A 113,640-nucleotide genomic window follows, 5' to 3' on the forward strand; every position below is an offset into this window, starting at 1 on the left:
AACACCGAAGTAAAATAGCGCCCCAGCGCCTACAGCTATCATACCAGTCATGAAACGAGGCGCGCCAAACCAAAGCGGTACACTTCAGCGCGGAAATCCCCGCCGCAAGCCCGCTTGACCGCAACGGCGGGCGCGATCCGAAGAAAGGGCGACCTTGATACTGCAAGCGCTCGTTCAGCCCTAACAGGTCCTTAGCATTTGCGATCTTTTGCACCGGAGGCCGCGTCGCGGTCCTGCTCTTCCACTAGGATTCAGGCTATTGTCGCTGGGGACTTTTAGAAACGGACGCGACTTAACTCAAATTTATTTCTTATGGGCGTATCTTCGGGATCGTGAGCGCAGTTCGTTGCGCGTGCTTTGCTGGAGAACCGGTCACATGCAGTTTCGCTCTTTCAATGCTCCTGATCCAGATACAGACGATCGTCCTCTGGTGACGGTTTTCTGCGCCGTCTGGCATAAGCAGCCGAACAAGCACGAGTTATTGCGATCTCATTGGGAGAATCTGAAGGCACAGTCGATCCCGGTTGAGCCTTGCTACATCTTTGACAATGGTGATGTTGCCCCCGAGTGGCTGGACGCGCCCTGGCACAGTTTTGACGAGCCGCTCACAATCTACGAGGCCTGGTCCGCAGCAACTGCACTGGCACGTACCAAATATATCATGAACCTTAATATGGATGATCGCCTGGCCACCAATGCCGTTCAGGCGATGGTCGCCGCAGCGATTGCGACCAAATCCGCATTGGTTGGTGGTGAATGGCTCGTCAGCTTTGATGAAAGTCACCTCGACCAAAAGTTTGCTGTCGAAGACCTCTGGGATACCTGCTTCGCTGCCGATTGGCCGCCGAAGAAACAATCAAATCTGCGGCTTGGCAGCGGAACGGCTGAGCGGGGAACATATGGACCTGCCACACTGTGGAGCCTGGAGCAGGTCGGCCCGTGGTATCCGAGCTACTTCGGCAACCAGACACCGATCAAATCGATTGGCGATGCCATCTTCTGGCAGGTCCTTGCCAAGAATAATCGCAAGTTCACGCGGATCCCGATGGTGGTCGGCCGGTACTATTCTGACGAGACATCCCAGGCCGAATTCCGCCCGCACCAGGACAATGAGTATCTGCGTGATCACGGGATCAGTCGCGCTTCCTTTGCCGATTTCATCACCTCGGGAGATTTTTCCAAATGGCCCGGCCTTGCTCCCGCGGCTGGTGTCCCAGACCCTGTCGCGCTGAATAAAATCGAACGAGCCAGTGCGGAGCTGGCCGCGAAATTTCGTTCAATGGGGTTGAGAGCGCATGGCGCGGCCCAAAGCATCTCGATGCAGTGACCATGTCGCAACGTATCTTCATAACCGGCAGCGGCGGTATCGTTGGCCGCCACGCCATGGCTGCTCTGGCAGAGCTTGCGCCTGATGCGGTTGTGATCAGAAACACCGCAGATCTGACAAAACCCGATGAGATTGCCCAGGTTATCAACACGGCGGGCCCGCTTGATCTGGTCATCCACCTTGCTGCCATGGTGCCGGTCAAGGCGGTGCAGGGTGATCCCGGCGGCGCCTTTGCTGTGAACGTAGGCGGCACGATCAACCTTCTGGCTGCGCTTGGCAATACTCATGCCCGGATGCTTCTGTGTTCCTCCAGCCATGTCTATGCGAGCAAAGAGACGCCAATTTTCGAAACCGATACCATCGAACCGGTTTCACTTTATGGTCAGACCAAGCGGATGGCAGAGCTGGCTGCGCAACAGATTTGCGCCGCGACGGGTCGCTCGCTCTGCATCGCCAGATTGTTTTCGATCCACGACCCTGAACAATCTGGAAGCTATCTGCGCCCGACGCTTGTCACTCGGTTGAAGACCGCCGTGCCGGAGGCGCCGTTTGACCTCTACGGTGCCGACAGTCGGCGGGATTTTCTGCCCGCCGCACAGGCGGCCCGCCTTATTGTCGAACTCGCTCTTTCGGATGCCGAGGGGCCGGTCAACGTCGGCTCCGGGTGTGCGATGACGGTTGCAGATTTTGCCCAATCCCTTGCTCCTTTCCCTTTGAACATACGGCCCCTGGGCCAGAACGACACGCTAGAGGCCGATGTCACGCGCCTGCGTGCGATCCTTGGAGAACGCCATGACTAAGAGAGTTTCCATTGTAGTTCCCACATTTAACCGTGCGGATATGCTGCCCAAAGCAATCGACAGTGCGCTTGATCAGACTGTCGCCTGCGAAGTGATCGTCGTAGATCACGGGTCGACCGATCATACGCCGCAGGTTGCCGCGGAATATGGTGATAAGATCATCTACGTCCGGCGGGAAAAGGACTTCGGCCCGCATTTTTGCTGGCTTGAGGGCGTCCTGCATGCATCTGGCGAATTTGTCCACCTGCAGTATGACGATGACTGGATTGCTCCGACCTTCATTGAAAAATGCCTGACTGTCCTCAGCGATGATGTCGGCTTTGCCTTCACCGGGGCTGAGGTTGTCGACAATAAAACCGGCAAGCAGATGATGACGCAGTTCTTGGGATGGCTGCCGGATACGGGTATTTTTGAGAACCGCCTGGCGGAGGAAAACATCGTCGGATCCCTGATCTCCCCCGGCGCGGCTCTGTTTCGGCGCCAGGTATTGATCGATGCGCTCTACCAGGGGCGGTTACCGCTGCAAAACAGCGAATACCACGGGGTTGGGCCAGATATCTTCGCCTCGCTGCTATCGATGCTGCGATATCCGAAGGTTGGCTTTGTGAAGGAACCTCTTGCCAGTTTCCGGGCTCATGATGGCTCGATCACCATCGACGCGCTGAAAGATCAGAAGAAGGCCGCCAACATCACCGCCGCTTACAACGAGGTGCGACATTACTACGTCGAGTTAAAGGCGATGCAGGCTGTTAGAGGGGCGCAAGCATGAAGAATTTTCAGCCACCGCGGCCGATCACCCTGGCCCAGGACACCATCTCGCGGCGGGAACTCCAGCAGACCGCCGATTGGATGATGGCGGGGAATCGCCTGACAAAGGCGGAAGAAACAACCGCCTTCGAAGCCGAGTTCGCGGCATGGATGGGCTGCAAACATGCGGTATTTGTGAACTCGGGCTCGTCTGCAAACCTGCTGATGATATATGCCGCGCGCGAAGCCGGACGGTTGCGGAACAACAAGGTGATCGCGCCCGCCGTCAGCTGGGTGACCACGGTGTCCCCACTTATCCAGTTCGGTTTTGATGTGCGGCTTTGCGACTGCGATCCGACCAATCTCGGGCTGGATCTGGATCATCTCGAACGGCTCTGCAAGGAGGAGGCTCCGGCCCTGCTGATCCTTGTGCATGTGCTTGGTCACGCCAACCATATGGCGGCGATCCGGGACATCTGCGAACGGTATGATGTCCTCTTGCTGGAGGACAGCTGCGAAGCCCTGGGATCGGTCAGCGACGGGCGAAAACTCGGCTGTCATGGGACTGCGGGCAGTTTCTCATTCTATTACGGGCATCATATCTCGACGATCGAAGGGGGGATGGTTGTCACCGATGACAGTGAGCTCCATCAGGTCATGCTGTCGCTGCGGTCTCATGGCTGGAGCCGGGATCTCAACCCGACATTGCGCGATCAGCTGCAGCAAGACCACAATATCGACGATTTCCGCAACCTTTACACCTTCTACTACGCCGGGTTTAACCTGCGCTCGACGGATCTGCAGGCCTTCATCGGGCGTCAGCAAATTCTGAAACTCGATGATATCTGTCGGCTTCGCGAACGCAATTTTGACATCTACGCCGCGCAGTTGCGGGGTTTTTATCGTCAGGACAGCGAGACTGAGCTGTTATCCTCCTTCGCCTATGGCACCTTGGTGGAGAACAGGATGGAGGTATTCGAGCACCTCAGGGACCAGGATATCGAGTGTCGACCGCTCATCTGCGGAAATATCGCGCGCCATCCGTTCTGGATCCGGCATTACGGGCATCAGGTGCTGCCAAACGCAGATCTGATTCACGACTATGGGATTTACCTGCCCAACCACCATAATTTGTCGACGGCGGATGTGACCTGCGTCACCGACGCGTTCAAGGCGGTTGCGCGTCCCAAGAGCATTCATGACCGCGCAGCCTGAGCTGCGGCCGATGGCGATTTCCAGAAACAACGGACAGCAAAATGCCAAGTGTTAAAAAAGCCCTCATCACCGGTGTGACGGGTCAGGATGGGTCCTACCTTGCGGAGTTTCTTCTGGAGAAGGGCTATGAGGTGCATGGGCTGAAGCGGCGGGCGTCGTCGTTCAACACCAGCCGGGTGGATCACATCTATCAGGATCCGCATGTGGATCATGCCCGCTTCAAGCTGCATTACGGCGATCTCACCGATACCTCCAACCTGACGCGGCTGCTGAGCGAGATCGAACCGGATGAGGTCTATAACCTCGGCGCGCAGTCTCATGTCGCCGTCAGTTTCGAGGCGCCGGAATATACCGCCGATGTGGACGGCATCGGCACCCTGCGCCTGCTGGAAGCGATCCGTTTCCTGGGGCTGGAGAAAAAGACCCGCTTCTATCAGGCCTCAACATCCGAGCTTTACGGCCTGGTGCAGGAAACTCCGCAGCGCGAGACCACGCCGTTTTATCCGCGCAGCCCTTATGCGGTGGCCAAGCTTTATTCCTACTGGATCACGGTCAATTACCGCGAGGCCTATGGCATCTATGCCTGCAATGGCATCCTGTTCAACCACGAGAGCCCGCGCCGGGGCGAGACCTTTGTGACGCGCAAGATCACCCGCGGCCTCGCCAATATCGCGCAAGGCCTCGAGGAGTGTCTCTATATGGGCAATATCGACAGTTTGCGCGACTGGGGCCATGCCAGGGATTACGTGCGGATGCAGTGGATGATGCTGCAGCAGGAGGCGCCCGAGGATTTCGTCATCGCCACCGGCAAGCAATATTCGGTGCGCCAGTTCATCACCTGGTCGGCGCAGGAGCTGGGGCTGACGCTGGCGTTTTCGGGCGAAGGCGAAGCGGAAATTGCCACCGTGACCGCGATTGAGGGCGATATGGCCCCGGCGCTGAAGGTGGGCGATGTGGTGCTGCGCATCGATCCGCGCTATTTCCGCCCCGCCGAGGTGGAGACGCTGCTGGGCGATCCGGGTAAGGCAAAGCAGAAACTGGGCTGGGAGCCGGAGATCACCACTGAGGAGATGTGCGCCGAAATGGTGCGCGAAGACCTCAAAACCGCCCGCCGCCACGCCCTGCTGAAAGAACACGGCATGGACCTGCCGGTCAGCACCGAGGGCTGAGGATATGGTGGCGCGCGTTCAAGAGGCTGGGCGACCCGGCCGAAGATGTGATCGTCGACAGATGCTCTGGCAATAGAAACAAGTTATCGGCCACCCCTCCACGACGGGGAGGTGGCCGGGATACAGCGTCAGCCAGCGTTTGACACAAGCTCGAATGTGGCATTGTCGTTCAGCACCTGGATGCCCTGGGCGACGCCGACGCCGTTGCTGCCGAACGTCGTTGCGCCCTCCGTGTTGAGCGACAGATAATAGCCAGCAAATGTCGAGCATTCGAAGGCGAAATAATTGGCGCCGACGACACGCAGTATCCAGCGCTCGAGCCCGCCGCAACCGAACTGGCAGTTGATCGGTTTGATCTCTCCCGGCGATGGGGTGCCGATGCGCACGTAGCAATTGTTCCATGCCGCTGAGAGCAGGCCGACTGTACCGTCGTCCTGCGGTGTCAGAATAAACTGCTCCCATGAACTTGCGCCGATTTGCGCGTTGACCGTTCCGGCGCCTTCAGGGGCGGGCGCGTCGACACCGCTGCCATCCATGCGAAGATAGGCGTCGTCATAGGCCGCGCATTTGAGAGCATAGGTCAGCTTCTGCGTCGCTGATGCGGTAGCGTTCTCTTCCAGTAAACCGAGATTCATAGCAAGTACTCCTCCGTTTCAGGGAGGTTTGAATAGCATGAAATACAATCAAAGGTTGAGTTAAATCGCCATCATCCCAGCGCGATGGTAGAGTGAATTGCGGCCTGGTGGCTAGGAGCGTTTGATGATCGCAAACAGTGGTCCAGCGCTCGGCCACAGGGGTGTGGGTCACGCACTGGGTTTCTGCGCCGCGGCAATATCGACCGGGATCGGCGCGTTGACCGTCAGGGTTCGGTAGGGGAAGGGAATCTCGATACCCGCATCGTCCAGGGCGGATTTCACTGCACCGACAACCTGATCCCGGCTGGCGCGGATATCCACCGGTTCGGACCCGGTCCACCAGGTGATTTCGAAGTCGATGGAGGACGCGCCAAAGCTCTTGGCAAAGACCTGAATGTCGCGCACGTCATTGCGCACCAAATCGACGCCTCTGACCGCTTTTGAGATGACATCACGAGCGGTATCGACGTCTTCGCCATAGGCGACGCCGCAGATCAGCGTGGCGCGCCGCAGCTCGCGGTTGGTGCGCACGGTGACGGCGTTGTGGAACAGCTGCGCGTTGGGAACGACAACCAGCTGGCCGTCTGTCTGACGGATCCGGGTGTCGCGCACGGTGATCGCCTCGATCTTGCCCTCGGCACCCTCGCATTCGATGAAGTCGCCGATTTGAAAGGGTTCTCGCAGGAGGAGCAGAATACCAGCCAGGAAGTTTTCAAAGGTATCCTTGAAGGCAAAGCCAATCGCCACCGACCCAAGGCCAAGGGTGGTCAGCGCCTTGCCCGGCGTGATCGTGGGGAAAACAACGGTGACTGCGATCAGGCTGCCGATAAGCCATAGCAGGACGCTGGCGAGGAGCTGTAACACGTCGCAGAGATTGCGTCGCAGTTTCAGCTGGCTGCTGAGCCGCCGGATGATCGTTTTTGCCGCCCAGACCAGCGCAGCTGTCAGCACCAGAACGATGATGGCAACGGCCAGACGCGGTAGCGCATCGATGGCGCCTTCCAGCCACCTCGTCAATTGGTCCATCAGTGTGGCGCTGATCTCGGCAGTCATCGGCGTATCCCGTTACAGGTCTCTGGGCTAACGCTCCGGCGTGAAAAAGGTTCCGCGCGGCGGAACCGACTGGGACGCTTGGGCGTTGAACTGGATACGGAAAACAGGAGTTGCAGATGATCGAGGCCAAGACGTCCGGCGAAGACCTCATCCAGGAAGAGTCCGAGAATGAGGCCGTCGAAGAGGCAACAGGCCTGTCTCCAAGGCTGATCTTTGAAACCATTCGTCGCAACGGTGAGGAAGAATTGGAGCGACCCGTGCGGGCGCTGTGGTGGTCTGGCATCGCTGCCGGGCTATTGATCAGCTTCTCGGTGTTGGGCAAGGCCGTTTTCAAGACCCATCTGCCAGATGCCAGCTGGTCCCCGCTTGTTGAGAACCTTGGATATTCACTAGGCTTTCTGATGGTCATTCTTGGCCGAATGCAGCTGTTCACCGAAAACACCATTACCACCGTGGTGCCGGTCATGTTGCGCGGGGACAAGGCCAGCCTGCTGCGCACCGCGCGGCTTTGGTCGGTGGTGCTGGCTGCGAATGTCGTCGGGGCCTTCCTGATTGCGTCGTTCTTTGCCCTGACCCCAGTGCTGGACCCGGCCCTGCGCGCCTCCATGGTGGAAATCAGCGAACACGCCACCGGAATGCCTCCGTTTATCGGCATGATCAGCGGTATCCCGTCGGGGATCCTGATTGCGGCAATTGTCTGGATGCTGCCCTCTGCGCAGCATAGCGAAATCCCCCTGATCGTCATCTTCACCTGGCTGATTGCCGCCGGGGACTTCACCCATATCGTCGCGGGTTCGGTTGAGATGGCGTTTCTGATGGTGCAGGGGATGCTGCCTCTGGGGCAGGCTGTCTTTGGTTTTTTCCTGCCGGTCTTGGTGGGCAATATCATCGGCGGGACAGCGGTTTTCACCGTGTTGACCTACGCGCAGATCAAGCCTGAGATTGACGAGAAATAGGCGTCTGTTTCAGACCCGGTACGCGCCAGTCAGGCGTAGGACCGGCCAAGTCTCGGAACCTTTTCCTGTCAAAAACGTTGTGTTTGCAGAACCATAACGGATAGAGACGAGGATGATCGATGATGAATTGGCCACTGGTTTTTTCTCTGGTTGCAGCTGCTTCGGCAGTACTGGCATTTGGTGGTGTCGCGGCAGGGGCGGCATTTGCTGCCAACGTGGTATTCCTGATTTCAATGTTCTTGCTGGGGCTTTCGCTCATCGATCGGACGCTATGCGACTGACCGGACGACGCCTCCGATAAGAGCAGACAAAAAAAGACGCGACCCAGAGCGGATCGCGTCTTTTTTTGTCCGCGGTATCTTACGGGCCGACCGTCTCTTCTGCAAAACTGGGGTGAATGCCGACGACTGCGTCAAGATCGTCTGCGGTGGCTCCGCTTGCGATCAACGCGGCGAAGGGGGCGATCAGCTCCGGTGCTGCGTGATCGACCAGCGCCACGCCGCTCAGCAGGGGGCCGTTGAACGATCTGTCAAAGAACGAGTTGGCAGCCGTGCCGTCGTCCAGCACATCGCTGGACAGGCCAGACACCTGTTCACCGCCGGTGTTTGTCTGATCCATCCGGCCGACCTGCGCGACCGGCGGGATGGTATAGGCCGACTGCGGCACCAGATTGAGATCTACCTGTGCGGCGCCGTCGCCAAAGTGTTGGGTCGCAAAACAAGCGCCGTCTCGCGTCGCCACAGGGGTAAGCGGCAGACGGTCGGCAGCGTCGCCGACCGCGTAGATGCCGGGAATGGATGTTTGGAAATGCTCATCAATGGCCAGCGCGCCGGATTTCGCATGGACGATGCCCTGCACCCCTGGCCCAAGGGTGTCGGTGTTTGGTACTCTCCCAATGGCGGCTATCACCTGATCCGCATATTGGATGCTGCCATCGTCGAAGCTGACTTTGAACATTGTCCCGTTGAAGTCGATCTGCTTCGGCTTGCGGCCAAAGCCGATGGTGACGCCCTGTTTCTGAAGACCGGCCTGCACGCAGGCGATCGCCGGTGCGTGAAATTGATCAAGCAGTCTGTCGCCATCGGTCATCAGCTGCACCTCGCTGCCAAAAGCCGCGAAGATACTGGCGAACTCACATCCGATATAGCCGCCGCCGATAATCAGCAGCCGCCCCGGTAAATCACTCCACCCAAAGACATCATCACTTGTGGCGGCCAGATCACCGCCCGGAATATCCAACGCGCGCGGGCGCGCCCCGGTCGCAAGCAACAGTTTTCCGGGCTGGAAAACCTCACCACCGGCGTGAATCTGGCCCGCTTCGCCAATCTCGGCAGTGGCGCGCAGCAGGCGCACACCGGCCTGTTGCAATTGATCCTCGAAGTGGTGGTTGAGGTGGTCAATCTTGGCATCGGAGCGACGGCGCAGCGCGGCGAAATCAAAGTCGGGCAAGGCCGTCAGGCCAACCTTGGCCATATCACGGTGGCTCTGGCGATGGGCCGCGGCTTTCCACATCAGCTTCTTCGGGGTGCAGCCGCGGTTGACGCAGGTTCCGCCCAGCTCAGCCTGTTCGATCATCACGACCGAGGCCCCCAGCCGCGCTGCCGCCTTGGCGGCCGCCAGCCCGCCGGAACCGCCTCCTATGACCACCAGATCGTGGGAAGCAGCCGGGTGATGGGTGAAGTGGCTCATGGTTGTCTCCAATTGGATTGCGTCAAAACCTCAACTCGCGGGCAAAGGCTAAGTTCCAAGAAACAAAACGCCATCTTGCTGCGTTGAGTTGGCAACGCGGGAGACAGCCTCATGCCAAAACAGTCAGATCACAGCTCAACCTCCAAGTCGGGGACGACCACCACCACCGACCAGTCGAAAACAGCCCCCAACCTCGACCGCAGCGGTCCACCGAGTGACCCCGGACGGGACCGGAGCGGGCAGACACAGGATGGATCGCTTGCGCAACTGGCGTCGTTTGCGAAACTGCTCTGGCGGGCCTGGGGCCGGATGGGACAGGCCAACGGCGGGCTGCTCGCCGCCGGAGTCGCCTTTTACGGCCTCCTGTCGGTTTTTCCAGGCATTACGGCAGCGGTTGCTCTGTTTGGTCTGATTGCGGATCCAACCCTGATCACTGCACAGGCTGCTTGGCTGACCGGGCTGTTGCCACCGTCGGCTGCGGATCTGGTCAATCAGCAATTGGTGCAGGTAGCGGGCGCGCGCCCAGAGTCGCTGGGCTGGGCCGCCGCAATCTCCGCTGCTCTGGCGCTTTGGTCCGCATCGCGTGGCACCGACAGTATGATCCAGGGGCTGAACGTGATTTTTGGCACCCGGGAGGGGCGCAGTTTCATCGTTCTGAAGGCGATGACTGTCGGCATTACTTTCACGGCCATTATTGGCGGATGTGTCCTGCTGCTGGTCGTTGCAGCGATACCCGCCGCGGCTGCGCTCCTGGGCGAGTCAGCGTTGTTGTCGATGGTGACCCAACTCCTGCGCTGGCCCCTGATGTTCGCAGTCGGCATCGCTGGAATTTCGGCGCTCTATCGATTTGGACCGGACCGGTCGGGGGATGGCTGGCAGCTGTTCACGCCCGGCGCGATACTGAGCTGTACGCTTTGGGTCGTCGGCAGCATCGGGTTCAGCCTCTATGTGCAAGCTTTCGGCAGCTACAACGAGACCTTTGGCGCCCTCTCGGGGGTGATCGTTCTGCTGACCTGGATGTGGTTGTCTGCTTTTGTGATCCTGTTCGGGGCCGGGCTTGATGCCGAGCGCCGCGCTGTGGTGGAAACCGGCCATTCTGTACCGGGTGACGCGCCACGTGCAGACAAGCTGACAGCGGATCGCATGTCAGCTCCCCACGCCGCCTAACGGAGCGATGGGATCGGGGGAGGCGACAGGGAGATGACGCGGGCCAGTTGGGGTGTTAGCCTTCGGCATCCTCCTGCACTTCGCTCAACCGTGAGCCAAGTGCCGCTCCCAGCCCGCTAAGCAGGGCGAGGAGCGCCAGAACCGGTGCTGCGCCAACAGCATCCGCCAGCAGCCCAAAGCCCCCACCCAGCAGCAACAGCACGCCAATCATCGTGTTGGAAAGTGCGGTATAGACCGATGTGTGACCATCCGTATCCATATCGGTCAGATGTGTTTTTCGACCGGCGCGCGCGCCTTGATAGGCGATCTGGGCGACAAAGACGAAGCAGGCCACCAAGGCACTGGCAACAACGCCCTCACCCCAGCCGAACGCCGCCGCCGCCGCTAGCGTCACAGCGCTCAGCGCACCCGACACCATCAGGGTTTGGCGGCTTGATCGGTCCGATAGCTTGCCCCAGATGTAGGAGGAGACAATCGCAGCAATGGAGGAGGCCAGCACCAGCAGCCCGAGATTGCCAAAGCCGCTTTCGGCGTCGCGTCCACCAAGCATCACCAGAAACGGCGGCGCCAAGGCGGTTGAGATCAGCAGCGCCCGGGTGCCGATGTAACGCCGCAACTCGCTGTCCTGCCGCAACGGGCGCAACAGCTCCTGCGGGCTGAATCCTTCTTCGGACTGAGGCTCGGCTTCTGGCTCGTTCAATCGTGCAAAGACGGCAGCGGCACCGAGCCAAAGCAGGCCTGATACGGCAACAACCAGCGAGATGGCCATCGGGCTGCGGGGCAATAGCCCGGTGCTGAGCAAAATCGCAAACAGAAACACACCGCTGGCGGCGACGGTTCCCGCCGTTCCCGAGACGGACCCCCGTTTGCCCTTGTCCACGGTTCGAGCCAGGATGTCCTTGTAGCTGGCGCTACACGCCGACCGCGCTAGGGCCAGCATGGCAAGGCAGCCCAGAATGACCCAGCCTGCCATGACACCTGGTAGCAGCAGGGCAGCGGCGGCAATGCCAAGCGCAGCGAGACCTTGAAGCGCCGATCCGGCAGCCCAATAGTATTTGCGATATCGGCTTTGTTCGATCCGCTGGGCAAGGACGAGCTGCGGCAGGAGCGATCCTGATTCCCGCACCGGGACCAGCACCCCAATCAGATAGCCCGGCGCACCGATTGCGTTCATCAGCCAGGCCAGCACCAGTTTGGGATCAATCAAACCATCGGCCAGCTTCGTCGCAGTGAGGGCGGTGACATGGGTCGCAACCCGGCGGGCGGCTTTGGGATCGGAAGCCTCAGACCCGGCCGTCAGCTTATACGTCAAATTTGCAAAACCCATTTCAGTCTCCGCCTCGCGCTGTTCCGATATCCTCTGCGATATGTGGCAACGGGCGCAGAAGTCTACGATCACATACAATTGCCGCCAGAAAGCGTCGCCGAAGGAGGAGGTGGCCCGGTTTCAGCCACGGGTCCGTCGCGCGACCTTCAGGAGCCGTTGAAAGGTTGGGCACTCCATATGCGATGGCGCAGGGCAGTTGGCCACATGGCGGATCGCGTCACGAAGCGTCGACAGGTTGCGGATCTGTTGATCCAGCTTGTCCGCCCTTTGGTGCAGCTCATCGCGTGGCAGGTCCGGCCGCCCATCCGAGCCAAACATCCCCGAAATTTCCGCCAGCGAGAAATCGGCTGCCTTGCCAAGCGCGATGACCGATAGCTGCAACAAGGTCTCAGGCCCGAATTGCCGCCGCAATCCCTTGCGCGCGAGCGAGGTGATAAGGCCGAGCTCTTCGTAATACCGCAATGTGGCGGGGGTGACGCCACATCGGGCGGCTACTTCTCCGATGTCGTACAGGCGCATCGCTCTTTCCTCTTGACCTAAAGTGAACTTGAAGTTGCAGGCTGCGCCAGAATGCTCACACCTACAAGAGGAGACTGGCATGTCTGTACCGGCAGCCCCGATTTCTGATGCAGTCTGGAAGGATCCGCGCGCGCTGGCCCTGCTATTCGCCGCAACCCTGACCATTATGGCGAACGCCACCATCAGCCCGGCCCTTCCCGGGCTTGAGGCCGAGTTCGCCGATACACCGAATGCGGCCTTGCTGACGCGGTTCCTGGTCTCTGCACCGTCGCTGTCGGTTCTGATCTGCGCGCCGCTCGCCGGGTGGATGGCGGATAGATACGGGCGGCGCTGGATGCTGCTGCTGGGTATTGCGTTGTTTGCCGTCAGCGGCGCCGCAGGGGCGGTGCTGCCGAACCTGACGGCGATCATGATCAGCAGGTTGCTCTTGGGCGTGGCGGTGGCGATGATCATGACTGCCCAGACAGCGCTGATCGGCGATTATTTCACCGGCGACGCGCGGCGTTCTATGATGGGTTTGCAGACATCGGCACGCAACTTCGGGGGGCTGATCTTCATCACCTCAGCTGGGGCGCTGGCGGTGATCTCAACCCGGCTTCCCTTTGCGATTTACGCGGTTGCGATCCTTCTTTTGCCGCTGGTTTGGCGTTACCTGGCAGAGCCGGATCCGGCCCAGCGGAGCGAAACCGCAACCGGATCAACCGAGGGCGCAGCCCGTTCGGCTTGGCCTGTGCTGCTTGTCGGCTTGGCATCGTTGCAGATGATAACCAGTCTGGTTTTCTTCATGATGCCGACACAGCTGCCATTTTTTCTGGCGACGCAGGCTGGCGATCATTCCGCAAAAACTGGGCTTCTGTTGGGGGTGCTGACACTATCTGGCGGGATGACAGGTTTTCTTTACCTGCGCATCAATCGCTGGCTCGGTGCGGCGGGCGCCTACGCATTGGGATATGCCTTGATGAGCAGCGGGTTTCTGATGCTGACGGGGGGCGGCACCCTGTGGCAAAGCCTGGCGATGGTCGCCATCGGTTCCGGATTGGCCACGGTGATGCCGAATTTCGTTGCGCTGGCCTTGGCGCTGTCACCCGCCTCGCGGCGCGGCGTTGTGGCGGGCGCGTTGATGGCATCGGTGTTCCTGGGACAGATCCTGTCGCCTGCCGTCAGCATACCCGGCATTGCGACCCTGGGGTTTCTGGAGATGTTTCGTGCGGCGGCTGTGCTGCTGATCTGCCTGGCGATTGGCGCTGCTATGTGGGCCCTGATTCCCCGGCTCTATGCGATTCTTCTTGAGCCGATCAGGGGGCTGCGCCGCTCCAGATAGGTCGAATTGGCAGCATCACACCACCGCGCGTTAAGATATTGCAGATAAACCCTAAGGGAAGGTTAAGGCGGAGTTTTGGTTATTTGAAAGTTAAAACGGCTCTTCCTGTGCTCTGTCGACCGACCTGCCGCGCGGCGCCTGCGGCAATGTGGCAACCCTGCCGCACGGTGGCCGTAATGCCATCGTCAGCTGCCAGCGACCGGCTGCAGCCTGATTTGCCACCGTGAGAATTTATTAAGCGATCACAAAGGTTTACTAAAAAGTTAATAAAACACCCGAGAAATTGTGTGCGCTCTGCGGTTTTTTTGCGATGATGGGGCATCAAAACCCTGGGGGGGGTCCTGATTTGTGTAGAGAGACTTATTTTGCGCATGGTTTCGGCCATGTCGGGCAGTTTTGCGTCTCATTCCAGCCGCACGCTTGAACCAAGGTGTGAGCGTGGGAATTTGGAGTGGGCGATGAAACGCATTTTTGCTGCTTTTGCGGCATGCCTCCTGTTTGGCATGCCTGATAGCTCTGCTGCGGAAGATCCGCAGTCGAGCATCACCTCCGTTATTGGATGGGAAGCCGTGGGTCGGCTGAACATTTCAGGACGGAATATGTGTACCGGGGCCTTGGTGGCACCCGATCTGGTCGTGACGGCGGCGCATTGCGTCTACAACCCCGACACCGGCCGCCAGATTGATCCGACCAGCATCCGGTTCGAAGCGGGGCTGAACGGGCGACATGCCAAGGCGGCGCGGTCTGTCACCAAGGCGGTTGTCCACCCGAGCTACGAGTATCAGCCACTCGGCGATTCACAATTGGGCAGCGATATTGCGATCCTGCGTCTGGATCGGCCAATCAGCCGCAACATGATCCAGCCCTTTGAACTGGCCAATCGTCCGGCGCGCGGGGCGTCGGTTGAAGTGCTGTCTTATTCGATGGCGCAGCAGAACCGTCCAAATCTGGAACAGAACTGCCACGTTCTGGCGCGACAGGCGCAGGTCGTGGTGATGACGTGCCGGGTTGATTTCGGTGCGTCAGGCGCGCCTGTCTTTGACGTCGTTCCGGGCCGGATGCCGCGACTGGTCTCGGTTATCTCGGCCAAAGCGGCGATGGGCAATCGTCGGGTCTCAATCGGAACTTCGTTTGATCAGACCGTACTGGCGATGATGCGGTCCGCCAGCTGATGGTACGATACGGGGACAAACCGGCATTCAGACCGGTCGAGCAGACCCCGTTCATCCATCTTGCGAAGGATCTTTAGGCAGCACCGATCCGAGGAAACCAGCTGACGGCCGCGGATACACGCCGGTTTTCTCCAAGCGATCAACCCCTTAGACAGCCCCCCTGCATCCAATTGGATCGCGGGGTTTCTGGATGTGTTGCCTTAGGGTTCGCGCAGGGCCTCGCGGGATTTATACAGCGGTTTCAGCATGTAGTTCAGGATCGTTTTGCTGCCGGTCTGCAATTCAGCGGTGGCGCGCATCCCCGGGCGGATCTCGATGGCCTGCTGGCGTTCGGTAAATTCGGAACGATCAACCTTCACCGTCACCCGGTAGTACGGCTCTGCACGGGGATTGCGCTCGTCTTCGAAGGTATCGGGCGAGACAAAATCCACCTTGCCGCGCAGCGATCCGTAGATGGTGTAATCATAAGCTGAAAGCTTGATCGTGGCATCCTGGCCGGGTTGGACGCTGGCGATGTTTTCGGGCTTCACCCGTGCCTCTACAAACATTTCCTCGCCGAGCGGGATGATCTCGACGATTTCCTCACCGGGGCGGATCACGCCGCCGATGGTGGTGACCGCAAGGCTGTTGACGATCCCGGCCATGGGCGAGGTGATCACGGTTCGGTCAAGCTGATCCTGCGCCAGCCGCAGCTCCTGCCGGTATGAGGTCAGCTCGCGAAGGGTTTTGGAGTAATCCTCCGCCAGCTCCAGCTCTGACTGGGTGCCAATTTCATTGTATTTGGCCTGTGCGTCGCTCACGGCCTTTTGCGCGCGGTTGACCTCAATCAACGCCACGATCTCTTTCTTGTAGAGACGCTGCATATTGGCCAGTTCGTCCTTCAGCTGGTCGAGGATCTCGCGGGCGCTGGCGCGGCGACTGGTGAAATCGGTCTGCCGGGCATTCAGCAGCGCACGCTCCGAGGTGTAGATGCCTGGGGAGCGTTCGGCCAGATCGTCGGGAACATTGAAATCAAACGCACCCTCCAGTTCGGCCTCAAGCCTGTATTGTTTGATTTCCAGCGCGTCGATCCGGTCCTGCAGATCATCAGCGGCGGCGCGGAACTTGGTATCCTGCAGACGGGCGAGGATCTGCCCGGCCTTCACCGTGTCGCCCTGATGCACATGGAGTTCGGCAAGAATGCCGCCTTCCAGGTTCTGCACGATCTGAGAGCGCGAGGAGGACACAACCTCGCCGTCGGCACGAACGATTTCGTCGACCCAAGCAAAGCTGGCCCAGATCAGAAACACCACCAGAGCGCCCGCCGCCAGATAGATGATGCGGCTCGCCCCACGCGAGGTTTCGCGAAGATCGTAGCCGGTCGAGGTCATTTGCCCTCACCTGCGGCAAGATGTGCCAGAACCTGATCACGCGGTCCGTCGACCACCATGCGCCCGGATTGCAGGATCAGCGTCCGGTTGGTCAGCGACAGGATCGGCATCCGATGTGTCGCAATCACTGTCGTGCGACCCTCCAGCCAGGTTTCCAGACGGCTGACCAATGTGCGTTCCAGCGTTTGGTCCAGTGCGGCAGTGGGTTCATCCAGAAGCACAATTGACGGGTTCTGCAACCACAGGCGCGCCCAGCCGATCGACTGGCGCTGCCCGATGGACAGCCCGCCGCCACCGTCGAAGATTTCCAGATCGAGGCCCTTGTGGTGATTGCGCACATGGGCGCCGAGACCTGCAAAATCCAGCGCCGTCATCAGCCGGTCGTCGTCGCGTTCCAGCTGGTTGAGGTTCAGGTTCTCGCGCAGCGTCCCGGCAAACAGCCGCACATCCTGGCTGAGATAGCCGATATGGCGGCGCAGGTCGCGCGGGTCGATCTGGGTCATGTCGGTGCCGTCAATCATCACCCGTCCACGGTCCGGCGCATAAAGTCCCGACATCAGTTTCAACAGCGTCGATTTCCCGGAGCCGTTGACGCCAAGAACCGCAACCCGCTGGCCGGGGGTAACGGCAACGCCCGGCACGTCCAGCGTCGGGGCGCCGTCTTCGTCATAGCGAAACATCACTTCGCGCAGTTCGAACCGGCCTTGCAGGCTGTCGCGGCGCAGATAAGAGCGTTCGTCTTCTTTTTCCTGAGCGGAGTTGGCGATGGCGTCCAGTCCTTCCAGCGCACCTTTGACGTTGCTCCAGCGGGCCAGCGTGGCGGCAAACTGGGTCAGAGGTGCCAGCGTGCGGCTGGTCAGAATACCGGTTGCGATGATGGTACCGACGGTGAACTCACCGGCGAAAACCATCAGAGTGCCCACCACGACAGAGCCGATATAGGTGGCCTGCTGGACCCCCTGCGACCAGTGGGTAAGCGCGCTGGCAAGGCGGCGCTGCTCGGTCGCGGCATGAGTGGAGAGCGTGTTCAGCTCATCCCAGAGCCGCAGAACCCGGTCTTCGCCGCGCTGGCTCTTCAGCGTGTCCAGCTCGTTCACGACCTCATGCAGCAGGCGTCCGGCTTTGGCATTTGCGCCCTGTGTCTGACGTGTCAGCGCGATCATGCGCTTCTGCATGAAATAGGCGGGCAGCAGCATCAGGATGCCACCTGCAATGATAATCCAGACGATCGGGCCCGCAATCGATGCCACCAGCAGCAGGAACACGGCGATGAACGGAATGTCGGCCAGTGTGGAAATCGTGGTGGAGGTAAAGAACTCGCGCACCGATCCGAAATCGCGCATCGCGGCAAACAGACCTGACGGGGGCAGTGGTTTCTTGTCAGAGCGCATCCCGATCAACCGCCGCATCAGGTTGTTCTGCACCGACAGCTCGATCTGGCGTCCGGCGGCATCTGTCAGCCGGGCACGGGCCAGCTTCAGCAGTGCTTCCAGCATGATCGCAAGGAAGGCGCCGATTGCCAGCACCCAGAGCGTCGCATGGGACTGGTGAGGAACCACGCGGTCATAGACCTGCAGCGAGAACAGCGCGACTGAGACGGCCAGAATATTGGCAACCAGCGAGCCGAGCATGATCTCGCCGACCTGACGGCGGTATTTGGGGAACTCGCCCCAGAACCAGTGATCACTTTCCAGCTGCGGTGTATGGCGGGCGGCGATCTGTTTCAGGGAATTGCGTGCGCCCAGCGTTGTGCCGGTGAAATAGGGGCCGAACTCGGCCACTGGCACATCCGCGCGATTATCTGTGCAAGTGGTGTCATAGACGCTCAGCATATCCCGGCTTTGCGACAAGACCAGAACGCATTGGCCATTGTTCATCATGGCCAGCGCGGGCCAGCTTTCGGGGATGAGCGGCACCTGATGATTGATCTGCGCCTGCATCCCCGTGGTCTGAAGCGCACGGGCAAGCGAGTCGACGGAGACATCGCCCGGATCATTGCGCCACATATGTTCGGCAAGGTCGCTGAGGGCGACATTCGTGCCTTTAAGGGCTGCAAAGGTCGCGATGAGCGCGGCGCGATGCTGAATACGCGCTGTTGCGTCCTCGATCAGCGCGCTGACCTCGCCCACGTTTCCATCCTCCAGCAGGCCGGTCAGATCGACATCGGGCATCGGTGGGGTCGCGGGACCGGGGGCCGGCGCAGGGGCGGCCGCGGCCGGCGCCAGATGTGGCGTCGACTGGGTATCAATGGCGCGCAGCACCGGTTTGCCACCACTGGCACGTCCTGCCGTCCCAGTGTCGCGCGGGGCAGGGGGGACGGTCCGCAGCACGGTGTCATCTGTCGGGCGGTTGGAATTGCTCAAATCCGGTCCCCATCGGCCAATAGTCCCATATCGCTTGCCAGCGCCAGCTGGATCAGAACGACTTCGTATTTTGCGTCGATATGGGCGTGTTCGCGGCGTACCACCTCTTCGTAGATGGATACCACATCCATGACCGAGCGTTGCCCGGCCTTAAACTGTGCCTGAAACAGGCGATAAGTCTCGCGGCTGGTCTGCGCCAGGGATGCCGCTTCGGCCTCTTGCCTACGATAAGAGGCGAGGCGTTGCATCTGGCGACTGAAATCGCGGCGTGCATCTTCCTCGGCCTCGGATACCTGCCGTTTGGCAATTTCCTTGGAGGCTTCGATCGCTTTCAGCGCCGCAGGCGTGCCAAGGCCAAAGGGCTGCGCCAGATCAAGGGTCAGTCCGGCGCCCGAACCATCGCTGGTGACATTGCCCGCGGCTGAGACCTGCGGCAGCAGACCTGCGCGCTCCATCTTGGCCTGTTCGACACTGCGGGTGGCCTCGGCTTCGGCTTTGAGAACGGTGAGATAGGCACCGGCCTCCGGCGGGGTCGCCAGTTGCAGGTGGCTTGGCGTCCCGTCGAAGCTTTGACCGGTCATCGCCCTGAGTTCGGCTGTTGAGGTGGCGGTGGCGTCCTTGGCCGTGGCCACGGCTGAGCGGATGCCGTTGATCTTGCTCTGCACTACGTTGAGGTCGGACCGGTCCGACACGCCGCCATCAACGCGCCCCTTCACGATACGTTCAAATTCATACATCCGCGACAGGGCGCGGGTGCCGATCGCAGCTTTCTCAGCACCGCGCAGGCCCGCGACATAGAGGCCCAAGGCCGTCTCTACACGGCTGTTCATGTCAATCGAGAGGTTGACCGCTGCGACTTCGACATCGGCGGCGGCAAAGGCGCGCTCGGCCTTGCGGCGTCCATTGTCGAACAACACCTGTTCAATCAGGATACCCGCCACCAGATCCCCGAGATCGGTGAGGCTGACAGAGGGGCCAAGCGTCGGCAGCCAGTTCTTGGATTTGGCCTCCGCACGCAGTTTGGCGCTGGTCAGCTCGGCCTCGGCAGCGCGGGCAGAGGCGGAAATCGCGGATTGCGCAACAACGTCATAGACACTGCCGTCTTCAAGCAGGGACTGACGCTGCATCAGGGTTGAGATCACCACCGAGGGGTTTTTGGCATCCGGCTGGGCAAAGCTGCTGGCGCGCCGATTGACATCGGTTTCGGCGCCTTCGCCGGTTTTGGCAAAGGGCAGGGACTGCATGCAGGCCGACAGGCAGCACAACAGTGCCACCGCGCCAATGGGTCGTCCCAATTGCATTCTGCCCCCTCGCATCGCCTGTGCCCTTACCCTTGTTGCCGGGTAGTTTTGCCGGGGGCCGTTGGTTTGCGCCAAACGGCCCCCGGGTGATCGCTGTGGATCAGAAGACCACCTGAACGTCCTGATCGACGATCAGCGTCGTGCCATCGTTGCCAATGGTATAGACATTGTAGAGTTCACCATCGACCACACGGGTGCCCGCGCTCGCGGCGTTGCCGCCGGTGAGGGTGATCTGGTCGTTGTCATTGTCGCTGCCGTGGATCGTCAGGGTGTCGGAATTGTTCGACAGTGCCTTGATGTCAGCTTCATTGAGTGTGAGGTGCACATCGTTTGCAAATTGCAGGTCCAGATGGTCGATGTTGAACTGGCCCAGCCCGGCGTGATTGATGGTGCCGCTGTTGGTTGCGTTGTCATCAAAGATCACCAAGGTGCTGGAGGTATTGCCAACATCATCGCTGCGCGACAGGACCAGATGTGTGCCATCCGGGATCGGCGTGCCGAAGGCAAACTCGGTGCCATCCTGCGGGTCGACCGTCTTGGTCGCCGCGGGAGAGCCAACAGTGCCTGCCGGGTTCAGCGTATTGACCGCGTAATTGTCGGTCGCGTCCTTGGTTTCCAGCTCAAGAATGCCCTGGCCAGTGATTTTCAGCGCATAGATGGACGCCGGATCAACCAATGTGTCGATGTCGAACTGCTCGGTGATGCTGCGTTCGTTACCGGCAGCGTCGGTCGCGGTAATGGAGGCTGTCACGGTGCGGTCACCGTCCGGCAATGTTGCGTCGTCGAGCGTCGCCGTCCAGTTGCCGAGGGCGTCGACTGTGGCAGTCTGCTCTTTGCCTTCAACGTTGATCACCACCGTCGATCCTGCTTCGACAGTTCCGCTGAAGGTGACACCCGCCTGCTGCTCTGCCTTGTTCACGATGTCGTCCGAGGTCTGGTTCGGTTGCACCGTTAACGGCGTCACCAGCGTATCGAGCGCAACGCTATCTGAAACGCTCGCGGTATTGCCCGCGTCATCGATGATGGAGGCGGTGATCGGCAGGTTGCGGGTGCCGGTCGGGATCTGGGCCGCCGGGAAGGTGGTCGCCCAGTCGCCGTTTGCATCGGCGACGACCTGACGGCTTGCGGTGCCAAGGCCAACGGTCACGGTCAGGCCTGGCGTCGCGGTGCCGCTGATTTCGACACCGTCGGCGCGTTCGACAGCGTTGATCACATCGTCGATCTCGATCGGGTCGGGAGATAGCGTCACAGTGCCCGCAACGGTGTCCACCCGCAGGGCAGAGGAGGCCGAAGCGGTGTTACCCGCCGCGTCCGTTGCCGACACTGTGACCGAGGTATTGTATTCGCCAGCAGCCAGCGCGCCGGGCTCGAACAGCGCACTCCAGTTGCCATTTGAAGCCACGGTTGCGCTGCGGGTCACGCCTGCAACGGTCACCGAAACCACGGAGCCGGGCTCGGCGTTGCCTGTGAGCGTGACACCGGCCTGCGCCTCTGCTGCGTTGACGATATTGTCGCCGCCTGCCTGGGTGGCATCAATGCTGACAGCGGTCGAGGTATCGACACGCAAGGTGCCGGAGGTGCTCTCGCTATTGCCGGCCGCATCGGTCGCGGTGACGCTGATCGGGGCGTCATACTCGCCGGGGGTGATTTCGTTGGTTGCGTAGGGCGCGCTCCAGCGGCCCTGTGCGTCGGCGGTGACGGTCCGGGTGATGCCCTGGAAGGTCACCGCGACAGAGGCGCCTGGCTCGGCGCTGCCGGTCAGGGTCAGACCACCTGCGGCTTCGGCACCGTTCAGCACATCGTCGCCACCGGCCTGCCCGCTATCAAGCCCAACGCTGGTGGTGGTATCCACACGGATCTGGCTGCTGGTCGAGGCGGTATTGCCGTAGGCATCGGTCGCTGTTGCGGTCACCGTTGTGTCATAGGTGCCATCGGCGATATCCGACCCGGCGAAGCTGGCCGTCCATTGCCCCTGGGCGTTGGCTGTCACAGTGCGGGTGGCTGTTCCCAGCTGGACCACAACGCTGGCGCCCGCTTCGGCGGTGCCGGTCAGGTCCAGACCGTTGTTAGCCTCTGCCGCATTGATCATATTGTCGCCCGCCAGCGGATTGCTGAGGGTGATATCGGTTTCGGTATCCACACGGACGGTGCCGGTGGTGGAGGCAGTGTTGCCCAGTGCATCAGTTGCTGTCACCGAAATATTGGCGTCATATTCACCGGTCGGGATCTCGCTGCTGGTGAAATCGGCGCTCCAGTTGCCCTGCGCATCGGCAGTGACCGTGCGTGTCGTTCCCTCGAGCGTCACCGCGACACTGGCGCCTGGCTCGGCCTTGCCGGTCAGGGTTACGCCGCTGGCGACTTCCGGCGCGGAAATCACATTGTCGCCGGCCTGAACCGCGTCGAGCGACGCCATGGTTTCAGTATCGACCGGGATCTTGGTGGAGGTGGAGCTGGTATTGCCGCTGGTGTCTGTTGCCACGGCAGAGACGCTTGCGTCATAGGTGCCGGTTGCAATTTCAGAGCTGAGATAGCTGGCCGACCAGTTACCCTGCGCATCTGCGGTTACGGTACGGCTGACCCCCTGGAAGGTCACCACAACACTCGACCCCGCCTCGGCTGTACCGGTGAGGGTAATGCCCGCTGCCTGTTCCGCGCCGCTGATCATGTGATCAGTGCCCACTTGGGTGTTGATCGTGACCCGGGTTTCGGTGTCGACGTCGACCGTGTGAGTCGTGGTGCTTGTGTTGCCAAAGGAGTCGGCGCTGGTGACTTCGATGGTGGAGCTGTAGATGCCCGTCGCCACTTCGTTCACGCTGTAGTTCACCGACCATGTTCCATCATCGGCCACGGTGGTTGTGCGGGTCACACCCTGGAACACAACACTGACGCTGGCCCCTGCTTCGCCGGTGCCGTTGATCACAACACCGTCGGCCACTTCGATATAGTTGATGTGATCGTCGCCTTCGACAGTGTTGACGTCGATTGGCGGCGGGGTGGTGTCGATGATGACCGAGGGACCATCCAGATTGAATTCGGTACCGGCCGGATCTTTTACATAAACTGTGGTCTCGTAGGAGCCATCCGGCGGCAGGTTGGTCACCGGGAAGTTGGCAACCCAGGTGCCATCATCCTTGACCGTGACGGTTTCGGTAATTGTGCCGAGCGTGACTTCCACGGTGGAGCCGGGGGCGCCGGTGCCGCTGACGATCACATCTTCGGTGGTCGAGCCTGCAACCGGATAGGTCGCATCGGGATTGTCGACGGTTGGCGTGACGGCCCCGCCGCCTCCGCCACCACCACCGCCGCCTGCGCCAACAATGGCCGCCGCGCCAACGACGCCAGCTGCGGCGCCTGCGGTGCCGAGGCCGCCGATCAGCGGGGCCACAAGGGGGGCTACAACCGGTTCGATGCGGTCCACGTCAAGGAACACCATGTCATCGTAGGCGCTCCACTTGCCGCTCATGTCGAGAGGTTCGTAGCTGGCATAGAGCATGCCATCGGTGCGGTCCTCCAGAACCACTTCGATGAAGTTGCCTTCCTCGCTGAGGAACAGGTTCTTGCCACCTGTCGCATCGGTGTTGAAGAAATCGTCCAGCACCACCACCTGACCGTCGATCAGCGTAATATGCAGGTCCTGGCCCCGCCGCGCGTAGCTTTCGACATCGGAGGGTCCGAGGTTCAGCGAAATGTCTTTCGCGGTTGCTGTCGCAATTGTCGCCTGGGGGGTGTCAGCAGATGTACCATGCTGCTTGGTGCCCGCCATGTCGCGGACGATGTATCCAACCGTACTCATTTTTATATACCGCTCGTCAAAAGACCAAAGCGCCGAAACCGTGACGCCCAGGTAGCCTGCATTGTTTTGCCCATCAGCCGTCTCCGCGGCCATATTGCCGCCATATTGCTGCCTTCCCAGCGGCCTTGTCTAGGTTTTGATGAGCGGATTTTTACCGAAAAGATCAGGGTGTGGCTAATTTGTATTCAATTTGCATCGAAGTTTATCCGTCGGTTTTTGTTAATGATCCCCTCTGGTTGACGTTAGGGAGGTGGCTGCGGTGGGTTTGCGGTGCATTTGCGATGGGCGCTGCGTTTATTTGCCTTCTGTTTATGGTGGTTCCATGTGTCCGCAGGCTGAAGAGCCGTCAGAAAGGGGGCCGGTTTCGGCTGTTCGGGTCACGTCTATATCGCCAATGTGTGAACAAGCGTTCTATTAAAACGCACTGGCAATTAACCAAAAAGACACCAGTTTCAGATAGGCTGAAGGACATAATTGGTGTAGAGTTGATCCTAAGTACACGACGCCGAAACCCAGGCCACAGCTGGAATGTCACCGCTCAGAGTGACCCGCTGGTCTTGTATCGCCGGATCCGGCGCCGAGCAGAATTCAGACGAATATTTTCACGCGGACATTACTTGGCCCTCGCGCTGGGCGCCCTCTGTCCGTGTGCGATCTTGGACCCCAGGAGGACCGGCGCGCAGTAACTAGGAGGCTAGAGCCAGATGAAAGACATTGCCGAAATTTTTGCCGAACAATACGGCGAAACGCGCGAGCAGGAGATGTCGTTACAGGACTATCTGAATGCTTGTCGCGATGATCCCAGCATGTATGCCAATGTCGCCGAACGTATGCTCAAGGCGATTGGCGAAGAGGAGCTGGTTGATACGTCAAAAGATGCGCGACTGGGTCCGATCTTTCAGAACCGCACCATCAAGCGATACGCTGCCTTCAAAGATTTCTACGGCATGGAGGACACGATCGAGCGGATCGTGGGTTATTTCCGCCACGCCGCGCAGGGGCTGGAGGAGCGCAAGCAGATCCTCTACCTGCTGGGTCCGGTCGGCGGTGGTAAATCCTCGCTCGCGGAACGTCTCAAACGTCTGGTAGAGGAGCAGCCGATCTACGTGCTGAAGGCTGGCGATCAGCTGTCGCCGATCTTCGAGAGCCCGCTTGGCCTTTTCGATCCGGTGCGGATGGGCAAATTGCTGAGCGATGAATATGGCATCGCCCAACACCGGCTGCCGGGGCTGATGTCGCCCTGGGCGGTCCAGCGGCTGGATGAGTTCGGCGGCGATATCAACAGATTCTCGGTGGTGCGGCTCTATCCGTCGCGGCTGCGCCGGATCTGCGTTGCGAAGGTTGAGCCGGGCGATGAGAACAATCAGGACATCTCCACGCTGGTCGGGAAGGTCGATATTCGCCAGCTGGAACATTACAGCCAGGACAATCCCGACGCCTATAGTTTCTCAGGTGGCCTGAATCGTGCGACCCAGGGCGTTCTTGAGTTCGTCGAGATGTTCAAGGCGCCGATCAAGATGCTGCATCCGTTGCTGACGGCGACGCAGGAAGGCAATTACATGGGGACCGAGAGCTTCGGCGCGATCCCCTTCACCGGGCTGATCCTTGCACATTCCAACGAGAGTGAATGGCAGCAGTTCAAGAACAACAAGAACAACGAGGCCTTCATCGACCGTGTGTCGATCGTGAAGGTGCCTTACTGCCTGCGGGTTTCCGAAGAGGCTAAGATCTACGACAAGCTGATCGAACACAGCGAGCTGGCTGCGGCCCCATGCGCGCCTGAAACGCTGAAGATCCTCAGCCGGTTTTCGGTGCTGACCAGGCTGAAACCGCATGAAAACTCAAATCTCTATTCCAAGCTGCGCGTCTACGATGGCGAAAGCCTGAAGGACACCGACCCGAAGGCCAAGACCGTGCAGGAGTATCAGGATCGCGCCGGTGTCGACGAGGGGATGAACGGGATTTCGACCCGTTTTGCCTTCAAGGTGCTGTCGACCACCTTCAACTTTGACACCGATGAGGTGGCGGCGGATCCGGTGCACCTGATGTATGTGCTGGAGCAGATGATCAAACGCGAACAATTCCCGGCGGAGACAGAGGCGAAATACCTTGCCTTCATCAAAACGGAACTGGCCCCGCGCTATGAGGAATTCATCGGCAATGAAATCCAGAAAGCCTATCTGGAGAGCTATACCGAATACGGGCAGAACGTGTTCGATCGCTATATCTCTTATGCCGATGCCTGGATCGAGGAGCAGGATTACAAGGACCCGGACACCGGCCAGCTCTATGACCGCGAGGTTCTGGACGCCGAGCTGAGCAAGATCGAAAAACCGGTAGGCATCGCCAACCCCAAGGACTTCCGCAATGAGGTGGTCAAATTCGCCCTGCGTCATCGCGCCAATACCGGCTCGAACCCGGCATGGAACTCCTACGAGAAGCTGCGGGATGTGATCGAGAAACACATGTTCAGCCAGGTCGAGGAACTGCTTCCGGTTATCTCCTTCGGATCGAAGAAGGACAGCAAGACCGAAGGCAAACATCAGGAGTTCGTCGAACGGATGCGCAGCCACGGCTATACCGACCGGCAGGTTCGCAGGTTGGTGGAATGGTACATGCGCGTAAATAAGGCGGGCTAACAGCAAAGGGTGGGTGGCAAATGCATCACTTTATCGACAGGCGCGCCAATCCCAAGGGCAAGAGTTTGGGGAACCGGCAACGGTTCCTCGAACGCGCCCGCGAAAGCATCAAGGAGCGCGTGGACAGATCGGTCCGCGACAAATCGATCAAGGATGGTGGTGGTATTCCTGCCGAAGGTGAGAAGGTCACTATTCCCTCACGGGGTTTGAAAGAACCCCGGTTTCACCATTCCGCCAAGGGGGGGCGCCGCCGTCACGTGCTGCCCGGCAACAAGGATTTTGTTGTCGGCGACACGCTCAAGCGACCGCAGGGGGGCGCCGGAGAGGGGGGCAAACAGGCGTCCGAGGATGGCGATGGCGCGGATGAATTTTCCTTTACCCTGACACGCGACGAATACCTTGAGATCCTGTTTGATGGTCTTGAGCTTCCAGATCTGGTCAAAAAAGCCTCTGTAGAGACTGAAACCATCGGGACACGCCGTGCCGGGCTGACCACTGCGGGCACGCCGAACAACCTCAACCTTGTGCGGACGATGCGCAATTCGCTGGGACGTCGGATCGCACTGCAACGCCCGACTGCCAAATCCATAGCCGAGCTGCAAAAACAGATCGAGGAGCTTCAGGCGCTGGCGGAACGCAGCACCGAACAGGAAGCCTATCTTGAAGAGCTGATCCTCCGGTTGGAGGCTCTGGAGCGCAAACGTCGCGTGGTGGGGTATATTGACCCGCTGGATCTGCGATATGACACCCACGTGCCGGAGAAGATCCGCAACTCCCGTGCGGTCGTGTTCTGCCTTATGGACGTCTCTGGCTCCATGCAGGAGCGGGAGAAGGATCTGGCCAAACGGTTCTTCCTGCTGCTGCATCTGTTCCTGGCGCGCAGCTATGAGCATACCGAACTGGTCTTTGTGCGTCACACCCATCACGCGCAGGAGGTTGATGAAGAAACCTTCTTCTATGCCCGCGAGACAGGCGGCACCATCGTGTCGACCGCGCTGGAGAAGATGAAGGAGATCGTTGCCGAACGCTACCCGCCGGATGAGTGGAACATCTACGGGGCGCAGGCCTCTGATGGGGAGAATTTCGGCAATGACTCGGCGCGTTGCAAGGCGCTGCTTCTGGAAGAGCTGCTGCCGGTCTGCCAGTACTACGCCTATGTCGAAATCGTCGATGAGAACGCCGAGATGCTGTTGAGCAATCCCGAGGCGGGTGAGGATCTCTGGCAGAACTACCGGCAGGTCAAGGCTCAGGTCCCGCATTTTGAGATGCAGCGTGTGTCGCAACCCTCCCATATCTATCCGATTTTCAGGGAGTTCTTCCTCCCCAAGGCAAAAGGGGCGCAGAATGCAGGCGGGTGATACTATCGCGAAGCCACTGTTCACGGGGCCGGAATGGACCTTTGAACTTCTGGAAGTTGCGCGGGACGCGATTGAGGATATTGCGCTGAATGATCTGGGGCTTGATGTATATCCGAACCAGATCGAGATCATCTCGGCCGAGCAGATGCTGGATGCCTATTCCTGCGTCGGTCTGCCGCTGATGTATCAGCACTGGTCATTCGGCAAGCATTTCGCCCGCGACGAGGCGCTGTATCGGACCGGGCGGCAGGGGCTGGCCTATGAGATCGTCATCAACTCAAACCCCTGTATCAGCTACAATATGGAAGAAAATACCATGGCCATGCAGACGCTGGTCATGGCCCATGCGGCCTTTGGGCATAATCATTTTTTTAAGAACAACTACCTGTTTCAGCAATGGACCGATGCGGCCGGCATTCACGACTATCTGGCCTTTGCCAAGAACTACATCGCCGCCTGCGAGGAGCGCTACGGGCTCAGCGCAGTAGAGGAGATCCTGGACGCGGCCCATGCGCTGCAATCGCAGGGGGTCTTTCGCTATGGCCGTCCGCCCAAACCCACCACCGAAGAACTGGCAGCGATGCAGAAGGTGCGTGAAGGTTATGAAAGCGGTCAGAGTGTTCTGGATATCTGGACCGATGCGACCATGGGGGGCGACAAGCTGGAGCAGATCAGGGACGAGCCCTATAGTGCCCGTCGCAAGCTGATGAATCTGCCGCAGGAAAACTTGCTGTATTTTCTGGAGAAACACAGCCCGGTTCTTGATCCCTGGCAATCTGAAATCCTGCGCATCGTGCGGATGCTGGCGCAGTATCTTTACCCCCAGAAACAGACCAAGGTTATGAATGAGGGCTGCGCGACCTTTGTGCATTATTACATTATCAACAAGCTGTTCGAGCAGGGCCGCCTGACCGAAGGCGCCTATATGGAGATGATGCACAGCCATACCAATGTGGTGCTCCAGCCGGAATATGACGACCCGCGGTATTCTGGCATCAATCCCTATGCGCTGGGCTTTGCGATGATGCAGGACATTCGCCGCATCTGCGAGAACCCGACCGATGAAGATCGCGAATGGTTTCCGGATTTCGCGGGTGATCCCGACTGGCGCCGGGTGATGCGGGATGCCTGGGCCAATTACCGCGATGAAAGTTTCATCCAGCAGTTCCTGTCGCCGCATCTCATCCGCAAGTTCAAACTGTTCACCCTCGCTGATGACGCCGAGCAGTCACATCTGGTGGTGAGCCAGATCCACAATCGCAGCGGCTATCGCTCGGTGCGGCGCGATCTCGCGCATTCCTACGATCTGGCCTATTTAGAGCCTGATATTCAGGTCACCGATGCCGATCTGAAAGGCGACCGCGAGCTGAAGCTGACCCATACGGTGCGCGACGGCATTCACCTGTCGGAGGATGACCGCGACGAGGTGTTGAAGCATCTGCGCCGCTTGTGGGGCTACGATGTCAGCCTTGAGGCGGTGGACGCCGGATCCTAGAGGTGCGGTAGGGCGGCAGTGCGGCGTTAGGGGATCTGCGCGCGTAGCTGATCCTCAAGCGAGGTTTTGGCAGCCAGAATATGCTCTGCTGTCAGCTGGGCCGCGAGATCGGCATCACCTGTTTCGCAAGCCGCCAGTATCGCGCGATGCTCCCTGCTGCTGCGGGCCATGCCGTCGCTCAAGACAAGCTGCGCGCGAAGGTAGCGATCAATCCGGTCCATCGAGGTTTCGACGATCTCGACGTGATAGGGCAAGCCGCTGACGCTATAGAGCGTGCCGTGAAATTTTCGGTTCAGCGGCCCCCATTGCATTGGCGCATCGCAGGCGGCAAAGGCATCCAGGTGCGCGCGCGCCTGTGCGAGGATGTCCATGGTCATGTTCGGGACGGCGGCGCGGATGATATCCGCTTCAAGCTTGGCGCGCAGGTCAAAGATTTCTGAGGCGTCCTGCATCGACAGGGTTGCGACCACGGCACCCTTGTAGCGCTGGGAGGTGACCAGCCCCTGCTGTTCCAAGCGGGCAATCGCCTCGCGGACGGGAAAGCGCGAGGTGTGAAAGGCCTTGGCGATTTCATCCTGCCGCAGGGGGGTTCCATCCGACAGCTCACCGGTGATGATCGCCTTGCGCAGGGTGCGAAAGATGATCGTCGCGGCGGATTCGGTCCGGGAGATGTCAACGGCTTGTAGTTTCAAGCAAGGTCCTCAACCAAAGCGGGGTAGGTGCCGGGCAATTATGCCTTTGGTTGACGCGGCTCGCCACCCCTTGCTGGCAGGACGTTCCCCGAATGCAGGCAGATGAAGTGCAAAAAAAAACGCAGGCCCTGCGGCCTGCGTCATGATCTCGGGTATGCGGGTGGATCAGAATTCGACCACGGCGCGGATCGACTTTCCTTCGTGCATCAGTTCGAAGCCATGGTTGATCTCGTCCAGCGACAGTTTGTGTGTGATCATCGGGTCGATCTCGATCTTGCCGTCCATATACCAGTCCACGATCTTGGGCACGTCGGTACGCCCGGCGGCGCCGCCAAAGGCGGTGCCACGCCAGCTGCGGCCTGTGACCAGCTGGAACGGACGTGTCGAAATCTCGGCGCCTGCCGGAGCCACGCCGATGATGATGCTCTCACCCCAGCCTTTATGCGCCGCTTCAAGCGCGGTCCGCATGACCTGCACATTGCCCGTCGCGTCGAATGTGTAATCGGCGCCACCCTTGGTCAGCTCAACCAGATGCGCCACCAGATCGCCCTCTACCTCTGAGGGGTTTACGAAGTCGGTCATGCCGAATTTCTTGGCCATCTCAACCTTGCCGGGGTTGAGGTCGACGCCGACGATCTGATCCGCACCTGCCAGTCGCAGACCCTGGATCACGTTGAGTCCAATGCCGCCAAGGCCGAAGACAATCGCGCGCGACCCGATCTCGACCTTGGCGGTGTTGATCACCGCGCCGATGCCGGTGGTGACGCCGCATCCGATGTAGCAGACCTTGTCAAAGGGGGCGTCCTTGCGGATCTTGGCCAGGGCGATCTCAGGCACCACTGTGTGATTGGCAAAGGTCGAGCAGCCCATGTAATGGTGGATCGGTGTCCCATCCAGCATCGAGAAACGGGTGGATCCGTCCGGCAGCAGGCCCTGACCTTGGGTAGAGCGGATCGCCTGACACAGATTTGTCTTTGGGTTGAGGCAATACTCGCATTCGCGGCACTCGGGGGTGTAAAGCGGAATGACGTGATCGCCCACTTCAAGGCTGGTGACGCCTTCGCCAACTTCGATCACGACGCCTGCGCCCTCGTGGCCCAGGATGGCCGGGAAGATCCCTTCTGGGTCATCCCCGGAGCGGGTGAATTCATCCGTGTGGCAGAGGCCGGTTGCCTTGATTTCGACCAGCACCTCGCCCTTTTTCGGGCCTTCGAGGTTCACTTCCATGATCTCAAGCGGTTTGCCCGGGGCAACGGCCACAGCGGCGCGAGTGCGTATCATTGCGAAATTCCTTTGTTCTGTCAGTGACGGCAGGCGCCAATTGCGCTGAGCGGCATATTGGCAGACCTATTGGGGGGGCGTAAACCATCGGCCGTCGCGGGATGTGTATTTCTTGCGCTACCACACTAGCGGCTTCGGCTGGCTGCGCCTCAGAAGAATACGACGAGGGCCTCTTCGTTCCCGTCACCTGCCGGTCCGGTGGGCGTAAGTATGGCCACATCATCTGTTCGAGAAACCTGCGCTATCTGCCCTTGACCTTCCCCTGACTGGAAGCCTCATATCTGCCGCAAAAGGGGATGATCAGATGTCGAAAGGGGCGAGCCATGGAACAGGCGCGTGTCAGAAAACTGAACGTTAAGGTGGCCGGCCTCGGCAACAGCCTGGGCTTGCGTCGGATGAGTTCTGAAATAGATCCCTTAGGAAAGTTTCCAAGCGCGCGAGGCGCGCAGCAATTGGCAGAGGTGCGACCATGAATATAGGCGATGTGGCGAACCGCTCCGGCCTACCGGCCAAGACCATTCGATACTATGAGGACATTGGGCTGATCAAACCGCGGCGCAGCGAAAACGGGTATCGCTGTTTTGCGGAGACCGACCTTCACAAGCTGGCGTTTCTGGGTCGTGCCCGCGCGCTTGGGTTTACGATTGAGGACTGCCGCACGCTTCTTGCGCTTTACGAAGATGAGAGCCGTGCCAGCGCAGATGTCAAACAACTGGCGCAAGAACATCTGGACAAGATCAACCTCAAGATCGCGGATCTGGAAGCGATGCGGGACACATTGTCGGAACTGGTCACCTGCTGTTCCGGCGATAATCGCCCGGACTGCCCGATATTGCGTGATCTGTCGCAGATCCCGGAGCAGCAAGACGTCGCGGATTGAGGAGGCTTGGCGGCATATCTCATGGCCAATGGGATGCGAGGGATGGTAACGCGCGGCGCATTCCAAGCCCTGTGCAACTCGGGAGGGTTAGGCAATCAGGCTACAGCAGCCGAGGGAGGAGCGGCTCTTGCTGCGAATGCGTCGCGCGCATCCTCGAGATAGGGTGCGATATGCGCGCAGACAAGGGGGTCAGGCTGGCTGACGCCGCGTCCGTTGGGTTGGGCATGAAACAGCCGAAAGAGGTGTCTTGGGTCGGCCTATTGCTGCGCTGACAGGTGATAGCCGGTCGCCCCGTTTCAGCCGTTGGCTGCGCGCAGGCCCAGAATGCTGCGGGCCTCATGAGCGGTAGCAACGGGTCGCCCGTAGCGTTCGCACAGATCCGCCGTCCGGCGCACCAGTGCGGCATTGGAGGGGGCAAGCGTATGCCGGTCCAGTCGCAGATTATCCTCCAGCCCGGTACGGGTGTGCCCGCCTGCCGCGATGGCCCATTCGTTGACCTCGATCTGTCCGGCTCCGATCCCGGCCGCGCACCACTGCGCATCCGGGGCAAGGCGCTGCATGGTCTCGACGTAGTAGTCAAACACATCACGATCCACCGGCATTGCATTCTTCACGCCCAGTACAAACTGGACGTAGAGTGGGGCCTTCAACCGGCCGTCACGCGACATCGCCACCGCCTGATGAATATGGGAGAGGTCAAAGGCCTCAATTTCCGGTTTCACGTCGTAGGCCTGCATCTGCGCAGCCAGCCAATCGACCAGATCCGGCGGGTTCTCGTAGACGCGGGTTGGAAAATTATTGGAGCCCACCGAGAGCGAAGCCATATCAGGCCGTATAGACAGCATTCCGCCGCGTTCGCGACCAGCGCCGGAGCGGCCGCCGGTAGAGAATTGGACAATCATGTCGGGACAGTGCCGCCGGATCCCGTCCATCAGTTCAGCAAACCTGTCGGGATCGGAGGTTGGTGTTTCGTCGTCCTGGCGGACGTGGCAATGGGCGATGCTGGCACCGGCTTCATAGGCTTCCTGTGTGCTCTCTACCTGTTCGGAAACAGTGATCGGCACGGCCGGGTTATGGGCCTTGCGCGGCACAGAGCCGGTTATCGCGACGCAGATGATACAGGGATTGGTCATGATCAGCCCTCAGATATCGAAGAACACGGTTTCGTCCGGCCCTTGCAGGTGAATGTCAAAGCGATAGGTCACGGGTGCCTGCGCATCGTCCGCCCTGCCGTGATCCTTGCGGCGGGCGATCAGGGTTTTTTGCCGCTCGGTCTGCTCGATCAGCGCCATGATGGGATCGCTGGCGTTGGCCTCCGGCTCATCGTCGAAGTAGAGCCGGGTATTCAGCCCGATGTTGATGCCACGCGCCACGATCCAGAGGTTGATATGTGGTGCCATGGTCTTCCCATCACGCCCGCAGACACCTCCCGGTTTCACGGTCTCGAACTGCCAGTCCCCGGTGTCGAAATCAGAAATCGCGCGGCCCCAGCCACGAAAACCGGGTTCGACGGGCCCGCGCGCATCATCGGATGTTGGAGTCTCCGGATGCGGATAGCGCCCGTCGGCATTGGCCTGCCAGACCTCGATTAAAACGTCCTTCAGAGCTGCGCCGGTGCCATCGAAGACCCGGCCTTGAACCCGAATGCGCTGGCCCCCGGCATTAGGCCCGGCGATATCCTGACCCAGCTCGGCCTCATAGATTTCAAACCCGGCGGCACCGGGCGCTAGGCCTATATGCACATAGGGGCCTGCGGTCTGAGACGGGGTTTCCTTCAGTGGCGGCACCATCAGTTCCCCTCCGGCCGGTTTTCAAACAGGGTAGAGCGACGCCCGCGCAGCACGATATCAAAGCGATAGGCAATCATGTCAAACGGCAGCGTCTCGTCCATGTCGAGCCGCGCAATCAGTTGCTGAACGGCGGCGGGATCGGGGATGGTGCTAACGATAGGGCAGCGGGCAATCAGCGGATCGCCCTCGAAGTAGAGCTGGGTGATCAGCCGCTGAGCAAAGGCGCGGCCAAACACCGAAACGTGTATATGTGCAGGCCGCCAGTCGTTTATGCCATTGCGCCAGGGGTAGGCCCCTGGTTTCACTGTGCGAAAGGCATAGGCACCCTGATCATCGGTCAGAACACGACCGCAGCCGCCAAAATTGGGGTCCAATGCACCCAGATAGCCGTCCTTTTTATGGCGGTAGCGGCCCGAGGCATTGGCTTGCCAGATCTCGACCAGTGTATTGGGAACGGGACGTGCGTTTTCGTCCAGAACACGCCCATGCAGCAATATGCGCTCGCCGATCGGACTGCCGCCATCGTGGGCGAAATTGGTCAGAAGGTCATTGTCTCCGGGCGCGATATCGCTGGGCGCAAACGTCGGGCCGGTGATTTCGCTGGCAGTGTTTTCGAGGCTGAGCAGCGGCAATCGCGGGGATCGGCTGACCGAGGTTTTGTAGTCCGGCGTGAAGGCAGGAGGGTGCCAGCGGCGGTCGCGGGTAAAATAATCAGGGGGCGTCACAGCTGTCTCCTGCGGGGGTGGCGTCGCCTCGTTCTTCGGCGGCCATTTCGGCATAGGTCCTCTTGGCGAGCTTCAGCGCATGATTGGCGCGCGGCACCCCCGCGTAGATGGCAACATGTTGGAAAACTTCAGCAATATCTTCGGGCGTTGCACCGGTATTTGCGGTTGCGCGGATGTGCATCGGGATCTCATCGAAATTGCCGAGTGCCGCAAGAAGGGCCAGCGTCAGCATCGAGCGTTCGCGTCGGCTGATCTGCTCAGAGGCCCAGACTGTCCCCCAGGCTGCTTCGGTAATCAGGGACTGGAAAGGTGCATCCAGCGCTGTTGTCGCAGCATCTGCGCGGGCCACATGGGCTTCGCCCAATACCTCGCGACGAACCTTCATCCCTGCGTCATACTGCGGCTTGTGCATATGCTCCTCCATGGATTATCCCTTATCTCATATCGTAAATGGTCTGTATAATCCCCTTGTGTGGATATTTTTATGTCGAAAATGATATGCGCCTTTCATCTCAGCTGAAGCTCCGACATCTGGAGGTCTTTGTCGAGGTTGCCAGAAAGATGAGCGTGACCCAAGCGGCGGAGCGCCTGGGCATGACCCAGCCGGCAGTGACGCGGGCGCTGCGCGAATTGGAAGCCGTCTGCGATAAACCTCTGGTCGAGAAACACGGTCGCGGCATTCGACTCTCCAGCTATGGTGAGATGTTCAGGGACTATGCGGGGCGCAGTCTGGCCCTGACACGCGACGGTGTCGAATTGCTACGTGGGCTGGACGAGGCCGCAGGATCCAAGGTCGCGATTGGGGCTTTGCCGACGGTCTCGGCAACCGTTGTCCCGGAGGCGCTGGCCAATATCTGGACGCAGGGCGCGCGCAACCGGTTTTCCGTCATGTCGGGAGACAATCAGCATCTGCTGGATCTGTTGCGGCGCGGAGAGCTGGATGTGGTCGTAGGGCGACTACCGGCACCCGAAAATATGGTGGGCCTGGATTTCGATCCGCTGTTCCGTGAGCGGGTAACCGTGGTCGTCGCACCGGGCCATCCGCTGACGGAGCTGGCACCGCAGGATCTCCCCTATGCGCTGTTCGGCGCGTTTCCGGTTTTGATGCCGCCGCCGAAGTCAATTATTCGCCCTTCGGTTGAACGCATGTTCCTGGAACAGGGCATTTCGATGCCTGAGGCCGCCATTGAAACAGTCTCGTCGACGTTTGGGCGCCAGTTCACATTGGCACATCAGGCGGTCTGGATCATCAGCCATGGGGTGGTGAAATCTGACCTCGCCAGCGGCGCCCTGGTAGAGCTGCCGCTGGACACTGACAGCACTCTTGGGCCGGTCGGGCTCTGCCTGCGGAGTGAGCACCGCTTGTCGGCAGCGGCCGCGAGATTCTGCGCTGCGCTAAAGAGCGTCTGCGGCTGACTGGTCACCTCGCGCACCGGTTCGGCCCAAGATTGCGCCGCGAATGGTAGAGGCATTTTTCGAATGCGGTAGCCTGTTTTTCTGGCGCTGACGCAGTGTCGCGCGGATTGACAGGTGAATTTCAACCTCTCTACTCTGGGTTTAATCGCAGCGGCGTTTTGGCTTGAGGAGGTCTGAAACGCATAGGACCTGCGCAAAAAAGAAAAGCCGCCTTGAACGGGTGGGGGAGGACAATTTGGACGGAGTGCAGCTGCTGGTCAGCGGGCTCGCGAACGGCTGTGTTTACGGTCTGATCGCGCTTGGCTTCGTGTTGATCTACAAGGCGACCGAGGCGGTCAATTTCGCTCAGGGCGATTTCATGATGCTTGGCGCCTTCGTTACGCTGGGACTGACCAATGCTGAATATCTGGACTTACCCTTCTGGGTCGCGGCACCGCTGTCGATCGCAATCATGGCCGGGCTTGGGTATCTGCTTGACCTGCTGATCCTACGTCATCTCTTTGGGCAGAACCAGACGGCGGTTGTCATCCTGACGATCGCGCTGGGCTTTGTCATTCGCTTCTTTGCCGGTGCGATCTGGGGCCATGAGCCACAGACGCTTGAGAGCCCGCTGGCGCTGGGAGATGTACAGCTTGCCGGCGTCGTTCTGGGGCTGGCCGATATAGCGGTGATTGTTGTCACGGTGCTGTTGACCTGGTCGCTCTACCAGTTTTTTCAGCGCACCAAGCTAGGTCTGGCCATGCAGGCGGCCAGCCAAAACCAGATGGCGGCCTATTTCATGGGCATTCCGGTCAGGCGGGTGCAGGGGCTCATCTGGGGGCTCTCGGGAGCGACGGCGGCTGTTGCGGGCATCCTCTTTGCGTCGAAGGGCGCGATTGATCCAAATGCCGGGCTGCTGGGCATCAAGGCCTTTGCTGCGGCGGTGATCGGTGGCTTCGGCTCGCTTCCGGGTGCGTTGGCGGGCGGGTTGATCGTCGGCGTTATCGAGCCTTTTGCCGCGCGTTACCTGGCGGCTGGCTATTCGCAGATTGCCCCTTACGTGCTGTTGCTGGCGGTGCTGGTCTTCCGTCCGCATGGTCTGTTCAGCCAAGTGCGCACAAAGAAGGTATAAGGCGATGCGGATTCAGTTCAAAACCAGCTACGACCACGACATCCGCCTGTTTCCTGACCGTCATAGCCTGCTGGTTTATGGTGCGTTGATTGTGCTGGCGCTGGCTTTGCCACTGCTGATCAACGAATTCTACATCGGCGAGGTCACCAATGTTCTGATCTGGGCGATTGCCGGGCTGGGGCTGATGCTGCTGACCGGCCAGACGGGACAGGCCAGCCTTGGCCATGCTGCGTTTCTGGCGATTGGCTGCTATGCCAATACCATCCTGATTGAACAGGGTGTGCCCTTTGTTCTGGCGTTCCCGCTGGCAGGGGTCCTGACCGGGGTTGTTGGGGCCATCATCGCCATTCCGGCCCTGCGATTGCACGGGATCTATCTGGCGATTGCTACCATTGCCCTGTCGATCCTGGCCGATGACATCATCGTTCTGCTTGAACCCTGGACCGGTGGTGTGTCGGGCAAATTTCCTGACGTGATCCGTCTATTTGGGATCGAGATTGAACGCTGGACCATGCCGGTGCGCTTTTACTATCTGGTTCTTGGTGTCACGGTGATTTCAACGCTGTTTTACCGCAATCTATTACGGTCACCGCTTGGCCGGGCCTTTGCAGCGGTGCGCGACAGTGAAGTCAGCGCCACCGCGATGGGCGTACATATCGCCCGGACCAAGGCAACCGCCTTTGGGCTAAGCTGCATGATCACCGGTTGGGCCGGGGCGTTGATGGGCTATTACGCCGGTGCCTTTAACAATGAGACCTTCTCTCTGGTGATCTCGATTACGCTGCTGATGATGATCGTGATTGGCGGGCTGGGATCAATACATGGCGCGTTTTTTGGCGCGGTGGTGGTCGCCTTTCTGCCGCAGGGGCTGTCGATCCTGAAAGACAGCGTGCTCGGCAGCGGGGTTGCCATTCCGGGTCTGGAAACCGGCGTCTTTGGCATGATCCTGATCCTGTTCATTCTGTTTGAGCCGATGGGCCTCTATGGACGCTGGCTGAAGATTCGCATCTGGTTTGAGCTGTTCCCCTTCGCACGCAAGGATATGTTCCGGCGTCAGAAATCCTATCTCAAGACGGAGCGCCTCAGATGAGCCTGTTGGAGATTGAACATGCCACGTTGAAATTCGGTGGCGTTGTGGCGGTGAATGATCTCAGCTTCTCGGTTGAGGAAGGTGAGGTCTATGCCATCGTCGGGCCAAATGGGGCGGGGAAGTCCACCGTATTCAACCTGATTTCCAGGTTCTACCAACCACATTCCGGCCAGTTCCGCTTTGATGGGCGTGACCTGTTGCAGTGCAACGCGGATGCGGTGGCGGATCTGGGCATTGCGCGGACGTTTCAGAATATCGAGTTGTTCGATCATGCGACGGTGCTGCAGAACCTGCTGGTCGGTCGGCATCGTCATCGGCGCACTACCCTGATTGAAGAGCTGTTTTTTGCGCCACGTGTCCGGCGCGAGGAACGGTTGCACCGGGCTGCTGTTGAGGAGGTCATCGATTTCCTGGATCTGCAAGCCTACCGCAACAAGATGATTGCCGGGTTGCCCTATGGCATCCGCAAGGTTGTCGAGCTTGGCCGTGCATTGGCCTCGGGGCCGCGGCTTTTGTTGTTGGATGAACCCGCCTCCGGCCTGTCGGTGGAGGAAACCCAGGATATGCGCTGGTGGATCGACGATATCCGCAAACAGATGGGGATCACTGTCCTGATGGTGGAACACGACATGGGTCTGGTGTCCAGCGTGTCGGACCGGGTTCTGGCCCTCGCCGATGGCGCGAAACTGGCCGAAGGCACCCCGGCTGAAGTGCAGGCCGACCCGGCTGTTATCGAAGCCTATCTGGGCGCGGGGGCGGTGTGATGGGCGCGGCCTTGCTGGACATTCGCAATCTTGAGAGTTTCTACGGGCCGATCATGGCCATCCGCGGTGTTTCGCTATCGGTTCAGGCCGGGCAGATCGTCACGGTTCTGGGCGCCAATGGCGCTGGAAAATCTACCCTGCTGAAGACGATTTCGGGTATCATGGATCCTGAGAAGGGCACGGTCAGCTTCGACGGCGAAGAAATCCAAGGTGAGGAACCGCATCGGATCGTCCGCCGGGGCATCGTACATGTGCCCGAGGGGCGCGAGGTCTTTCCGTTGCTCAGCGTTGACGAAAACCTGACCCTCGGGGCCTATACCCGCCGTGATCAGGCCGAGATCGAGCGCGACCGCCAGATGGTGTTTGACTATTTCCCCATCCTGGCTGAGCGGCGCCATCAGGATGCTGGCACACTGTCAGGCGGTCAGCAGCAGATGCTGGCGATCGGGCGTGGGTTGATGCTCCGTCCGCGCATCATGCTTCTGGATGAACCAAGCCTTGGCCTGTCGCCACTGCTGGTACAGGAAATCTTTGGCATCCTGAAGCGGCTGAACCGCGATGAGGGGGTGACCATGATGCTGGTGGAACAGAACGCGCGGATCGCGCTGGAGTTGGCGCATGTCGGCTATGTCATGGAAATCGGGCGTATCGTCATGGATGGCAGCGCCGACCGGCTGATGGACAGCGAGGATATCAAAGCGTTTTACCTCGGCCATCAGGAGGCCGGGCAGCGCAGCGAGAAACGCTGGAAGCGCAAGAAGACATGGCGCTGATCGGCGCGACTGAGATCAACTAGGGACCTGAATGGATGCGAGGACAGCGGTGACACAGACAGCGTCGGCGGCAGACATAACAACACAGGCGGGCGGCGATGCGGCCCCGCTTCCTCAGGTTGAACTGAACGGCGCCAGCTACAATGCCACGCCGGGGCAGCGGCCCGTCATGGTCGATGGCTGCGATACCGTGGCAAAATTGTTTTCGCTGCGCTGTCATCAACTGGGCAAACGGACGGCTCATCGCGAAAAGGATATGGGCATCTGGAATGCCTATTCCTGGCAGGACTACTGGGACCATGCGGAAAAGATCGGCCTGGGCCTGATGGCGCTGGGGCTTGAGCGAGGTGAAGTTGTTTCGATCCTGAGCGAAGACCGCAAGGAATGGCTCTATCTCGATATGGGCATCCAGGGCGCCGGGGCCATTGCGTCTGGCGTCTATACGACAGATTCCGCCCAGCAGCTGGCCTATTTGATCAATGACAGCGGCAGCCGGTTTCTGGTGGTGGAAAACGACGAGCAGCTGGACAAGTTCCTAGAGATCGAAGCCGAGGTCCCGCATCTGCGCTGGGTTATCATTCTGGAGCGCGACGGGCTGCATGATCTGGAGCATGACAGATGCCTGTTTCTCGATCAGCTTTATGATCAGGGCGCGGCCTTCAAGATGGCAAATCCAACCGCTTTCGAGGACGCGGTGGCCCGGTCGCGGCCAGATGAAACCGCGCTGCTCATCTATACGTCGGGTACCACTGGCCTGCCCAAGGGCGCCATGTTGAGTCACGAGAACATCCTCGCGACGATGGAGTCAGGCGCGCGTGCACTGGAATGCTACGCCACGGATGAGCAGCTCTGTTTCCTGCCGCTCTGCCATATCCTTGAGCGCAACGTCTCCGTCTACCTGCCAATGGCGGCCGGCAGTACGGTGAATTTCGCCGAAAGCCCGGAAACCGTTTTCGACAATATGCAGGAAGTGTCGCCGGCCACCTTCTTTGCGGTGCCGCGTGTCTGGGAAAAAGTCTATTCCCGCGTTCTGGTCCTGGCGCAGGAGGCGACCTGGCTGGGGCGCTGGGCCTTTGGTCGGGCGGTCGCTGCGGGGGCTGCGCGGGCCGAGTATGTGCTGGCCGCAAAACCCGTCCCTGCGGGTATCGCCCTGCGCTATCGGATCTGGGATATGCTGGTTCTGCGTAATCTGCGCCGAATGCTCGGGCTGGACCGGCTGCGCCGGGGCGGCACCGGGGCGGCACCGATTTCGCCTGAACTGCTGCGTTGGTATTGGTCGATTGGCGTGCCGCTGATCGAGGGCTACGGGATGACCGAAAACGCAGGACTTACCGCGGCAAACCGGGTGTTGTCGCATCGGCCGGGCACTGTTGGCCAGGCCGTGCCGGGCGTTGATATTCGTATCGCGGCGGATGGGGAAATTCAGCTCTGGGGGCTCAACAATTTCCAGGGATATTGGCGCAAGCCTGAAAAAACGGCTGAGACCTATACCGAGGACGGCTGGCTGCGCACTGGCGATGTCGGGCGGCTGGACGAAGATGGGTTCCTGACCATCACCGGGCGGATCAAGGACATCATTATCACCGCTGGCGGCAAGAATATCACACCGGCTGAAATCGAAAGCCGGTTAAAGTTCAGCCACTATATTTCCGACGCAGTGGTGATCGGTGACCGGCGCAAATTCCTGACCTGCCTGATCATGATTGATCAGGAAAACGTCGAGAAATTTGCCCAGGATCGGAAAATCCCGTTTAGTGATTTTGCCTCGCTCTGTGCTGCGGAACCGGTGGTTGATCTGATCCGGGGTGAGGTCGATGCGGTCAACCGTGATTTCGCGCGTGTCGAGCAGATCAAGGATTTCCGTCTGATCAACGTTTTGCTCACGGCCGAGGATGACGAGCTGACCGCGACCATGAAGCTGAAACGTGGGCTGGTGGAGAAAAAGCACAAGAACCTGATCGACCAGATGTATTGACAAACAGGCGCATCCGCGCCGGGGGACACAAGGGAGTAAGCGCAGATGAAGAGATGGACAGCGGGCTTTATCGGGGCCGCACTGGCGGCGGGGCTTGCGCCTCAGGCGATGGCGCAGACCCAAGGAGTGAGCGACAGTGAAATTGTGCTCGGCTCGGTCAATGACCTGAGTGGAATATTTGCCGCTGTTGGTGTGCCGGCCGTAAATGGCGCCAATTTGCGGTTTGACGAGGCCAATGCCAATGGCGGCATTCACGGCCGCCAAATTCGTTTCGTGGTCGAAGACAATGGCTATCAGATTCCGCGGGCCATGCAGGGCTACAATAAGCTTCTGAATCGCGATCAGGTCTTTGCAATGCTCCTGTCGTTGGGAACGCCCATGAATATCGCAGGGTTCAAATTGCTGGATCCGAAAGGCATTCCCAATATCAGCCCGCTGACAGCTGCGCGTCAGATGTTGCAGGAGCCGATCGACAATAAGTTCATCGGGTTTTCCAGCTATTACGATCAGGTCCGCGCCGGTGTGACCTATTTGGCGGAAGAATTCGATGCGAAAGAAGTCTGCTCGATGTATATCCCGTCGGATTTCGGCAAGGAGATCAAGGAGGGCAGCCAGGATGTTGCTGCCGAACTAGGGCTGAGTTTCGCTGCCGAGACGACCCATAAGCCGGATGAGCTGGACTTCGTCGGTTCGTTGACGAAACTGAAGTCCGAAGGATGCGATATCATCACCATGGCTCTTGGCGTGCGGCAGGGGATTACCGTGGTTGGCACCGCCAAGAAGCTGGGCTGGACTGAGGCGAAATTCCTCAACACCTCCGCCGGTTTTCTTGAGGTGGTGGCGGCGGTGCCCGGCGGCGTAACGGAGGGTCTCTATGCTGCGGCTGGCTGGGCTGACCTGATCGCGCGGGCTGAGGACGACGTTCCGGCGAAGTTTATGGCGGATTACGAAGCAAAGTTCGGCCAGCCCGCCGGTGGCTTTGCCATGCTCGGGTATAGTGCAGCCAATACCGTGGTGAATGCGCTGGAGGCCGCAGGCCCCGATCTGACTCATGAAAGCTTTATCAAGGGGATGGAAAGCCTCGATTTCTTTGATGCCTTGACCGATACCCAGATCACCTATGGGCCGGATGACCATAGGGGCGCCGATGTCATTGTCATCTCGGTGGTAGAGAATGGCGTCTGGAAAGAGCTGAGCCGGAAATAGGCGACCGCCTCGAAAACAAAAAGGAAAAAGCCGACAGGTTTCTATCTGTCGGTTTTTGCTATTCTTGGGTCAGGCCCTCTATCCGGCGTATTGGGCTTCATTTTATGCACATATTTGAATATTATTACTCTTGCGGAAGAGGGAGTCGAACCATGGCAGTAACAAGACGGCATTTTGTGCAGGGGTTGGGGGCCGGGCTCGCGCTGGTGCCCTTCGGGCGTGTTTGGGCGGAAACCAGAGTGTCGCTCGGCGCAGCGGAGCTGCTCAGCCTCTCAGATGGCCGAATGCAGTTGCCGCCCTCTTTTCTGTATGGGGATCTGGAGCCATCTGCGCTTGCGCGTGTCCTTGCGGAGCATGGGATGTCTCCTGATGAGCCGCTCACACCGGAGGTGAATGTCACGCTGTTGCGCGACAAGGATCACATCATTCTGTTTGATACCGGTGCGGGGCCCGCCTTTCAGGATGGGACTGGACAGCTGCCCGATGCGCTAGCTGCCGTGGGGATCAGCCCGGAGGATGTCACGCATGTGGTGTTCACGCATTGCCATCCTGACCATCTCTGGGGTGTTCTGGATGATTTCGAGGAACCGCTCTTTAGCAACGCTCAACATATGATGGGGCGCAAGGAATGGGACTACTGGTTTGATCCTGCAACCGTGGGGTCAATCGGCGCGGCGCGTGAGTCCATGGCGGTTGGCGCACGCCGACGTCTGGAGATCCTTGCCGATGGTGTCACCCTGTTCGATGATGGCGCCGAGATCCTGCCGGGTGTTGCTGCACACGCGACCTTTGGCCATTCACCCGGCCATATGTCGTTTGAAATTTCAGGTGGGACGGATAACGTGATGGTGCTGGGTGATGCGATCACCAACGCACATGTCAGCTTCTCCGAGCCGGGCTGGGAAATCGCATCCGATCAACTCCCGGCCGCCGCGGCCAGGATGCGGCAAAAGCTGTTGCAGCGGCTGTCATCTGAGCAGCTGATGGTTGTAGGGTATCACCTACCGAATGGTGGCGTGGGTCGTGTCGATACTGTCGGCAGCGGGTATCGGTTTATATCTGAAAATTAATCAAAACAATCATAGGGTGCATTATTTCGCATCCGTATCCGGCCTCCCGATCAATGACTGTTAGAGAACGGCGTCGGATGTGACGACTATTCCGCCTGCGCGGCTCGGCTGTCCTGACACCGGATGTGCAGTTTCTCCATCTGGAGGAGACAATATATTGCGGCTGTCGTCTCAGTCAGCCGTGGTCAATAGCTGGATGCCGATCAGTGGTTTGGATGCTGGAGGGAATACTCCACAAGTGTGCGTTATCCAAACATACTGAAATCCTTTAGGTTGTATTATTTGTGGTGACTTTTATTGATTCTTGTGAGATGGTTAATGGGTGGGTAATCAATTCGGTCGGAGTTGGGGTTTATAGGTTCCGGTTGTATTGCTAGAGGTAATGGGTTTGGGATATGGAAAATAAACTTAGAATTCGCCATTTTGGCGCGTTTGGAGTTTTTCTGCCCGACGGAGACAGTCTTCTCCTCGGCTCAAAGCACCAGGCACTGTTGGCACTTTTGTCTACTGCAGAAGGCGGTGTGCGAACACGAGCGTTTTTGGAGCGTACCCTGTGGAGTCTGGCCCAGCCAGAGCAGGCGAAGGCCAGTTTGCGAACCGCGCTCTCGACTCTCCGTCGGCATCTTGGAAGCGAATGTGCGTCCTTTCTGTCCGCCAATCGAGAGCGCGTGGTCCTGGATCTGTCGAAAATCGAAGTAGATGCAGACCCTGCCAAGGGCGATTTCATGGAAGGCTTTGAGCTGCCGCATGAAACGACATTTGCGGTCTGGTTGGAACAGCAGCGCAATGAGTTGACGCGCGCCGATGCCCGCAATCGGGCCGCCACGGGCATGCTGCGTGACTACAGCCGCGCCGTATTGGACAGCCTGTTGCCGCCGATCGCCGTTCTGCCGTTTGTGCACCGCGCGCCGGGGGATGCAAAATCTCCGCTTGGGGCATTGCTCTCGGAGGAGTTGGTGCGCCACCTGTCGCGCAGCCATGCCTTTTGCGTCACGTCATATCTGGCGTCGCGGCAGTTCGATCCGCATCAGATCCGCCCTAGCGAAGTCTATTCGATGGCGGGTGCCAGCTATCTTGTATCGGGGACCGTCAATGTTACGGGCCAGACCTACCGTTTGCAGGTTGACCTGCATGACGCCGAGCGGGAGCGGGTCATCTGGTCGCGAGACTTCACCGAAACCCTCGCGATGCTGACCAATGGGTGCAGCATGGCCTTGCGAGAGGTTACCGCGCAGATCGGCTGGACCGTGGTCGGTGAAGCGGTGCGTTTGGTTGGCTTCAGGCCGCTGTCCAAACACGATAGCCATACCTTGCTGATGGCGGCGATCGCGCTGATGCAGGACATGCAGATGCCGCAGTTCAACCAGGCGCAGGAAATCCTCGCAGTCCTGCTGGAACGTGAAGTGCAGCACCCGGTTGCCCTGACGTGGATGGCGATGTGGCATGTGATGCGCGTGCAGAAAGGTTTCTCCACGGATCGTCAGCTTGACGCGCATCTCGCCAACCAGCTGGTGGCAGCGGCGCTCGCCCAGGATCCGACGTTCTCTCTGGCACTGACGGTACGGGGGCTGATCGCCAGCCACCTGATGTTCCGGTTCGATCTGGCGCAGGATTCCTATGATCTCGCACTGAAGGACAATCCGAACGAAGCATTGGCATTGCTGCTGAAGGGCACAACCCTTGCCTATCAGAACCAGCCGGAGGATGCGGTAAGGCTGACGGATGCCGCACGGCGGCTCTCTCCGCTGGGACCGCAGCGCTATTACTTCGATTCATATTCGGCGACGGCCAATCTGGGCGCGCAGAATTACGAGCGTGCAGTCAACCTGGCAGACCGGTCCTTGCAGGCCAACCCGACCTTCCCGGCAACGTTACGGACCAAAGCCATCGCCCTGCAGGCATTGGGGCAATCGGACAAGGCGCGGGAGGTCGTGAAATCGCTGCTCACCGTGCAGCCGGGGTTCAACATTGCACGTTACGAAAAAGATCACGCGGCATCCAATGCCCCCTTCGGCAAGGATTGGAGCAAGGCGCTGCGGTCCGCGGGTGTGCCTGCCTGAGCGGTAAAAATCCATCGGGCGGACCATCGACCCGGTGAGAGCGGTGGAGACGCGGGGGCTTGCAGGCCTGCCGTGTCTTCGCTCATCTACGGGGGCAGCAGAGGGTGTGCATCGCGCTCGCCAGTACGAAGAGGTCCCTATCATGAAGGCAGTCACCTATCGCGCGTTTGGAGCGGCAGAAACCGTCCTGCAGCTGGAAGACCTGCCCGATATCGCACCGGGGCCAGGTGAGCTGCGTGTGGAACTGACCTATTCCGGCGTAAACCCCTCTGACGTGAAGGCGAGGGCCGGCGCCCGCGCTGGAGTGACTGAGCTGCCCTATCCGGTGATCATTCCCCATAGTGACGGGTCGGGCGTGATTGCGGAGGTCGGCGAGGGTGTCGATCCGGCGCGTATCGGGGAGGCCGTCTGGATCTGGAACGGTCAGTGGCAGCGGCCGTTCGGGACCGCCGCCACCTCCATAACGCTGCCGGCTGAGCAGGCTGTTCCGCTGCCGGAAGGGCTTGACCTGAAACAGGGCGCGGCTCTGGGGATCCCGGCGCTAACGGCTGCTCATGCGGTGTTCTCGGGTGGGGATGTCACCGATCGAACGGTGCTCGTTCAGGGCGGTGCCGGCACCGTTGGTCTATTGGCCGTGCAGCTGGCCAGATGGGGCGGGGCGCGGGTGATCGCGACCTGCGCATCTCACGCGGCGGACCGGGTCCGGCAGGCCGGAGCTGACGCCACCCTGGCCTATGCCGACGGGGACTTGGCAGAGCAGATCCTGGCGGCAAATGATGGTCGCCACGTCGACCATATCGTAGAGGTTGAGTTTGGTGCGAACTGTGCCGTCGACACCGAGGTCATTGCACCAAATGGTCGGATAACGGCCTATGGGTCGGCACAGCAGATGACACCGCAGCTGCCGTTCTACCCGTTGATGTTCAAATCGGTGACGCTGGAGATGATGCTGGTCTATCTGCTGCCGCCCGTGGCCCGTCGTGCAGCGATCAAACGTATCGAACATGCGGCAGCCGCTGGGGCGTTGCATCTGCCCATCGCTGAGGTTTTCGATCTGGTCGACACCGCCAAGGCGCATCACGCCGTCGAACGGGGGCATCGCGCCGGCTCCATCCTTGTAAGGACCGGAAGAGATTGAGAAACCCAGCACCAGAGCTGAGTATTTCCGGGTCAGAACAGACCAGCCAAAGGGAAGCATGAAAACTGCATTTTTTTCCAAAAACCCTCTTGCACCTGCTGAAATCTGGCATTAGACACCCGCTCACCGATGGGGTGTGGCCAAGTGGTAAGGCAACAGTTTTTGGTACTGAAGATCGTAGGTTCGAATCCTACCACCCCAGCCATTTTTCCACATATTTTGATGCTTTTGAGGGTCTGGCTTCTCCGGCCACAATCGGCGTTTCGGTGTGGCCAACTGATACCTCGCGGCATATTCGTCTTTAGGTGAAGACCGAGGGGAGGCGCGCTCTACGGTTGTAGTCTCGCTCTGTTCAGCTGCGATATCCGTGCTGAATGCCTCTGGTGCTCGTCAAATCAGAATGGATAAGAGGCAAATACTATTTAAATTTTAATATATTTTACAAAGCAGTATCGATTTTCGGACCGTTGCAAGCCCTGTATTCATTTTGTTTCAACCATAACAGCCTAACCTGATGCACCCGTCGAGACGCGGCAGGCCCACCGGCGCGCACTCGAGGAACGGTAGACTCGGAGGCTGGCCATGACGGTTGGGTATCTTGTCACTCTTGGCGACGGCACACTGGATGCCGGCGACGGGATTTCTGCGAACCAATCCAACTTTACTTCAGCCGACGTCATCGGGACTGGCAGCTGGACCTGGAGCGGTGTCTATCAGGGCGACGGTCAGACCTACTCAAACATCAGTGACACTGGCACCTATCACTATGGAAGTGACGGGAATGTCTATTTTGTTCCAGATACTTGGTACACGACCAGCGGATCCGGCAGTGCGACGACGATCCCTGCCAATTCGATGTCGGGCACATCGGGTAATGACGCAATCAACGGCGACGCCAATGACAATGTTATCTATGGCGGTGATGGTGATGACTACCTGACCGGCTCCTCGGGCGATGACATTATCTTCGGCGGCGAGGGGAACGATAACTACGATACCGATACCGGCAATGACACCTTCTACGGTGAGGGCGGAGATGACTGGGTTGCAATCTATGACAACATGGATGGCGAATCGCTCTACGGTGGCGAAACCGGAGAGACCCTGGGCGATATGCTTGAGGTCTACGGCGATTATGCGGGTGTTGATGTCAACGTCACCTTTACCGGCGATGGGGACGGAACCGTCACATTTGCGGGGCAGACGGCCTATTTCTGGGAGTTTGAGCGGTTCTATCTCCATTCGGGAGACGACACGCTGGACGGCTCTGCGGCGACTTCGGCGCTCAACGTGCAAACTGGCAGCGGTGCCAACAGTGTTACGGGTGGGGCTGGTGATGACACGATATCGACCGGCGCGGGAGCGGATGTGGTCGACGGCGGCGCAGGCGACGATCTTGTCTGGGCCGGGGTAGGGGCCGACACGGTTGACGGCGGCGCCGGGGCCGACAGGCTCTTTGGTCAGGACGACAACGACCTCATCTACGGCGGCAAAGGGTCTGACACCATCGATGGGGGTTTGGGCGACGACACGATCTACGGGGGTGAAAACCCGGCAACCTCGGTCGGCGGAAGCAATACCGCAGGGAACACCTACACGGTCATTCATCTTGGGGCGGCGTCCGAGGTCGACAGCGTCGAGGGGAACGCCGCCAACGAAAACCCGAACGCTCTACTGGGGACATACGGGAGCGCGGGGGCAGAGCTATATAACAACTTCCAGACTGCCATCGCGTCAGACGATAATGCGAATACGCGCATCGACTTCGATGACGAAGCCGCGCCGGAAACGATCAATATCAACGGTGTAGACAAGCTCGTCGACACCGGCATGGTCTATAACGCAACGGTAACGTTCACCGACGGCACCACCGGGACGTTCACGGCTGTGGTCATCCAGACCACGGACGGCCACGTCTACATGATGCCGGAAGCCTCGAACAACGCCGAGAACGTTCTTCTAACCAGCAAGACGATCGAGAGTATTTCGCTTGATAGTGTTGTTGTCGGCTACTCAAACGTCACCGCAACCCGGGTAGATGCCGACTATGCTCTGCCGGGTGACACGGATACCTCGGGCGACAGCATCATTGGCGGTGCCGGCGCAGACGTCATCTATGGCGGTGCCGGGAATGACACCATTGCGGGCGGAACCGGCGCTGACAGCATAGATGCCGGGGACGACGCGGACCTCATCCTTCTCCAGGATGGCTTCGGCAACGACACCATTGTTGGTGGTGAAGGGGGCAACGACAGCGATACGCTTTCCATGTCGAGCCTGACCGGGCCAGTGACTGTGACCTATACCGGCGACGAGATGGGGACGATCACCAACGGAACCGATACGGTCAGTTTCTCGGAGATCGAGCGTCTGAACCTGACCGAGCAGGCCGATGTCGTGAATGCCAGCGCGGATAGTGCCGGGGTCGATATAGATGCTCGAGGCGGTGACGACACCATAACCGGCGGCGCGGGGGCCGATTCCATCAAGGGTGGCAGCGGCAGCGATTCCATCGTTGCCGGGGCTGGTGCTGATACGATTGTTGGCGGCATTGGCGACGACACCATTCGGCTGACTGCGGATGCAGATCGCGATCAGCTGGTGTTGGCCGATGGGGCGGGATCCGATCTGATCTATGATTTCGATCTGACGGACAGCGGTGACGGGACCACGGTTGATCAGCTGGATGTTTCAGGGCTCACCAATTTGGCTGGAGATCCAGTCAAAATCGGTGATGTCGTGGTGACCGATACCAATGGTGACGGGACCGGCGATGCGATCATGACCTTCCCCAATGGGGAGAGCATCACATTGGTCGGGGTGCAGCGGTCGCAGGTGGACAACGGGCCCGAAATGCACGCGATGGGCATACCCTGTTTTACGGCCGGGACGCTGATCCAGACGCCAACCGGGCGCGTCAAGGTCGAAGACCTCAGCCCCGGTGATCGTGTCAGCACAATGGGGGCGGGTGCCCAGCAAATCCTATGGGTTGGGGCATCGTCGTTCACCGCCACGCGCAAGCGCCTATCGGAGGCGCTGATGCCGGTGCGACTGGACCCGGACGCCTTTGGAGGTGAGCGGGCGCTGCTTGTTTCGCCTCAGCATTGCGTCCTGATGAAACAGCGCAGTAGCGGGCGCCCGGTGCATGTGCGCGCCAAGCATCTGGCACAGGTAACCGGATTTGCATCGTTCGCACGGGAGGTGACGCAGGTTACCTATGTTCATGTACTACTGAAAAAGCACGAGAATATCCTGTCGAACGGAATCCCCAGCGAGACGTTTTATCCCGGCCCTATGGCGGTCTCCACGCTTGGCCCGGCAGATCGCCTGGGACTGTTTAAATGCCTGCCGCAGCTGATCCTCCATCCGGTAGAGCAGGCTTATGGGCCTCGTGTTCTGCCCGTTCTGACACGCCGGGAGGTGCAATCACTGGCCCGCGCCGGAGACCTGGTGCCCTGGCTGATCGGTGACATATCTCGGCACCCGCCCGCTGAGCAGTGGGCCGAGACAGGCGGCTGGCAGGCAATGTATTCGCCGCGGTACAGCTTTCAATCCGGCGCCGCAGCAGGGTAGCAGTCGTCTCAGCCTATCCGCTGTATGGACATGGTCAGTGGGTGTCGCGCAGGATCATTTCTGCGTCCAGCCTCACCGTTTCTTCGGGGGCCTGCGGGTAATCCAAGCGCCGCTCCAGGCAGCGCAATACGGCGGCAACCATGCCGTCAATAGGGTTTCGCAACGTGGTCAGTCGTATGGTCGGCCAACGGGCCATTTCGATGTCATCAAAACCGATCACCGAGACGTCGTTGGGAACCACCCGACCGGCATCCCGCAGCGCACCGAGTGCGCCGATGGCCATGGCATCATTGGCACAGAATATCCCATCGAAATCCGTCTGTTCCAGCAGATTGCGGGTGGCGAAATATCCACTCTCGGTGGTGTAGGTTCCGGTGATCTCCCCCGCCAGTGTGATGCCTTTGGCCGTCAACCCGGCAAGCAGTCCGCTGCGGCGTTCAGCGGTCGCGCCGAATTCCCCCGGACCGCCCACCATCGCAACCCGGCGACGGCCGCGTTGCGCAAACAGATCCGCCGCCATCTGTGCGGCTTCGTGGTTGCGCAGACAGATGTTGTCGACGCCCTCTGCTGCGATGATTCGGCCAGAGGCGATGACCGGGATATGCAGTTTGCTACAGAGTTCGACGATTTCGGTCGCAAGACTGCCGCTACGCAGGATCATCGCATCCAGCGGATAGCGGAGCACCTGGGTCACCGCATCGCGGGCATGGTCGCCACCACCGGCGATCACCACCGGCCATTTGCCCGCGGCATTCAGGCCGGCGATCAGGGCAGAGGTCGCCTCCTTGTCGTATTCATTGCGCATCTCACCGGCGAAAACCGCAACCAGATTGGAGCGCGCCCCCTGCAGACTGGCGGCCAGCGCATTGGGCTGGTAGCCGAGTTCATGTGCCGCCAGCAGGATCCGTTCACGTTTTTCTTGATCCAGATAGGCGCCCTCGGTGAAAGCCCGAGAAACAGCCGAACGCGAAACGCCAGCGATTTCAGCCACATCTGCGGCTGTCACCCGGGATTGGCGTTTACCGCCAGCTGACCCTTGTCGCTTCATCTGTCGTCCCTTTCGGGCGTGATGTTTTTTTTGTGAGACACCGAAACCCTTGACACAACCGTTACATAGCGCCCCTATATGAACACGTGTGCAGTTCTGGTGCAACGGACAAGCTCCTGGCAAAAGACACAGGGCGGAAAGACGCAGCGAGCCGCACAGGCCTAGGGGAGGCCATTTCAAAAAACACCATCGGTGGCCGTTTTCGGCTGCCTTGGACAATTGAATCGTTGGCCCGATTGGGCAACGGCAGACCGGAGACTGATGATGAAGCGTATTACGTTTACGACCGCTGCGACGCTGGCTTTTGCTGCAAACGCTGCGTTTGCCGAAACCGAGATCACCTGGTGGCACGCAATGGGTGGCGCGCTGGGCGACACCGTCAACCAGATCGCATCCGACTTCAACGCGAGCCAGGATGAGTACAAGATCACCCCGGTCTTCAAGGGCACCTATGAAGAGACCCTGACCGCAGGTATCGCTGCCTTCCGCGCAGGCGAACAGCCGAATGTGATGCAGGTGTTTGATGCTGGCGCCGCAACCGTGATCGGCGCCAAGGGCGCGACCATTCCGGTTCAGGATCTGCTGGCCAACAATGGTGTTGAATTCGACATCAATGATTACATCGCCGGCGTGCGCTATTTCTACGCCGACAGCGATGGCAAGATGATCGGCATGCCGTTCAACTCCTCCACGCCGATCATGTATTACAACATCCAGGCGCTGGAAAAAGCGGGCGTTACCGCGCCCAAGACCTGGGAAGAGTTCCAGACCGTCACTGCACCAGCGCTGAAAGAGGCAGGCTATACCGCCCTGTCGCAGTCACATCTGCCCTGGATCTTCACCGAGAATTTCCACTCGCGCCACAACCTGCCGTTTGCCACCAACAACAATGGCTATGATGGGGTCGACACCCAGATCCTGGTGAACAACGACGCGATCAAGGCACATTTCACAGCTGTCACCGACTGGCAGAAAAACGGCTACTTCGAATGGTTCGGCACAGGTTGGGGCGACAACCAGACGCCGTTTGAAGAAGGCAAGGTTGCGATGTGGCTGGGCTCCTCCGGCTCCTTCGGTGGTCTGAGCAAGAAAGACCTGCCGTTTGATTTCTCCGCGACCATGCTGCCCTATTGGGAAGCCGTGACAACAGAGCCGACGCAAACCTTCATCGGTGGCGCCTCGCTGTTTGCCATGGCGGGCCATGATGCCGAAGAAAACAAGGCAACTGCTGCGTTCTTCGACTTCCTGACCTCCGCCGAGGTTCAGTATTTCTGGCATAAAGAAACCGGCTATGTGCCGATCACCGAAGCCGCATATGAGATGGCAAAGGCGGACGGCCATTATGACCGCGCCCCTGCGGCCGAGGTCGGCATCCAGCAGCTGTCGCTGGCGGCTGGTGACAACACCAAGGGCTATCGCATGGGCTTCTACGTACAGATCCGTGACGTGATGAACCGCGAATACGGTCGCATCCTGACTGGTGAAACCTCGGTTGAAGACGCCTTCAAGGCGATTGAGTCCGAAGCCAACAACCTGCTGGCCCGTTTCGCCAAGACCCAAGGCTAATCGCGGGGAATTCCCCCTTACCTGTGACGGCCGCAGCCCCTGCGGCCGTCACGCATTACAACGAAGAGGCACACCGTGAAACGCGCCGGATTCTCGACCAAGTGGATGCCGATCCTGCTGCTGATGCCGCAGCTCGTCATTATCGCTATTTTCTTCTATTGGCCCGCCTGGCACGCAATCCAGTCGTCCTTTTACCTGCAGGATCCGTTCGGGTTTGGCTCTACCTTTGTCGGTCTGGAAAATTACACCGATCTTATGGGGAACAGTGAATATCGCCGCGTTGCGGTTTTCACGCTTGTATTTACGGTTTTGGTGACCTTCTTCTCGCTTGCGATTGCACTGTTGCTGGCGGTGAAGGCGGACAATGTCCTGCGCGGCGCACGCACCTATAGGACCCTTCTGATGTGGGTCTATGCGGTCGCCCCGCCGGTTGCCGGCTTCATTGGTCTGATCATGTTCGACCAGAGCTGGGGACCATTGACGCGGCTTGCCGGTTTCTTTGGCTGGGACTTTGTTCTGGGCGTGAACTTCAACGATACCGCAGCCGCCATGGTTCTGGTGTCGGTCTGGAAACAGATTCCGGTCAACTTCATCTTCTTCCTGTCTGGTTTGCAATCCATCCCGCGTTCCGTACGTGAGGCGGCTCTGATCGACAACGGATCGGCGACCAGCCGGTTCTGGGATGTGACGTTCCCGCTGCTTGCGCCGACGGGCTTCTTCCTCCTGATCATCAATATTACCTATGCCCTGTTCGACACCTTCGGAATTGTCGATACACTGGTGAAGGGCGAGCCGGGCAACAATCCGATGACCCTTGTTTACAAGGTTTATGTCGATGGTTTCCGTGGCAATGACCTTGGCGGTTCCTCGGCACAGTCGGTGATCCTGATGGTTCTTGTCCTCGCGCTTACGGTCTTCCAGTTCCGGCTGATTGACCGTCGGATCCACTATACCTGAGGGGGCTGACATGGCTGACCAAACACCCGTTCAAACGCCGCGCCGCTCCATCAACTGGGGGGCCGTTGGCGACCACACCGTTCTGATCCTCGGCTCGCTCTTCATGCTGGTGCCGCTGATCATGGTGGTGATGACCACAACCGTGCCGGATGTGGATATCATCAAATACGGACCGCAGCTGAAGATCGGCGACCAGTTCGACGAGAACTTCAACAAGGCGATGTTCGAGGCCTCCGGCTTTTCCGGGGCCAACACCGGCACGCGGATGCTGTTCAACTCCTTTGTTCTCGGCATCGGCTTTGCGCTTGGGAAGATCCTGATTGCGATGATGGCGGCCTATGCCATCGTTTATTTCCGCCTGCGGTTTGCCACGCTGGCATTCTGGGTGATCTTCACCACGCTGCTGCTGCCGCTGGAGGTCCGTATTCTGCCGTCCTATGAGGTGGTGCAGCAGCTGGGCATGCTCAACACCTACCAGGGTCTGATCATCCCGTTGATTGCGTCTGCAACCGCAACCTTCTTCTTCCGCCAGTTTTTCCGGTCTGTGCCGGAAGAGCTGGTCGAGGCTGCGCGCATTGATGGGGCTGGGCCGGTGAAGTTCTTCATCGATATTCTGGTGCCGCTGTCGCGGACCATGATTGCGGCCATGTTCATCATCATGTTTGTCTTTGGCTGGAACCAGTATCTCTGGCCCACCATGATCACCACCGAAGAGGACATGTATACGCTGGTGCGGGGGATCAAACAGATCACCCAGACCCTCGAAGGCACCAATGTCCCCGAATTCGGTCGCGCAAATCTTCTCGCCGTGATCGCCATCCTGCCGCCCGTGGCAGTCGTCATTTTCTTCCAAAGCTGGTTCGTCAAGGGCCTGACGGAATCCGATAAGTAAGGACTTCAAATAATGGCTCAGGTTTCCCTGAATTCTGTACGCAAGGTCTACCCCAATGGGGTCGAGGCCGTCACTTCCTCCAGCTTCAAGATCGAGGATGGCGAATTCGTCGTCCTGGTCGGCCCATCGGGCTGCGGCAAATCCACGTTGCTGCGCATGATTGCCGGTCTGGAGGATATCACCGAAGGCACGCTGGAAATCGGCGACCGGGTGGTCAACAATGTCGATCCGGCGGATCGCGATATCGCGATGGTGTTCCAGAACTACGCGCTCTATCCGCATATGACGGTGCGCAAGAACATCGCCTATGGCCTGAAGAACCGCAAAACCCCCGAGGCTGAGATCAAGCAGAAGGTGGCCGAGGCCGCCAAGATGTTGAACCTTGAGGAATATCTGGACCGCAAACCCTCGCAGCTGTCCGGCGGCCAGCGCCAGCGGGTTGCCATGGGGCGCGCCATCGTGCGCGATCCGGCGCTGTTCCTGTTTGACGAACCTCTGTCGAACCTTGATGCCAAGCTGCGCAACCAGATGCGGATTGAGATCAAGGCCCTGCAACGCCGTCTGGGCGTCACCTCGATCTACGTGACCCACGATCAGGTTGAGGCGATGACCATGGCGGATCGCATCATTGTCCTGAACGGTGGCCGGATCGAACAGATTGGCACCCCGTCTGAGATCTATCACAATCCGGCGTCTGTCTTTGTCGCCTCCTTCATGGGCGCGCCACCGATGAACCTGGTTGATGCCACGATCTCCGATGGTCAGGTCACCCTGCCGGATGGTGTGGCGATGGGGGCACTGGATGGCGCTGCATCAGGTGCCGTCAAGCTCGGCATCCGCCCCGAGGATGTGCAGCTGGTCAGCGAAGGTGGTATTTCGATCAACGTTGAACTGATCGAAGAACTGGGCGCACATCGCCTGCTGCATGGCCAGCTCGGCGGGCAGCCGTTCACAATCCACGTCCTGAAGGACATTCCGGTTGAACCCGGACCCCATCAGATCTCGGTGGATCCGGCGGCGATCTGCCTGTTTGACGCAGAAAGCGGCAAACGCAGATGACCGAGGTTCTGGACAGTCTGCCGCCGGTTTCCCCCGAGATGCAGGCCCGGATCAAGGCAGCGCCGCGCACTGCAGCGGCGCACCGCGCGCTCATGGCAGAGGTGCCGGCGATGGCCGCCTTGCAAGGCGGTGGTAAGGGTCATCTGGAGGCGCTGGCCTCCTCGGTGTCGGTTGTGGCCTGGAACGTCGAGCGCTGCCTTTTTCCTGAGGATACCGCCGGCCACATCCTCCCGCTGGCGCCGCAGGTTGTCCTGCTGTCAGAGGTCGACCATGGCATGGCGCGTACCGGTCAGCGCCACACCACCGAGGAGATGGCTGCCGCACTCGACATGGCTTATGTCTTTGGTGTGGAATTTCACGAGCTGGATCTGGGTGGGCCTACCGAACAGGCGTTTTGCACCGATGATTTCAATCTGTTCGGCTGGCACGGCAATGCCATCCTGTCGGCGGTCCCGCCGGAACGGGTGACGCTGATCCGGTTGGATGATCACGGGCATTGGTTCGCCTCGCATGAGGTGCCGGCTGACCCGGACCAGCCGCGCCTTGGTGGCCGCATGGCGATTGCCGCGGTTCTACCGACTGAGGCTGGACCGATCTGCGTGGTTTCCACCCATCTGGAGAGCAACGCCGACGCAGCCCATAGGCATCAGCAGTTTGACAGGCTGCTCCGCGCCATCGACGCATTTGCGCCGGATATGCCGGTACTGATTGGCGGTGATCTGAATACAGGCAATCACCTGCCGCCTGATTTCGACTGGCAGCGCGAGACGCTGTTCGATCTGGCCCGTTTCCACGGCTACGACTGGAGCGCGACCCCGGATGGTGTCACCACCCGCCCCAGTCTCATCACGCCGCATCCTGATCGGCAGATGAAGCTAGACTGGTTCTGCACCCGCGATATGCGCGCGACCGAGAGCCGGTTGCTGTCTTCGGTTGATCAGAATGGTCGCCCGCTGTCTGATCATGATGCCGTTTGGTGCCGCGTCGCGCTCGATTGATGCCGACACTGGCCTGATCCATTGACCGGGCGGCATGTGTCCGGCCGGTCAAGGCCCTGAGGTGCTATACGCCCGCGGTATTAAAATACACGCCTGATTATCGGCGGCAGGTCTGCTGTCGCGTGATAAACAGGGCGCATGTTGTTTGATCTTCCTGACCACGAAGCGCTCTATCAGACGCTGCTGAACCGCGATGACCGCTATGACGGGCAGGCCTATGTCTGCGTGGCCACGACCGGCATCTTCTGTCGCCTGACCTGTCCGGCACGCAAGCCCAAGCGGGAGAACTGCCAGTTCTTCGGCAGCGTCGGCGAATGTATCGAAGCCGGGTTCCGGGCCTGCAAACGATGTCACCCGCTGCGCCCGATGGCAGAGGCCGATCCGGCAGTGGCCAGCCTGTTGGCCGCCTTGGATCAACGCCCGGAGCACCGCTGGAGCGAGGGCGATATCCTCCGCATGGGTCTTGATCTCTCGACGGTCAGGCGCAGCTTCAAGCGGCAGTTCGGCATGACCTTTCTTGAGATGGCGCGCCAGCGCCGTCTTCGCGAAGGCTTCACCGTGCTGTCAGACGGCGGCAAGGTCATTGAGGCACAGTTGGATGCGCAATTCGACTCTCCCAGTGCGTTTCGTGCGGCCTTTGCCCGGTTGCTGGGCAGGGCGCCCGGCAGCCTGACCCGCGAAGGCCTTTTGCTGGCCGATTGGATCCCGACACCGCTCGGCGACATGATCGCAGTCAGCAGCCGGACTGAGTTGCACCTGCTGGAATTTGTGGAGCGCAAGGCGCTGAAGGGCGAGCTGGACAAGCTGCAAAAGGCGGTGAAGGGCGATCTTGGTATTGGTCCGACACCACCCGGAGAGCAGATCCGTGCGGAACTGGATGCGTTCTTTGCCGGGATCTCCGCCCGGTTTGAAACGCCGCTGGCCTATCACGGGACACCTTTCATGCAGCAGGTCTGGGATGCCCTACGCCAGATCCCGCCCGGCGTGACGCGTAGCTACTCGGAGATCGCGCGCCAGATCGGACGTCCAGAGGCGACCCGCGCTGTTGCACGCGCCAATGGTGCCAATCAGATCGCGCTGGTGGTGCCCTGTCACCGGGTGGTCGGGGCTGATGGGTCGCTGACCGGTTACGGCGGCGGTCTTTGGCGCAAACAGCGCCTGCTGGATATCGAGCGGCAGTATCGCGCGCCCGTCCGGCATACCGCCAGATCCTGCAAGTAAGGGCGGGAAAGGGCGCCCGGATGCCCAGCAAAGGCCTATCGGCGGTTTCCCAAGCCCCGGCAAATCTGTAGAAGGCGGTAACGCCACTCAGAGCCGGAGCCTGAAACCATGTCGACGCCCAAACCTGTTGTTCTGTGTATCCTTGATGGCTGGGGTAGCGCCGATCCGGGAACCGCCAACGCGCCCTATCTGGCCAAGACGCCGACGCTGGACGAGATTGCGAAGACATGCCCGACAGCACGGTTGATCACGCATGGGCCGGACGTCGGCTTGCCGACCGGGCAGATGGGGAACTCCGAGGTGGGGCATACCAATATCGGTGCTGGTCGCGTGGTGGCGATGGATCTGGGCCAGATTGATCTCGCAATCGAGGATGGCTCATTCTTTGACAATGACGCGCTGCAAGCCTTCATTGCGAAGATGAAGCAGACCGGCGGCACGGCCCATCTGATGGGGCTGGTTTCGGACGGTGGCGTGCACGGCCATATCACCCATATCATTGCGGCGGTAAAGGCGATCCGCGATGCCGACGTCTCTGTCTGGCTGCATGTGATGACGGATGGCCGCGACGTGGCCCCGAAATCTGCTGCCGGTTTCGTCGCTGCCCTGCAATCGGAACTGGCGGCTGGCGCGCGCATCGCAACAGTGACAGGCCGTTACTACGCCATGGACCGCGACAATCGCTGGGAGCGGGTCAGCCAGGCTTATGACGCAATGATCCATGCCAAAGGCCAGCACCGGGCAGCGACAGCGGAGGCTGCTATTGAGGCCAGCTATACCCGCGAGGAGTTCGACGAGTTCATCAAGGCGACAGTGATCGAGGGCTATGATGGTGTGAAAGATGGCGACGGCCTGTTCTGCCTGAATTTCCGCGCCGACCGCGCCCGCGAGATCCTGCGTGCGATTGGCGAGCCGAGCTTTGATGCTTTTGACACCGGCGCACGCCCGGATCTTGCGGCGCTGCTTGGCATGGTGGAATACTCCGAAGGCCACAACAGCTATATGCAGACCGTGTTTCCCAAACGGGCCATCGTCAACACCCTGGGGGCATGGGTGGCAAAACAGGGCAAACGCCAGTTCCGTTTGGCCGAGACCGAAAAATACCCGCATGTGACCTTCTTTCTCAACGGTGGCAAAGAGGATCCCGAGGACGGCGAAGATCGCGCGATGCCGAAATCGCCGCAGGTGGCGACCTATGATTTGCAGCCGGAGATGTCGGCGCCAGAGGTGACGGAGCGCTTTATCGAGGCTATCGAAGCGGGGTATGACCTGATTGTCACCAATTATGCGAACCCGGATATGGTGGGCCATACCGGTGATCTCGACGCTGCGATCAAGGCCTGTGAGGCCGTGGATCAGGGTCTTGGCAAGGTCGTGGCCGCGCTGACGGCGGCGGGCGGCGTCATGCTGGTCACCGCCGATCACGGCAATTGCGAGGTGATGGTGGACCCCGAAACAGGCGGGCCGCACACCGCCCATACCACCAATCTTGTGCCAGTCGCGCTGGTTGGTGGGCCGACAGGCGCAAAGCTGCGCAACGGTCGGCTCGCGGATCTGGCCCCAACCGTGCTGGAGCTGATGGACCTTGCGAAACCGGATGAAATGACTGGAGAGAGCCTGCTCGTATGAGGCCTGCGTTTGGCATCACTGGACTGTCGGTAATCCGGCGCGCCCTGCTGATATCGGCGGCGTCGCTTGTCCTGCCGATCCTGGCCGGGACTGCGGCGGCCGCGGATAATCCCGCCGCTGCCGCGCAGCAGGCCGCCAACCAGCTGGAAGCCGCGACGCTGGCCTTGCAGGACGCCGAAAGCGCGCGAGACCGGGTTGCCGCGCTGACAGAGACGGTGCGTGCCTATGAGGCGGGTCTTGCTGCGATGCGCGATGGGCTGCGTCGTGTGGCGCAGCGCGAGGGCCAGCTGGCGGCCCAGCTGAAGGCACGCGAGGACGATGTGGCGGATCTTCTCGGCGTGTTGCAGACCATTGAAACCTCGCCGCCGCCGGTGTTGATGCTGCACCCCTCAGGCCCGCTTGGCGCGGCGCGCTCCGCCATGACACTGGCAGAGGTGACACCGGCGCTTCAATCGCGCGCAACCGCACTGCGTCGCGACCTTGAGGAGGTCCAGACCTTGCGCCTGTTGCAGCAGAACGCGGCGAATACGTTGCAGGAGGGGCTTAACGGTGTGCAGGAGGCGAGGGCGCAATTGTCTGCCGCTATCGCCGACCGGACCGACCTGCCGCGCCGCTTTACCCAGGACCCGGTGCGGACGGCTATTTTGATTTCATCCACTGAAACCCTCAGCGGATTTGCCAGCGGGCTTGCTGAAATCGCCGAAGGCGAGATTGCAACGACAGACGCTGATATCAGCGCCCTGCGGGGTGAGTTGTCGATCCCGGTCGAAGGGCTGGTTCTGCGCGGCTACGGCGAGAAAGACGCCGCAGGCATCGCCCGGCCCGGCTGGCTTGTTGCGGCACGTCCGCGCGCGCTGGTGGTCTCTCCCACGGCGGCAACGATCCGCTATCAGGGGCCGCTTCTGGATCTTGGCAATGTGGTCATTCTTGAACCACAGCCGGAGACACTGTTTGTACTCTCCGGGTTGACTGAGGTTTACGGCACCATGGGCGAGGTCATCCCGGCAGGAACCCCGGTTGGCCTGATGGGGGGCAAAAGCCCCGAAATCGGTGCCATTTTGTCACTAAGCGGTGAAGGGGCTGGAACTGACCGCACAGAAACGCTCTATATAGAAGTGAGAATGGACAACAGTCCGGTGGACCCCGAAACCTGGTTCCGCACCGACAAGGATGGAAATTAGTTCATGAGAAAATTTGCGATGGCCGCGGTGGGCGGCACGCTGGCAGGAATCCTTGCCACCACCTATGTAGCTGAGCCGCTTCTGGCTCAGGAAGGCAGCAGAGAGGCCAGCGTCTATGAACAGCTGGATCTTTTTGGCGACATCTTTGAACGCATCCGCGTGCAATATGTCGAAGACGTCGATGAGACCGAGCTGATCGAAGCCGCCATTGGCGGAATGCTGGCCTCGCTGGATCCGCATTCCAGCTATCTGTCGCCCGACGATGCCACCAAGATGCGGGTGCAGACCCGTGGTGAATTCGGCGGTCTCGGGATCGAGGTCACGCAGGAAGAGGGCTTTGTCAAAGTTGTCTCTCCGATCGATGGAACACCGGCGGATGAAGCCGGGATCGAGGCCGGTGATTTCATCACCCATGTGGATGGCGAAAGTGTTCTTGGCCTTTCGCTGGACGATGCGGTTGAGCTGATGCGGGGGCCGGTTGGTTCCGAAATCATCATCACCGTTGTGCGCGAAGGCGAGGCGGAGCCGTTTGACGTCTCGATCATCCGCGACACGATCAAGCTGACAGCGGTGCGGGCGCGGACCGAAGACGACACGGTCGTGCTGCGACTGACCACATTCAACGATCAGACCACGCCGAACCTGGAAGCCGGGCTGAAAAAACAGCTCGAAGAAGCCGGTGGTATGGATAACGTCAACGGGATCGTGCTGGACCTGCGCAACAACCCCGGTGGCCTTCTGACACAGGCGATCAAGGTGGCCGACAGCTTCCTCGACAGCGGTGAGATCGTCTCGACCCGCGGTCGTAACCCCGAGGACGGCGAGCGGTTTAACGCTACGCCGGGCGACCTTGTGGACGGCAAACCGATTGTGGTGCTGATCAACGGTGGATCGGCGTCTGCATCGGAAATCGTTGCAGGTGCCCTTCAGGACCATCGCCGCGCGATCGTGGTCGGCACCAAATCCTTTGGCAAAGGGTCTGTGCAGACGGTGATGCCGCTGAAAGGGGAGGGTGCAATGCGCTTGACCACGGCGCGCTATTACACACCCTCCGGGCGCTCCATTCAGGCCCTGGGTGTCTCACCCGATATCGTCGTGGAACAGCCTCGACGCACCCCGGATACCGAGGAGGAGGACGAGAAGGCCTCCGCAGCACGCCGGACCCGTTCGGAGGCCGACCTGCGCGGACGTCTGAACAATGATAGCCTTTCCGAGGATGAAATCCGCCAGATCGAAGAAGACCGCGCCAAGGCCGAGGCCGCTGCCGAACGTCGCGAAGAGGATTATCAGCTGGCCTATGCCATCGACATTCTGAAAGGCTTGTCGAAGCTGGGGCCGGAGCAGCAGTAAACACCACCTCGCAGATATGACCCATGATAACCGCCCCGGACCTGTTCCGGGGCGGTTTCAGTTTGACCAGCTCGGTCGCAAATGGGGTTTGGCCAGGGCGGGGCGGCTCACGCGCGGGGCGGTTTTCCCGCAATGATATCGCGACGAAACCGGCGTGGGGGCAGCCCGGTGCCCCGGGTAAAGACGCGGCTGAAATGTGCCGGGTCCGAATAGCCCAGCTCGTAGGCGATTTCTGCCGCACTCAGCGCGGTATAGATCAAAAGTCGCCGTGCCTCGCGCAGCATCCGCTCACTGATAAGTTGCGAGGCTGGCTGACCGGTAGCCTGATGGCAGATCCGATTGAGGTGTGTTGTCGAAACGGCAAGTTCGCGCGCATAGTCGCTCACTTGACGCCGTTTGCGGAAATCCCGGTTCACCAGTGTTTCGAACCGCGCAAACAGCTGGTGCGCCTTGGGGCTCGCGTTGCGATATCGCAAGGCGCCGATAGACTGCGCGACAGTGCCGGTAAGCGCGCCGACAAGCCCGCGCAGGATCTGGCGGCGTGCAAATCCATCGGTTTCATAGGCGTCCCGGATACTCTCGACAAGGCGCTCCAGAGGTGCATCCAGCGGGGTGATGGTTGCGCGGTCTAGCGTGGTCAGGACATCGGGAATGTCATCAAGTACCTGATCAATAAGGTCTGATGTCAGGGTCAACACCCAGCCGCAGGTGTCACTGTTAAAGCGGAAGCCATGCACCGCACTGCGTGGCACGTTGATCACGCAAGGCGGTGTCAACTGTTGAACGATGCCATCCAGGGTAGCCTCACCGCTGCCCCGCATCAGCACGATCAGTTGGTGAAGCCGCGCGTGGCGGTGTGGTTTCAAAGCCCAATCATGCAGCGAGGAACGCGCCTCGATGCTCTCGATATGCAGAAGGTCTGCCAGCTCCCCATGCTCTCCAAACAGGGAGTAGGTATTGATAGCGCATTTTTCGCTCATGTGCGAAATATACAAGAAATCGGCGGTAGGGTCTATTCGCAACCCTGCCTTCTCCGGGCAAGATAAAGATGCGAACAGGAGAGAACCGGAATGCCGAACCAGACAACACAGGTGGTCATTGTAGGGGGCGGCCCGTCTGGCTTGTTGCTCTCGCAACTGCTGCACCGGGCCGGTATCGACACGATTGTGCTTGAGCGTCAGACCCGCGACTATGTGCTTGGTCGCATTCGTGCCGGTGTGTTGGAACATGGGTTTGTGGACCTGATGCGCCGGGCAGGAGCCAATGCGCGTATGGACCGCGAAGGCGTGGTTCATCACGGATTTCACATTGCTCATCAGGGTCGTCTGGACCGGATCGACCTTTCGGGCAGAACCGCCGGTCAAACCGTCATGGTCTATGGCCAGACCGAGGTCACGCGCGACCTCTACGACGCCCGCGATGCCATGGGCGGGCAGATCATTCACGAAGCGATGAATGTCGCCCTTCATGATATCCAGTCGGATCAACCCTATGTCACCTATGAGTTGCAGGGCGAAACCCGCCGGATCGATACCAAGTTCATCGTCGGGGCGGATGGGTTTCATGGCGTCAGCCGTCGCTCAATTCCAGCGGATGTGCTGCGTGAATATGAGAAGGTCTACCCTTTTGGCTGGCTTGGCGTGCTCTCACAGACGCCGCCCGCAACGGCTGAGCTGATCTATGCCCGCCATGAACGCGGATTTGCCCTGTGCTCGATGCGCAATGCACAGTTGAGCCGTTACTACATTCAGGTGCCGCTGACCGACCGTGTCGAGGATTGGAGCGATGCGCAATTCTGGGAGGAGTTGAAGAGGCGCTTGCCTGCGGATGTTGCAGACAGTCTGAAAACCGGCCCCTCGATTGAGAAATCCATCGCCCCGCTGCGCAGCTTCGTCGCAGAGCCGATGCGCTACGGCGCGCTGTTTCTGGCAGGCGATGCGGCGCATATCGTGCCGCCCACCGGGGCCAAGGGGCTGAACCTAGCGGCATCTGATATCTACTATCTGTTCGAGGGGCTGTCGGATCATTTCCAGCGCGGCGATGACGGCGCGCTGGACAGCTATTCAGAGCGCGCACTGGCGCGGATCTGGAAGGCGGAGCGCTTCAGCTGGTGGATGACCAACCTGCTGCATCGGTTCCCCGACATGTCGCCGGCGGATGTACGATTGCAACAGGCCGATCTCGACTATCTGTTTTCCTCCGATGCGGCCCAGGCCTCTCTGGCGGAAAACTATGTCGGCCTGCCTTATTAGGCTCTACCCCAGGCCACTGTCAGCCGTTTATCCGGCCGGTGGTCCTGTTCCGCCAGATCCATAAGCGCACCGCCGAAATCGGCAAAGGAAATCTGTGACTGGCCTTCGTGATCGGTGACCAGAGTGTCGGTTCCCCAAGCGTACCGCCCCTTGCGCGGTCCCTCTTGCAGCATCGCTGGCGGGCGCAGGCAGGTCCAATCCACATCCGGTGTGGAATCCAGTAACTGATCCTGCGCAGCGCAGGCTTCCGCGATCGGGCGCACCGCTTCGGGCAGAAAACCAGGTGCGCTCAGCACGGTCTCGCCGCTGCCATCTGCAAGCTTCAACAGAGCGGCGCCACCGGTGATGAGGGCAGGGATGCCGGCGGAGCGGGCGGCATTCAGGACCGCCCTGGTCAGATCCACCAGCAATGCATCCTGCCCGGGCAGCGGGCGGAGGGCGCTGATAATGATCTGGTGTTGCCGGGCCAGCCCCGCCAGCTGGTCTGCACTGGACAGAACATCCAGCGCAACGGCGGTGACCCGGGCGTCGCCGCTATGGCCTGACCGTTCCGGATGACGGGCGACGGCGGTCACGGTATGGCCGCGTTCGATGGCCTGTTGCAGGGTCGCACCCCCGACATCGCCGGTCGCCCCAAAGAGAAGAATATCCATTTCAAACCTTTTATCTTGATATCAAGATAGTGGGTATTGATTATTTACCTTCACGTCAAGATATTTGGTGCAGTGCAAAAACGCACAAAATATTGCGCGCAGGCAAACATTTGGCCTGCATTCCACGCTGGCGATCCGATGACCTGGACGCTAATGTGCACTGAACTGATCAGTTTACTTTTAAGGGAGGCAGCAATGTCAGCCATCCTATCTATCCGTGATTTGGAAAAGACATACGAAGGCGGGTTTCAGGCGCTCAAAGGGGTCTCGCTCGAGATCGAGAAGGGGGAGATCCTCGCCCTTCTGGGGCCGAATGGCGCAGGTAAGACGACGCTGATTTCGACCGTTTGCGGCATCACCACCCCCAGCTCTGGGAAGGTGTCGGTGGGCGGTCACGACATCATCGAAGACTTTCGGGCCGCGCGCAGCCTGATCGGGCTGGTGCCGCAGGAGATCAACCTTGAGCCGTTTGAGACGGTGTGGAATTCGATCAAGTTTTCGCGGGGGCTTTTTGGCAAGCCGCGCAATGATGCGCTGCTTGAGGATATTCTCCGCAAGCTGTCGCTCTGGGACAAACGCAAGAGCCAGATCAAGGAATTGTCCGGCGGCATGAAGCGCCGTGTGCTGATCGCCAAGGCGCTCAGCCACGAGCCGCGCATCCTGTTTCTGGATGAACCGACTGCCGGGGTGGACGTGGAGTTGCGCAAGGATATGTGGGACGTCGTGGCAGAGCTAAAACGCGGCGGTGTCACCATCATCCTGACCACCCACTACATTGAAGAAGCCGAAGCCATCGCGGATCGGGTCGGAGTCATCACCAACGGAGAGATCCTGCTGGTCGAGGACAAGGACAAGCTGATGGCGCAGCTTGGCAAGAAGCAGCTGGAGGTGCAGCTGACAGAACCGCTAACAGCCGTGCCGGAAGGTCTCAGCGGCTATGGTGTGACCCTGACAGAAGATGGCCGAGGCCTGATCTATTCCTATGACACCAACGCTGAGCGGACCGGCATCACTGCCCTGCTGAACGACGTGGCTACCGCGGGTCTGACGCTGGCGGATGTGCAGACCCGGCAATCCAGCCTCGAGGACATATTCGTCGGGCTGGTCTCAGGAGAACCGACATGAATTGGACTGCAATCGCCTCCATTTACCGCTTTGAAATGGCGCGATTTTTTCGCACCCTGATGCAGAGCTTCCTGTCGCCGGTGCTGTCAACCTCGCTTTACTTCGTGGTGTTTGGTGCCGCCATCGGTAGCCGGATCGACCAGGTCGAAGGCGTGCCTTACGGTGCCTTCATCGTGCCGGGTCTGATCATGCTCAGCGTGATGACGCAAGCCACCTCCAATGCCTCTTTCGGGATCTATTTCCCAAAGTTCATCGGCACTATATACGAGCTGCTATCGGCGCCAGTGAACTTCCTTGAGATCGTGATCGGCTATGTCGGCGCCGCCGCCACCAAGGCCCTGTTTATCGGTGTGGTGATCCTGCTGACGGCCTCGCTCTTTGTCGATCTGACCATTGCGCATCCGCTCGCCATGGTGCTGTTCATGGTGCTGACCTGCGTCAGCTTTGCGCTGCTGGGATTCATTATCGGGGTCTGGGCGAAAAACTTTGAACAGCTGCAATTGGTGCCGCTGCTGATTGTCACGCCTCTGGTCTTCTTGGGCGGGTCTTTTTATTCGATTTCGATGCTGCCGCCGATCTGGCAGAAAATCACCCTGTTCAACCCGGTGGTTTATCTGATTTCCGGCTTTCGCTGGTCCTTCTTCGGAACCTCTGACGTGCCGGTCGGGCTCAGCCTTCTGGCCATCGGCGGCTTTACCGCGCTTTGCCTGGCGGTGATCTGGTGGATCTTCAAAACCGGCTGGCGGATCCGCGCCTGACCCTGAGTAACCGCGCGGCAGAATAGGGCCATAACCCGCCCGCCGCGCGGCTTTGGGGCAGCCGCAACATCGCTGCCCCAAGGGAAGGTAAGCCCGGTTAATTCCGCACGTATGTGGCGAACGTTGCAATTTTACCCAAGGTGCGCGGCTTTTTTGCTGCTGCTTTCGCCTCGTTCCGGTGCCATCCCTTGTTTCAGGGCAGTCGGCATTCTACATCGGCGCCATGAACCTGAGATTGCCTTTCTTGAACAAGCCTCCGCTGGTTGCTGTTGTGCGCCTCAATGGCGCCATTGGCATGGCCGGTCGCGGTGCGCTGAATGATGCCACTCTTGGACCGGTGTTGGAGCGCGCCTTTCGAAAGGGAAAGCCGGCAGCGGTCGCCTTTGAAATCAATTCGCCCGGCGGTTCGCCGGTGCAAAGCGCCCTGATTGGTGCCCGCATTCGTCGCCTCTCCGAAGAACTGAAGGTTCCCACTATCGCTTTCGTCGAAGATGTCGCCGCGTCCGGGGGCTATTGGCTGGCCGCCTCGGCGGATGAGATCTGGGCCGACGAAAGCTCGATCCTCGGATCGATTGGGGTGATATCGGCTGGCTTCGGCGCCCATGTCTTTCTGGCCCGCCAGGGTGTCGAACGGCGGGTCTATACCGCTGGCCGCAGCAAATCGATGCTCGATCCCTTCCGCCCGGAAAACGCTGAGGACGTGAAGCGTCTGAAGCAGCTTCTGGGGGACATCCACGACAATTTCATCGCCCATGTCAAAGATCGCCGCGGCGATAAACTGGACACCAGCGAAGATCTCTACACCGGTGAAATCTGGCTGGGACGACGTGCGGTCTCGCTGGGGCTGATTGATGGCATCGGCCATCTGCGCCCCAAGATGCAGGCCCGTTTCGGCGACAAGGTGCGGTTCCGCCGCTATGGTATCAAAAAACCCCTGTTGGGCCGGATCGGTATGCAGATGGCGCAGGATGCGCTGAACGGTATCGAGGAACGCGCTGAATATGCGCGGTTTGGCCTCTGACGTGATTTTCAAAATCGTTTCCCTGTTTCTTGTGGTGATGGCTGTGCTGGCGATGTTCGGCAAGCTGCGGATGCCCGGGCAAAAGCGCCTGGCCTCGCGGCGCTGCGCCAGCTGCGGACGCTTCAAGATCGGAAAAGGCCCCTGTGCCTGCAAAAAGAATGGAGGGCCTCGGCAATGATGCCATGGCTGTTATCTGGACTTGGGCTGGTCATCCTGCTGTTGGCAGGGGATGCGCTGGTACGGGGTGCGGTGAACCTCAGCCTGCGGATCGGCGTGCCCGCATTGATCGTCAGCCTGACCATCGTTGCCTTTGGCACCTCGGCGCCTGAGATGCTGATCTCCATCCGGGCTGTCGGAGACAATGCGGACGGCATCGCTCTTGGCAACGTTGTTGGCTCGAACACGGCAAATATCCTCATGGTTCTCGGCATCCCGGCGCTGATGCGATCGCTTCACACCAGCGAATGCGATACCCGCAAGAACTATGTGTTCATGTTGATCGCATCGGTACTGTTCATTGCGCTGGCGTTTTACGGAACCTTCACGGTCTGGTCTGGCCTTATCCTGCTGGGCGCGCTGTCGGTTGTTCTGGGCGTGGCCTTCCGCGAGGCGCGCGCCCATCGCCGCAACGGCAAGGATAGTGACCTCGACGAGATTGATGAGGCGGATCCCGATATGCCCTATTGGCGGATCGGCATCTACCTGTTCCTCGGATTGGTCGGATTGCCGCTGGGGGCCGATCTGCTGGTCGACAACGCGTCGATCATCGCGCGGACCTATGGCGTTACCGAAACGGTGATCGGTCTCACGCTGGTGGCCATAGGCACCTCGTTGCCGGAGCTGGCAACCACCGTCATGGCTGCACTGCGTCGGCAGGCGGATGTGGCACTGGGCAATGTGATCGGCTCCAACATGTTCAACCTGCTGGCAATTGTCGGCGTTGCCACCTTTGTCGGCCCGATCAGCGTTGATCCCTCCTTTCTGCGGGTGGATCTCTGGGTGATGCTGGCCTCATCGCTGCTGCTGGTGCCGTTTGTTTTTCTCAAAATGGACATCACCCGCACCTGGGGTGTGATTTTATCGGCGGTTTATGTGGTCTACCTAGTGCAGCTGTTCTAACTCATTGCCAAACAGGCAGATGAGGAGAGAGCAAGATGCGGGCATTGGTAACCGGCGCGGGCAAGCGACTTGGCCGCGCGATGGCACTTGAATTGGCTGCGAGCGGCTATGACGTCGCCGTTCACTACGCCAGTTCCGCAGATGCGGCGGAACGCACGGCGGAAGAGATCCGCGCCATGGGGCGCATGGCTGTTACCCTGCAGGCCGATCTTCTGCAGGAGTCGGCGACAGCCGCCCTGCTGCCCGCCGCCGCAGAGGCCCTGGGCGGTCCGATCACCTGCCTTGTGAACAACGCGTCAATCTTTGAGCACGACAGCCTGGAGACGGCGACCCGCAGCAGCTGGGATCGTCACATGGACAGCAATCTGCGCGCGCCGTTCATTCTGACACAGCAGCTGGCCGCGCAGGACCTGCCCCAGCAGATGGACGATGAGGGGCGACCGCTGGCTTCTGCCGCTGTCATCAATCTGATCGATCAGCGTGTGCGCAAGCTTACACCGGAGTTCATGACATATACGCTGGCGAAATCCGCCCTCTGGACGTTGACGCGGACCAGCGCACAGGCGCTCGCCCCGCGCATCCGGGTAAACGGGATCGGTCCCGGCCCAACGCTGAAAGGCCCGCGTCAGAGCGAGAGCCAATTTGCCCGTCAATGTGCAAATACACCGTTGCAGCGCGGCGCTGACCCGGCCGATATCCGCGCGGCTCTGGCCTATCTCCTGCGCGCACCCTCGGTCACCGGGCAGCTGATCTGCATCGACAGCGGTCAGCATCTCAGCTGGGAAACACCCGACGTTGTGGGGTTGGAATAAGGGGCTCTGCGGCCTGGTTCAAAAGTGGTAGCGGCGAAGTTGTGCACGTAGCGTCAACGCGTCGTAAATCCGTTACAAAATTCCTTTTGGAATCATAAACTTGTCAGCAATTGGAAAATTTTACGATTGAAATCAATAACTTATGATATTGCCTAATTATTAGGCAAACGCTGGAAATCAGCCGAATATAAGGAAAAATCGCGGATAGCCATAAGATACTACCAGACTTATCCACAGCATCGGTGGATTTGTTCGCTGTTGATCCCGATGCGCTAACATTGCAGACCAGCCCCGGGAATCATAGATCTCGAAACATGACAGACCATCAGCCCGACACCCCATCCGAAACGGCATCTTCCCCGGCATTGACGGGGTATGCCGTGATTCAGGAGTACCTGAAGACACTGGACCACTCGCCCGGTGTTTATCGGATGCTGGATAGCGAAAGCCGCGTGCTCTATGTCGGCAAGGCGCGCAATCTACGGGCGCGGGTGTCGAATTACTCTCGTCCCGGCCATTCGCCGCGGATTGAACGAATGATTGCGGCGACCGCTTCGATGATGTTCCTGACAACCCGGACCGAAACCGAGGCGCTGCTGCTGGAGCAGAACCTGATCAAGCAGCTGAAGCCAAAATACAATGTGCTGCTGCGCGACGACAAAAGCTTTCCGAACATTCTGGTGGCAAAGGATCATGCCTTTCCCCAGATCAAGAAACACCGTGGTGCCCGGCGTGAGAAAGGTAGCTACTTTGGACCTTTCGCCAGTGCGGGCGCCGTAAACCGGACGCTCAATCAGCTGCAAAAGGCATTTCTGCTGCGCAATTGCAGCAATGCCATGTTCGAAAGCCGCACCCGCCCGTGTCTGCAATATCAGATCAAGCGCTGTACTGCGCCCTGCACCGGTGAGATATCGGCCGAGGATTATGCCGCATCCGTACGGGACGCCGAACGTTTTCTGTCCGGTCGCTCGACCAAGATCCAGGAGGAACTCGCCGAGCAGATGACCGCAGCATCCGAGGCCATGGAGTTTGAGCGCGCCGCTGCCCTGCGCGACCGGATCAAGGCGCTCACTCAGGTGCAGACGTCCCAGGGCATCAACCCCCGTGGTGTGGCAGAGGCCGATGTGATCGGCCTGCATCTCGACAGCGGACAGGCCTGCGTGCAGGTGTTCTTCATCCGCGCCAATCAGAACTGGGGCAATCAGGATTTCTATCCCCGCACCAGCGGCGATGTCTCCCCGGCGGAGGTGATGGAAGCCTTTATCGGCCAGTTCTATGACAATAAGGAACCGCCCCGGCAGCTGATCCTGTCGGATGAGATCGAGAACTGCGACCTGATGGAACAGGCGCTCAGCGACAAGGCCGGGCGTCGCGTCGAAATTCTGGTGCCACAGCGCGGGGAAAAGACGGAACTGGTCGCCGGTGCTGTGCGCAATGCTCGCGAATCTCTGGCCCGCCGCATGGCCGAACGCGCGACGCAGGCGAAACTGTTGCGCGGCGTGGCCGAAGCCTTCGGCCTTGATGGGCCACCCCAGCGGATCGAAGTCTACGACAACTCGCATATTCAGGGCAGCCATGCCGTCGGCGGCATGATTGTCGCAGGTCCCGAGGGTTTCATGAAAAACGCTTATCGCAAGTTCAACATCAGAGGTGACGAACTGACCCCCGGCGATGACTTCGGCATGATGAAAGAGGTGCTGAACCGACGTTTCTCACGCCTGCTGAAAGAAGATCCCGACCGTGACAAAGGTCTTTGGCCGGATCTATTGCTGATCGACGGTGGCGCCGGTCAGGTCAGCGCCGTTGCCGAGATCATGGCCCGCCACGGCGTCGAAGACATCCCGATGATCGGCGTCGCCAAGGGGGTTGATCGCGATCACGGCAAGGAAGAGTTTCACCGTCTCGGCGAAGCGCCCTTTGCTTTGCAGCGCAATGACCCCGTGCTTTATTTCGTGCAGCGGATGCGGGATGAGGCGCACCGCTTTGCCATCGGGACCCATCGTGCCAAACGGGCGAAAGCCATCGGCGCGACCCCACTGGATGAGGTGCCGGGGGTTGGTGCCGCGCGCAAACGCGCCTTGCTCACCCATTTTGGCAGCGCAAAGGCGGTGAGCCGGGCCAACCTGTCGGACCTGAAAGCGGTCGAGGGGGTCTCGGCAGCGCTGGCGCAGCGGATCTATGATTACTTTCACGGGCAGGAGTAGCCACGTAAACCGGCCGTCCGGTGCTATCGGCGCCTAGTCATTCGTTGGGCCGGGCAAGGTCCTGACTTATTGGTCAAAAAACAGCCTCGTAGATGTGACCATTCGCGACGGAAAATTCATCTGTTCCGCTTTCCACCCGTGAAACTGCGGGCTAGTGTGCAGCCATGAAATGGACTGTTCCCAATATCCTCACCCTCCTGCGACTGGTGGCAGCCCCGGGGCTCGCGATCATGTTCCTCTATTTTTCGCGCCCCTATGCCGATTGGTTTGCGCTGATCCTATTTGTCAGCGCGGCCATCACCGACTGGTTTGATGGCTATCTGGCACGCTCCTGGGGGCAGGAGACCAAGATGGGCGCGATGCTGGACCCGATTGCCGACAAGGCAATGGTGGTGATCGCGCTGATGATCCTGGTTGGATATGCTGCCGAGCATTGGACACCCTGGCTGGTCCTGCCTGCAACGGTGATCCTGTTTCGCGAAGTCTTCGTCTCGGGCCTGCGCGAATTTCTTGGAGATACGGCTGGCACGCTCAAGGTGACGTCACTGGCGAAATGGAAAACCACGGCGCAGATGATCGCGATCGCCACCTTGTTTTCGCAAGGGATCTTTGAACACTATCTGGTCATGTCCTCCTTTGGCATGGATCAGGTGATTGTGGATCAGATCATGATGGGGGAGATCAGCGACGAATTCGGCCTGCGCTGGAAGTTCGAGGGCATGATCTGGACCGGCCGACTCGGGTTGTGGCTGCTTTGGATCGCGGCCGCGCTGACCCTGATCACCGGCGCTGACTACATGCGCAAGGCACTGCCACATCTGAAGGAGACCCGCTGATGGATATCCTCTATTTCGCCTGGGTTCGCGAACGTATCGGCCTGCCGAAGGAAAAGATCGAGACAACTGCCGGCACCGTGCGCGAGCTGGTGGGCGAGCTGAGCGCCCGGGATCCGCGCTATGCGGCCGCATTTGCCGACCTGTCGGCGCTTCGTGTGGCGCTGGATCAGGACCTCTCGGATTTCGATGCCCCGTTGGAGGGCGTGCGCGAAGTGGCGTTCTTCCCGCCGATGACCGGAGGCTGAGCCATGCGGATCGCAGTGCAGGACGCCACCTTTGATCTCGGCGAGGAGAGCCAGCGCTTTGCGGCAGATGTTGTGACGTCCGGCGCCAATGCCGGCGCCATCGTGACGTTCACCGGCGTTGTGCGCGGGTCGGACAGCGGCGACATGGTGGCGATGGAGATCGAACATTACCCCGGCATGACCGAGCGTGCGATCGGGCAGATCACGGAGGAGGCGCTGCGGCGCTGGTCTCTGGCCGATGCGCTGGTGATCCACCGCCATGGACGTCTGGTCCCCGGCGAGCAGATCATGATGGTCGCCACTGCCGCACGCCACCGCTCCGATGCTTTTGAGGCGGCGGAATATCTGATGGACTATCTCAAATCCCGCGCGCCCTTCTGGAAGAAAGAGCTGACACAGGACGGTTCGGGCAACTGGGTCGAGGCCAAAGACAGCGATGAAGATGCCCTGACCCGCTGGGACTGACCCGGCGTTCTGCGCCCGGTCAGCGGGCAGCCAGACTGGAACGTTTCTGATTCCGGTATTAACCGTGCAGCTGGCCGCGCAGTTCTTCCGCCTCGCGACGGGCATCGCGCAGCCCATCCATGGCAGCCCGCAACTCGGCCTCGGTCTGAACCAGCTGATTGGACAGCTCTGCCTCACGTTGTTGCAGGTAGGTGATCGCCTGATCGCGGGTTTCCTCCGCTTCGTGCAGCTCCTGGCTCATCCGATCCAGATCGGCGACATCGCTTTGCCGCACGCGGGTGAAACGATGCACCAGCCAATTGGCAAACCACCCCATCGCAAAGGCGACAAACAGGATAATGGCAGTGGTGATGATGAACTCTGTCCTGTTCATTGTCCGGAGGTCTCCTGTTCGCTGTCTGGGGCGGCTTCTTCGGCGGCGGCCTCATCAAGGGTCGTTTCGCTTGTCGGGTCATTGGCCGGGCGGATCAGCCGGAATTCGATACGGCGATTGGCCTCGCGCCCTTCCTCGGTATCATTGGTCGCAATTGGTGTGCTTTCGCCATAGCCCTTGGCGGTAAAGCTGCTGGTCACCAGCCGCCGTCCGCGCAGCTCGTTCAGAACCGATTGGGCTCGCGACTGGCTGAGCGACTGGTTCATTTCCTCGCGCCCCTGACTGTCAGTATGGCCCTGGATCTCCAGCCGCACACCGTTACAGCGCGACAGGATATCGGCGATCTGATCCAGCGTATCGCGGCTGCCCGCGGCGACGGTTGCCGACCCCGGCTCAAAGGTGATTTTCGAAACGGTCTGCACCGCTGCCAGTTCGGCTTCGCAGAGTTCCGGCGACATCGGTTTGTCCGCAGGCTCTGGCGGCTCCTCATAGGAGACGTTCAGCTCATAGCTCTCCGCCTCGCCCAGCTTGGCCGACAGCAGCTTGGCAATTTCAGCCGGGGCGTCTTCGCGGTGGCTCATCCCGCTCAGTGTGAGACTATCCGGCGTCACGGAGACCGCACCGCGTTGCAGAAAGGACAGCGCCTCCAGCCCGGCCAGCACCCGCACAGGCCAGTCGGCAGGCAGGTCTTCGACAACGCGGGTGGCGCTGTGAACATTGTCGGAACCAAACCGGGCCTTGGCATAGCTGCTGCTGATCTGACGCAGCGCCTCATCCGAAATGCGCCCGCGCAGCTGGACCTGGCCCTCCGGGCTCAGGGTTGCGGTGAACTCAGGCGGCCCATTGCCCGCGTTGGCTTCGGGTTGCGGCAGGACCGCGTGAACCGCAAAGACCTGCGGCAGGGCGCTTTCCAACTCTCCCACGACATGGTCGAACAGCGCCGCTGCGGTGCCTTCGGCGGCGACCAGCGTCATATCGGCATTGGCCAGTGTCATGGATCCAGCGCCCAGCTCGGCCAGTGCCGCGATCCCCAGCTCTGCGGCGCGCGCCCAATTGGGCGAGGGAACGCCCATGCCGATCACGCAGTCAACCTTGCCGTCAAACCCGGCCTTCTCGGCGGCCCGCAGGATGCGGTCGCGGCTCAGCTCGCTTTCGGCAGAACAGGCATCAAAGCGCCCGCCAGAGCCATCAATGCTGTAGCGCAGTGTAAATGGAGTAATGACCGGACGCGGGGCCGCGATATCCAGCGACAGGCGCAGACCGGCCGGCGCCATCCGTGTCAGGCGTTTCTCGATCTGTTCCTTGGCTTCGATACTGTCCGAGATCGCGGTGATCGAAACTTCCTCGGCCTCAACCGAAATCTTGGACCGGGGCAGCAGGCTCAACGCGTCCAGCGCGTAATCCATCGCAGACATCCAGCCCTTCGGAGCGGCGTAATTGGCGGTCTCCAGCAGATCGGCGACCTGATCGGCGCCCGCAATCGTATTCAGCCGCGTGATCACCGTGTCACGGTCCGTGACGCGAGGGATCAGTCCGATGATCGAAATGCCGCTGTCATTGCGCAGGATCTCAGCCGAAAATCGCGGAGGGGCGATCCCTTCGGACGGGGTGATCTGCATGTCGTCGATCACGCGCGCCGCATCTACCACGCCACCCACCAGCGAAATCGCGCCAAAGCGTGTGGCCTCATCGGGGGCGGTGCCGTTCAGGATCACCCGCAGCCCGTCGGCGGTCACCTCGGCCCAGGTGTAGCCTGCCTTGTCCAACGCGCGCCGCACGGCGGTTTCGCTGCCTGCTTCGATCCCCGTCACTGCAAACCCGGCCACAACCAGACTGAGCGCGGCAGCCGCGACAAAGGTCAGGCCAGAGATCAAAAGCGAGGACAGGCGCATGGGCAGACTGGTCTCCGTTGGGGCATCCGTCCGAGACGGCTTTTGTCTGTCTTACAGGGGCGCGGCGGCGGGTTCAATCATGCGAACAGAGCTGCGGCAAAGAAGATCAGCGGAATCAAGCCCGTATCCCGATTGAGCCGAAACAGCTGCAACAGGCGCTCGCCGTTTTCGGCATCAAACACCCTGAGTTGCCAGGTCATGTGCCAGCCCATCGCCCAAGGAGCCACCAGCGCCAGCACCAGCGCCAGCACCGATCCCTGCGGCTGCACCGCAAGAATGATCGCGATCCCCATCAGGCTGACCGTTGCCACGATGAAGCGGCGCAGCCACATCGGCGTTTGCGTGCCAAACAGCCGGGCGGTTGATTTCACGCCGATCAGCGCGTCATCCTCGGTATCCTGATGGGCGTAGATCGTGTCATAGAACAGCGTCCAGGCAATGCCCGCCAGATACAGGATAACCGCAGGCCAGTTCAGCGTGCCGGTATGGGCAACCCAGGCCAGCATCGCACCCCAGTTGAAGGCAAGGCCAAGAAACACCTGCGGCCACCAGGTAAACCGCTTGGCAAAGGGATAGATGGCCACCGGAAACAGCGCGAGGATTCCCATGGCAATGGCCGCCTGATTGAACGTCAGCAGGATGCCAAGGGAGACAAGCGCCTGAAGCCCCATCCAGATCACCGCACCGCCAACGGTCACCTGACCGGATGGAATGGGGCGCGAGCGGGTGCGTTCGACCTGACCGTCAAAATTGCGGTCGGTGATATCGTTCCAGGTACAGCCTGCGCCGCGCATCAGCCAGGCACCGGCACCGCAGGCCACAAAGATCCACAGATCACCCCAGCGCGGGCTTTGATCCCAGAGGATCGCCAGCATCAGTCCCCACCAGCAGGGGATCAGCAGCAGCCAGGTTCCGATGGGGCGATCGGCGCGGCTCAGCCGCAGATAGGGACGGCTCCATGCCGGGGCGTAGTGATCGACCCAATTGCCTTTGACCGCATCTGCGACCTGTCCATCTGGTGTTGGCGTCCCGCCTTGCATATGTATGCCTCATGAGTGCAAAGATCAGACTGTATGTAGAGCACCCGCTGGGGGCAGGGCAATCGGTTCCTCTGGACCGCGATCAGGCGCATTACCTGTTTGGCGTCATGCGGCAGACGGTGGGGGCGCAGCTGTTGCTGTTCAATGGACGGGACGGCGAATGGCGCGTCGAGGTGGCCGAGGCCAGCAAGCGCAGCGGTGTCCTTATCTGCCAGGAGCAGACGCGGCCATTGGTGCTGCCGCCGGATTTGTGGCTGCTGTTCGCCCCGATCAAGAAGGCGCGAACCGATTTCATCGTGGAGAAGGCCGCTGAAATGGGCGCGGCGCGGATCCTGCCGGTGCAGACCGATTTCACCAATTCCGACCGCATCCGGCAGGATCGACTTCAGGCCCATGCGGTGGAGGCCGCAGAGCAATGTGGCGGCACCTACGTGCCGGAGGTCGCGGATCTTCAGAAACTCTCGCGGCTGCTCGACTATTGGCCCGAAGAGCGCCAGCTGATGTTTTGTGACGAAGCAGAGGTCGGCAGCGCATTGGCACTGGCCAGCGAGGCACAGGCACAGGTACCTTGGGCCATCCTGATCGGTCCCGAGGGCGGGTTTTCCGAGGCAGAGCGCAAGCGTCTCCACGCGTTGCCGCAATCCCATGTCGTGAGCCTTGGTCCCCGCATCCTGCGCGCGGATACCGCAGCGGTGGCGGCGCTGACCGTTTGGCAGCAACGCTATGGGGATTGGTAATGACTTGGCGCCCGGCACAGGACAATGATCTCCCGGCGGTTCAGGATCTGCTGCATCGCCATATCGAAAGCTCCATGTTTCTGCTGATCAACCTGCGTGATCACGGGCTGGCTGGCACCGCGCCAAAGGCGGTGCAGCTCTGGGTGCGCGGTCGTGCAGAGGATGGTGTTGCCGGGCTCACCAATGATGGGAGTCTCTTGATCCAGGCGGGCGCCGCCACCGCAGAGGACTGGCGGCAGCTGCAACAGCTGGTGGATCACCGACTGGCGCAGACAGCGTCGCAACAGCAGGTCGGCGTGTTGGGGGAGACCGCCCAGCTGCGCCGCTACCTCGCCGCCACTGGCCTTGATCAGCGGCCCAAGCGCCTTGACCGCGATGAGCCGGGGCTGGCGCTGACCCTGTCCGATCTGGATCGGAGCAGCCTTGATCGTCCGCAGCTGCGGCGCGCGGTGTTGCGTCCGCTATCTGCGGCACCCCGCCCGATGTTGGTACAGTGGCGGGCCGCCTACCATCAGGAAACTCTGGGCACTCCGGCATCAGAGGCCGTCGCCGTCGCGGCCGGCGATATCGACAGCTATCTGCTGCGCGACAGCCATAGGGTGCTTGAGGTGGCGGGCCATTGGGTTGCGATGACCGGCTTCAACGCCCAGCTGCCAAAGGTCGTGCAGATTGGCGGGGTCTATACGCCACAAGAGCAACGCGGTCGCGGCTATGCCCGCTGCGCTCTGGCATTCCACCTGCAAGAGGTCCAGACCGCAGGGGTCGAGAAGGCGGTTCTCTTTGCAGCCGGAGACGCGGCAGTCCGGGCCTATCGTGCCATCGGGTTCCAACCCATCGGGGGCTATTCGCTTGTCCTGTTCGATCGGGAACCCGAGACCGTCGTGACCGCGGGAGAGCTGACAACATGAGCTTCATCCGACCCGAAGCCCGCCGGTCCCTCTGGCGCTGGCGCGAGATGATCGCGGCGGCCGTGCTGGGGGCTCTCGGCTTGTTCTGGGCTTTTGGTGGCTACGGGGTTCAGGCGCTGATCGGCTGGGCTCTGCTGGGCCTTGGGGTGATCATTGCCGTCATCGGTATGCAGCGGATGCGGTTCCGTCTGGGTGGAGGTGGCCCCGGCGTGGTTCAGGTCGACGAAGGCCAGATCGCCTATTTCGGTCCGCTGACCGGTGGGGCCGTTGCGCTATCCGAACTGGAGCGGCTGACACTGGACCACGCCGCGAAACCACCCCATTGGCTGCTGGATCAGCCGGGGCAGGCGGCGCTGGCGATTCCGGTCAATGCGACCAACACGGATGCGCTCTTTGATGCCTTTGCGACCCTGCCGGGGTTGCGTATGGAGCGGATGCTGGCAGAATTGCATAAATCCGGCGCTCACCAGGTCGTGATCTGGGAGCGTGCACCAACACGTCAGACCGTGCACAGGCTGCATTGACACCACCGGAAATACCGACCACGACTTGCAACGCAAGACGGATCAACCTTACGGAGAGCCCCAGATGTCTATTCCTCAATCCGGCGGTGGGCCGATCGAACGTCACGAGCAGCTTGCGGAATATCTTGCCTCCGGCTGCAAGCCCCGTGACCAGTGGCGGATCGGTACGGAGCACGAGAAATTCGGCTACTGCAAGGACTCCCTGAAACCGCTGCCATTTGAGGGCACCCGCTCCATCGTTGCCGTGCTTGAGGGCTTGCGCGACCGCCATGGCTGGTCCGAGGTGCGCGAAAGGGGGCATCTGATCGGTCTGGAAAAGGATGGCGCCAATGTTTCGCTGGAACCCGGTGGTGCCTTGGAACTCTCTGGTGCGCCATTGGAGACCATCCACGAGACCTGCGACGAGGTGAACACCCACCTGCGCGAGGTGAAGGATATCGCCGACGAGATCGGCGTCGGGTTCATCGGTCTGGGCGCGGCTCCGATCTGGACCCATGAAGAAATGCCGCTGATGCCCAAGGGTCGCTACAAGCTGATGGACGCCTATATGGGCAAAGTCGGCACCATGGGGCGGACCATGATGCGGAGGACCTGTACCGTGCAGGTCAATCTCGACTTCGGATCGGAGGCCGACATGGTGCAGAAAATGCGGGTGGCCATCGCGCTGCAACCCGTTGCCACTGCGCTGTTCGCCAATTCTCCCTTCCTTGAGGGAAAACCGAACAACCACAAATCCTGGCGCTCGCGGGTCTGGCGCGATCTGGATGCAGATCGGACCGGCATGGTGCCTTTCGTGTTCGAAGAGGGCTTCGGCTTTGAACGCTGGGTGCAATATGCCCTCGATGTGCCGATGTACTTTGTCTACCGCGACGGCCAGTACATTGATGCACTTGGCATGTCGTTCCGCGATTTTCTCAACGGGGAACTGCCCGCACTGCCGGGTGAAACCCCGACCCTCAGCGACTGGGCCGATCACCTGACGACGGCTTTCCCTGAGGCACGTATCAAGAAATACATGGAGATGCGGGGCGCCGACGGTGGCCCGTGGCGTCGCCTCTGTGCCCTGCCGGCCTTCTGGGTGGGGATGATGTACGATCAATCCAGCCTTGATGCCGCCTGGGATCTGGCCAAGGGCTGGGACGCGGAAACCCGTGAAGCCCTGCGTGTCGCCGCTTCGGAGCAGGGGCTGCAGGCACAGGTGGGCAATATCAAGATGCACGATCTGGCGCGCGAAGTGGTTGCGATTTCCGAGGCGGGACTCAAATCCCGCGGTCGCGCGGGCGCCGGTGGGCTGGTGCCGGATGAAACGCATTTCCTCAACGCGCTGAAGGACAGTATTGAAACCGGCAAGGTCCCGGCGGATGAGCTGCTCGACCGCTACAATGGCGACTGGAACGGCGATCTGAGCCGGATCTACGCGGAATACAGCTACTGAGGAACGCTCAAGATCGCCTCAGACCAATCTCAGGGGGTGCCTATCGGGGCGCCCCTTTTTTCATATGGCGGCCGGTTGATACCTGCTCGCTATGACTGGGTGTCGCAGGGGCGTTCACCGGTGGGTTCACTGGCGCTATCCAGCTGGTTTTCCCCCTAAATGACACCTTGCTCACTCATTTTCTGGTCCCTAGAAGAGCGCGCATTCTATAGCTCTGAAAGGTGTTGAAATGGGCAATTTCTTTATCTCTGCATTTGAAAAACTTGTAGGCGTATTCATGGTTTTGCTGCTGATCGCCGTCGCAGGGGGTGCTGTGCTTGCGGCCCTGCAGCCCGTTGGCGGCGGTATCCTCGCAGCCCTTGGCGTGCTGGTGGTCGGCGGTCTCTACGTCGTACTGATTGGTGGCTCGCTGTATCTGGCGGTGGGGATCTACAACAACACCAAGCGGACGGCTGATGCGATCGAACGGCTGGCTTCAAAGTAACTATTGTCGGCTGGGGCGATGGTCCCAGCATTGCGGTAATACAAATGGGCGGCAGGTATCCTGCCGCCCATTATTCATGATCTAGCGTCGCGCGCTGGGAAGGTTACTGCAGAAGCTCGGCTGGTTCAGCGTCGGCGATTTCTTTCCAGTTCACATCAGCTTTTTCAATGAAGCCGGGAATGTCCTTGCTCCAGCGTTCCTGAATGTCCTTCGACAGGTTCAGGTAAAGCACATTGTCGACGATTTTCCACTCGTTCGGGTCGCCGTCGAATTTGAAGCCCATCGCGGCCCCAAAGGCGCAGTAGCCACCATAGGCCGGGACATAGGCCTCGGGGCTGGCTTCAAACAGTGCTTTGTTTTCCTCGGTGGCAAACCAGTAGGTGGCGTCATCGAATGTCGCGGTTACCTTGTAGGATCCTTTGGTCGGCTCTCCGGCGTTGAAATATGCGACCGGGTCGTAGCCCTGCATTGCCAGACCGGTGGAGGAGGCGTTGACATCCACGCCGGCTGCCAGTGCCGAGGTTGCCAGTGTCACGGAAAGGGCGATCCCGCCCAGAAGGGATTTTACGGTGTTCATCGGTGTGAACCTTTCGATTTGTCGGATGCCGTGGCACCCGGAGTTGGAATGATAAAAGGCGTGCGTCATCAAAATGTCGGTGTTCGAAATTGGACCGTCCTGGTCACGACACCGATATGAGGGCTCTACCGATCACGTTCAAAACAACTCCTTTTGTATGTGTGTTGATGCACAGTCACTCTGCACCGGAGCGCTGGCACATTCGCGTGATGAAAAAAGCCCTCATCCGATGTGGATGAGGGCTTTTCTTTGAAAATAAGTGCTTATATGGCGGTGGCCGCTATTTCTGGCCGATCCTCGGTTCGGTGCCCATGCGCAGCCGGGTGATGTTTTCCTTGTGCCGCCAGAGGATGATCAGCGCCAGAAGCGCGGCCAGTGCCGTGATCATCGGGACACCCAGCAGCAGGCACCACAGCGGTGCGGCCACGGCTGAGACCAGAGCGCCCATCGAGGAAATCTTGCTCAGATAGGCTGCCGCCAGCCAGGTGAGACAGCAGGCGATGCCCACCGGCCAGGCCAGTGCCAGCATCAGGCCGAGGAAGGTCGCGACGCCTTTGCCGCCTTTGAACTTCAGCCAGATCGGGAAGCAGTGACCCAGAAACGCGGTGAGACCGGCCAGCTGTGCTGCATCCTCACCGGCCAGAACACGGGCCAGCAGGACCGCCGCCGCGCCCTTGCCGCCGTCCAGCAGCAGCGTCAGCGCTGCGGCCTTTTTCGATCCGGTGCGCAGCACATTGGTGGTGCCGATATTGCCAGATCCAATGGCGCGAAGATTGCCCAAGCCCATGATCCGGGTCAGCAGCAGGCCAAAGGGGATGGACCCCAGACCATAACCGATCACGGCCCAAAGCAGCAGAAATGGGGCGGCAGTCTCAATTGGCGGCATCAGTCTCTCCGATAGACCGGTTCGCCGGCCACATAAGTTGCCAGCACCCTACCTTGCATGCGCTGCCCGTCAAAGGGGGTGTTCTGCGATTTCGAGTGCAGCGAAAAACGGTCCATTACAAAGGGCTGGTCGGCGTCAAACAGCACAAGATCAGCCGGTGCGCCTTCGGCCAGGCGACCGCAGTCGAGCCCCAGTCGTTTGGCCGGGTTCAGCGCCATGGCCCGAAACAGCGTTGGCAGGTCCAGCTGTTCGGCATGATAAAGCCGCAAGGCCGCGGGCAGCAGTGTTTCCAGTGCGACAGCCCCGGCGGCGGCTTCCTCAAACGGCAGGCGCTTGCTTTCTTCATCCTGCGGTGTGTGCATCGAGGAGATTGTGTCGATCAGCCCCTCGCGCAGCGCGTCGATCAATGCCAGCCTGTCCTCCTCGGATCGCAGCGGCGGTTTGACCTTGAAGAAGGTGCGGTAGTCGGCAACGTCCAGCTCGTTCAGGGTCAGGTGATGGATCGAGGTTCCGGCAGTGATGTCCAGCCCGTTGGCTTTGGCCCGCTGAAGGGCGGGCAGGGCGCGCGCGGTGGTGATCTGATCTGCGTGATACCGCGCTCCAGTCATTTCCAGCAGGGCGATATCGCGATCCAGTCCCATCCGCTCGGCCATCGGGGTGACGGCGGGCAGCCCACGCAGCGTGGCGAATTTACCCGAGGTTGCGGCGGCCCCTTTGCTCAATCCCGGCTCCTGGGGGTGGGCGATGACCAGCGCGCCGCAGCTGCGCGCATAAGACAGGGCGCGGGAGAACACCTTGGTGTCGGCGACGACATGATCGCAATCGGAAAAGGCAACCGCACCTGCATCCATGAGAAAGCCGATCTCGGTCATTTCTCGGCCCTCGCGCCCCTTGGTCAGGGCGGCCATTGGCAGCACGTTCACCGGTGCATCGGCCTGCGCGCGACGGGTCACGAATTCCAGTGTCTCGGGGCTGTCGATGGCGGGCGTCGTATCCGGCCGCGTTACCATGGTGGTAACCCCCCCTGCCGCTGCTGCAAGGCCTGCGGATTTATAGCTTTCCTTGTGACGTTCCCCGGGTTCGCAGACCTTGACTCCGATGTCGACGATACCCGGCGCAAGACATTTTCCGTGGCAGTCAATAAGGGTCACATCCTCTGCCCCAATGTTTCGCGTGCGAAACAATTGGTCAGGGTCGGTGCCATTCTTTTCAACCGCTGCGATGCGCCCCGAGTGTACCAGAACCGCACCTAGGCTGTCGGTGCCGGCTTCGGGGTCGATCAGTCGGGCGTTGGTGAACAAGAGGGTCATGCGCGTGGACTTTCCGGGTGGTCAGAGAGGGCGGTTTCGATGGCGGTGCGGGTCGCAGCCGGGTCGGGCTGGTATTTGATCAGGTATTTGTGGCCGTCGCGGGTGACGATCTGCACAGTGCTGCCGAGCTGGTTCACCTGGGCAATATTGGCCAGCGGAATCTGTTGGTGATCCGGGCCGATCACCGATGTGTCGCCAAGAGCCCAGACCCGGGTCAGCTCATCCGACATCAGATAGCCACCACGCAGGCCGATCGCGGCGAGCCCGCCAATGGCGCCAGTCCAGACATATGGGTTCCCCATCACCCAGAGAATGCCCATCGCGCCAACCATGGCGATGACCGCGAGCCAGGCGTGGCTGCGCCAGTAGGCCATGCGGTCCGGGGAAAAGCGGGTCTCGGCCATGATGTTAGCTCGCCAGCAACAGCACGACGAGGAGGATCAGTGCCATCACGATGGCAAAGATGGTCGCGCCGATGCGTCGGGCGCGTGAGCGTGCCGCGCGCGGGGAGGGGCGTGGAGCCGAATAGGGTTTGGCGCTGTCAGGGGTTTCGTCGGGATTGCTCGGCAGGCTGGCCCAATCCGCACCAAGTTCGCTGTAATCGCCGATATGGCGGATCTGATGCGCCGGGATCAGGCGGGTTTCCTCGCCCCGAAATGCGCGCGACCGCAGCAGCAGCACATAGCCGTCGATTGCCATCAGCCTCTGGGCATCGGCTTGCAGCTGCTCGGCGGGAATGCCGCAGCCGTCGCGCAGGTAACCGATCAGCCCCAGATCCTCCAGATCGCTTACCGGAAAGATTTCGACATGATCGAGGTCGACATACTCAATCCCCAGAACCTGTGCCAATGCGCCGGGCTCTCGCAGGAAACGGGCCTGTTCCGACCGCATGTCGAGATCAAAGACATGGATCATCCGCTGCTCGCCTGCGGGGATGGTCAGGGGCTGCGTTACCGGCTCGGTCATTGATCAGACCACGCCCGGTTGCGCCATGGCAGTCTGACGGCTGGCGCGCAGATTGCGGGCCAGAAGATCCATCACCGCCATGCGAACGGCGACACCCATTTCGACCTGCTCCTGAATGACCGAACGATTGATATCGTCCGCCAGCGTACCGTCGATTTCAACGCCCCGGTTCATCGGGCCGGGGTGCATAACGATGGCGTCGGGTTTGGCCAGCGCCAGCTTCTCGGCATCCAGCCCGTAGCGGTGGTAATACTCGCGTTCGGAGGGGATAAAGCCACCGTCCATCCGCTCCCTTTGCAGGCGCAGCATCATGACCACATCCACGTCTTTCAGCCCTTCGCGCATGTCGTCGTAGATTTCGGCACCGAACTCTGCGAAATGGTCGGGCACCAGGGTCGGCGGGCCGATCAGCCGGATGCGGTTTTCCATCTTGCCCAGAAGGATCAGATTGGAGCGGGCTACCCGGGAATGCGCGACGTCGCCACAGATCGCAATGTTCAGACGGTGCAGGCGCCCTTTTGCACGGCGGATGGTCAGCGCATCCAGCAGCGCCTGTGTAGGGTGCTCATGCCGCCCGTCGCCTGCGTTGAGCACGGCGCAGTTCACCTTTTGCGCCAGAAGATCCACGGCACCTGAGTGCGGGTGGCGCACAACCAGCAGATCGGGGTGCATCGCGTTCAGTGTCATCGCGGTGTCGATCAGGGTCTCGCCCTTTTTGATCGAGCTGGCCTGCATCGCCATGTTCATGACATCTGCCCCCAGCCGTTTGCCTGCGATTTCAAAACTGGCCTGAGTGCGGGTGGAGTTCTCAAAGAACATGTTGACCTGGGTCAGCCCGGACAGCGCATCGGCGTGTTTGTCAGGGCGTCGGTTCAGCTCGGCATAGCTGTCGGCCAGATCCAGGATGGCGGTAATTTCATGCGGCTTCAGCGGCTCAATACCCAGAAGATGCCGTTGGTTGAAGGACATCGGATCAATCGACGTGGGGGCATTGGGCATGGGCTGGCTCCGTGCTGTTTGGCGCTCTTATAGCAGGGCTGTGGCGTCCGGCAAGACAGCCGGGGCGTGTTCTGGACCGGGGTGAAGGCTGCGGTGAAGTCAGGTGTTTTGCTTGGCTCCCGAGCAGAGTAGCTTGGGGCCATGGAATCGGCATTGGATTATCACAGCGCGCGGGCGCTCTTGGCGTGGCAGATTGAACTGGGGGCGACCGATGCAATCGGCGATGCGCCGGTCAATCGCTATGAGCTGCAGGCGCGGCTGCCCAAGGCGGCTGCGACGGCTGCGGATGCCGCGCCGATCAAACCTCTCGAAATCGACCCGGTTGCGGTGGCGCGACAGATGGCAGGGGCGGCTGGTTCGCTGGCGGCGCTGCGCGATGCGCTGGATCAGTTTGAACATTGCGAGCTGAAAAAGGGCGCGCGTAACCTGGTGTTTGCTGATGGCCACCCCGGTGCCCGCGTGATGGTGGTTGGCGAAGCCCCCGGTCGGGATGAGGATATGGCCGGAAAGCCTTTTGTGGGCCGCGCCGGGCAGCTGCTGGACCGGATGCTGGCAGCCATTGGCCTGTCGCGTGAGGACAGCGTCTATATTGCCAATGTGTTACCGTGGCGACCGCCGCAGAACCGGGATCCGCTGCCTGCGGAAATCGCCATGATGACTCCGTTTCTGGAGCGCCACATTGCCCTTGTGCAGCCGGATATCCTGATTGCCATGGGCAATATCAGCTGTGATGCCCTGCTCGGAAAACGCGGTATCACCCGGATGCGTGGCACTTGGCATGAGGCGCAGGGCAAACCGGTGATGCCGATGTTTCACCCGGCCTATCTGCTGCGTCAGCCGGTGCAGAAACGCGCCGCCTGGGCGGACCTGCTTGAGGTGAAGATGCGGCTGACCGCCGGGTGATACGCAACCACTAACGGGGCGGGCCGGAAACGGGCGCGACCCAAGGCAGCTGATATTTCAGATGGGGGCCGGAAACATGGCACAACTCGACGACAGCAAGGATTTTATTCCCGTCCGCATTGCAGTGCTGACGGTCTCGGACAGCCGGTCGCTGGCGGAGGATCGTTCCGGTCAGGTTCTTGTGGATCGGCTGGAGGCGGCGGGGCATGTGCTGGCCGATCGCAAGATCCTGCCGGACGAGCGGGCCGAGATCGCAGGCCAGCTGCGTGACTGGATCGCCGACCCAGAGGTCGATGTGGTGATCTCGACCGGCGGCACCGGGCTGACCGGCCGCGATGTCACGGTCGAGGCACACCGGGATGTCTATGAAAAGGAAATCGATGCCTTTGGCACGGTTTTCACCATCATTTCCATGCAGAAGATCGGCACATCAGCGGTGCAATCAAGGGCCACTGGCGGCGTCGCTGGCGGCACCTATCTCTTTGCGCTGCCCGGAAGCCCGGGCGCCTGCAAGGATGCCTGGGATGAAATTCTGGTGAAGCAGCTGGATTACCGGCATCGTCCCTGCAATTTTGTGGAAATCATGCCGCGGCTTGACGAACATTTGCGTCGCAAGTGAGACGGAATTGATCCGTGACTGCGTGTAACCTCGTATAGTTTGTACAAACTGGTATTCTTGCGGCTTAAGGTGTTCATTTTGAACGCTGCGGTGGTGGTGTGGCCGGTTCGTTTAGCCGATTGAAGGATAAAGAATGCGCTTTTTGCGGCAAACGGTGATTGGGGTCTTTCTTGCGGCGCTGACAGCGGCGCTGCTGCTTCTGGCGGTGCAGATGGTGGTGTCTGCCATTCAGACCCGTATGGCGGACGAACGTGGCGCGCCGCCGGATCGTGAACGGGTGTTTGCGGTGAATGTCGAGCGGGCTGAGCTGGGCACGGTGCAGCCGCGGCTGACCGCCTTTGGCCGGATCGAGAGCCGCCGCAGGCTGGAGCTGCGTACGGCGGCTGCCGGTCGGGTGGTAGAGCTGGCGCCGGGTTTCGAGGATGGCGGTGACGTGAAGGCCGGGGCGCTTCTGGTGCAGATCGACCCGGCAGATGCGCAGGCCGCCCTGCGACGCGCAGAGGCGGACATGCTGGACGCAGAGGCCGAGACCCGAGAGGCCCGGCGCGGGCTGGCGCTGGCGCAGGATGAACTGGCCGCTGCCGAGGATCAGGCAGAGCTGCGCACGCGCGCGCTGGAGCGGCAGCGCAACCTGGAAACGCGGGGCGTCGGATCGGCGGCAACGGTTGAGGTGGTGGAACTGGCGGCGGCACAGGCCCGGCAGGCGGTGATTTCTCGCAGGCAGGCGGTGTCGCTGGCCGAGGCCCGCATTGATCAGAGCGTCACGCGACTGGCGCGGGCCGAGATCGCACTTGAGGATGCCCGCCGCAATCTGGCCGACACCACGATCACCGCTGCGTTTGACGGGACGCTGCAATCGGTGAACCTGGTGGAAGGGCGGTTGGTTTCGGCCAATGAAAAGCTGGCTGATCTGGTGGATCCGGCGCAGCTGGATGTGGCTTTCCGGGTGTCGACGGTTCAATACGCCCGTCTGCTGGATGCCGATGGGCAGCTGCTTGCGGCCCCGGTTGAGGTCACGCTGGATGCCACCGGCGCCGCATTGAAGGCAACGGGTGTTGCGGTGCGGGTCAGCGGTGATGCAGGCGAAGGGCTGGCAGGGCGGTTGATCTACGCGCGGCTTGATCCGGCACTTGGCTTCAAGCCCGGCGATTTTGTCACCGTTCACGTGCAGGAACCGGAGCTGGCAGAGGTGGCGCGGCTGCCGGCCTCGGCGCTGGGGGCGGATGGAACGGTTCTGGTGCTGGGGGAGGACGACCGCCTAGAGGCGCTTCCTGTAACGCTGGTGCGTCGCCAGGGTGATGACGTGCTGCTGCGCGGCGCAGGTCTGGAAGGCCGCGACGTCGTCACCGGGCGCACGCCGCTGCTGGGGGCGGGGATCAAGGTGCGCCCGCTCCGTCAGGGGGCGGAGGCCAGCGGCGCAGGGGATAGCGCCGCCGCGGAGGCGGATCTGGTCGAGCTGACCGAGGATCGTCGAGCCAAGCTCGTCGCCATGGTCGAAGGCAACAGCAGGATGCCGCAGGCGGTGAAGGCGCGGATGCTGGAACAGCTGGCTGCGGCCAAGGTGCCCGCTGGGCTGATCAACCGGATCGAAACGCGGATGGGAGGGTAGCGGCGATGCTGCGCAATCTCCCCCGATCGGCTGGCGGTGTTCTGAGTTATTTCACTCGCCACCGGACCTTGTCGAACCTGCTGCTGGTCCTGCTCCTGGTGCTGGGTGCGGCGGCGATCCCTAATATGCGGGCGCAGTTCTTTCCCGATGTGATCGTGGACCAGGTGTCGGTGGGAATCGAATGGGAGGGGGCTGGCCCGGAAGATATCGACAGCGCGATCGTGCAGGCGCTGGAGCCGGCGCTGCTGGCGGTTGATGGGGTCGAAAGTTCAAGCGCGACGTCGCGCGAAGGCTGGGCCAGCATCTCCTTGGAATTCGAACCCGGCTGGGACATGGCGCGGGCTGCCGATGACGTGCAAACCGCCGTCGACGGCGTCACCACCCTGCCGGAGGAGGCGGAGGAGCCCAGCGTGCTTCGCGGGGCTTGGCGTGACAGAGTCACGGATGTGGTGATCACAGGCCCGATCGCGCCGCGCCAGCTGGGGCTGTTTGCGGATGAGCTGATCGCGCGCCTGTTCGAGGTCGGGGTGACGCGAACCACGATCCGTGGCATCGCCGCACCGCAGACCATGGTCGAGGTGCCCTCGGCCAGTCTGATTGCCCACGATATCGCGATGACGGATATCGCCGCCGCAATCGCCGCAGAGGTTGATGCCAATCCCGCGGGCGATGTGAGTGGCGCAAATGCCCGGATCCGCACCGGCAGCGAAAAGCGCAGCCCGGAGGAATTGGCAGGCATCGTGCTGCGTACCAACCCTGATGGGTCCGCACTGACCGTGGGAGATGTCGCCACAATCCGTGTGGAGGGTGTGGATCGCAATCGTTCTTATTTCGTCGGCGACGATCCGGCGATGTCGATCCGGGTGGACCGGTCGGATCAGGGCGATGCGATTAAGATTCAGCATCAGGTCGAAGGGGTGGTTGAGGCCTTGCAGGCCAGCCTGCCGGATGGTGTCAGCGCCAGTCTGATCCGAACCCGGGCCGAGGCGATCACCGGTCGTCTGGATATCCTGCTGGACAACGGGCTGATGGGTCTGGGCCTGGTGTTGGCATTGCTGTTCCTGTTTCTGAACGCACGCATTGCCTTCTGGGTCGCGGCAGGGATCCCGGCGGCGATGTTTGCCGCAGTGGCCTTCATGTATATGGCTGGTCTGACGATCAATATGATCAGCCTGTTTGGCCTGATCATCACGCTGGGCATCGTAGTGGATGATGCGATCGTGGTGGGTGAACATGCCGATTTCCGTGCGCGGCGTCTGGGCGAGCATCCGGTTGCGGCGGCAGAGAACGCCGCGCGCCGCATGGCCATGCCGGTTTTCGCGGCCACATTGACCACGGTGATCGCATTTTTCGGATTGGTGTCGATTGGCGGGCGGTTCGGCGAGCTGATCCGCGATATCCCCCTGACGGTGATTGCCGTGCTTGCGGGGTCACTGATCGAGTGTTTCCTGATCCTGCCCAATCACCTGGCCCATGCCCTGGCCCATAGCGCCAAGGAACATTGGTATGATCTGCCGAGCCGGGTGGTCAATCGCGGGTTTCGCAGGCTGCGCGATGGCCTGTTCCGACCGCTGATGGCGCTGGTCGTACGCGGACGCTACGTAGTGCTCGCGGGGGCTTTGGTGATCCTGGCCAGTCAACTGGCGCTGTTCATCGGCGGCGATGTCAAATGGCGGTTCTTCAATGCGCCGGAGCGTGGCTCGGTCACCGGTAATTTCGCGATGGCCGAAGGTGCGACGCGGGCCGATACGCTGGCGATGATGCGTGAGATGCAGCGTGCGGTGGATGAGCTGGGTGCGGAGTATGAGGACCGCTATGGCCGCAACCCCATCGAATTTGTTATGGCTGAGATCGGCGGCAACGCCGGGCGCGGTCTGGCCGGTGTCGATGCCAAGGATAGTGATCTTTTGGGCGGGATTTCGATTGAGCTGATTGATGCGGATCTGCGGCCCTATTCCAGCTTTGCCTTTGTTGCAGAGATCCAGGAGAGGGTGCGCCGTCATCCGATGACGGAGACGCTGTCTTTCCGTGGTTGGCGGTCCGGCCCGGGTGGGGATGCGCTGAATGTGCAGTTCAGCGGTGCGGCGGTCGAGGTTCTGAAAGGCGCATCGGAGGATCTGAAGACGGCACTGCTGCGCTATCCTGAGGTTTCCGCTGTTGAGGACAATCTTGCCTATGACAAGGAAGAGCTGGTGCTGGAGCTGACGCCGCAGGGGCGCGCGCTGGCGTTCACGGTTGAGACGCTTGGCCGGGCGCTGCGTGCGCGGCTCAATGGGATCGAGGCGGCAACCTACCCGGAGGGCCCGCGTAGCGCCACGATCCGGGTGGAACTGCCGAAGGACGAGCTGACGGCCGATTTCCTGGAGCGCACGCTGATGCGTAGCCCGGCGGGTGTCTATCTGCCGCTTGCGGATATCGTCTCTGTCAGCCAGCGCACCGGTTTTTCGACAGTGCGGCGGGAAAACGGGGTACGCGTGATCAGTGTCACGGGCGATATCTCCGAGGACGATCCGGCCAGAGCTCAGGCCATAGCAACCGCGCTGGAAGAGGAAATCCTGCCGAGCATCGCCAGCGAACGGCAGGTCGATTGGCAGCTCGCCGGGTTGAGCGAACAGGAGAACGAGTTCCTGAATGACGCGCGAACCGGACTTATACTCTGCCTGACCGGTATCTATCTGGTGCTGTCGTGGATATTCGCCAGCTGGACGCGGCCCTTGGTGGTGATGGCGATTATTCCCTTTGGTCTGGTTGGCACGATCTGGGGCCACTACCTGTGGGACGTGCCGCTGTCGATGTTCACGGTGGTGGGGCTGTTGGGAATGACCGGCATCATTATCAACGATTCGATCGTGTTAGTGACCACGATCGATGAATATGCGCAGGAACGTGGCTTGATACCGTCGATCATTGACGGGGCCGCTGACCGGCTGCGGCCGGTGATGCTGACGACGCTGACAACGGTGCTGGGGCTGGCGCCCTTGATGTACGAGGGTTCGCAGCAGGCGCAGTTTCTGAAGCCGACCGTGATTACGCTGGTCTATGGTCTTGGTTTCGGGATGGTCCTGGTGCTGCTGGTGGTACCGGCGCTGATCGCGGTTCAGGCCGATGTGGCGCGCCCCTTTGCGGCGCTGCGGCGCGGGCTGACATCGCGGGCGGGCGAACTGCGCTGGCTGACGCTGGGGCTGGGAGCGGCGCAGCTGCTGTGGCTCGCGGTAACACTTGGCTATGCGATGGCGGTTGGGCTGCTGCATCCGCTACTGCGGACGTTTGTGCCGGTGCTGGCGGCGATGGATCCGGTGCGGGCAGCCACGCTGCTGTTCATCGTTGGTGCTGCGCTTCTGAGCCTGTTTGGCTACCTCTGCGCCCGCGCGGTGGGCGCACGCCGCGCCAGGGTCTGAGCGCGCAACAGTTCTGAGCGTCGACCCGGGCTTTATGGATGCAGTGTGAGCGGGAGTCCCAAGGCTAACCCGTCATCCGGCGGCGCTGTTGCTGGGCGAGGGCGGCGACCTCCGCCACCTGGTCAATCAGCATCCGGTCAGGAGACTGGTCGAAGCCAGTGGTCAGATCGGAGACCTGCACCCATTGTGCCTGCAGGGCGTCATCATTGGGGGCGGGCTGGCCTGAGACGTAGTCGCAGAGCACGGCGACGAGAAGGTATTGCCGCTGCACCTCACCCGCGTCATCCCGCAGCATGACGTCGATATGGGTCAGCACTTCGCGGGGGCTGGCGATGACGCCGGTTTCTTCCAGCAGTTCGCGGGCGGCAGCCTGCATCGCGGTCTCGCCGAGTTCGACATGGCCGCCGGGAAAGCCCCACCAACCTGCATTTGGCGGCGATCTGCGCTGGATGAGGATCACCTGATCACCATCCTGCCGGGTATGGCAGACCACGGCCAACGCCCCCAGGACAGGGCGGCGAGGGGCTTCGTCGGAGGCGGGATTGGCGGGCATGGCTGGATCCGGTCGGGCAGATGATCCCTTGTTAGTGCCGGGTGCAGCCCTGAATGTCTACCGCGCGGTTCTGCCCAAGTACGGTGATACGCATCTGCGAGCGATCCACAGCGAAGGGACCGCCATCGGCGGAGATGATTTCGGTTTTCGCCGTCAGCTGGTGGCCCTGTCGGCTGGTCGTCGTTTCGGTTGTGACCAGCGAGGGGACGCCGGGTTCGACAACCACGACCTCCTCACCGCCTGCGCTGGGCATGGTGATCCGGGCAACCAGCTCCATCCCATAGCGGCTGGGGGACAGCGCACAGGTCGCGGCCTGCACCCCTGCCTCCTTTGCGGACCAGGGACGGTCAGCCAGTGCTGCGACAATTGCCGGGTTGCGCGGGCTGTCCGGTTTCAGCGCCTGATCGAAACGCAGTTCCGAGGGTATGCAGACATCCTTGCAGATGCCGAGCTCCATGCGGCCCTTCAGCCGCAGCGGCTGCCCCGGTTTGGCCGGGGTGATCTCGACCGGAAGCACCAGCTGATCATGATAGCCGATGGTGCGAAATCCTGAGGTGAGGAACACTTCGGGCGTGGGCCAGCGGATTGCGACGGCCCCGACATTGCGCGAGCCTTGCCAGCTGAAGCGGGGCGGAATGCCGGCATCGCCGGGCGCGCGCCAGTAGGTTTTCCAGCCTTCGGAAAGCGTCAGCCGCAACGCCCCCATATGGGTGCCGCGTCGCGTGGTGCCGCCGTCCAGCACCTCGATACGTACAATATCGGACATCTGCTCGGCGGGGGCCGTGGCAGGCAGGGCCAGAAACGACAGCGCCAGCGGTGCGCAGAGGCATTTCGCCAAGGTCTTGGCCGTCGTGGTGCGGGCCGTCAGGGGCGTCGCAAGCGCCGAGAGAAAGGAGAACATAACCATGCCCATTTACATGCGCATTCCAGCACGAAAAGCCAAGTCACGTTCCGGTCAACGGCGTTGAGCATTGGCTAAGGCGCGGGTTGGTCTTGAACCTCTGCCTGTGGGTGGCCATTGTGACAGGGCAGGCAGGTTGCCCGGTCACGGGTGGCGGCAATTTGAAAAAAGGACGACAGATTCATATGGATCTTACCGGCGAACTGCTGATTGCGATGCCCGGCATCGGTGACCCGAGGTTCGAGCATTCGCTGATCTTGCTATGCTCGCATGAGGACGATGGTGCGATGGGCTTGATCGTGAATAAACCGGCCACCGGCGTTGATTTGTCCAACCTGTTGGAACAGCTGGATATTACTCCGCGCAGTGCAGAAGAGGCCGCGCTACCGGTGCGGTTTGGCGGGCCGGTCGAGACGCAGCGCGGCTTTGTCCTGCATTCACCGGAGTACAAATCCAACGTCAGTTCGTTGCGGGTTTCCGAGGCGTTTTCGATGACCGCGACCGTTGACGTGCTCGAAGATATCGCGATGGGGCAGGGACCTGAGCAGGTGATGGTCATGCTTGGCTACGCCGGCTGGGGGCCGGGGCAGCTTGAGGCCGAGATTGCCAATAATGGCTGGCTGACCGCAACAGCAACGCCGGAGGTGGTGTTCGAGCTGGACGATTTCGCCAAATGGGAGGCGGCGCTGCGCTCCCTCGGCGTCGATCCGCTGACTCTGTCCACCAGTGCCGGTCACGCGTGACCGGAGGCTTACGATGCCCTGAGCAGGCCGCTAGCGTGGCGCGGCGGCGCGGCGCAGCCGGTCGTTGATGGCGACACCCAGCCCGATTTCCGGGATTGGGGCGACAGCGATAGGGCGGGCCTTGGCGTCAAGCTGGTGGAGATGTCCAAACAGCTGCGCCGCAGCCTCGCGCAGATCGCCGCTGGCCGAGAGGTTGAGATCACAGTCCATTTTGCCAAATCCGAGATAGAGCTCGCCCTCTGCTGGGTTTGTGACGTTCAGCCTGACGCTGGCGCGCGGGGCGTAGTGCGACAGCAGCTGCCCCGGAGCGGTCAGTGGATCGCCGACATCGCGCTGCTGCAGCGGGTGTCCCAGAACGGCCTCGATTTCCTCGGCGGCCAGCCCGCCGGGACGCAGCAGCAATGGCGTGCCGGTTGCAAGGCCGACAATGGTGGATTCCACGCCGACGCCGCAGGGACCGTCATCGACCACGGCCGCGATGCGGCCGTCCAGTCCGGCGATGACATGGGCGGCGGTTGTCGGGCTGATCCGGCCCGATGGGTTTGCGGAGGGGGCCGCCACTGGGCCATCCAGTACCGACAAAAGCGCCCGGGCCGCAGGATGGGCCGGGATACGGATGCCGAGGGTGGTCAGCCCGGCAGTGACCAGAGGCGAGATACCGTGGTCCTCACGCAGCGGCAGGACCAGCGTCAGCGGGCCCGGCCAGAAGGCCTCGGCGAGTTTGCTGGCGGTGTCGGACCAGATCACATAGCGCTGGGCGGTCTCCACCGCGTGGACGTGGGCAATCAGCGGGTTGAAACTGGGGCGGCCCTTGGCGGCATAGAGGGCCTCAACCGCGTCGGTCTGGCGCGCATCAGCCCCGAGCCCGTAGACGGTTTCGGTTGGAAATGCGACCAGCCGGCCCTCTTTCAAAAGGTCCGCAGCTGTGCTGATCTCCTGTGGTTGCGCGGTCAGGAGGCGGATTGTGGGACTGGACATGGCTGGTGACGCGGCGTTTTGGTTGCTTGATTAAAGGGCCCGGTTAGGTAATCGGACAAGACATTCAACATAAAGGTTTGGGGCAATGATGCCAAGGCTGCCCCAACCAGCTCTCTGAAAGAGGCCAGACATGACCTTCCGTGCCCCGGTTCCCGAGTATCAGTTTCTTCTCGAACATATCATCGGTTTTCATGAAATCGCCGCTACCGAGCGCTTTGGAGAGGCCAGCGATGATGTGGTTGCGGCGATCCTGACCGAGGCGGGGAAGTTCTGCGATGAAGTTATGGCCCCCTTGAATCGTGGCGGCGATCTGCAACCGGCGCGTCTGGAGAACGGGGTGCTGCGCAGCTCTCCCGGTTATGCCGAAGGCTGGCAGGCGATTTCGGAAGGCGGCTGGATCGGGATGAGCGCGGCAGAGGAATTTGGCGGCATGGGGCTGCCGATGACCCTGACCACCGCGGTCAATGAGATGATGTCGGGCGCCTGCCTGTCGCTGCAACTGGCCCCGCTGATGAGCCAGGGTCAGATCGAGGCGTTGGAACATCACGCCAGCGATGAGCTGAAGTCGCTCTACCTGCCCAAGCTGATTTCGGGGGAATGGTCGGGCACCATGAACCTGACCGAGCCGCAGGCCGGATCGGATGTGGGGGCGCTTAGCTCCAAGGCAGAGCCTCTGGACGACGGCACCTATGCGATCAGCGGTCAGAAGATCTATATCTCCTGGGGCGACAATGATTTTGCGGGCAATATCTGCCATCTGGTTCTGGCCCGCCTGCCTGATGCGGCACCCGGAACCAAGGGGATTTCGCTGTTCCTCGTCCCCAAGTACCTGCCGGACGCCGAGGGTAACCCCGGCAAGGCCAACACGCTGAAGGTGGTGAGCCTTGAGCATAAGATGGGCCTGCACGGTTCGCCGACCTGCGTCATGCAATATGACGGCGCAATCGGCTGGGTGGTCGGCAAACCGGGGGGCGGTCTGGCAGCAATGTTCACCATGATGAACAATGCCCGGCTGGGCGTTGGTGGTCAGGGCGTCGGTGTTGCTGGTGCGGCCTATCAAAAGGCGCTGGCCTACGCGCTGGAGCGCAAGCAGGGCAAATCCGCCTCCGGCACCATCGTGGACCATGCGGATGTGCGCCGGATGCTGATGGAAATGAAGGCCGATCTCTTTGCAGCGCGCGCGATCCTGCTGGCCTGTTCGCAGGCCATCGACATGCAGACCGCAACCGGCGCACAGGAGTGGGCCGCGCGGGCAGCGTTTCTGACGCCAATCGCCAAGACCTTTGGCACGGAAACCGGGATGCGTGTTTCGGAAACCGGTGTGCAGGTGCATGGCGGTATGGGGTTCATTGAGGAAACCGGTGCAGCGCAGTTTTATCGCGATGTGCGGGTGACGGCGATCTACGAAGGCACCAACGGCATTCAGGCGATGGATCTGGTTGGGCGCAAGATGATGGACGGCGGCGATATGGCCAACCGTCTGATCGACGAGATCGAGGAGCAGGCCGAGCGCGCCCGAACCACTCATCCCAATATGGCCGAGGCCGTCTGGCAGGCCTGTGAATCCCTGCGCGAAGCGACCGAGTGGTTGACCGCACAGAGCGACATGGATGAGCGTTTCGCAGGAGCGGTTCCCTATCTGCATGCCTTTGCGCGGGTTCTGGGCGGGCATTACCACCTGGCGGCTGCGATGGCCGACATCGGTGGCCCGCGCGAAAAGCTGGCGCGGTTCTATATCAACCGGATGTTGCCGGAACACGCCGCGCTCTTGGCTCATGCGCAGGCGGGTGCGGACGGCGCGCGCGCTCTGACGCTGGATGAATTGGCTGACGGATGACCAGCCCGCGACCCGACGGTCCATGGAACACGCCGCCTGCCGAGGGTGAGGCGATCGAGGTGGCGGAGGGCGTCCTCTGGATGCGGCTGCCGCTGCCGATGAAGTTGGATCATGTGAACGCCTATGCGCTGGATGATGGCGATGGCTGGACCATCGTCGATACCGGCATGTCCTCAAACAAGACCCGCCGCATCTGGGAGCGGCTGATGGCGGGGCCGCTGGAGGGCAAGCCGATCCGGCGCGTGGTGGTCACGCATCATCACCCCGATCACATCGGCAACGCCGGCTGGTTCCAGTCTGAGCATGGGGCTGAGCTGGTGACCACGCGAACGGCCTGGCTGTTTGCTCGAATGCTGACGCTGGACGTGCAGGAAAGCTGGCCCGAGGAAACGCTGGCGTTTTACCGCAGCTCGGGCATGGATCCCGCGATCTATGACGCACGGCTGGCGGAGCGGCCGTTCAATTTCGCCGATACGGTCTATCCGATGCCGCTGGGCTTTACCCGGATCAAACAGGGCGACGTGTTTCGCATGGGCGGGCGCAACTGGGACGTCCACATGGGTAATGGTCACGCGCCAGAGCACGCAACCTTCTGGAGCCGCGATGACAATCTGGTGATCAGCGGCGACCAGATCCTGTCCTCGATCAGTCCCAATATTGGCGTCTATGCGACCGAGCCGATGGCGGATCCCGTGGCCGAATGGCTGGAGGCCTGCGAGCGTCTGGCACCGTTGACACGGGGTGATCAGCTGGCTTTGGGCGGGCATAAGTTGCCATTTCGCGGTCTGCCGCATCGGATGGCCCAGTTGATCGACAACCATCACGGGGCGCTGGCGCGGCTTCTTGAGCATCTCGACGAACCGCGCAGCGCGGCCGAATGTTTTGCGCCGCTGTTCAAACGCAAGATCGGCTCCGGGGAATATGGCCTTGCTTTGGTCGAGGCGGTGGCCCATTTAAATCATCTGTACCATCTGGGTCAGGTTGACCGCAGCCGTCGTGCGGACGGGGCTTGGCTTTATCAGCGCAAGGGGTGATCGACCCCTGGAAAGGGAGAGATCATGACCGATGAGATCGCAACCAGCGCCGAGGCGGCAGAGGCGGCCGTTCTGCCCTGCGTTCACGAGGTCCACGCGGATCCCGACGCCTGCACCGGTATCGAAAAAGTGCAGATGCCGTTGCAAAAATCCGTTGCCGAGAAAAGCGCCGCACGCTGGGCCTATGAACGGTTGATCCTTTATATCAAGAACTTCGAGGAGCAGCTGGATAGCGAGCATGAGGTCGCGATGGGGTTTGCCGGCGGCGATGCCGGTGTGATGCGGATCGAGGGTATGGGCTACTTCGACCCCGATATCATCACCTATTACGGCAGCGATTCCAGCGGCGCGCGCACGCAGCTGGTCCAACACGTCAGCCAGCTCAACGTGATGTTGCGGGCCCTGCCGAAGCGGAATGAGGCGGCACCTGCCAATCGGATCGGTTTTCGTTTGGTGTCCGACCTTGAGAGTGATCCGGCTGAGACCTGACGTTCGGGCAGCCTGTTGCGCTGGGGGTGTTGCCACACTTCTGTTCGGCGCGCTCAGCAGCGTTGCGGCCGCCGAAGACGCGGTTGCGGCGGGCTATTGGGCAATGTTGGAGCGTGCAGCTCATCGCGGCCTCATGCAGGAGGTCGCGGCAGCAGATGGCAGGCCAGCCCCCTTTGCCACCGATGGCTGTAGCGGTGGGTTGTCTGCGATCTGGCGCCAGTTCAGTGGCAGGGAAGAGACAGCCGACGGTCCGCCGTTTGAGGCCTGTTGCGTGGCTCATGACCTGCTCTATCACGATGCCGACGGGATCGGATCATCTGGCCGAATCCTTGATGGTCGCGACAAAGATCTGGCCACCGCCAGCCAGCAGGCAAGACTGGCCGCGGATCAGGCTCTGCGCCGCTGTGTAGAGACGCAACTCAGCAGCCGGGAGTCCCCAACAGCGGCCATCGCCGCACCGGTCGCAACCGCCATGTATGCTGCGGTGCGATTCGGTGGCGCGCCTTGCAGCGGGCTGAGCTGGCGCTGGGGCTACGGCTATGGTCACTGCCAAGCGGTGTTTGGCCGGTGAATTGCCCGGTGATTTGCCCTGGCTGCGCCCGATTGACGTGGTGACAGGGTCTGTGAAATCCAGTATTCAGCGGAAAACAGACGCGAATAGGAATGGACACATGGCTGACCATAAGCACGGTTCGATGGATATCACCGTTCAGGAAAAGACCTACAACGGCTTCATCAAGTTCACGACACGGTTCTGCATCGCAGCGCTGCTCTTTGCAGTGTTCCTCGCGATTTTTGCAACCTGATCACCCTCGTGAATGGTTCTGATCTGAGCGGGCGTTGTGGCGCCCGGCACCTTGCGAGCGGGCTAAGGCTTGCGCTTGTGTGCGCCGGTGTGGCGCTGCTCTCGGCCTGTGCCGCCCAGCAGCAGCCCAACGCGGATGACGCCACGCTGGAACGGGTTGCCTATCGGCATAATGGTCCGCCTGCGCTGACGCTTTATACGATGATCAACAATCGTACCGGGCAGGGCGCGCATACCTCGCTGATGATCAATGCCTCGGAACGGGTGATCTTTGACCCTGCCGGGTCATTCTATGCCGATGTGGTGCCGGAGCGGGATGATGTGCTCTTTGGCATCACGCCGGGGGTGGAGAAAGCCTATCGCGGATCACATGCGCGCAGCACCCATCATGTGGTGGTGCAGCGGATCGAAGTGACGCCCGAGCAGGCGCAGCGCGCCTATCAGCTGGTACGGGCAAACGGTCGGGTTCCGGGCGCGTTCTGTGCCAATGCCACGGCCTCGATCCTGAAGCAGGTACCTGGGTTTGAGACGCTGGATGTGACTTTCTACCCTGGAAATCTCTCGGAACAGTTTGGCGCCTTGCCGGGGGTGACGACCGAACGCTACCGTGAAAACGACAGCGCAGACTTGCAAGAGGGGCTGGCAAAGAACAATGCGGCGTTGAACGCAGGCGGGTGATGCTGCCACGTTCAGGCACAGCTATAGATGGGAAAAGCCGCAGCATCGTCTGCGGCTTTTGTCTGTTTGTCGGGATGGATCAGCCTGCCAACAGAAAGAGCAGCAGGAAGCCAACAGCGCCGCTGCCCATGGCGATCAGGACATTGCGTGTCCAGTACCCGAGCGCGAAGACCGCCGCGGCGACGGCGAGATGGGGCAGGCTGGGGGTGCCACCGGTCGGCGTCGGCCAGACCACCAGCGGCGCCACCAGCGCAGGAATGATCGCCACCGCAGTATAGCGCAGATGGCGCATCAGCCAAACGGGCATGGTCCTGCCGCCCATCAGCCCGATAAAGGCAAAGCGCAGGGCGAAGCTGCCAATGGCAAGGCCGATGATGATCGTCCATAGCAACGTCGGATCGGGGGGCTGGGTCATGACGGATCCTTTGCAATGCTGCGGCGCTCCAGCCAGAGCTCGGCCTGGGCGCCAGCCATCATGCCGATAAGACCGGCAACAATCAGGCCAAGATTGTAGGGCAGCGCGGTGGCCGGCAGCGCGGTGGCGACAGCGGCGAAACAGGCAATGACATGGGCCGGTGTGCGCAGCATTGGGCCGATCATGGCCAGGAACGCCAGCGGCAGGACAAAGTCGAGGCCCCAGCTGGCCGGGATCTGGGTGCCGACCAACGCCCCGATATAAGTTGCGAGCATCCAGCCCGGTGCCACGCAGCCATTTGTGCCGAAGAAATAGGCCATGCGCTGTGATAGGGTCATCTGCGGATGGGTTTCGAACTGGACGATCGAGAGCGCATAGGATTGGTCGACAGTGAGATAGGCCGCACAGGCGCGTTGCCACAACGGAGCGCCGCCGAGGTACGGCGTCAGCGATGCCGAATACATCGCCACCCGCAGGTTTACTGCAAGCGCTGAAATCAGGATGATCAGAACAGGCGTGTTCTCTTGCATCAGTTGCAGCGCTGTAAACTGGGCCGAACCGGCAAAGACCGACAGGGAGAAGACCATGGCCTCAGGGACAATCAGTCCCGCTTCGGCAGCAAGAACGCCAAACAGCAGCCCAAATGGTCCGGACACCAGAAGGAAAGGCGCGCCATCGCGAAACCCCTTCCAAAAGGCCGATTTCGTGGTGGTGATTGCCATGATCAGGTCCTAGGTTATTGCTGAAACGGCATAGGCCTGCTGGCGGAGGTTTGCAATTGATGATGGTTGAGAACAGCTCCGACCTGGCGTCGATACTGGCTGAATATGTGATTGCACCTGCGCCGAACGATGCACGGCTGACACGGGTGGTTCAGGGGTTTGATCACACGGGGACCGCGACGGAGATCTCTGTCGTGGAGGAACGACCGCTGACGATTTACCTCAACCGTCAGGAAATCGTCACCGCCATGACCATTGGCGATTACCCCGAATATCTGGCGCTGGGGTTTCTGCGCAATCAGGGGATGTTGAATCCCGGTGATGAGGTCACCGCCATCGATTACGATGAAGAGCTGGATACCGTGGTCGTAAGGACAGCAGTTGAGACCTCATACGAAGACAAGCTGCAAAAGAAGACCCGCACGTCAGGCTGTGCGGTGGGCACTGTGTTTGGTGACATGATGGAGGGGCTGGAAGGGGTGAGCTTGCCGCAGACAGCGGTGCGCAGCTCCTGGCTTTATGCGTTGGCGCATAAGATCAACCGCACCCCCTCGCTCTATCTTGAGGCTGGCGCCATTCATGGCACGGTTCTGTGCCAAGAAGATCGCCCATTGGTCTATATGGAGGACGTGGGGCGGCACAATGCGGTGGACAAGATCGCCGGCTGGATCCAGAGCACCGGCGCGGAGGTCTCCGACAAAATCCTCTATACCACCGGGCGGCTCACCTCGGAGATGGTGATCAAAACCGCGATGATGGGGATTCCGGTGCTGGTGTCTAGATCCGGCTTTACCGCATGGGGGGTGGAGATCGCACAGGAGCTGGGTCTCACTTTGATCGGGCGGATGCGGGGGCAGCGGTTTATCTGCCTGTCGGGAGAGGATCGGCTGATCCGGGATGTGGATCCGGCAAAGGTGCCGGTTGAGGCAAAAGCGCATCGGCGCAAGAGTGCGGACCACTAGGCGCAGACCGCCCGCGATATGGTCAGCAGACGATGTGGCATCAGGCGCAGAGAGGAGATGTCGTGAGACAAAGCAAACCATTGGGCATCATCCTTGCTGGCGGGTTGGCCACAAGGATGGGTGGCGGTGACAAGGGACGCTTGCGGATTGGGGGACGCAGTCTGATTTCCCATGTGATCGACCGTCTGTCGCTGCAGGTCGAGCGTATCGCGCTGAATGCCAATGGTGATCCTGCGCGCTTTGCCGATCTTGCGTTGCCGGTGATCGCCGACAGTATTGACGGCTTCGCAGGTCCTCTGGCGGGCGTGCTTGCCGGGTTGGACTGGGCGGCAGCGCAGGGAGCCGAGAGCATTGTCACGGTGGCTGCCGACACGCCGTTCTTCCCAAAGGATCTGGTTCTGCGGCTAAAGGAGAGCGCCGCCGGGCAGCAACATCCGCTGGTGCTGGCGACAACGCCAAAGTCCGGCGAGGAGCATCTGAAATCCGGTGGCGGCGGCCGGGTGAACCGGCATCCGACCTTTGGTCTTTGGCCTGTTGCCCTGCGCGATGACCTGCGCGCGGCGCTGGAGGGCGGCCTGCGCAAGGTGGTTTTGTGGACAGACCGTCACGGCGGCCAGGAGGCCCTGTTTGAGGCGGATCCGTTTGATCCGTTTTTCAACGTCAATACGCCTGAGGACCTGGCCCGGGCAGAGGCCTTGCTGCGATGAAAATATATGGCGTCACCGGCTGGAAGAACTGTGGCAAGACCGGGCTGATGGAGCGGTTGGTGGCTGAGTTCTGCAGACGTGGTCTTACCGTGTCGACCTTGAAACATGCCCATCACAGCACTGATGTGGATCAACCCGGTACTGACAGCCATCGCCACCGGATGGCGGGTGCCGCCGAGGTGATCCTTGCCTCGCCCAATCGGGTGGCGATCATGCAGGAACTGCGTGGCATGGCCGAACCCAGCTTTACCGAGCTGCTGGCCCGTCTGCGGCCTGTGGATCTGGTGCTGGTCGAGGGGTTCAAACGCGAGGTGCATCCGAAGATTGAGGCCTATCGCACAGCGGCGGGCCAGCCGCTCATCGCGCCTGAGGACCGGTCGATTCGTGCCGTTGCCAGTGACATTCCGCTGCATCTGGACAGGCCGGTTTTCGATCTGGACGACACGGTGGCGATTGCCGATTTCATCGCCGGGGAGATTTCCCTTTGAGCGGATGGCAGAGCTTTGCCATGGTGGATTGGTCTGGCGGCAACGACCGCGGGCCAAGCCCTTGCAAGGATGCCATCTGGGCCAGCGTCAGCCGCGATAGATCAGCGGATGAACCAGTATATCTGCGCAATCGGCAGCTGGCGGAGCTGTGGCTCACCGAGCTGGTCGAGGCAGAACTGACCGCCGGGCGTCGCCTGATGCTTGGGTTTGATTTCCCCTTTGGCTATCCGGCGGGGTTTTGCGATGCAATCACGGGTTCGGATGATCCTCTTGGCCTGTGGGACTGGTTTGAGACACATATTGAGGATGCGCCAAAGTCTAACAACCGCTTTGATCTGGCGGGGGCGATCAATCGCCGCTTTGGTGGGCAAGGGCCATTCTGGGCCAATGGGCTAGCCCGCGACATCGACGGTTTGCCGCGTCGCAAGGACCGCTATCGCAACCCGTTCCCGGACCGCCGCGCGGTTGAGCATCGGGCCAAGGGCAGCTTTACCTGCTGGCAGATGGCCGGGGCAGGTGCCGTGGGCAGCCAGGTGATGATGGGCCTGCCGGTTCTGTCACGCCTGCGAAAGCGTTTTGCCGGGCAGGTCGCTGTCTGGCCGTTTGAATCCCTGGACACGCCGGTGGCTCTGGTGGAGATCTGGCCGACCCTTCTGGCAGGCCCCGCGCCGGATCACTGGATCAAGGATGCCTGGCAGGTGCATAAGGTGTCCCTAGAATTGTCGGGCCTGCACATGGCAGAGTTGGACCAGTTATTGACCGTCACAGCGCCCGAAGAGGGCTGGATCCTGGGAGTGGACCAGATATGAGCCTTGCCCCGCCACCCCTGCGTAATGATTGCTTTGCTCTTCCAGCAGGCGTCGATTGGACACCGGTGGATGACGCGCTGGATCACTTACGGCGAAATCTCACGGCAGTGACGGCGGCAGAGGTTCTGCCATTGGGGCAGGCTTTGGGGCGGGTTCTGGCTGAGGATGTTTTTGCCGCGCGCAGCAACCCGCCACAGGCGAACACGGCCGTGGATGGCTACGGGTTTGCGGGTCCCGCCGGAGAGGGGCCGCAGGTGATGCAGCTGAGCGAGGGGCGTGCGGCGGCGGGGCTGGCCCATGAAGGCGCGGTTGCTCCGGGCCAGGCCATCCGCATTCTGACAGGGGCGGCGTTGCCTAGGGGGGTTGATACCGTCATTCTTGAAGAGGACGTAACCTGCGATGGTGCGCAGATTGCTTTTCACGGACCACTTAAACTGGGCGCCAATACTCGCCGGGCTGGCGAAGATGCCGCCGTCGGCGATCGGATCCTAACCAAGGGTCGCGTGGTGACCCCTGCGGATCTGGCGCTGGCCTCTGCCACGGGATTGTCTGAGCTACCGGTGCGGCAACTGCTGCGGGTGGGTGTGCTATCGACGGGAGATGAACTGGTCGAGCAGGGTGAGACGGCTGCGGCAGGGCAGATTTACGATGCCAATCGCCCGATGCTGCTCGCGCTGCTGGCAAAGATGGGGTTCGACGCTGTGGATCTGGGCAAAGCTGCCGACGATCGCGCCGCGCTGCGACGTCGCCTGGACGCTGCGGCTGAGGCGGTGGATGTGATCCTGACAAGTGGCGGTGCCTCTGCCGGGGATGAGGATCATATGTCGGCGCTGCTGCGCGAAAGCGGGGCCATGCAGCAATGGCGGATTGCCCTGAAACCGGGCCGACCGCTGGCGCTGGGGATTTGGCAGGGAACGCCGGTGTTCGGTCTGCCGGGCAATCCGGTGGCCGCGATGGTCTGCACGTTGATCTTTGCCCGCCCTGCGATGGGGCTGATGGCGGGGGCAAGCTGGGCTGAGCCGCAGGGGTTTGATTTGCCAGCCGCCTTTGAGAAACGCAAAAAGCCAGGACGGCGAGAATATTTGCGCGCCCGTGTACGCAACGGTCAGGTCGAGGTCTTCAAATCAGAAGGGTCGGGCCGTGTCAGTTCGCTGAGTTGGGCCGAAGGTCTGGTGGAACTGGCGGATGGCGCTGCGGTGATTCAGCCGGGGGATCCCGTCCGTTTTATTCCCTACGCCAGTTTTGGCATGTAACCGGAGCGCGGGCGGAAACCGTCAGTCAAAGGTGCCAGCGACCCGCCCCAGCAGCATGAAGGCGCGGGCGGTGCGGGTTTCGCCAAGCGATGATATCTCGGCGTCGCTGGCCTCTTGTTCAAATTCCGCCAGCATCTGGTCAAAGCGGCGCAGGAAATGATGTGCGGCATCGCGAAAGATCGGATCCTGTTTCATCCGCGCATTTGTCAGGGCAAGTGAGCTGCGATCCCTCACGCCACCCAATGCGGCAACGGCGCGACCGCGTGTGCCCTGGGCGAACTGTCGCCAGATCTCTGGTCGGGCCATATCGGGGCGCAGGTCATCCATGTAGATGCCATCCTGACTGAGCAGGGTGAGCACATCCTGCGCGGCCTGAATGATCTGGGCGGCTTTGCGGTCCCGCAAGGCAAGGCGCAGGGCGGCAAAGCCTTCCTCGTCTTCGGCGGTTTCAGGAAAATTCAGGGCCCGGATCAATTGCGGAGCAGGCAGCGGCGCTGCAAAATCCTCGGCGGGCGTGCCAAGCGCCAGCAGTCCCTGATCGGTCGCGTCGCCGCCCGTCGCCGCGGTGGTGGATATGCCCGGCATGGGTCGATCACGGCGGCTGGTGTGAAATGTCGCGAGGGCGGTTTCCGTCTTGCGGGTCGCGGCGGCAATCTCGTCCAACTTGCGTGTGACGGAGGGTTCGGAGACCGAAGCCGCCTGCTGCGCATGGGCGATATAGGCGTTGCGCATTCCGTCGATGGCAGCGTGCAGGCGCTGCGATTCATCCCGCATCACCTGGGCGGATCGCAGGGCGATAGCACCGACCCAGATCAGGAGGACAGGCAGGACCACAGCTACGATCCGCAGCAGGATATCCGACCATCCCGCCGCAGGCGTCGCGTCAGGCGTACCACCCAGCACGAAAACTGCGACAACCACGAGCAGCCACAACGCGCTCAACGCAAGCGCCGCAGCCTCGATCAGGCCAAAGACCGGTCGTTCCGGCGGCGCGTCGAGGGCGCTGGTGGGCGGCTTTGCAGCGGTGGAACTGGTGCGGGTCATACTGTTGCTCGAAACAGAGGGTGGCGAGAGAGATTGGCATATGCCGCATGGCGCGGCGGCGAGATGGACATGGCGGGGCGCCGGTGACTGGCGCCGAGCCGGTAATGCGTATCAGGAAAAGACGATCTTGAGGATTTCATAGGCGCGGTCGCCGCCTGGGGTGCGGACCTCGACGCTGTCGCCTTCTTCCTTGCCAATCAGAGCGCGGGCGATCGGGGATTTGATGTTCAGAAGGCCCGCTTCGATATTGGCCTCATGCTCGCCGACGATCTGCCAGGTCTTTTCCTCATCGGTGTCTTCGTCGACGACGGTGACCTTGGCGCCGAATTTGATCGCGCCGGACAGTTTGGCCGGGTTGATCACATCGGCGAGCGACAGGATGCCTTCCAGCTCCTTGATGCGGCCCTCGATGAAGGACTGTTTTTCGCGCGCGGAATGATATTCGGCGTTTTCCGAAAGATCGCCGAGTTCGCGGGCTTCGGCAATGGCCTTGATGATGGCCGGGCGTTCGACCGACTTCAGGGTCTTCAATTCAGCTTCTAGGGCGGCGTGACCCGCAGGGGTCATCGGGATCTTTTCCATGTCTGTGTCCAGATATCGTGTCAGGTTTTGCCACCGGCCGTGGCGGTTCGCGTCTATAGGAAAACCGGTTTGTCCCACTGCCAGACTGACAGCGGGACAAACCGGTTATGTCTCATTTACCTGACCCAATCCTGCCGCCGAATGCAAGAGGGCGGCAGGGGCTGTCCACAGCGATTTCATGCCAACAGGCGGAAAACTCCGCTTTTTTACGCCTGTCCGCTTTGCGCCTGTCCGGGGCGCGGTGTGGCGGCAAACGCGTCATGGACAGGCGGGACGACGGGCGGGCGCCTCGCAGTCCTGCCGTTACGGAGTAAGGTCAGCGAACCTGCGCCGTGGTGGACGTCTTGCCGGTGATGCTGTGACGGGGCACCCGCGGGCGCGGATCCAGTTGCCGCAGCAGCTTTAGCAGACGGCTGTACCCGAGCAGGGTTTCTTCCCGCCCGAAGCGTGGCTGTATCACAGGTTGCCGCTTCGAGCGTTCGGCGTCAGGCGTGATGAGGCGCGGAGGCAGGACCGCGCGCGGGCGGCTGGCGTGCCAGAGCAGATCAAGCATCATATTCCACCACCTCGAATTCGATATTGTCGCGGTCGCGGAAGTAGAACCTGCGACCCGGCTCGTAGTCGTGATGCTCACCTGGGGTGAAGCCTGCATCCCGTACACGGGTCTCGACCGTGCTCAGATCATCAACGACGACGGCAATGTGATTGAGCCCTCCGGTGATGCCGTAGCTGATCGGGGCTTTGGCCAGCGGTTCCGGGGGGCAGTAGAGCGCAAGATAACTGTCAGAACCACCGATATGCAGGCTGTAGCCGCCGTTGATAGCCTCACCCTGCCAGCGAATGCGCCAGCCGAACACATCCTGCATCCAGGCGGCGGTGGCTTCAGGGGAAGAAACGGTGATGTTTGCATGTTCAAGACGTACAGTCATATCAGGCTCCGATGCTTGTCATTTTGGATCGATTACCTGTAGGCTAAATTCTCAACCTAACTTTAGATCAAGGTTTTTCTTTACCTTGAAGGTGAATCTGTAAACCTATTATTTTTCAGTTGTTTATCAGAATGATGGAGGGGTTATGGCAAAGTCAGCTGGCGTGTCGATCGGATATCTTGCGGAGCGAACCGGGCTCGCCGTGTCTGCTATCCGCTATTATGAGTCGCAGGGTCTGGTTGAGCCCTGGCGGAATGCGGGAGGACAACGGCGGTTCCACCGGGCGGACCTGCGGCGGCTGAGTTTTGTGATGATCGCGCAGAAGTTTGGGTTTTCCCTGCCTGAGATCCAGGGGTTTCTGAAGAGCCTGCCGGGTGGGCGCACCCCGACCAAGGCTGACTGGACGCGGCTTTCAGCGCAGTTCCGCGAGCACCTGAACGCCCGAATCGAAACGTTGGAGCGGCTTCGTGACAATCTGGATGGCTGCATCGGCTGTGGCTGCCTGTCGCTGCCCAATTGCAAGTTGTACAATCCGGATGATGCTGCCGCTTCCAAGGGGCAGGGGCCGCGCTATCTGATGGGGGACCGGCCAGCGGATCTGGCCAAAGACGGGAACGGCGCGCCAAATGACGATATTTGACGCACCATTTGTCGCAATTGAGGGTTCTAGATCATCGTAACGTAGAGTTTGGATTGACCAGAGCCTCTGGCACCCGCTAAGCAACCGCGAAAGAAAATTGCGCCAAGGACGCACAGCCTACACGGGCTGGTCCTGAGCCATAGCCTAAGGAGCCTTCGATGGCCGAGATTGAACGCGAAGCAATGGAATACGACGTTGTGATCGTTGGGGCAGGCCCGGCTGGTCTGTCTGCGGCGATCCGTTTGAAACAGCTGGACAGCGACCTGCAGGTCGTGGTGCTGGAAAAAGGCTCTGAAGTGGGTGCGCATATCCTGTCCGGCGCGGTGCTGGACCCCTGCGGGCTGGATGCACTGATCCCCGACTGGAAAGAAAAAGGCGCGCCACTGAACGTTCCGGTCAAGGACGACAATTTCTACATGCTGGGTGAGGCGGGGCAGATCCGCATCCCGAACTTCCCGATGCCGCCGCTGATGAACAACCATGGCAACTACATCGTCTCGATGGGCAATGTCTGCCGCTGGATGGCTGAGCAGGCAGAAGAGCTGGGCGTCGAGATCTTCCCGGGTATGGCCTGTTCCGAATTGGTCTATGGTGACAATGGCGAAGTCAAAGGCGTGGTTGCCGGTGTCTTTGGTCTGGAATCCGACGGTACCTATGGTCCGAACACCGAGCCGGGGATGGAACTGCACGGCAAATATGTCTTCCTCTCCGAAGGTGTGCGCGGCTCGCTTTCCAAAGAAGTGATTGCCAAATATGGCCTGTCTGACGGCAAGGAGCCGCAGAAATATGGCGTTGGCATGAAAGAGATCTGGGAAATTGATCCTGCCAAGCACAAAGAGGGCTCTGTCACCCACACCATGGGCTGGCCGCTGGGGTCCAACGCGGGTGGCGGATCCTTTATCTATCACCTCGACAACAATCAGGTTTACGTCGGTTTCGTGGTTCACCTGAACTACAAGAACCCGCATCTGTACCCCTACATGGAATTCCAGCGCTTCAAGCACCATCCGATGGTGGCTGAGCTGCTGAAAGGCGGTAAGCGCGTGGCCTATGGCGCCCGTGCGATCACCGAAGGTGGCTATCAGTCGATGCCGAAGCTGGTCGCCCCCGGCGTGGCGCTCTTGGGTTGCTCGGCTGGCATGGTCAACGTGCCGCGCATCAAGGGCAACCACAACGCCATGCTGTCGGGCAAGGCAGCCGCCGAAGCCGCCTATGACGCGATCAAGGCTGAGCGTTCGGGCGACGAACTTGCCGACTATGAGGTCAGTGTCCGCGACGGCGCGATCGGTGCCGACCTGAAGAAAGTGCGCAACGTCAAACCGATGTGGTCGAAGTGGGGCCTCACCGCCTCGCTGATGCTGGGTGGTCTGGATATGTGGACCAATACGTTGGGCTTTTCGCTGTTTGGCACTTTGGGTCACGGTAAAAATGACGCAGAGGCAACCGAGGAAGCCTCCAAGCACAAACCCATCGACTATCCCAAACCCGATGGTGTGCTCTCGTTTGACCGCCTGACCAACGTTGCCTTTGCGGCGACCAACCACGAAGAGAGCCAGCCCTGCCACCTGCGTCTGGGCAATCTGGACACGCCGATCAGCGTCAACCTGCCAAAGTTCGCGGAGCCTGCGCAGCGCTATTGCCCGGCGGGTGTCTATGAGGTGGTGGAGAAGGACGGCAAGCCGGAGTTCGTGATCAACTTCCAGAACTGCGTCCACTGCAAGACCTGTGACATCAAGGATCCGAGCCAGAATATCACCTGGACCACGCCGCAGGGCGGTGACGGGCCGAACTACCCGAATATGTGATCGGTTTCGGCAGGTATTTGCCGGAATAATTGGGGCAGCCTGCGGGCTGCCCCATTGCGTGTTAAGGGGCGGCGTTCTACGCTTTGTGGCGAGGCAGTATTTGACCAGTCACCAACGAGGAGGCCCCCCGTGCCCGTCCCATTCTTTCGCAGCCTGACAAGCGCAGCGGCTCTTGCCGTGGCGACCACCCTGCCGATACTGGTACAGGCCGATGCGGTGCGTGCAGATGGGCTGGCGGGTGCGTATCTGGCGGCACGGGCTGCTACCCTGGATAGTGATTTTCGCGCCTCCGCGGATTATTACAACCGCGCGCTGGTGCGCGACCCGAAGAACCCGCTGCTCATGGAGCATGTCGTGTTTTCCCGGCTTGCGCTGGGTGATATCAAAGGGGCCGCGCCGGTCGCCGCCCGCCTGTCGGAGATGGGCGCGCGCAGTCAGGTCGCCAATATCGTTACCACTGCCAACCTGGTCCTGACCGAGGACTATCAGACCATCATCGAACGCGTGACCTCTCAGCAAGAGGGGCAGTATGAGATCAATGCCCTGGTGGATGGCTTGCTGTTGGGCTGGGCACATCTGGGCGCCGGTTCAGTGTCCGATGCGCTGACACAGTTTGACGTCTTGGGTGAAAAAGAGGGGCTTGGCCTTTTCGCGCGCTATCACCGGGCGCTGGCGCTGGCCTCTGTCGGGGATTACGAGGGGGCGGAGGCCCTGTTTGCCGCCGAGGAGGGCCAGCTGACCAATACCTCGCGTCGGGCGGTGATCGCGCGGCTTGAGATTCTGTCGCAGCTGGGGCGCAATGAACAGGCGCTCGATGTGCTGTCCGACGCCTTCAATGGGCAGCTGGATCCGGGGCTTGCAGCGCTGTCCGCACGGCTGAAGGACGGCGAAACCCTTCCCTATACGCTGGCGGCCACGCCGACACAGGGCATTGCCGAAGTGTTCTTCACCATGGGGGCTGCCCTTAATGGTGAAATGGCCGATGACTATGTGCTGATGTATGCCCGTGTCGCAGCTGCCTTGCGCGAAGATCACGTGGACGCATTGTTGCTGGCTGCGGAGCTCTTTGACCAGCTGGGCCGCTACGCCCTGTCGATCGAGCTTTACAAGCAGGTGCCGCGCGAGCATCCGGATTACCACGCCGCAGAACTGGGACGCGCCGAAGCATTGCGTCGCGCCGCCAAACCTGATGCGGCCGCCGAGGTCCTGCAGCAGCTGGCGCGTGATTTCCCGAAAGAGGCACCGGTCCACACTAATCTGGGTGATCTGTTGCGGCAGCAGGAGGACTACAGCGGCGCCGTCGCTGCCTATGACACCGCGCTGGGGCTGATGGATGAAAGCGTGGAGGGACGTTGGTTCCTGCTGTATGCCCGTGGCATCTGCCACGAGCGGCTGAAAAATTGGGAGCAGGCAGAGGCGGATTTCCGCGCCGCACTCGAAATTCGCCCGGATCAGCCACAGGTTCTGAATTATCTCGGCTATTCTCTGGTGGAGAAGCAGATCAAACTGGACGAGGCGCTGTCGATGATCGAACGCGCTGTCGCCGCGCGCCCTGACGCGGGCTATATCGTCGACAGCCTCGGCTGGGTACTCTATCGGCTGGGTCGCTATGAAGAGGCGGTTGGCCATATGGAAACCGCGGTTGAATTGATGCCGGTCGACCCTGTGGTCAACGACCACCTCGGGGATGTTTACTGGGCTGTCGGGCGGGCGCGGGAAGCTGAGTTCCAGTGGAAGCGCGCGCTGTCGTTCATCGACCCCGAAGATACTGACAGTGAAGCCGACCCTGAGCGCATTCGCCGCAAGCTGGAAAGCGGGCTTGATGCCGTTCTTGCCGAAGAGGGTGCGGCGCCGTTGAACGTGGCACATGACGGTTGAGGGATTTGCCCCGGCCAAGATCAATCTGACCCTGCATGTGACCGGCCAGCGCACAGATGGCTATCATCTGCTGGATTCGCTTGTGGTCTTTGCTAACATCGGGGACCGGATCACGGCTGTATCTGCCGACGCCCTGAGCCTGCGGGTGGGGGGCGCCATGGCAAAGGGTGTACCGACCGACAGCTCCAACCTGATGATGAAAGCGGCTGAGCTTTTACAGGTCGAGCGGGGGGCGGAGCTGAGGTTGGATAAGCAGCTGCCACCGGCCTCTGGCATCGGGGGCGGGTCCTCCGATGCGGCGGCGACGTTGCGGGTCCTGTGCGAGCTGTGGCAGGTACCTCTTCCCGGAGTTGCAGAGGTTCTCCCCTTGGGAGCGG

Annotated in this window: 106 protein-coding genes and 1 tRNA gene (1 of these 107 only partly in view); 71 read left to right on the forward strand and 36 right to left on the reverse strand. The window is 60.7% G+C overall.

The features are described from left to right. Nucleotides 1–259: 259 nt before the first annotated feature. Genes VWY75_RS02090 through gmd form a run of 5 tightly spaced genes read left to right on the forward strand, consistent with a single transcriptional unit; the run spans nt 260 to nt 5,258 of the window. Entirely contained in the window at nt 260–1,327 is a 1,068-nt protein-coding gene (locus VWY75_RS02090) for a glycosyltransferase family 2 protein (protein ID WP_416537117.1), read from the forward strand. 2 nt (nt 1,328–1,329) lie between these two features. Then, nucleotides 1,330–2,127, forward strand: coding sequence for an NAD-dependent epimerase/dehydratase family protein (locus VWY75_RS02095; RefSeq protein ID WP_416537118.1), 798 nt, complete (start codon nt 1,330–1,332; stop codon nt 2,125–2,127). After that, complete coding sequence (locus VWY75_RS02100; RefSeq protein ID WP_416537119.1) at nt 2,120–2,896, forward strand: glycosyltransferase family 2 protein; 777 nt, start codon at nt 2,120–2,122, stop codon at nt 2,894–2,896. Before VWY75_RS02095 ends, VWY75_RS02100 begins: the two co-directional genes overlap by 8 nt. Next, the gene (locus tag VWY75_RS02105; RefSeq protein ID WP_416537120.1) at nt 2,893–4,089 is read left to right on the forward strand and encodes a DegT/DnrJ/EryC1/StrS family aminotransferase; all 1,197 of its coding nucleotides are present in this window, start codon (nt 2,893–2,895) and stop codon (nt 4,087–4,089) included. The genes VWY75_RS02100 and VWY75_RS02105 overlap by 4 nt, the downstream gene beginning before the upstream one ends. 41 nt (nt 4,090–4,130) lie before the next feature. Further along, nucleotides 4,131–5,258, forward strand: coding sequence for a GDP-mannose 4,6-dehydratase (gene gmd, locus VWY75_RS02110; RefSeq protein ID WP_374015412.1), 1,128 nt, complete (start codon nt 4,131–4,133; stop codon nt 5,256–5,258). Between the two features lie 128 nt (nt 5,259–5,386). Here the strand turns inward: gmd and VWY75_RS02115 are convergent, their stop codons facing one another. Further along, complete coding sequence (locus tag VWY75_RS02115; protein ID WP_416537121.1) at nt 5,387–5,893, reverse strand: fascin domain-containing protein; 507 nt, start codon at nt 5,891–5,893, stop codon at nt 5,387–5,389. Nucleotides 5,894–6,061: 168 nt separating this feature from the next. After that, nucleotides 6,062–6,946 carry a mechanosensitive ion channel family protein gene (locus VWY75_RS02120; RefSeq protein WP_416537122.1) on the reverse strand — a complete coding sequence of 295 codons (885 nt, stop codon included), beginning with the start codon at nt 6,944–6,946 and terminating at the stop codon, nt 6,062–6,064. A gap of 116 nt (nt 6,947–7,062) precedes the next feature. Between VWY75_RS02120 and VWY75_RS02125 the strand changes: the two genes are divergently transcribed. Beyond that, nucleotides 7,063–7,902: a formate/nitrite transporter family protein gene (locus VWY75_RS02125; RefSeq protein ID WP_340544127.1), complete on the forward strand. Its 840-nt coding sequence runs from the start codon at nt 7,063–7,065 to the stop codon at nt 7,900–7,902. A gap of 119 nt (nt 7,903–8,021) precedes the next feature. Then, complete coding sequence (locus VWY75_RS02130; protein ID WP_416537123.1) at nt 8,022–8,183, forward strand: DUF1328 domain-containing protein; 162 nt, start codon at nt 8,022–8,024, stop codon at nt 8,181–8,183. Nucleotides 8,184–8,262: 79 nt separating this feature from the next. Here VWY75_RS02130 and VWY75_RS02135 read toward each other — a convergent pair whose 3' ends face one another. Continuing rightward, nucleotides 8,263–9,591 (reverse strand): dihydrolipoyl dehydrogenase family protein, encoded by a 1,329-nt coding sequence (locus VWY75_RS02135; protein WP_416537124.1) that lies wholly within the window; start codon nt 9,589–9,591, stop codon nt 8,263–8,265. Between the two features lie 111 nt (nt 9,592–9,702). On the opposite strand from VWY75_RS02135, the gene VWY75_RS02140 reads away from it, so the two are divergent. Then, the gene (locus VWY75_RS02140; protein ID WP_416537125.1) at nt 9,703–10,758 is read left to right on the forward strand and encodes a YihY/virulence factor BrkB family protein; all 1,056 of its coding nucleotides are present in this window, start codon (nt 9,703–9,705) and stop codon (nt 10,756–10,758) included. A 55-nt stretch (nt 10,759–10,813) separates the two neighbouring features. On the opposite strand, the gene VWY75_RS02145 is transcribed toward VWY75_RS02140, so the two are convergent. Further along, entirely contained in the window at nt 10,814–12,085 is a 1,272-nt protein-coding gene (locus VWY75_RS02145; protein WP_416541606.1) for an MFS transporter, read from the reverse strand. A 120-nt stretch (nt 12,086–12,205) separates the two neighbouring features. Continuing rightward, nucleotides 12,206–12,604: a helix-turn-helix domain-containing protein gene (locus VWY75_RS02150; RefSeq protein ID WP_416537127.1), complete on the reverse strand. Its 399-nt coding sequence runs from the start codon at nt 12,602–12,604 to the stop codon at nt 12,206–12,208. A 79-nt stretch (nt 12,605–12,683) separates the two neighbouring features. Here VWY75_RS02150 and VWY75_RS02155 point away from each other — a divergent pair, with 79 nt between their 5' ends. Both VWY75_RS02155 and VWY75_RS02160 read left to right on the forward strand, forming a co-directional pair. Further along, nucleotides 12,684–13,925 carry an MFS transporter gene (locus tag VWY75_RS02155; RefSeq protein WP_416537128.1) on the forward strand — a complete coding sequence of 414 codons (1,242 nt, stop codon included), beginning with the start codon at nt 12,684–12,686 and terminating at the stop codon, nt 13,923–13,925. Between the two features lie 458 nt (nt 13,926–14,383). Beyond that, nucleotides 14,384–15,097, forward strand: coding sequence for a trypsin-like serine peptidase (locus tag VWY75_RS02160; protein WP_416537129.1), 714 nt, complete (start codon nt 14,384–14,386; stop codon nt 15,095–15,097). Nucleotides 15,098–15,297: 200 nt separating this feature from the next. On the opposite strand, the gene VWY75_RS02165 is transcribed toward VWY75_RS02160, so the two are convergent. From VWY75_RS02165 to VWY75_RS02180, 4 genes are all read right to left on the reverse strand, one after another. Then, nucleotides 15,298–16,467 carry an HlyD family type I secretion periplasmic adaptor subunit gene (locus tag VWY75_RS02165; RefSeq protein WP_340544139.1) on the reverse strand — a complete coding sequence of 390 codons (1,170 nt, stop codon included), beginning with the start codon at nt 16,465–16,467 and terminating at the stop codon, nt 15,298–15,300. Continuing rightward, the gene (locus tag VWY75_RS02170) at nt 16,464–18,830 is read right to left on the reverse strand and encodes an ATP-binding cassette domain-containing protein (RefSeq protein ID WP_416537130.1); all 2,367 of its coding nucleotides are present in this window, start codon (nt 18,828–18,830) and stop codon (nt 16,464–16,466) included. Before VWY75_RS02170 ends, VWY75_RS02165 begins: the two co-directional genes overlap by 4 nt. Then, a complete protein-coding gene (locus VWY75_RS02175; RefSeq protein ID WP_416537131.1) occupies nt 18,827–20,131 on the reverse strand; it encodes a TolC family protein in 1,305 nt (434 codons plus the stop codon). The genes VWY75_RS02170 and VWY75_RS02175 overlap by 4 nt, the downstream gene beginning before the upstream one ends. A gap of 100 nt (nt 20,132–20,231) precedes the next feature. After that, nucleotides 20,232–23,924: an Ig-like domain-containing protein gene (locus tag VWY75_RS02180; protein ID WP_416537132.1), complete on the reverse strand. Its 3,693-nt coding sequence runs from the start codon at nt 23,922–23,924 to the stop codon at nt 20,232–20,234. Between the two features lie 704 nt (nt 23,925–24,628). Between VWY75_RS02180 and VWY75_RS02185 the strand changes: the two genes are divergently transcribed. From VWY75_RS02185 to VWY75_RS02195, 3 genes are read left to right on the forward strand one after another with little or no spacing between them, the layout of a single operon-like run. Beyond that, nucleotides 24,629–26,563: a PrkA family serine protein kinase gene (locus VWY75_RS02185; protein ID WP_416537133.1), complete on the forward strand. Its 1,935-nt coding sequence runs from the start codon at nt 24,629–24,631 to the stop codon at nt 26,561–26,563. Nucleotides 26,564–26,583: 20 nt separating this feature from the next. Further along, nucleotides 26,584–27,921: a YeaH/YhbH family protein gene (locus tag VWY75_RS02190; protein WP_416537134.1), complete on the forward strand. Its 1,338-nt coding sequence runs from the start codon at nt 26,584–26,586 to the stop codon at nt 27,919–27,921. Continuing rightward, nucleotides 27,908–29,416 (forward strand): SpoVR family protein, encoded by a 1,509-nt coding sequence (locus VWY75_RS02195; protein WP_416537135.1) that lies wholly within the window; start codon nt 27,908–27,910, stop codon nt 29,414–29,416. The genes VWY75_RS02190 and VWY75_RS02195 overlap by 14 nt, the downstream gene beginning before the upstream one ends. Before the next feature lie 26 nt (nt 29,417–29,442). Here VWY75_RS02195 and VWY75_RS02200 read toward each other — a convergent pair whose 3' ends face one another. Together VWY75_RS02200 and VWY75_RS02205 are read right to left on the reverse strand one after the other, a co-directional pair. Next, a complete protein-coding gene (locus tag VWY75_RS02200) occupies nt 29,443–30,108 on the reverse strand; it encodes a GntR family transcriptional regulator (RefSeq protein ID WP_416537136.1) in 666 nt (221 codons plus the stop codon). Between the two features lie 165 nt (nt 30,109–30,273). Continuing rightward, complete coding sequence (locus tag VWY75_RS02205; RefSeq protein ID WP_340544152.1) at nt 30,274–31,389, reverse strand: S-(hydroxymethyl)glutathione dehydrogenase/class III alcohol dehydrogenase; 1,116 nt, start codon at nt 31,387–31,389, stop codon at nt 30,274–30,276. Between the two features lie 469 nt (nt 31,390–31,858). On the opposite strand from VWY75_RS02205, the gene cueR reads away from it, so the two are divergent. Further along, nucleotides 31,859–32,269: a Cu(I)-responsive transcriptional regulator gene (gene cueR / locus VWY75_RS02210; RefSeq protein WP_340544153.1), complete on the forward strand. Its 411-nt coding sequence runs from the start codon at nt 31,859–31,861 to the stop codon at nt 32,267–32,269. Between the two features lie 296 nt (nt 32,270–32,565). Here cueR and VWY75_RS02215 read toward each other — a convergent pair whose 3' ends face one another. Genes VWY75_RS02215 through pcaC form a run of 4 tightly spaced genes read right to left on the reverse strand, consistent with a single transcriptional unit; the run spans nt 32,566 to nt 35,196 of the window. After that, the gene (locus VWY75_RS02215) at nt 32,566–33,402 is read right to left on the reverse strand and encodes a 3-keto-5-aminohexanoate cleavage protein (protein ID WP_416537137.1); all 837 of its coding nucleotides are present in this window, start codon (nt 33,400–33,402) and stop codon (nt 32,566–32,568) included. A gap of 9 nt (nt 33,403–33,411) precedes the next feature. Beyond that, nucleotides 33,412–34,059, reverse strand: coding sequence for a protocatechuate 3,4-dioxygenase subunit alpha (gene pcaG / locus VWY75_RS02220; protein ID WP_416537138.1), 648 nt, complete (start codon nt 34,057–34,059; stop codon nt 33,412–33,414). Then, nucleotides 34,059–34,784, reverse strand: coding sequence for a protocatechuate 3,4-dioxygenase subunit beta (pcaH, locus tag VWY75_RS02225; protein ID WP_416537139.1), 726 nt, complete (start codon nt 34,782–34,784; stop codon nt 34,059–34,061). Before pcaH ends, pcaG begins: the two co-directional genes overlap by 1 nt. Beyond that, on the reverse strand, nt 34,771–35,196 hold the full coding sequence (gene pcaC / locus VWY75_RS02230; RefSeq protein ID WP_416536371.1) for a 4-carboxymuconolactone decarboxylase: 426 nt from the start codon (nt 35,194–35,196) through the stop codon (nt 34,771–34,773). Before pcaC ends, pcaH begins: the two co-directional genes overlap by 14 nt. Before the next feature lie 86 nt (nt 35,197–35,282). Between pcaC and pcaQ the strand changes: the two genes are divergently transcribed. The 12 genes from pcaQ to VWY75_RS02290 all read left to right on the forward strand — a co-directional run bounded on the left by pcaQ (nt 35,283) and on the right by VWY75_RS02290 (nt 50,960). Beyond that, nucleotides 35,283–36,200: a pca operon transcription factor PcaQ gene (gene pcaQ / locus VWY75_RS02235; RefSeq protein WP_416537140.1), complete on the forward strand. Its 918-nt coding sequence runs from the start codon at nt 35,283–35,285 to the stop codon at nt 36,198–36,200. A 235-nt stretch (nt 36,201–36,435) separates the two neighbouring features. Then, a complete protein-coding gene (locus tag VWY75_RS02240; protein WP_340544161.1) occupies nt 36,436–37,311 on the forward strand; it encodes a branched-chain amino acid ABC transporter permease in 876 nt (291 codons plus the stop codon). Between the two features lie 4 nt (nt 37,312–37,315). Then, nucleotides 37,316–38,401, forward strand: coding sequence for a branched-chain amino acid ABC transporter permease (locus tag VWY75_RS02245; protein ID WP_260082436.1), 1,086 nt, complete (start codon nt 37,316–37,318; stop codon nt 38,399–38,401). Further along, the gene (locus VWY75_RS02250; protein WP_340544166.1) at nt 38,398–39,165 is read left to right on the forward strand and encodes an ABC transporter ATP-binding protein; all 768 of its coding nucleotides are present in this window, start codon (nt 38,398–38,400) and stop codon (nt 39,163–39,165) included. The genes VWY75_RS02245 and VWY75_RS02250 overlap by 4 nt, the downstream gene beginning before the upstream one ends. Next, nucleotides 39,165–39,938: an ABC transporter ATP-binding protein gene (locus VWY75_RS02255; protein WP_416537141.1), complete on the forward strand. Its 774-nt coding sequence runs from the start codon at nt 39,165–39,167 to the stop codon at nt 39,936–39,938. The genes VWY75_RS02250 and VWY75_RS02255 overlap by 1 nt, the downstream gene beginning before the upstream one ends. Nucleotides 39,939–39,969: 31 nt before the next feature. After that, entirely contained in the window at nt 39,970–41,913 is a 1,944-nt protein-coding gene (locus tag VWY75_RS02260; protein ID WP_416537142.1) for an AMP-dependent synthetase/ligase, read from the forward strand. Nucleotides 41,914–41,958: 45 nt separating this feature from the next. Then, nucleotides 41,959–43,119: an ABC transporter substrate-binding protein gene (locus VWY75_RS02265; protein ID WP_416536374.1), complete on the forward strand. Its 1,161-nt coding sequence runs from the start codon at nt 41,959–41,961 to the stop codon at nt 43,117–43,119. 152 nt (nt 43,120–43,271) lie between these two features. Further along, nucleotides 43,272–44,189 carry an MBL fold metallo-hydrolase gene (locus tag VWY75_RS02270; protein WP_416537143.1) on the forward strand — a complete coding sequence of 306 codons (918 nt, stop codon included), beginning with the start codon at nt 43,272–43,274 and terminating at the stop codon, nt 44,187–44,189. 395 nt (nt 44,190–44,584) lie between these two features. Then, entirely contained in the window at nt 44,585–46,249 is a 1,665-nt protein-coding gene (locus VWY75_RS02275; RefSeq protein WP_416537144.1) for a tetratricopeptide repeat protein, read from the forward strand. 142 nt (nt 46,250–46,391) lie between these two features. Next, complete coding sequence (locus VWY75_RS02280) at nt 46,392–47,387, forward strand: NADPH:quinone reductase (protein WP_416537145.1); 996 nt, start codon at nt 46,392–46,394, stop codon at nt 47,385–47,387. Nucleotides 47,388–47,517: 130 nt separating this feature from the next. Continuing rightward, nucleotides 47,518–47,592: transfer RNA gene (locus VWY75_RS02285), tRNA-Gln, on the forward strand. A gap of 377 nt (nt 47,593–47,969) precedes the next feature. Continuing rightward, nucleotides 47,970–50,960 (forward strand): Hint domain-containing protein, encoded by a 2,991-nt coding sequence (locus VWY75_RS02290; RefSeq protein ID WP_416537146.1) that lies wholly within the window; start codon nt 47,970–47,972, stop codon nt 50,958–50,960. A 34-nt stretch (nt 50,961–50,994) separates the two neighbouring features. Here VWY75_RS02290 and VWY75_RS02295 read toward each other — a convergent pair whose 3' ends face one another. Further along, a complete protein-coding gene (locus VWY75_RS02295; protein WP_416537147.1) occupies nt 50,995–52,008 on the reverse strand; it encodes a LacI family DNA-binding transcriptional regulator in 1,014 nt (337 codons plus the stop codon). A 264-nt stretch (nt 52,009–52,272) separates the two neighbouring features. Here VWY75_RS02295 and VWY75_RS02300 point away from each other — a divergent pair, with 264 nt between their 5' ends. The 9 genes from VWY75_RS02300 to VWY75_RS02340 all read left to right on the forward strand — a co-directional run bounded on the left by VWY75_RS02300 (nt 52,273) and on the right by VWY75_RS02340 (nt 62,861). Continuing rightward, nucleotides 52,273–53,574 (forward strand): extracellular solute-binding protein, encoded by a 1,302-nt coding sequence (locus VWY75_RS02300; RefSeq protein ID WP_416537321.1) that lies wholly within the window; start codon nt 52,273–52,275, stop codon nt 53,572–53,574. A 75-nt stretch (nt 53,575–53,649) separates the two neighbouring features. Beyond that, entirely contained in the window at nt 53,650–54,531 is an 882-nt protein-coding gene (locus VWY75_RS02305) for an ABC transporter permease subunit (protein WP_340544181.1), read from the forward strand. A 10-nt stretch (nt 54,532–54,541) separates the two neighbouring features. Further along, nucleotides 54,542–55,423: an ABC transporter permease subunit gene (locus tag VWY75_RS02310; RefSeq protein WP_416536387.1), complete on the forward strand. Its 882-nt coding sequence runs from the start codon at nt 54,542–54,544 to the stop codon at nt 55,421–55,423. 12 nt (nt 55,424–55,435) lie between these two features. Then, nucleotides 55,436–56,482, forward strand: coding sequence for an ABC transporter ATP-binding protein (locus VWY75_RS02315; protein WP_416537148.1), 1,047 nt, complete (start codon nt 55,436–55,438; stop codon nt 56,480–56,482). Further along, on the forward strand, nt 56,479–57,480 hold the full coding sequence (locus tag VWY75_RS02320) for an endonuclease/exonuclease/phosphatase family protein (protein ID WP_416537149.1): 1,002 nt from the start codon (nt 56,479–56,481) through the stop codon (nt 57,478–57,480). Before VWY75_RS02315 ends, VWY75_RS02320 begins: the two co-directional genes overlap by 4 nt. A 138-nt stretch (nt 57,481–57,618) precedes the next feature. Next, a complete protein-coding gene (locus VWY75_RS02325; protein WP_416603358.1) occupies nt 57,619–58,701 on the forward strand; it encodes a bifunctional transcriptional activator/DNA repair enzyme AdaA in 1,083 nt (360 codons plus the stop codon). A 108-nt stretch (nt 58,702–58,809) separates the two neighbouring features. After that, entirely contained in the window at nt 58,810–60,330 is a 1,521-nt protein-coding gene (gpmI, locus tag VWY75_RS02330) for a 2,3-bisphosphoglycerate-independent phosphoglycerate mutase (RefSeq protein WP_416537151.1), read from the forward strand. Beyond that, on the forward strand, nt 60,327–61,511 hold the full coding sequence (locus VWY75_RS02335) for a murein hydrolase activator EnvC family protein (RefSeq protein ID WP_416537152.1): 1,185 nt from the start codon (nt 60,327–60,329) through the stop codon (nt 61,509–61,511). Before gpmI ends, VWY75_RS02335 begins: the two co-directional genes overlap by 4 nt. A 3-nt stretch (nt 61,512–61,514) precedes the next feature. Beyond that, on the forward strand, nt 61,515–62,861 hold the full coding sequence (locus VWY75_RS02340; RefSeq protein ID WP_340544191.1) for a S41 family peptidase: 1,347 nt from the start codon (nt 61,515–61,517) through the stop codon (nt 62,859–62,861). Nucleotides 62,862–62,968: 107 nt separating this feature from the next. Here VWY75_RS02340 and VWY75_RS02345 read toward each other — a convergent pair whose 3' ends face one another. Continuing rightward, nucleotides 62,969–63,841 (reverse strand): helix-turn-helix domain-containing protein, encoded by an 873-nt coding sequence (locus VWY75_RS02345; RefSeq protein ID WP_416537153.1) that lies wholly within the window; start codon nt 63,839–63,841, stop codon nt 62,969–62,971. Nucleotides 63,842–63,931: 90 nt separating this feature from the next. Between VWY75_RS02345 and pobA the strand changes: the two genes are divergently transcribed. Next, nucleotides 63,932–65,113, forward strand: a complete 1,182-nt coding sequence (gene pobA / locus VWY75_RS02350) for a 4-hydroxybenzoate 3-monooxygenase (protein WP_416537154.1) — start codon at nt 63,932–63,934, stop codon at nt 65,111–65,113. Here the strand turns inward: pobA and VWY75_RS02355 are convergent. Next, a complete protein-coding gene (locus VWY75_RS02355; RefSeq protein ID WP_416537155.1) occupies nt 65,110–65,766 on the reverse strand; it encodes an NAD(P)-dependent oxidoreductase in 657 nt (218 codons plus the stop codon). The genes pobA and VWY75_RS02355 overlap by 4 nt on opposite strands. Before the next feature lie 195 nt (nt 65,767–65,961). Here VWY75_RS02355 and VWY75_RS02360 point away from each other — a divergent pair, with 195 nt between their 5' ends. The 10 genes from VWY75_RS02360 (at nt 65,962) to VWY75_RS02405 (ending at nt 74,351) form a co-directional block, all read left to right on the forward strand. Next, nucleotides 65,962–66,891 (forward strand): ABC transporter ATP-binding protein, encoded by a 930-nt coding sequence (locus tag VWY75_RS02360; protein ID WP_340544196.1) that lies wholly within the window; start codon nt 65,962–65,964, stop codon nt 66,889–66,891. Further along, nucleotides 66,888–67,649: an ABC transporter permease gene (locus VWY75_RS02365; protein WP_340544197.1), complete on the forward strand. Its 762-nt coding sequence runs from the start codon at nt 66,888–66,890 to the stop codon at nt 67,647–67,649. The genes VWY75_RS02360 and VWY75_RS02365 overlap by 4 nt, the downstream gene beginning before the upstream one ends. A gap of 223 nt (nt 67,650–67,872) precedes the next feature. Beyond that, nucleotides 67,873–68,670 (forward strand): S49 family peptidase, encoded by a 798-nt coding sequence (locus VWY75_RS02370; protein ID WP_340544198.1) that lies wholly within the window; start codon nt 67,873–67,875, stop codon nt 68,668–68,670. After that, nucleotides 68,651–68,848, forward strand: coding sequence for a hypothetical protein (locus VWY75_RS02375; RefSeq protein ID WP_340544199.1), 198 nt, complete (start codon nt 68,651–68,653; stop codon nt 68,846–68,848). The genes VWY75_RS02370 and VWY75_RS02375 overlap by 20 nt, the downstream gene beginning before the upstream one ends. Further along, nucleotides 68,845–69,789, forward strand: coding sequence for a calcium/sodium antiporter (locus VWY75_RS02380; protein WP_340544200.1), 945 nt, complete (start codon nt 68,845–68,847; stop codon nt 69,787–69,789). The genes VWY75_RS02375 and VWY75_RS02380 overlap by 4 nt, the downstream gene beginning before the upstream one ends. A gap of 35 nt (nt 69,790–69,824) precedes the next feature. Beyond that, entirely contained in the window at nt 69,825–70,601 is a 777-nt protein-coding gene (locus VWY75_RS02385) for an SDR family oxidoreductase (RefSeq protein WP_416537156.1), read from the forward strand. Nucleotides 70,602–70,915: 314 nt separating this feature from the next. After that, nucleotides 70,916–72,805, forward strand: coding sequence for an excinuclease ABC subunit UvrC (gene uvrC, locus VWY75_RS02390; protein WP_416537157.1), 1,890 nt, complete (start codon nt 70,916–70,918; stop codon nt 72,803–72,805). Nucleotides 72,806–72,969: 164 nt separating this feature from the next. Further along, a complete protein-coding gene (pgsA, locus tag VWY75_RS02395) occupies nt 72,970–73,641 on the forward strand; it encodes a CDP-diacylglycerol--glycerol-3-phosphate 3-phosphatidyltransferase (protein ID WP_416537158.1) in 672 nt (223 codons plus the stop codon). Next, nucleotides 73,641–73,886, forward strand: coding sequence for a molybdopterin converting factor subunit 1 (gene moaD / locus VWY75_RS02400; protein ID WP_416536399.1), 246 nt, complete (start codon nt 73,641–73,643; stop codon nt 73,884–73,886). The genes pgsA and moaD overlap by 1 nt, the downstream gene beginning before the upstream one ends. Before the next feature lie 3 nt (nt 73,887–73,889). Continuing rightward, complete coding sequence (locus tag VWY75_RS02405) at nt 73,890–74,351, forward strand: molybdenum cofactor biosynthesis protein MoaE (protein WP_416537159.1); 462 nt, start codon at nt 73,890–73,892, stop codon at nt 74,349–74,351. Between the two features lie 58 nt (nt 74,352–74,409). Here the strand turns inward: VWY75_RS02405 and VWY75_RS02410 are convergent, their stop codons facing one another. From VWY75_RS02410 to ubiA, 3 genes are all read right to left on the reverse strand, one after another. Continuing rightward, nucleotides 74,410–74,724, reverse strand: a complete 315-nt coding sequence (locus tag VWY75_RS02410) for a hypothetical protein (RefSeq protein ID WP_340544210.1) — start codon at nt 74,722–74,724, stop codon at nt 74,410–74,412. After that, nucleotides 74,721–76,616, reverse strand: a complete 1,896-nt coding sequence (locus VWY75_RS02415) for an OmpA family protein (RefSeq protein WP_416536400.1) — start codon at nt 76,614–76,616, stop codon at nt 74,721–74,723. The genes VWY75_RS02410 and VWY75_RS02415 overlap by 4 nt, the downstream gene beginning before the upstream one ends. 77 nt (nt 76,617–76,693) lie before the next feature. Beyond that, nucleotides 76,694–77,656, reverse strand: a complete 963-nt coding sequence (gene ubiA / locus VWY75_RS02420) for a 4-hydroxybenzoate octaprenyltransferase (protein ID WP_416537160.1) — start codon at nt 77,654–77,656, stop codon at nt 76,694–76,696. Between the two features lie 11 nt (nt 77,657–77,667). On the opposite strand from ubiA, the gene VWY75_RS02425 reads away from it, so the two are divergent. From VWY75_RS02425 to VWY75_RS02445, 5 genes are all read left to right on the forward strand, one after another. After that, a complete protein-coding gene (locus tag VWY75_RS02425; RefSeq protein ID WP_260091212.1) occupies nt 77,668–78,393 on the forward strand; it encodes a 16S rRNA (uracil(1498)-N(3))-methyltransferase in 726 nt (241 codons plus the stop codon). Further along, nucleotides 78,393–79,301, forward strand: coding sequence for a GNAT family N-acetyltransferase (locus VWY75_RS02430; RefSeq protein WP_416537161.1), 909 nt, complete (start codon nt 78,393–78,395; stop codon nt 79,299–79,301). The genes VWY75_RS02425 and VWY75_RS02430 overlap by 1 nt, the downstream gene beginning before the upstream one ends. Continuing rightward, entirely contained in the window at nt 79,298–79,825 is a 528-nt protein-coding gene (locus tag VWY75_RS02435; RefSeq protein ID WP_260099594.1) for a hypothetical protein, read from the forward strand. The genes VWY75_RS02430 and VWY75_RS02435 overlap by 4 nt, the downstream gene beginning before the upstream one ends. Nucleotides 79,826–79,889: 64 nt before the next feature. Next, entirely contained in the window at nt 79,890–81,260 is a 1,371-nt protein-coding gene (locus VWY75_RS02440) for a glutamate--cysteine ligase (RefSeq protein ID WP_416537162.1), read from the forward strand. A gap of 229 nt (nt 81,261–81,489) precedes the next feature. Next, a complete protein-coding gene (locus tag VWY75_RS02445; RefSeq protein ID WP_416536405.1) occupies nt 81,490–81,744 on the forward strand; it encodes a hypothetical protein in 255 nt (84 codons plus the stop codon). Nucleotides 81,745–81,847: 103 nt separating this feature from the next. Here the strand turns inward: VWY75_RS02445 and VWY75_RS02450 are convergent, their stop codons facing one another. The 6 genes from VWY75_RS02450 to VWY75_RS02475 form a co-directional block, all read right to left on the reverse strand. Next, nucleotides 81,848–82,321 carry a YHS domain-containing (seleno)protein gene (locus VWY75_RS02450; protein WP_416536406.1) on the reverse strand — a complete coding sequence of 158 codons (474 nt, stop codon included), beginning with the start codon at nt 82,319–82,321 and terminating at the stop codon, nt 81,848–81,850. Between the two features lie 280 nt (nt 82,322–82,601). Beyond that, nucleotides 82,602–83,207, reverse strand: coding sequence for a glycerol-3-phosphate 1-O-acyltransferase PlsY (gene plsY / locus VWY75_RS02455; RefSeq protein WP_416537163.1), 606 nt, complete (start codon nt 83,205–83,207; stop codon nt 82,602–82,604). Continuing rightward, the gene (pyrC, locus tag VWY75_RS02460; RefSeq protein ID WP_340544221.1) at nt 83,207–84,517 is read right to left on the reverse strand and encodes a dihydroorotase; all 1,311 of its coding nucleotides are present in this window, start codon (nt 84,515–84,517) and stop codon (nt 83,207–83,209) included. Before pyrC ends, plsY begins: the two co-directional genes overlap by 1 nt. Then, nucleotides 84,514–84,921, reverse strand: a complete 408-nt coding sequence (locus tag VWY75_RS02465; protein WP_416536409.1) for a hypothetical protein — start codon at nt 84,919–84,921, stop codon at nt 84,514–84,516. Before VWY75_RS02465 ends, pyrC begins: the two co-directional genes overlap by 4 nt. A 4-nt stretch (nt 84,922–84,925) precedes the next feature. After that, nucleotides 84,926–85,483, reverse strand: a complete 558-nt coding sequence (locus VWY75_RS02470) for a hypothetical protein (protein ID WP_416537164.1) — start codon at nt 85,481–85,483, stop codon at nt 84,926–84,928. 3 nt (nt 85,484–85,486) lie between these two features. Next, nucleotides 85,487–86,482: an aspartate carbamoyltransferase catalytic subunit gene (locus VWY75_RS02475; protein WP_340544224.1), complete on the reverse strand. Its 996-nt coding sequence runs from the start codon at nt 86,480–86,482 to the stop codon at nt 85,487–85,489. A 141-nt stretch (nt 86,483–86,623) separates the two neighbouring features. On the opposite strand from VWY75_RS02475, the gene VWY75_RS02480 reads away from it, so the two are divergent. The 4 genes from VWY75_RS02480 (at nt 86,624) to VWY75_RS02495 (ending at nt 93,011) form a co-directional block, all read left to right on the forward strand. After that, a complete protein-coding gene (locus tag VWY75_RS02480; RefSeq protein WP_416537165.1) occupies nt 86,624–87,385 on the forward strand; it encodes a uracil-DNA glycosylase in 762 nt (253 codons plus the stop codon). A 76-nt stretch (nt 87,386–87,461) separates the two neighbouring features. After that, nucleotides 87,462–88,004, forward strand: a complete 543-nt coding sequence (gene moaB / locus VWY75_RS02485; RefSeq protein WP_416537166.1) for a molybdenum cofactor biosynthesis protein B — start codon at nt 87,462–87,464, stop codon at nt 88,002–88,004. Nucleotides 88,005–88,137: 133 nt separating this feature from the next. Further along, complete coding sequence (locus tag VWY75_RS02490) at nt 88,138–89,613, forward strand: efflux RND transporter periplasmic adaptor subunit (protein ID WP_416537167.1); 1,476 nt, start codon at nt 88,138–88,140, stop codon at nt 89,611–89,613. A gap of 5 nt (nt 89,614–89,618) precedes the next feature. Continuing rightward, nucleotides 89,619–93,011, forward strand: a complete 3,393-nt coding sequence (locus VWY75_RS02495; RefSeq protein WP_416537168.1) for an efflux RND transporter permease subunit — start codon at nt 89,619–89,621, stop codon at nt 93,009–93,011. A gap of 64 nt (nt 93,012–93,075) precedes the next feature. Here the strand turns inward: VWY75_RS02495 and VWY75_RS02500 are convergent, their stop codons facing one another. After that, nucleotides 93,076–93,564, reverse strand: a complete 489-nt coding sequence (locus VWY75_RS02500; protein ID WP_416537169.1) for an NUDIX hydrolase — start codon at nt 93,562–93,564, stop codon at nt 93,076–93,078. A gap of 31 nt (nt 93,565–93,595) precedes the next feature. Beyond that, nucleotides 93,596–94,471 (reverse strand): protein-disulfide reductase DsbD domain-containing protein, encoded by an 876-nt coding sequence (locus VWY75_RS02505; protein ID WP_416537322.1) that lies wholly within the window; start codon nt 94,469–94,471, stop codon nt 93,596–93,598. A 179-nt stretch (nt 94,472–94,650) separates the two neighbouring features. On the opposite strand from VWY75_RS02505, the gene VWY75_RS02510 reads away from it, so the two are divergent. Continuing rightward, on the forward strand, nt 94,651–95,208 hold the full coding sequence (locus VWY75_RS02510) for a YqgE/AlgH family protein (protein ID WP_416536415.1): 558 nt from the start codon (nt 94,651–94,653) through the stop codon (nt 95,206–95,208). Between the two features lie 30 nt (nt 95,209–95,238). On the opposite strand, the gene VWY75_RS02515 is transcribed toward VWY75_RS02510, so the two are convergent. Continuing rightward, a complete protein-coding gene (locus tag VWY75_RS02515; protein ID WP_416537170.1) occupies nt 95,239–96,186 on the reverse strand; it encodes an L-threonylcarbamoyladenylate synthase in 948 nt (315 codons plus the stop codon). A gap of 130 nt (nt 96,187–96,316) precedes the next feature. Here VWY75_RS02515 and VWY75_RS02520 point away from each other — a divergent pair, with 130 nt between their 5' ends. The 6 genes from VWY75_RS02520 to VWY75_RS02545 all read left to right on the forward strand — a co-directional run bounded on the left by VWY75_RS02520 (nt 96,317) and on the right by VWY75_RS02545 (nt 101,029). Continuing rightward, nucleotides 96,317–98,023 carry an acyl-CoA dehydrogenase gene (locus VWY75_RS02520; protein ID WP_416537171.1) on the forward strand — a complete coding sequence of 569 codons (1,707 nt, stop codon included), beginning with the start codon at nt 96,317–96,319 and terminating at the stop codon, nt 98,021–98,023. Beyond that, nucleotides 98,020–99,057 carry an MBL fold metallo-hydrolase gene (locus VWY75_RS02525; protein WP_416537172.1) on the forward strand — a complete coding sequence of 346 codons (1,038 nt, stop codon included), beginning with the start codon at nt 98,020–98,022 and terminating at the stop codon, nt 99,055–99,057. The genes VWY75_RS02520 and VWY75_RS02525 overlap by 4 nt, the downstream gene beginning before the upstream one ends. A gap of 24 nt (nt 99,058–99,081) precedes the next feature. Then, the gene (locus tag VWY75_RS02530; protein WP_340544237.1) at nt 99,082–99,546 is read left to right on the forward strand and encodes a DUF6173 family protein; all 465 of its coding nucleotides are present in this window, start codon (nt 99,082–99,084) and stop codon (nt 99,544–99,546) included. Continuing rightward, nucleotides 99,527–100,117: a hypothetical protein gene (locus VWY75_RS02535; protein ID WP_416541607.1), complete on the forward strand. Its 591-nt coding sequence runs from the start codon at nt 99,527–99,529 to the stop codon at nt 100,115–100,117. Before VWY75_RS02530 ends, VWY75_RS02535 begins: the two co-directional genes overlap by 20 nt. A gap of 100 nt (nt 100,118–100,217) precedes the next feature. After that, nucleotides 100,218–100,352, forward strand: coding sequence for an aa3-type cytochrome c oxidase subunit IV (locus VWY75_RS02540; RefSeq protein ID WP_340544239.1), 135 nt, complete (start codon nt 100,218–100,220; stop codon nt 100,350–100,352). Nucleotides 100,353–100,360: 8 nt separating this feature from the next. After that, nucleotides 100,361–101,029 carry a hypothetical protein gene (locus tag VWY75_RS02545; protein ID WP_416536420.1) on the forward strand — a complete coding sequence of 223 codons (669 nt, stop codon included), beginning with the start codon at nt 100,361–100,363 and terminating at the stop codon, nt 101,027–101,029. A gap of 79 nt (nt 101,030–101,108) precedes the next feature. Here the strand turns inward: VWY75_RS02545 and VWY75_RS02550 are convergent, their stop codons facing one another. Together VWY75_RS02550 and VWY75_RS02555 are read right to left on the reverse strand one after the other, a co-directional pair. Then, on the reverse strand, nt 101,109–101,444 hold the full coding sequence (locus tag VWY75_RS02550) for an AzlD domain-containing protein (RefSeq protein ID WP_340544242.1): 336 nt from the start codon (nt 101,442–101,444) through the stop codon (nt 101,109–101,111). Further along, on the reverse strand, nt 101,441–102,166 hold the full coding sequence (locus tag VWY75_RS02555; RefSeq protein ID WP_416536421.1) for an AzlC family ABC transporter permease: 726 nt from the start codon (nt 102,164–102,166) through the stop codon (nt 101,441–101,443). The genes VWY75_RS02550 and VWY75_RS02555 overlap by 4 nt, the downstream gene beginning before the upstream one ends. 59 nt (nt 102,167–102,225) lie before the next feature. On the opposite strand from VWY75_RS02555, the gene VWY75_RS02560 reads away from it, so the two are divergent. From VWY75_RS02560 to glp, 5 genes are read left to right on the forward strand one after another with little or no spacing between them, the layout of a single operon-like run. Further along, on the forward strand, nt 102,226–103,128 hold the full coding sequence (locus VWY75_RS02560; protein ID WP_340544245.1) for a formate dehydrogenase accessory sulfurtransferase FdhD: 903 nt from the start codon (nt 102,226–102,228) through the stop codon (nt 103,126–103,128). 32 nt (nt 103,129–103,160) lie between these two features. Further along, nucleotides 103,161–103,835 carry a molybdenum cofactor guanylyltransferase MobA gene (gene mobA / locus VWY75_RS02565; protein ID WP_416537174.1) on the forward strand — a complete coding sequence of 225 codons (675 nt, stop codon included), beginning with the start codon at nt 103,161–103,163 and terminating at the stop codon, nt 103,833–103,835. Beyond that, nucleotides 103,832–104,323 carry a molybdopterin-guanine dinucleotide biosynthesis protein B gene (gene mobB, locus VWY75_RS02570; RefSeq protein ID WP_340544247.1) on the forward strand — a complete coding sequence of 164 codons (492 nt, stop codon included), beginning with the start codon at nt 103,832–103,834 and terminating at the stop codon, nt 104,321–104,323. Before mobA ends, mobB begins: the two co-directional genes overlap by 4 nt. Continuing rightward, nucleotides 104,320–105,132 carry a molybdopterin guanine dinucleotide synthesis gene (locus VWY75_RS02575; protein WP_416536423.1) on the forward strand — a complete coding sequence of 271 codons (813 nt, stop codon included), beginning with the start codon at nt 104,320–104,322 and terminating at the stop codon, nt 105,130–105,132. The genes mobB and VWY75_RS02575 overlap by 4 nt, the downstream gene beginning before the upstream one ends. Beyond that, nucleotides 105,129–106,385: a gephyrin-like molybdotransferase Glp gene (gene glp, locus VWY75_RS02580; RefSeq protein ID WP_416537175.1), complete on the forward strand. Its 1,257-nt coding sequence runs from the start codon at nt 105,129–105,131 to the stop codon at nt 106,383–106,385. The genes VWY75_RS02575 and glp overlap by 4 nt, the downstream gene beginning before the upstream one ends. Nucleotides 106,386–106,406: 21 nt before the next feature. On the opposite strand, the gene VWY75_RS02585 is transcribed toward glp, so the two are convergent. The 4 genes from VWY75_RS02585 to VWY75_RS02600 all read right to left on the reverse strand — a co-directional run bounded on the left by VWY75_RS02585 (nt 106,407) and on the right by VWY75_RS02600 (nt 108,940). Next, entirely contained in the window at nt 106,407–107,429 is a 1,023-nt protein-coding gene (locus VWY75_RS02585) for a hypothetical protein (RefSeq protein WP_340544252.1), read from the reverse strand. A 111-nt stretch (nt 107,430–107,540) separates the two neighbouring features. Continuing rightward, nucleotides 107,541–108,011 (reverse strand): transcription elongation factor GreA, encoded by a 471-nt coding sequence (greA, locus tag VWY75_RS02590; RefSeq protein ID WP_340544253.1) that lies wholly within the window; start codon nt 108,009–108,011, stop codon nt 107,541–107,543. Between the two features lie 316 nt (nt 108,012–108,327). Further along, nucleotides 108,328–108,567 carry a hypothetical protein gene (locus tag VWY75_RS02595; protein ID WP_416536426.1) on the reverse strand — a complete coding sequence of 80 codons (240 nt, stop codon included), beginning with the start codon at nt 108,565–108,567 and terminating at the stop codon, nt 108,328–108,330. Beyond that, nucleotides 108,557–108,940 (reverse strand): VOC family protein, encoded by a 384-nt coding sequence (locus tag VWY75_RS02600; protein WP_340544255.1) that lies wholly within the window; start codon nt 108,938–108,940, stop codon nt 108,557–108,559. The genes VWY75_RS02595 and VWY75_RS02600 overlap by 11 nt, the downstream gene beginning before the upstream one ends. Nucleotides 108,941–109,085: 145 nt before the next feature. Here VWY75_RS02600 and soxR point away from each other — a divergent pair, with 145 nt between their 5' ends. From soxR to VWY75_RS02620, 4 genes are all read left to right on the forward strand, one after another. Beyond that, a complete protein-coding gene (gene soxR, locus VWY75_RS02605; RefSeq protein ID WP_340544256.1) occupies nt 109,086–109,580 on the forward strand; it encodes a redox-sensitive transcriptional activator SoxR in 495 nt (164 codons plus the stop codon). 158 nt (nt 109,581–109,738) lie between these two features. Beyond that, a complete protein-coding gene (locus tag VWY75_RS02610) occupies nt 109,739–111,385 on the forward strand; it encodes a 4Fe-4S dicluster domain-containing protein (RefSeq protein ID WP_416536428.1) in 1,647 nt (548 codons plus the stop codon). 129 nt (nt 111,386–111,514) lie between these two features. Further along, nucleotides 111,515–113,263: a tetratricopeptide repeat protein gene (locus VWY75_RS02615; protein WP_416536429.1), complete on the forward strand. Its 1,749-nt coding sequence runs from the start codon at nt 111,515–111,517 to the stop codon at nt 113,261–113,263. After that, a protein-coding gene (locus VWY75_RS02620) for a 4-(cytidine 5'-diphospho)-2-C-methyl-D-erythritol kinase (protein WP_416537176.1) crosses the window boundary here: on the forward strand, nt 113,253–113,640 show its start. The gene runs 449 nt beyond the window's last position; 388 of the gene's 837 nt are visible here — the first part of the coding sequence; its start codon is at nt 113,253–113,255; its stop codon lies off the right edge, out of view. The genes VWY75_RS02615 and VWY75_RS02620 overlap by 11 nt, the downstream gene beginning before the upstream one ends.

This window comes from Phaeobacter sp. JH20_08 (genome assembly GCF_048056635.1).
GTDB lineage: Bacteria > Pseudomonadota > Alphaproteobacteria > Rhodobacterales > Rhodobacteraceae > Phaeobacter > Phaeobacter bryozoorum.

Bases quoted from the DNA above. Each gene is read 5' to 3' on its own strand.
- VWY75_RS02095 (WP_416537118.1), top strand. From the start codon at position 1,330: ATGTCGCAACGTATCTTCATAACCGGCAGCGGCGGTATCGTTGGCCGC.
- VWY75_RS02100 (WP_416537119.1), top strand. From the start codon at position 2,120: ATGACTAAGAGAGTTTCCATTGTAGTTCCCACATTTAACCGTGCGGAT.
- VWY75_RS02105 (WP_416537120.1), top strand. From the start codon at position 2,893: ATGAAGAATTTTCAGCCACCGCGGCCGATCACCCTGGCCCAGGACACC.
- gmd (WP_374015412.1), top strand. From the start codon at position 4,131: ATGCCAAGTGTTAAAAAAGCCCTCATCACCGGTGTGACGGGTCAGGAT.
- VWY75_RS02115 (WP_416537121.1), bottom strand. From the start codon at position 5,893: ATGAATCTCGGTTTACTGGAAGAGAACGCTACCGCATCAGCGACGCAG.
- VWY75_RS02120 (WP_416537122.1), bottom strand. From the start codon at position 6,946: ATGACTGCCGAGATCAGCGCCACACTGATGGACCAATTGACGAGGTGG.
- VWY75_RS02125 (WP_340544127.1), top strand. From the start codon at position 7,063: ATGATCGAGGCCAAGACGTCCGGCGAAGACCTCATCCAGGAAGAGTCC.
- VWY75_RS02130 (WP_416537123.1), top strand. From the start codon at position 8,022: ATGATGAATTGGCCACTGGTTTTTTCTCTGGTTGCAGCTGCTTCGGCA.
- VWY75_RS02135 (WP_416537124.1), bottom strand. From the start codon at position 9,591: ATGAGCCACTTCACCCATCACCCGGCTGCTTCCCACGATCTGGTGGTC.
- VWY75_RS02140 (WP_416537125.1), top strand. From the start codon at position 9,703: ATGCCAAAACAGTCAGATCACAGCTCAACCTCCAAGTCGGGGACGACC.
- VWY75_RS02145 (WP_416541606.1), bottom strand. From the start codon at position 12,085: ATGGGTTTTGCAAATTTGACGTATAAGCTGACGGCCGGGTCTGAGGCT.
- VWY75_RS02150 (WP_416537127.1), bottom strand. From the start codon at position 12,604: ATGCGCCTGTACGACATCGGAGAAGTAGCCGCCCGATGTGGCGTCACC.
- VWY75_RS02155 (WP_416537128.1), top strand. From the start codon at position 12,684: ATGTCTGTACCGGCAGCCCCGATTTCTGATGCAGTCTGGAAGGATCCG.
- VWY75_RS02160 (WP_416537129.1), top strand. From the start codon at position 14,384: ATGAAACGCATTTTTGCTGCTTTTGCGGCATGCCTCCTGTTTGGCATG.
- VWY75_RS02165 (WP_340544139.1), bottom strand. From the start codon at position 16,467: ATGACCTCGACCGGCTACGATCTTCGCGAAACCTCGCGTGGGGCGAGC.
- VWY75_RS02175 (WP_416537131.1), bottom strand. From the start codon at position 20,131: ATGCAATTGGGACGACCCATTGGCGCGGTGGCACTGTTGTGCTGCCTG.
- VWY75_RS02180 (WP_416537132.1), bottom strand. From the start codon at position 23,924: ATGAGTACGGTTGGATACATCGTCCGCGACATGGCGGGCACCAAGCAG.
- VWY75_RS02185 (WP_416537133.1), top strand. From the start codon at position 24,629: ATGAAAGACATTGCCGAAATTTTTGCCGAACAATACGGCGAAACGCGC.
- VWY75_RS02190 (WP_416537134.1), top strand. From the start codon at position 26,584: ATGCATCACTTTATCGACAGGCGCGCCAATCCCAAGGGCAAGAGTTTG.
- VWY75_RS02195 (WP_416537135.1), top strand. From the start codon at position 27,908: ATGCAGGCGGGTGATACTATCGCGAAGCCACTGTTCACGGGGCCGGAA.
- VWY75_RS02205 (WP_340544152.1), bottom strand. From the start codon at position 31,389: ATGATACGCACTCGCGCCGCTGTGGCCGTTGCCCCGGGCAAACCGCTT.
- cueR (WP_340544153.1), top strand. From the start codon at position 31,859: ATGAATATAGGCGATGTGGCGAACCGCTCCGGCCTACCGGCCAAGACC.
- VWY75_RS02215 (WP_416537137.1), bottom strand. From the start codon at position 33,402: ATGACCAATCCCTGTATCATCTGCGTCGCGATAACCGGCTCTGTGCCG.
- pcaG (WP_416537138.1), bottom strand. From the start codon at position 34,059: ATGGTGCCGCCACTGAAGGAAACCCCGTCTCAGACCGCAGGCCCCTAT.
- pcaC (WP_416536371.1), bottom strand. From the start codon at position 35,196: ATGCACAAGCCGCAGTATGACGCAGGGATGAAGGTTCGTCGCGAGGTA.
- pcaQ (WP_416537140.1), top strand. From the start codon at position 35,283: ATGCGCCTTTCATCTCAGCTGAAGCTCCGACATCTGGAGGTCTTTGTC.
- VWY75_RS02245 (WP_260082436.1), top strand. From the start codon at position 37,316: ATGCGGATTCAGTTCAAAACCAGCTACGACCACGACATCCGCCTGTTT.
- VWY75_RS02250 (WP_340544166.1), top strand. From the start codon at position 38,398: ATGAGCCTGTTGGAGATTGAACATGCCACGTTGAAATTCGGTGGCGTT.
- VWY75_RS02255 (WP_416537141.1), top strand. From the start codon at position 39,165: ATGGGCGCGGCCTTGCTGGACATTCGCAATCTTGAGAGTTTCTACGGG.
- VWY75_RS02260 (WP_416537142.1), top strand. From the start codon at position 39,970: ATGGATGCGAGGACAGCGGTGACACAGACAGCGTCGGCGGCAGACATA.
- VWY75_RS02265 (WP_416536374.1), top strand. From the start codon at position 41,959: ATGAAGAGATGGACAGCGGGCTTTATCGGGGCCGCACTGGCGGCGGGG.
- VWY75_RS02270 (WP_416537143.1), top strand. From the start codon at position 43,272: ATGGCAGTAACAAGACGGCATTTTGTGCAGGGGTTGGGGGCCGGGCTC.
- VWY75_RS02275 (WP_416537144.1), top strand. From the start codon at position 44,585: ATGGAAAATAAACTTAGAATTCGCCATTTTGGCGCGTTTGGAGTTTTT.
- VWY75_RS02280 (WP_416537145.1), top strand. From the start codon at position 46,392: ATGAAGGCAGTCACCTATCGCGCGTTTGGAGCGGCAGAAACCGTCCTG.
- VWY75_RS02290 (WP_416537146.1), top strand. From the start codon at position 47,970: ATGACGGTTGGGTATCTTGTCACTCTTGGCGACGGCACACTGGATGCC.
- VWY75_RS02295 (WP_416537147.1), bottom strand. From the start codon at position 52,008: ATGAAGCGACAAGGGTCAGCTGGCGGTAAACGCCAATCCCGGGTGACA.
- VWY75_RS02300 (WP_416537321.1), top strand. From the start codon at position 52,273: ATGAAGCGTATTACGTTTACGACCGCTGCGACGCTGGCTTTTGCTGCA.
- VWY75_RS02310 (WP_416536387.1), top strand. From the start codon at position 54,542: ATGGCTGACCAAACACCCGTTCAAACGCCGCGCCGCTCCATCAACTGG.
- VWY75_RS02315 (WP_416537148.1), top strand. From the start codon at position 55,436: ATGGCTCAGGTTTCCCTGAATTCTGTACGCAAGGTCTACCCCAATGGG.
- VWY75_RS02320 (WP_416537149.1), top strand. From the start codon at position 56,479: ATGACCGAGGTTCTGGACAGTCTGCCGCCGGTTTCCCCCGAGATGCAG.
- VWY75_RS02325 (WP_416603358.1), top strand. From the start codon at position 57,619: ATGTTGTTTGATCTTCCTGACCACGAAGCGCTCTATCAGACGCTGCTG.
- gpmI (WP_416537151.1), top strand. From the start codon at position 58,810: ATGTCGACGCCCAAACCTGTTGTTCTGTGTATCCTTGATGGCTGGGGT.
- VWY75_RS02335 (WP_416537152.1), top strand. From the start codon at position 60,327: ATGAGGCCTGCGTTTGGCATCACTGGACTGTCGGTAATCCGGCGCGCC.
- VWY75_RS02340 (WP_340544191.1), top strand. From the start codon at position 61,515: ATGAGAAAATTTGCGATGGCCGCGGTGGGCGGCACGCTGGCAGGAATC.
- VWY75_RS02345 (WP_416537153.1), bottom strand. From the start codon at position 63,841: ATGAGCGAAAAATGCGCTATCAATACCTACTCCCTGTTTGGAGAGCAT.
- pobA (WP_416537154.1), top strand. From the start codon at position 63,932: ATGCCGAACCAGACAACACAGGTGGTCATTGTAGGGGGCGGCCCGTCT.
- VWY75_RS02355 (WP_416537155.1), bottom strand. From the start codon at position 65,766: ATGGATATTCTTCTCTTTGGGGCGACCGGCGATGTCGGGGGTGCGACC.
- VWY75_RS02360 (WP_340544196.1), top strand. From the start codon at position 65,962: ATGTCAGCCATCCTATCTATCCGTGATTTGGAAAAGACATACGAAGGC.
- VWY75_RS02365 (WP_340544197.1), top strand. From the start codon at position 66,888: ATGAATTGGACTGCAATCGCCTCCATTTACCGCTTTGAAATGGCGCGA.
- VWY75_RS02370 (WP_340544198.1), top strand. From the start codon at position 67,873: ATGAACCTGAGATTGCCTTTCTTGAACAAGCCTCCGCTGGTTGCTGTT.
- VWY75_RS02375 (WP_340544199.1), top strand. From the start codon at position 68,651: ATGCGCGGTTTGGCCTCTGACGTGATTTTCAAAATCGTTTCCCTGTTT.
- VWY75_RS02380 (WP_340544200.1), top strand. From the start codon at position 68,845: ATGATGCCATGGCTGTTATCTGGACTTGGGCTGGTCATCCTGCTGTTG.
- VWY75_RS02385 (WP_416537156.1), top strand. From the start codon at position 69,825: ATGCGGGCATTGGTAACCGGCGCGGGCAAGCGACTTGGCCGCGCGATG.
- uvrC (WP_416537157.1), top strand. From the start codon at position 70,916: ATGACAGACCATCAGCCCGACACCCCATCCGAAACGGCATCTTCCCCG.
- pgsA (WP_416537158.1), top strand. From the start codon at position 72,970: ATGAAATGGACTGTTCCCAATATCCTCACCCTCCTGCGACTGGTGGCA.
- moaD (WP_416536399.1), top strand. From the start codon at position 73,641: ATGGATATCCTCTATTTCGCCTGGGTTCGCGAACGTATCGGCCTGCCG.
- VWY75_RS02405 (WP_416537159.1), top strand. From the start codon at position 73,890: ATGCGGATCGCAGTGCAGGACGCCACCTTTGATCTCGGCGAGGAGAGC.
- VWY75_RS02410 (WP_340544210.1), bottom strand. From the start codon at position 74,724: ATGAACAGGACAGAGTTCATCATCACCACTGCCATTATCCTGTTTGTC.
- VWY75_RS02415 (WP_416536400.1), bottom strand. From the start codon at position 76,616: ATGCGCCTGTCCTCGCTTTTGATCTCTGGCCTGACCTTTGTCGCGGCT.
- ubiA (WP_416537160.1), bottom strand. From the start codon at position 77,656: ATGCAAGGCGGGACGCCAACACCAGATGGACAGGTCGCAGATGCGGTC.
- VWY75_RS02425 (WP_260091212.1), top strand. From the start codon at position 77,668: ATGAGTGCAAAGATCAGACTGTATGTAGAGCACCCGCTGGGGGCAGGG.
- VWY75_RS02430 (WP_416537161.1), top strand. From the start codon at position 78,393: ATGACTTGGCGCCCGGCACAGGACAATGATCTCCCGGCGGTTCAGGAT.
- VWY75_RS02435 (WP_260099594.1), top strand. From the start codon at position 79,298: ATGAGCTTCATCCGACCCGAAGCCCGCCGGTCCCTCTGGCGCTGGCGC.
- VWY75_RS02440 (WP_416537162.1), top strand. From the start codon at position 79,890: ATGTCTATTCCTCAATCCGGCGGTGGGCCGATCGAACGTCACGAGCAG.
- VWY75_RS02445 (WP_416536405.1), top strand. From the start codon at position 81,490: ATGGGCAATTTCTTTATCTCTGCATTTGAAAAACTTGTAGGCGTATTC.
- VWY75_RS02450 (WP_416536406.1), bottom strand. From the start codon at position 82,321: ATGAACACCGTAAAATCCCTTCTGGGCGGGATCGCCCTTTCCGTGACA.
- plsY (WP_416537163.1), bottom strand. From the start codon at position 83,207: ATGCCGCCAATTGAGACTGCCGCCCCATTTCTGCTGCTTTGGGCCGTG.
- pyrC (WP_340544221.1), bottom strand. From the start codon at position 84,517: ATGACCCTCTTGTTCACCAACGCCCGACTGATCGACCCCGAAGCCGGC.
- VWY75_RS02465 (WP_416536409.1), bottom strand. From the start codon at position 84,921: ATGGCCGAGACCCGCTTTTCCCCGGACCGCATGGCCTACTGGCGCAGC.
- VWY75_RS02470 (WP_416537164.1), bottom strand. From the start codon at position 85,483: ATGACCGAGCCGGTAACGCAGCCCCTGACCATCCCCGCAGGCGAGCAG.
- VWY75_RS02475 (WP_340544224.1), bottom strand. From the start codon at position 86,482: ATGCCCAATGCCCCCACGTCGATTGATCCGATGTCCTTCAACCAACGG.
- VWY75_RS02480 (WP_416537165.1), top strand. From the start codon at position 86,624: ATGGAATCGGCATTGGATTATCACAGCGCGCGGGCGCTCTTGGCGTGG.
- moaB (WP_416537166.1), top strand. From the start codon at position 87,462: ATGGCACAACTCGACGACAGCAAGGATTTTATTCCCGTCCGCATTGCA.
- VWY75_RS02490 (WP_416537167.1), top strand. From the start codon at position 88,138: ATGCGCTTTTTGCGGCAAACGGTGATTGGGGTCTTTCTTGCGGCGCTG.
- VWY75_RS02495 (WP_416537168.1), top strand. From the start codon at position 89,619: ATGCTGCGCAATCTCCCCCGATCGGCTGGCGGTGTTCTGAGTTATTTC.
- VWY75_RS02500 (WP_416537169.1), bottom strand. From the start codon at position 93,564: ATGCCCGCCAATCCCGCCTCCGACGAAGCCCCTCGCCGCCCTGTCCTG.
- VWY75_RS02505 (WP_416537322.1), bottom strand. From the start codon at position 94,471: ATGGTTATGTTCTCCTTTCTCTCGGCGCTTGCGACGCCCCTGACGGCC.
- VWY75_RS02510 (WP_416536415.1), top strand. From the start codon at position 94,651: ATGGATCTTACCGGCGAACTGCTGATTGCGATGCCCGGCATCGGTGAC.
- VWY75_RS02515 (WP_416537170.1), bottom strand. From the start codon at position 96,186: ATGTCCAGTCCCACAATCCGCCTCCTGACCGCGCAACCACAGGAGATC.
- VWY75_RS02520 (WP_416537171.1), top strand. From the start codon at position 96,317: ATGACCTTCCGTGCCCCGGTTCCCGAGTATCAGTTTCTTCTCGAACAT.
- VWY75_RS02525 (WP_416537172.1), top strand. From the start codon at position 98,020: ATGACCAGCCCGCGACCCGACGGTCCATGGAACACGCCGCCTGCCGAG.
- VWY75_RS02530 (WP_340544237.1), top strand. From the start codon at position 99,082: ATGACCGATGAGATCGCAACCAGCGCCGAGGCGGCAGAGGCGGCCGTT.
- VWY75_RS02540 (WP_340544239.1), top strand. From the start codon at position 100,218: ATGGCTGACCATAAGCACGGTTCGATGGATATCACCGTTCAGGAAAAG.
- VWY75_RS02550 (WP_340544242.1), bottom strand. From the start codon at position 101,444: ATGACCCAGCCCCCCGATCCGACGTTGCTATGGACGATCATCATCGGC.
- VWY75_RS02555 (WP_416536421.1), bottom strand. From the start codon at position 102,166: ATGGCAATCACCACCACGAAATCGGCCTTTTGGAAGGGGTTTCGCGAT.
- VWY75_RS02560 (WP_340544245.1), top strand. From the start codon at position 102,226: ATGATGGTTGAGAACAGCTCCGACCTGGCGTCGATACTGGCTGAATAT.
- mobA (WP_416537174.1), top strand. From the start codon at position 103,161: ATGTGGCATCAGGCGCAGAGAGGAGATGTCGTGAGACAAAGCAAACCA.
- mobB (WP_340544247.1), top strand. From the start codon at position 103,832: ATGAAAATATATGGCGTCACCGGCTGGAAGAACTGTGGCAAGACCGGG.
- glp (WP_416537175.1), top strand. From the start codon at position 105,129: ATGAGCCTTGCCCCGCCACCCCTGCGTAATGATTGCTTTGCTCTTCCA.
- VWY75_RS02585 (WP_340544252.1), bottom strand. From the start codon at position 107,429: ATGACCCGCACCAGTTCCACCGCTGCAAAGCCGCCCACCAGCGCCCTC.
- greA (WP_340544253.1), bottom strand. From the start codon at position 108,011: ATGGAAAAGATCCCGATGACCCCTGCGGGTCACGCCGCCCTAGAAGCT.
- VWY75_RS02595 (WP_416536426.1), bottom strand. From the start codon at position 108,567: ATGATGCTTGATCTGCTCTGGCACGCCAGCCGCCCGCGCGCGGTCCTG.
- VWY75_RS02600 (WP_340544255.1), bottom strand. From the start codon at position 108,940: ATGACTGTACGTCTTGAACATGCAAACATCACCGTTTCTTCCCCTGAA.
- soxR (WP_340544256.1), top strand. From the start codon at position 109,086: ATGGCAAAGTCAGCTGGCGTGTCGATCGGATATCTTGCGGAGCGAACC.
- VWY75_RS02610 (WP_416536428.1), top strand. From the start codon at position 109,739: ATGGCCGAGATTGAACGCGAAGCAATGGAATACGACGTTGTGATCGTT.